At 43.5% G+C, this 115,343-nt stretch carries 101 protein-coding genes, 2 tRNA genes and 1 pseudogene (2 of these 104 running past the window's edge); 49 read left to right on the top strand and 55 right to left on the bottom strand.

All coding sequences use genetic code 11. The annotated features are described in order from the left end of the window. The 3 genes from FLAVO9R_RS15060 to FLAVO9R_RS15050 form a co-directional block, all read right to left on the bottom strand. Positions 1-11 carry the 5' end (the start) of a slipin family protein gene (locus FLAVO9R_RS15060; RefSeq protein ID WP_232370667.1) on the bottom strand. Its footprint begins 1,162 nt before the window's first position, so 11 of the gene's 1,173 nt are visible here — the first part of the coding sequence; the start codon lies at positions 9-11; its stop codon lies off the left edge, out of view. Between the two features lie 266 nt (positions 12-277). After that, positions 278-349 (bottom strand) — tRNA-OTHER (locus FLAVO9R_RS15055). Between the two features lies 1 nt (position 350). Beyond that, positions 351-422: transfer RNA gene (locus FLAVO9R_RS15050), tRNA-OTHER, on the bottom strand. Between the two features lie 255 nt (positions 423-677). On the opposite strand from FLAVO9R_RS15050, the gene rtcR reads away from it, so the two are divergent. The 7 genes from rtcR to FLAVO9R_RS15020 all read left to right on the top strand — a co-directional run bounded on the left by rtcR (position 678) and on the right by FLAVO9R_RS15020 (position 7,690). Further along, positions 678-2,276, top strand: a complete 1,599-nt coding sequence (gene rtcR / locus FLAVO9R_RS15045; RefSeq protein WP_269748501.1) for an RNA repair transcriptional activator RtcR — start codon at positions 678-680, stop codon at positions 2,274-2,276. Positions 2,277-3,004: 728 nt separating this feature from the next. Beyond that, on the top strand, positions 3,005-3,790 hold the full coding sequence (locus FLAVO9R_RS15040) for a hypothetical protein (RefSeq protein WP_159532608.1): 786 nt from the start codon (positions 3,005-3,007) through the stop codon (positions 3,788-3,790). A gap of 327 nt (positions 3,791-4,117) precedes the next feature. Then, positions 4,118-5,011, top strand: a complete 894-nt coding sequence (locus FLAVO9R_RS15035) for a c-type cytochrome (RefSeq protein ID WP_159532606.1) — start codon at positions 4,118-4,120, stop codon at positions 5,009-5,011. Beyond that, positions 5,008-6,540 carry a DUF7133 domain-containing protein gene (locus FLAVO9R_RS15030; RefSeq protein ID WP_159532604.1) on the top strand — a complete coding sequence of 511 codons (1,533 nt, stop codon included), beginning with the start codon at positions 5,008-5,010 and terminating at the stop codon, positions 6,538-6,540. Before FLAVO9R_RS15035 ends, FLAVO9R_RS15030 begins: the two co-directional genes overlap by 4 nt. Beyond that, on the top strand, positions 6,537-6,806 hold the full coding sequence (locus tag FLAVO9R_RS15025) for a hypothetical protein (RefSeq protein ID WP_159532602.1): 270 nt from the start codon (positions 6,537-6,539) through the stop codon (positions 6,804-6,806). The genes FLAVO9R_RS15030 and FLAVO9R_RS15025 overlap by 4 nt, the downstream gene beginning before the upstream one ends. A 7-nt stretch (positions 6,807-6,813) precedes the next feature. Further along, positions 6,814-6,945: a hypothetical protein gene (locus FLAVO9R_RS20540; RefSeq protein ID WP_269748494.1), complete on the top strand. Its 132-nt coding sequence runs from the start codon at positions 6,814-6,816 to the stop codon at positions 6,943-6,945. 4 nt (positions 6,946-6,949) lie between these two features. Further along, complete coding sequence (locus FLAVO9R_RS15020) at positions 6,950-7,690, top strand: 3-keto-disaccharide hydrolase (protein WP_159532600.1); 741 nt, start codon at positions 6,950-6,952, stop codon at positions 7,688-7,690. A gap of 109 nt (positions 7,691-7,799) precedes the next feature. On the opposite strand, the gene FLAVO9R_RS20535 is transcribed toward FLAVO9R_RS15020, so the two are convergent. From FLAVO9R_RS20535 to FLAVO9R_RS14980, 9 genes are all read right to left on the bottom strand, one after another. Then, positions 7,800-7,925 carry a hypothetical protein gene (locus tag FLAVO9R_RS20535; protein ID WP_258544398.1) on the bottom strand — a complete coding sequence of 42 codons (126 nt, stop codon included), beginning with the start codon at positions 7,923-7,925 and terminating at the stop codon, positions 7,800-7,802. Beyond that, positions 7,909-8,241 (bottom strand): Gfo/Idh/MocA family protein, encoded by a 333-nt coding sequence (locus FLAVO9R_RS15015; protein ID WP_159532598.1) that lies wholly within the window; start codon positions 8,239-8,241, stop codon positions 7,909-7,911. Before FLAVO9R_RS15015 ends, FLAVO9R_RS20535 begins: the two co-directional genes overlap by 17 nt. A gap of 301 nt (positions 8,242-8,542) precedes the next feature. After that, positions 8,543-10,285, bottom strand: a complete 1,743-nt coding sequence (locus FLAVO9R_RS15010; RefSeq protein WP_159532596.1) for a glycoside hydrolase family 43 protein — start codon at positions 10,283-10,285, stop codon at positions 8,543-8,545. 78 nt (positions 10,286-10,363) lie between these two features. Then, positions 10,364-11,566, bottom strand: coding sequence for a GDSL-type esterase/lipase family protein (locus FLAVO9R_RS15005; RefSeq protein ID WP_159532594.1), 1,203 nt, complete (start codon positions 11,564-11,566; stop codon positions 10,364-10,366). Then, positions 11,556-12,854, bottom strand: a complete 1,299-nt coding sequence (locus FLAVO9R_RS15000) for a putative glycoside hydrolase (protein ID WP_159532592.1) — start codon at positions 12,852-12,854, stop codon at positions 11,556-11,558. Before FLAVO9R_RS15000 ends, FLAVO9R_RS15005 begins: the two co-directional genes overlap by 11 nt. 159 nt (positions 12,855-13,013) lie before the next feature. Beyond that, positions 13,014-15,944, bottom strand: coding sequence for a glycoside hydrolase family 31 protein (locus tag FLAVO9R_RS14995; RefSeq protein ID WP_232370665.1), 2,931 nt, complete (start codon positions 15,942-15,944; stop codon positions 13,014-13,016). A 26-nt stretch (positions 15,945-15,970) separates the two neighbouring features. Then, the gene (locus tag FLAVO9R_RS14990; RefSeq protein ID WP_159532590.1) at positions 15,971-17,674 is read right to left on the bottom strand and encodes a DUF5597 domain-containing protein; all 1,704 of its coding nucleotides are present in this window, start codon (positions 17,672-17,674) and stop codon (positions 15,971-15,973) included. A gap of 99 nt (positions 17,675-17,773) precedes the next feature. Then, on the bottom strand, positions 17,774-20,674 hold the full coding sequence (locus FLAVO9R_RS14985; protein ID WP_159532588.1) for a TonB-dependent receptor: 2,901 nt from the start codon (positions 20,672-20,674) through the stop codon (positions 17,774-17,776). A 61-nt stretch (positions 20,675-20,735) separates the two neighbouring features. Next, positions 20,736-23,246 carry a glycoside hydrolase family 95 protein gene (locus FLAVO9R_RS14980; RefSeq protein ID WP_159532586.1) on the bottom strand — a complete coding sequence of 837 codons (2,511 nt, stop codon included), beginning with the start codon at positions 23,244-23,246 and terminating at the stop codon, positions 20,736-20,738. A gap of 273 nt (positions 23,247-23,519) precedes the next feature. Between FLAVO9R_RS14980 and FLAVO9R_RS14975 the strand changes: the two genes are divergently transcribed. Next, the gene (locus FLAVO9R_RS14975) at positions 23,520-24,785 is read left to right on the top strand and encodes a helix-turn-helix domain-containing protein (protein WP_159532584.1); all 1,266 of its coding nucleotides are present in this window, start codon (positions 23,520-23,522) and stop codon (positions 24,783-24,785) included. Positions 24,786-24,919: 134 nt separating this feature from the next. Here FLAVO9R_RS14975 and FLAVO9R_RS14970 read toward each other — a convergent pair whose 3' ends face one another. Continuing rightward, a complete protein-coding gene (locus tag FLAVO9R_RS14970; protein ID WP_232370664.1) occupies positions 24,920-25,156 on the bottom strand; it encodes a hypothetical protein in 237 nt (78 codons plus the stop codon). Positions 25,157-25,391: 235 nt separating this feature from the next. On the opposite strand from FLAVO9R_RS14970, the gene FLAVO9R_RS14965 reads away from it, so the two are divergent. Then, positions 25,392-26,729, top strand: a complete 1,338-nt coding sequence (locus FLAVO9R_RS14965; protein WP_159532582.1) for an MATE family efflux transporter — start codon at positions 25,392-25,394, stop codon at positions 26,727-26,729. A gap of 238 nt (positions 26,730-26,967) precedes the next feature. Here the strand turns inward: FLAVO9R_RS14965 and FLAVO9R_RS14960 are convergent, their stop codons facing one another. The 4 genes from FLAVO9R_RS14960 to FLAVO9R_RS14945 all read right to left on the bottom strand — a co-directional run bounded on the left by FLAVO9R_RS14960 (position 26,968) and on the right by FLAVO9R_RS14945 (position 29,217). Next, a complete protein-coding gene (locus FLAVO9R_RS14960) occupies positions 26,968-27,213 on the bottom strand; it encodes a DUF4235 domain-containing protein (RefSeq protein WP_159532580.1) in 246 nt (81 codons plus the stop codon). A gap of 118 nt (positions 27,214-27,331) precedes the next feature. Then, entirely contained in the window at positions 27,332-27,499 is a 168-nt protein-coding gene (locus FLAVO9R_RS14955; protein ID WP_159532578.1) for a DUF1328 domain-containing protein, read from the bottom strand. 400 nt (positions 27,500-27,899) lie between these two features. Further along, positions 27,900-28,043 carry a hypothetical protein gene (locus FLAVO9R_RS14950; RefSeq protein ID WP_232370663.1) on the bottom strand — a complete coding sequence of 48 codons (144 nt, stop codon included), beginning with the start codon at positions 28,041-28,043 and terminating at the stop codon, positions 27,900-27,902. Further along, the gene (locus FLAVO9R_RS14945) at positions 28,036-29,217 is read right to left on the bottom strand and encodes an MFS transporter (protein ID WP_159532576.1); all 1,182 of its coding nucleotides are present in this window, start codon (positions 29,215-29,217) and stop codon (positions 28,036-28,038) included. Before FLAVO9R_RS14945 ends, FLAVO9R_RS14950 begins: the two co-directional genes overlap by 8 nt. 276 nt (positions 29,218-29,493) lie before the next feature. On the opposite strand from FLAVO9R_RS14945, the gene FLAVO9R_RS14940 reads away from it, so the two are divergent. Together FLAVO9R_RS14940 and FLAVO9R_RS14935 are read left to right on the top strand one after the other, a co-directional pair. Further along, positions 29,494-30,375, top strand: a complete 882-nt coding sequence (locus tag FLAVO9R_RS14940) for an ABC transporter ATP-binding protein (protein WP_159532574.1) — start codon at positions 29,494-29,496, stop codon at positions 30,373-30,375. 12 nt (positions 30,376-30,387) lie between these two features. After that, the gene (locus FLAVO9R_RS14935) at positions 30,388-33,945 is read left to right on the top strand and encodes an ABC transporter permease/M1 family aminopeptidase (RefSeq protein WP_159532572.1); all 3,558 of its coding nucleotides are present in this window, start codon (positions 30,388-30,390) and stop codon (positions 33,943-33,945) included. Between the two features lie 409 nt (positions 33,946-34,354). On the opposite strand, the gene FLAVO9R_RS14925 is transcribed toward FLAVO9R_RS14935, so the two are convergent. Beyond that, positions 34,355-34,624, bottom strand: coding sequence for a hypothetical protein (locus tag FLAVO9R_RS14925; RefSeq protein ID WP_159532570.1), 270 nt, complete (start codon positions 34,622-34,624; stop codon positions 34,355-34,357). Positions 34,625-35,441: 817 nt separating this feature from the next. On the opposite strand from FLAVO9R_RS14925, the gene FLAVO9R_RS14920 reads away from it, so the two are divergent. Both FLAVO9R_RS14920 and FLAVO9R_RS14915 read left to right on the top strand, forming a co-directional pair. Then, positions 35,442-35,885, top strand: a complete 444-nt coding sequence (locus FLAVO9R_RS14920; RefSeq protein ID WP_159532568.1) for a DUF3010 family protein — start codon at positions 35,442-35,444, stop codon at positions 35,883-35,885. 113 nt (positions 35,886-35,998) lie between these two features. Then, the gene (locus tag FLAVO9R_RS14915) at positions 35,999-36,331 is read left to right on the top strand and encodes a hypothetical protein (protein ID WP_013783016.1); all 333 of its coding nucleotides are present in this window, start codon (positions 35,999-36,001) and stop codon (positions 36,329-36,331) included. Positions 36,332-36,433: 102 nt separating this feature from the next. Here FLAVO9R_RS14915 and FLAVO9R_RS14910 read toward each other — a convergent pair whose 3' ends face one another. After that, on the bottom strand, positions 36,434-37,678 hold the full coding sequence (locus FLAVO9R_RS14910; RefSeq protein WP_159532566.1) for a DEAD/DEAH box helicase: 1,245 nt from the start codon (positions 37,676-37,678) through the stop codon (positions 36,434-36,436). A gap of 332 nt (positions 37,679-38,010) precedes the next feature. Next, a complete protein-coding gene (locus tag FLAVO9R_RS14905) occupies positions 38,011-38,946 on the bottom strand; it encodes a hypothetical protein (protein WP_159532564.1) in 936 nt (311 codons plus the stop codon). A 230-nt stretch (positions 38,947-39,176) separates the two neighbouring features. Here FLAVO9R_RS14905 and FLAVO9R_RS14900 point away from each other — a divergent pair, with 230 nt between their 5' ends. The 4 genes from FLAVO9R_RS14900 to FLAVO9R_RS14885 all read left to right on the top strand — a co-directional run bounded on the left by FLAVO9R_RS14900 (position 39,177) and on the right by FLAVO9R_RS14885 (position 42,733). Continuing rightward, positions 39,177-39,485 carry a DUF1272 domain-containing protein gene (locus FLAVO9R_RS14900; protein WP_159532562.1) on the top strand — a complete coding sequence of 103 codons (309 nt, stop codon included), beginning with the start codon at positions 39,177-39,179 and terminating at the stop codon, positions 39,483-39,485. A gap of 30 nt (positions 39,486-39,515) precedes the next feature. Continuing rightward, positions 39,516-40,412, top strand: coding sequence for an EamA family transporter (locus FLAVO9R_RS14895; RefSeq protein ID WP_159532560.1), 897 nt, complete (start codon positions 39,516-39,518; stop codon positions 40,410-40,412). Then, on the top strand, positions 40,412-41,401 hold the full coding sequence (locus FLAVO9R_RS14890) for a GlxA family transcriptional regulator (RefSeq protein WP_159532558.1): 990 nt from the start codon (positions 40,412-40,414) through the stop codon (positions 41,399-41,401). The genes FLAVO9R_RS14895 and FLAVO9R_RS14890 overlap by 1 nt, the downstream gene beginning before the upstream one ends. Positions 41,402-41,560: 159 nt before the next feature. Continuing rightward, a complete protein-coding gene (locus FLAVO9R_RS14885; protein ID WP_159532556.1) occupies positions 41,561-42,733 on the top strand; it encodes a PQQ-dependent sugar dehydrogenase in 1,173 nt (390 codons plus the stop codon). Positions 42,734-42,811: 78 nt separating this feature from the next. On the opposite strand, the gene FLAVO9R_RS14880 is transcribed toward FLAVO9R_RS14885, so the two are convergent. Next, entirely contained in the window at positions 42,812-43,429 is a 618-nt protein-coding gene (locus FLAVO9R_RS14880) for an outer membrane beta-barrel protein (protein ID WP_159532554.1), read from the bottom strand. Positions 43,430-43,589: 160 nt separating this feature from the next. Further along, the gene (locus FLAVO9R_RS14875) at positions 43,590-44,447 is read right to left on the bottom strand and encodes a PA4780 family RIO1-like protein kinase (RefSeq protein WP_159532552.1); all 858 of its coding nucleotides are present in this window, start codon (positions 44,445-44,447) and stop codon (positions 43,590-43,592) included. 195 nt (positions 44,448-44,642) lie between these two features. On the opposite strand from FLAVO9R_RS14875, the gene nhaC reads away from it, so the two are divergent. The 3 genes from nhaC to FLAVO9R_RS14860 all read left to right on the top strand — a co-directional run bounded on the left by nhaC (position 44,643) and on the right by FLAVO9R_RS14860 (position 48,045). Next, positions 44,643-46,130, top strand: coding sequence for a Na+/H+ antiporter NhaC (nhaC, locus tag FLAVO9R_RS14870; protein WP_159532550.1), 1,488 nt, complete (start codon positions 44,643-44,645; stop codon positions 46,128-46,130). 178 nt (positions 46,131-46,308) lie between these two features. Next, on the top strand, positions 46,309-47,427 hold the full coding sequence (locus FLAVO9R_RS14865) for a zinc-binding dehydrogenase (protein WP_159532548.1): 1,119 nt from the start codon (positions 46,309-46,311) through the stop codon (positions 47,425-47,427). A gap of 87 nt (positions 47,428-47,514) precedes the next feature. Then, positions 47,515-48,045, top strand: a complete 531-nt coding sequence (locus tag FLAVO9R_RS14860) for a DUF1569 domain-containing protein (RefSeq protein ID WP_220099955.1) — start codon at positions 47,515-47,517, stop codon at positions 48,043-48,045. 65 nt (positions 48,046-48,110) lie between these two features. On the opposite strand, the gene FLAVO9R_RS14855 is transcribed toward FLAVO9R_RS14860, so the two are convergent. Further along, the gene (locus FLAVO9R_RS14855; RefSeq protein ID WP_159532546.1) at positions 48,111-48,785 is read right to left on the bottom strand and encodes a nitroreductase family protein; all 675 of its coding nucleotides are present in this window, start codon (positions 48,783-48,785) and stop codon (positions 48,111-48,113) included. 787 nt (positions 48,786-49,572) lie between these two features. On the opposite strand from FLAVO9R_RS14855, the gene FLAVO9R_RS14850 reads away from it, so the two are divergent. After that, the gene (locus tag FLAVO9R_RS14850) at positions 49,573-49,914 is read left to right on the top strand and encodes a PBPRA1643 family SWIM/SEC-C metal-binding motif protein (protein WP_159532544.1); all 342 of its coding nucleotides are present in this window, start codon (positions 49,573-49,575) and stop codon (positions 49,912-49,914) included. A 60-nt stretch (positions 49,915-49,974) separates the two neighbouring features. Here the strand turns inward: FLAVO9R_RS14850 and FLAVO9R_RS14845 are convergent, their stop codons facing one another. The 3 genes from FLAVO9R_RS14845 to FLAVO9R_RS14835 all read right to left on the bottom strand — a co-directional run bounded on the left by FLAVO9R_RS14845 (position 49,975) and on the right by FLAVO9R_RS14835 (position 53,141). Beyond that, a complete protein-coding gene (locus tag FLAVO9R_RS14845; protein ID WP_159532542.1) occupies positions 49,975-50,982 on the bottom strand; it encodes an alpha/beta fold hydrolase in 1,008 nt (335 codons plus the stop codon). Positions 50,983-51,066: 84 nt separating this feature from the next. Next, positions 51,067-51,465 carry a hypothetical protein gene (locus tag FLAVO9R_RS14840; RefSeq protein ID WP_159532540.1) on the bottom strand — a complete coding sequence of 133 codons (399 nt, stop codon included), beginning with the start codon at positions 51,463-51,465 and terminating at the stop codon, positions 51,067-51,069. Beyond that, positions 51,465-53,141: a S41 family peptidase gene (locus FLAVO9R_RS14835; protein ID WP_159532538.1), complete on the bottom strand. Its 1,677-nt coding sequence runs from the start codon at positions 53,139-53,141 to the stop codon at positions 51,465-51,467. Before FLAVO9R_RS14835 ends, FLAVO9R_RS14840 begins: the two co-directional genes overlap by 1 nt. Positions 53,142-53,395: 254 nt before the next feature. On the opposite strand from FLAVO9R_RS14835, the gene FLAVO9R_RS14830 reads away from it, so the two are divergent. Both FLAVO9R_RS14830 and FLAVO9R_RS14825 read left to right on the top strand, forming a co-directional pair. Then, on the top strand, positions 53,396-53,893 hold the full coding sequence (locus FLAVO9R_RS14830) for a M48 metallopeptidase family protein (RefSeq protein ID WP_159532537.1): 498 nt from the start codon (positions 53,396-53,398) through the stop codon (positions 53,891-53,893). A gap of 340 nt (positions 53,894-54,233) precedes the next feature. Continuing rightward, the gene (locus FLAVO9R_RS14825) at positions 54,234-54,647 is read left to right on the top strand and encodes a hypothetical protein (protein WP_159532535.1); all 414 of its coding nucleotides are present in this window, start codon (positions 54,234-54,236) and stop codon (positions 54,645-54,647) included. A gap of 142 nt (positions 54,648-54,789) precedes the next feature. On the opposite strand, the gene FLAVO9R_RS14820 is transcribed toward FLAVO9R_RS14825, so the two are convergent. Continuing rightward, complete coding sequence (locus FLAVO9R_RS14820; RefSeq protein ID WP_159532534.1) at positions 54,790-55,392, bottom strand: LysE family translocator; 603 nt, start codon at positions 55,390-55,392, stop codon at positions 54,790-54,792. A gap of 261 nt (positions 55,393-55,653) precedes the next feature. Here FLAVO9R_RS14820 and FLAVO9R_RS14815 point away from each other — a divergent pair, with 261 nt between their 5' ends. Further along, positions 55,654-57,081, top strand: a complete 1,428-nt coding sequence (locus FLAVO9R_RS14815) for an aminotransferase-like domain-containing protein (protein ID WP_159532532.1) — start codon at positions 55,654-55,656, stop codon at positions 57,079-57,081. A 63-nt stretch (positions 57,082-57,144) separates the two neighbouring features. Here FLAVO9R_RS14815 and FLAVO9R_RS14810 read toward each other — a convergent pair whose 3' ends face one another. The 6 genes from FLAVO9R_RS14810 to FLAVO9R_RS14785 form a co-directional block, all read right to left on the bottom strand. Beyond that, the gene (locus tag FLAVO9R_RS14810; RefSeq protein ID WP_159532530.1) at positions 57,145-57,540 is read right to left on the bottom strand and encodes a hypothetical protein; all 396 of its coding nucleotides are present in this window, start codon (positions 57,538-57,540) and stop codon (positions 57,145-57,147) included. A gap of 194 nt (positions 57,541-57,734) precedes the next feature. Beyond that, positions 57,735-58,274, bottom strand: a complete 540-nt coding sequence (locus FLAVO9R_RS14805) for a hypothetical protein (protein ID WP_159532528.1) — start codon at positions 58,272-58,274, stop codon at positions 57,735-57,737. 19 nt (positions 58,275-58,293) lie between these two features. Further along, a complete protein-coding gene (locus FLAVO9R_RS14800) occupies positions 58,294-58,929 on the bottom strand; it encodes a hypothetical protein (protein WP_232370662.1) in 636 nt (211 codons plus the stop codon). A gap of 19 nt (positions 58,930-58,948) precedes the next feature. Further along, on the bottom strand, positions 58,949-61,684 hold the full coding sequence (locus FLAVO9R_RS14795; protein WP_159532524.1) for an nSTAND1 domain-containing NTPase: 2,736 nt from the start codon (positions 61,682-61,684) through the stop codon (positions 58,949-58,951). A 192-nt stretch (positions 61,685-61,876) separates the two neighbouring features. Continuing rightward, positions 61,877-62,320 carry a ricin-type beta-trefoil lectin domain protein gene (locus tag FLAVO9R_RS14790; protein ID WP_159532522.1) on the bottom strand — a complete coding sequence of 148 codons (444 nt, stop codon included), beginning with the start codon at positions 62,318-62,320 and terminating at the stop codon, positions 61,877-61,879. Between the two features lie 49 nt (positions 62,321-62,369). Beyond that, positions 62,370-62,984: a hypothetical protein gene (locus tag FLAVO9R_RS14785; RefSeq protein WP_159532520.1), complete on the bottom strand. Its 615-nt coding sequence runs from the start codon at positions 62,982-62,984 to the stop codon at positions 62,370-62,372. Between the two features lie 386 nt (positions 62,985-63,370). Here FLAVO9R_RS14785 and FLAVO9R_RS14780 point away from each other — a divergent pair, with 386 nt between their 5' ends. Beyond that, a complete protein-coding gene (locus tag FLAVO9R_RS14780) occupies positions 63,371-63,679 on the top strand; it encodes a hypothetical protein (RefSeq protein WP_159532518.1) in 309 nt (102 codons plus the stop codon). 36 nt (positions 63,680-63,715) lie between these two features. On the opposite strand, the gene FLAVO9R_RS14775 is transcribed toward FLAVO9R_RS14780, so the two are convergent. The 3 genes from FLAVO9R_RS14775 to FLAVO9R_RS14765 all read right to left on the bottom strand — a co-directional run bounded on the left by FLAVO9R_RS14775 (position 63,716) and on the right by FLAVO9R_RS14765 (position 66,008). Further along, positions 63,716-64,507, bottom strand: a complete 792-nt coding sequence (locus FLAVO9R_RS14775; RefSeq protein WP_159532516.1) for a glycine betaine ABC transporter substrate-binding protein — start codon at positions 64,505-64,507, stop codon at positions 63,716-63,718. Next, entirely contained in the window at positions 64,504-64,806 is a 303-nt protein-coding gene (locus tag FLAVO9R_RS14770; protein WP_159532514.1) for a putative quinol monooxygenase, read from the bottom strand. The genes FLAVO9R_RS14775 and FLAVO9R_RS14770 overlap by 4 nt, the downstream gene beginning before the upstream one ends. Before the next feature lie 98 nt (positions 64,807-64,904). Beyond that, entirely contained in the window at positions 64,905-66,008 is a 1,104-nt protein-coding gene (locus FLAVO9R_RS14765; protein ID WP_159532512.1) for an L-dopachrome tautomerase-related protein, read from the bottom strand. A gap of 308 nt (positions 66,009-66,316) precedes the next feature. Between FLAVO9R_RS14765 and FLAVO9R_RS14760 the strand changes: the two genes are divergently transcribed. Together FLAVO9R_RS14760 and FLAVO9R_RS14755 are read left to right on the top strand one after the other, a co-directional pair. Continuing rightward, entirely contained in the window at positions 66,317-67,276 is a 960-nt protein-coding gene (locus tag FLAVO9R_RS14760) for a DnaJ C-terminal domain-containing protein (protein WP_159532511.1), read from the top strand. Next, positions 67,269-67,565, top strand: coding sequence for a chaperone modulator CbpM (locus FLAVO9R_RS14755; protein WP_159532509.1), 297 nt, complete (start codon positions 67,269-67,271; stop codon positions 67,563-67,565). Before FLAVO9R_RS14760 ends, FLAVO9R_RS14755 begins: the two co-directional genes overlap by 8 nt. Before the next feature lie 7 nt (positions 67,566-67,572). Here FLAVO9R_RS14755 and FLAVO9R_RS14750 read toward each other — a convergent pair whose 3' ends face one another. Next, positions 67,573-68,493, bottom strand: coding sequence for a LysR substrate-binding domain-containing protein (locus FLAVO9R_RS14750; RefSeq protein WP_159532507.1), 921 nt, complete (start codon positions 68,491-68,493; stop codon positions 67,573-67,575). Between the two features lie 134 nt (positions 68,494-68,627). Between FLAVO9R_RS14750 and FLAVO9R_RS14745 the strand changes: the two genes are divergently transcribed. Next, positions 68,628-68,861: a hypothetical protein gene (locus FLAVO9R_RS14745; RefSeq protein WP_159532505.1), complete on the top strand. Its 234-nt coding sequence runs from the start codon at positions 68,628-68,630 to the stop codon at positions 68,859-68,861. Positions 68,862-69,223: 362 nt separating this feature from the next. On the opposite strand, the gene FLAVO9R_RS14740 is transcribed toward FLAVO9R_RS14745, so the two are convergent. The 3 genes from FLAVO9R_RS14740 to FLAVO9R_RS14730 form a co-directional block, all read right to left on the bottom strand. Continuing rightward, on the bottom strand, positions 69,224-69,964 hold the full coding sequence (locus FLAVO9R_RS14740) for a glycosyltransferase family 25 protein (RefSeq protein WP_218395870.1): 741 nt from the start codon (positions 69,962-69,964) through the stop codon (positions 69,224-69,226). 81 nt (positions 69,965-70,045) lie between these two features. After that, positions 70,046-70,594: a YaeQ family protein gene (locus tag FLAVO9R_RS14735; RefSeq protein ID WP_159532501.1), complete on the bottom strand. Its 549-nt coding sequence runs from the start codon at positions 70,592-70,594 to the stop codon at positions 70,046-70,048. 239 nt (positions 70,595-70,833) lie between these two features. Next, positions 70,834-72,858, bottom strand: a complete 2,025-nt coding sequence (locus FLAVO9R_RS14730) for a RecQ family ATP-dependent DNA helicase (RefSeq protein ID WP_159532499.1) — start codon at positions 72,856-72,858, stop codon at positions 70,834-70,836. A gap of 386 nt (positions 72,859-73,244) precedes the next feature. On the opposite strand from FLAVO9R_RS14730, the gene FLAVO9R_RS14725 reads away from it, so the two are divergent. Next, complete coding sequence (locus FLAVO9R_RS14725) at positions 73,245-73,682, top strand: hypothetical protein (protein WP_159532497.1); 438 nt, start codon at positions 73,245-73,247, stop codon at positions 73,680-73,682. Between the two features lie 81 nt (positions 73,683-73,763). On the opposite strand, the gene FLAVO9R_RS14720 is transcribed toward FLAVO9R_RS14725, so the two are convergent. Both FLAVO9R_RS14720 and FLAVO9R_RS14715 read right to left on the bottom strand, forming a co-directional pair. Continuing rightward, complete coding sequence (locus tag FLAVO9R_RS14720; protein WP_159532495.1) at positions 73,764-74,720, bottom strand: YihY/virulence factor BrkB family protein; 957 nt, start codon at positions 74,718-74,720, stop codon at positions 73,764-73,766. A gap of 126 nt (positions 74,721-74,846) precedes the next feature. After that, positions 74,847-77,459: an excinuclease ABC subunit UvrA gene (locus FLAVO9R_RS14715; RefSeq protein ID WP_159532493.1), complete on the bottom strand. Its 2,613-nt coding sequence runs from the start codon at positions 77,457-77,459 to the stop codon at positions 74,847-74,849. 199 nt (positions 77,460-77,658) lie between these two features. On the opposite strand from FLAVO9R_RS14715, the gene FLAVO9R_RS14710 reads away from it, so the two are divergent. Together FLAVO9R_RS14710 and FLAVO9R_RS14705 are read left to right on the top strand one after the other, a co-directional pair. Next, on the top strand, positions 77,659-78,168 hold the full coding sequence (locus FLAVO9R_RS14710) for a MarR family transcriptional regulator (RefSeq protein WP_159532491.1): 510 nt from the start codon (positions 77,659-77,661) through the stop codon (positions 78,166-78,168). 80 nt (positions 78,169-78,248) lie between these two features. Continuing rightward, positions 78,249-78,737: pseudogene (locus tag FLAVO9R_RS14705) on the top strand (FUSC family protein); the annotation flags it as partial. Between the two features lie 50 nt (positions 78,738-78,787). On the opposite strand, the gene FLAVO9R_RS14700 reads toward FLAVO9R_RS14705, so the two are convergent. From FLAVO9R_RS14700 to FLAVO9R_RS14690, 3 genes are all read right to left on the bottom strand, one after another. Then, the gene (locus FLAVO9R_RS14700) at positions 78,788-78,988 is read right to left on the bottom strand and encodes a hypothetical protein (protein WP_159532489.1); all 201 of its coding nucleotides are present in this window, start codon (positions 78,986-78,988) and stop codon (positions 78,788-78,790) included. 34 nt (positions 78,989-79,022) lie between these two features. Beyond that, positions 79,023-79,166 carry a hypothetical protein gene (locus FLAVO9R_RS14695; RefSeq protein WP_159532487.1) on the bottom strand — a complete coding sequence of 48 codons (144 nt, stop codon included), beginning with the start codon at positions 79,164-79,166 and terminating at the stop codon, positions 79,023-79,025. A 312-nt stretch (positions 79,167-79,478) separates the two neighbouring features. Beyond that, positions 79,479-82,040: a TonB-dependent receptor plug domain-containing protein gene (locus tag FLAVO9R_RS14690; protein WP_159532485.1), complete on the bottom strand. Its 2,562-nt coding sequence runs from the start codon at positions 82,038-82,040 to the stop codon at positions 79,479-79,481. 510 nt (positions 82,041-82,550) lie between these two features. Between FLAVO9R_RS14690 and FLAVO9R_RS14685 the strand changes: the two genes are divergently transcribed. After that, positions 82,551-84,365, top strand: a complete 1,815-nt coding sequence (locus FLAVO9R_RS14685) for a DUF885 domain-containing protein (protein ID WP_159532483.1) — start codon at positions 82,551-82,553, stop codon at positions 84,363-84,365. Positions 84,366-84,544: 179 nt separating this feature from the next. Here FLAVO9R_RS14685 and FLAVO9R_RS14680 read toward each other — a convergent pair whose 3' ends face one another. Further along, positions 84,545-85,258 carry an alpha/beta fold hydrolase gene (locus FLAVO9R_RS14680; protein WP_159532481.1) on the bottom strand — a complete coding sequence of 238 codons (714 nt, stop codon included), beginning with the start codon at positions 85,256-85,258 and terminating at the stop codon, positions 84,545-84,547. Between the two features lie 423 nt (positions 85,259-85,681). Between FLAVO9R_RS14680 and FLAVO9R_RS14675 the strand changes: the two genes are divergently transcribed. The 3 genes from FLAVO9R_RS14675 (at position 85,682) to FLAVO9R_RS14665 (ending at position 88,044) form a co-directional block, all read left to right on the top strand. Continuing rightward, positions 85,682-86,416, top strand: a complete 735-nt coding sequence (locus FLAVO9R_RS14675) for a MauE/DoxX family redox-associated membrane protein (protein ID WP_159532479.1) — start codon at positions 85,682-85,684, stop codon at positions 86,414-86,416. Between the two features lie 309 nt (positions 86,417-86,725). Further along, entirely contained in the window at positions 86,726-87,277 is a 552-nt protein-coding gene (locus FLAVO9R_RS14670; protein WP_159532477.1) for a type 1 glutamine amidotransferase domain-containing protein, read from the top strand. 74 nt (positions 87,278-87,351) lie between these two features. Then, positions 87,352-88,044: an SDR family oxidoreductase gene (locus FLAVO9R_RS14665; RefSeq protein WP_159532475.1), complete on the top strand. Its 693-nt coding sequence runs from the start codon at positions 87,352-87,354 to the stop codon at positions 88,042-88,044. Positions 88,045-88,175: 131 nt separating this feature from the next. Here the strand turns inward: FLAVO9R_RS14665 and FLAVO9R_RS14660 are convergent, their stop codons facing one another. Further along, a complete protein-coding gene (locus tag FLAVO9R_RS14660) occupies positions 88,176-89,090 on the bottom strand; it encodes a LysR family transcriptional regulator (RefSeq protein ID WP_232370661.1) in 915 nt (304 codons plus the stop codon). A 107-nt stretch (positions 89,091-89,197) separates the two neighbouring features. Here FLAVO9R_RS14660 and FLAVO9R_RS14655 point away from each other — a divergent pair, with 107 nt between their 5' ends. Then, positions 89,198-89,473 (top strand): DUF1330 domain-containing protein, encoded by a 276-nt coding sequence (locus FLAVO9R_RS14655; protein ID WP_159532473.1) that lies wholly within the window; start codon positions 89,198-89,200, stop codon positions 89,471-89,473. A 96-nt stretch (positions 89,474-89,569) separates the two neighbouring features. Here the strand turns inward: FLAVO9R_RS14655 and FLAVO9R_RS14650 are convergent, their stop codons facing one another. After that, positions 89,570-90,430 (bottom strand): LysR family transcriptional regulator, encoded by an 861-nt coding sequence (locus tag FLAVO9R_RS14650; RefSeq protein ID WP_159532471.1) that lies wholly within the window; start codon positions 90,428-90,430, stop codon positions 89,570-89,572. Positions 90,431-90,517: 87 nt separating this feature from the next. Here FLAVO9R_RS14650 and FLAVO9R_RS14645 point away from each other — a divergent pair, with 87 nt between their 5' ends. From FLAVO9R_RS14645 to FLAVO9R_RS14625, 5 genes are all read left to right on the top strand, one after another. Further along, on the top strand, positions 90,518-90,733 hold the full coding sequence (locus FLAVO9R_RS14645; protein WP_159532469.1) for a DUF2798 domain-containing protein: 216 nt from the start codon (positions 90,518-90,520) through the stop codon (positions 90,731-90,733). Continuing rightward, a complete protein-coding gene (locus FLAVO9R_RS14640; protein WP_159532467.1) occupies positions 90,730-91,038 on the top strand; it encodes a putative quinol monooxygenase in 309 nt (102 codons plus the stop codon). Before FLAVO9R_RS14645 ends, FLAVO9R_RS14640 begins: the two co-directional genes overlap by 4 nt. A 770-nt stretch (positions 91,039-91,808) precedes the next feature. Further along, on the top strand, positions 91,809-92,702 hold the full coding sequence (locus FLAVO9R_RS14635) for an SDR family NAD(P)-dependent oxidoreductase (protein ID WP_159532465.1): 894 nt from the start codon (positions 91,809-91,811) through the stop codon (positions 92,700-92,702). A gap of 301 nt (positions 92,703-93,003) precedes the next feature. Beyond that, positions 93,004-96,261, top strand: coding sequence for a WD40/YVTN/BNR-like repeat-containing protein (locus FLAVO9R_RS14630; protein WP_159532463.1), 3,258 nt, complete (start codon positions 93,004-93,006; stop codon positions 96,259-96,261). A gap of 93 nt (positions 96,262-96,354) precedes the next feature. Further along, positions 96,355-98,514, top strand: a complete 2,160-nt coding sequence (locus FLAVO9R_RS14625) for a TonB-dependent receptor plug domain-containing protein (protein ID WP_159532461.1) — start codon at positions 96,355-96,357, stop codon at positions 98,512-98,514. Here FLAVO9R_RS14625 and FLAVO9R_RS14620 read toward each other — a convergent pair. Then, positions 98,497-99,030 (bottom strand): PepSY-associated TM helix domain-containing protein, encoded by a 534-nt coding sequence (locus FLAVO9R_RS14620; protein ID WP_159532459.1) that lies wholly within the window; start codon positions 99,028-99,030, stop codon positions 98,497-98,499. The two genes, FLAVO9R_RS14625 and FLAVO9R_RS14620, sit on opposite strands and share 18 nt — an antisense overlap. Before the next feature lie 169 nt (positions 99,031-99,199). Between FLAVO9R_RS14620 and FLAVO9R_RS14615 the strand changes: the two genes are divergently transcribed. Then, positions 99,200-100,438, top strand: a complete 1,239-nt coding sequence (locus FLAVO9R_RS14615) for an endonuclease/exonuclease/phosphatase family protein (protein WP_201299274.1) — start codon at positions 99,200-99,202, stop codon at positions 100,436-100,438. 253 nt (positions 100,439-100,691) lie between these two features. Then, positions 100,692-101,411, top strand: coding sequence for a diguanylate cyclase (locus FLAVO9R_RS14610; RefSeq protein WP_159532457.1), 720 nt, complete (start codon positions 100,692-100,694; stop codon positions 101,409-101,411). 153 nt (positions 101,412-101,564) lie between these two features. Here the strand turns inward: FLAVO9R_RS14610 and FLAVO9R_RS14605 are convergent, their stop codons facing one another. The 5 genes from FLAVO9R_RS14605 to FLAVO9R_RS14585 all read right to left on the bottom strand — a co-directional run bounded on the left by FLAVO9R_RS14605 (position 101,565) and on the right by FLAVO9R_RS14585 (position 106,333). After that, positions 101,565-103,301 carry a M1 family metallopeptidase gene (locus FLAVO9R_RS14605; RefSeq protein WP_159532455.1) on the bottom strand — a complete coding sequence of 579 codons (1,737 nt, stop codon included), beginning with the start codon at positions 103,299-103,301 and terminating at the stop codon, positions 101,565-101,567. 221 nt (positions 103,302-103,522) lie between these two features. After that, on the bottom strand, positions 103,523-103,789 hold the full coding sequence (locus FLAVO9R_RS14600) for a DksA/TraR family C4-type zinc finger protein (protein WP_159532453.1): 267 nt from the start codon (positions 103,787-103,789) through the stop codon (positions 103,523-103,525). 377 nt (positions 103,790-104,166) lie between these two features. Next, positions 104,167-105,390 (bottom strand): M56 family metallopeptidase, encoded by a 1,224-nt coding sequence (locus FLAVO9R_RS14595; RefSeq protein ID WP_159532451.1) that lies wholly within the window; start codon positions 105,388-105,390, stop codon positions 104,167-104,169. Further along, a complete protein-coding gene (locus FLAVO9R_RS14590) occupies positions 105,383-105,775 on the bottom strand; it encodes a BlaI/MecI/CopY family transcriptional regulator (protein ID WP_129739741.1) in 393 nt (130 codons plus the stop codon). The genes FLAVO9R_RS14595 and FLAVO9R_RS14590 overlap by 8 nt, the downstream gene beginning before the upstream one ends. A 216-nt stretch (positions 105,776-105,991) precedes the next feature. After that, the gene (locus tag FLAVO9R_RS14585) at positions 105,992-106,333 is read right to left on the bottom strand and encodes a winged helix-turn-helix transcriptional regulator (protein WP_013783094.1); all 342 of its coding nucleotides are present in this window, start codon (positions 106,331-106,333) and stop codon (positions 105,992-105,994) included. 107 nt (positions 106,334-106,440) lie between these two features. On the opposite strand from FLAVO9R_RS14585, the gene FLAVO9R_RS14580 reads away from it, so the two are divergent. Continuing rightward, positions 106,441-107,214 (top strand): SDR family NAD(P)-dependent oxidoreductase, encoded by a 774-nt coding sequence (locus FLAVO9R_RS14580; RefSeq protein WP_159532449.1) that lies wholly within the window; start codon positions 106,441-106,443, stop codon positions 107,212-107,214. Positions 107,215-107,290: 76 nt separating this feature from the next. Here the strand turns inward: FLAVO9R_RS14580 and FLAVO9R_RS14575 are convergent, their stop codons facing one another. After that, on the bottom strand, positions 107,291-107,755 hold the full coding sequence (locus FLAVO9R_RS14575) for a hypothetical protein (RefSeq protein ID WP_159532447.1): 465 nt from the start codon (positions 107,753-107,755) through the stop codon (positions 107,291-107,293). A 330-nt stretch (positions 107,756-108,085) separates the two neighbouring features. Here FLAVO9R_RS14575 and FLAVO9R_RS14570 point away from each other — a divergent pair, with 330 nt between their 5' ends. From FLAVO9R_RS14570 to gtfA, 5 genes are all read left to right on the top strand, one after another. After that, the gene (locus FLAVO9R_RS14570; RefSeq protein ID WP_159532445.1) at positions 108,086-109,417 is read left to right on the top strand and encodes an aminotransferase class V-fold PLP-dependent enzyme; all 1,332 of its coding nucleotides are present in this window, start codon (positions 108,086-108,088) and stop codon (positions 109,415-109,417) included. Positions 109,418-109,429: 12 nt separating this feature from the next. After that, positions 109,430-109,951 (top strand): RidA family protein, encoded by a 522-nt coding sequence (locus FLAVO9R_RS14565; protein WP_013783098.1) that lies wholly within the window; start codon positions 109,430-109,432, stop codon positions 109,949-109,951. A 750-nt stretch (positions 109,952-110,701) separates the two neighbouring features. Beyond that, positions 110,702-113,227 (top strand): TonB-dependent receptor, encoded by a 2,526-nt coding sequence (locus tag FLAVO9R_RS14560; RefSeq protein WP_159532443.1) that lies wholly within the window; start codon positions 110,702-110,704, stop codon positions 113,225-113,227. 138 nt (positions 113,228-113,365) lie between these two features. Next, positions 113,366-114,652, top strand: coding sequence for an MFS transporter (locus tag FLAVO9R_RS14555; protein WP_159532441.1), 1,287 nt, complete (start codon positions 113,366-113,368; stop codon positions 114,650-114,652). Positions 114,653-114,797: 145 nt separating this feature from the next. Continuing rightward, positions 114,798-115,343 carry the start of a sucrose phosphorylase gene (gtfA, locus tag FLAVO9R_RS14550; RefSeq protein WP_159532439.1) on the top strand. It continues 936 nt past the right edge of the window, so 546 of the gene's 1,482 nt are visible here — the first part of the coding sequence; its start codon is at positions 114,798-114,800; its stop codon lies beyond the right edge, outside the window.

The raw sequence follows: 115,343 nt of genomic DNA, 5'->3' as shown, positions 1-115,343 counted from the left end.
TTAAACATCATTAATTTCCTTTTATCATTTCATCCACTTTCGCAACGTCTTGTAGCTAAGTGGTGTTAGCAAGGGTTTATTGCTTCACTGACAAGGGCACCGGAGCGTTGAATAGCAGGGAGCATCCGGCTTGCTGCTTGTCGTTTCTCTTTAGCGCTCGTCAGTCATTGGCAAAAACGACTTACTAACGTGCTTTTTACAATGTGTTTTTAGGGTGGGACTTGAACCCACAACAATCGAAGTAAATGTTCGATGCTCTACCAATTTGAGCTACCTGTATTTAAGGAAGGATTCGAACCTTCGCCAACGGGTATTACGCCGTTGCTCTATCCGCTTGAGCTACTTAAATAATATTAAGATGGGAAACGAACCCATGACCGACGAATATCAATTCGCTGCTCTTCCAACTGAGCTACTTAATAGGTTGTTTGATTAGGCATACGCAGTCACAGAGTTCAGCGCACCAGTGTGACGTTTTAAATCACAACCGTTTAATCAGACACTTTTTGTATATCAATCAATGTGCCAACCTTGGTTTTTATTTTTTTATTTTCATAACTTATTGTTTATTATGGTTATGTTTGTATTTTTGTTAGTGTGGATGTATTTTCATAATTTGACTTAAAACAAAAATAATAATTTAATGGATATTTAATTATCTATATGGATATGATTTGGTGAAGTGTAGCGTGGTGGTAAGCCTGATTGGCACACAGTTGGATTATGTTGGAAAGCGAGTGGATCGCTGGGCCAAATGGCGGCCTAATGTCAGCCTATGTAGCCAGGATGATTTGATAGTTAGTCAACTGCACATGCTGCATGACAACCACAGTTCCCGATTAGCGAATAACGTTGCGGTTGATATTGGAAGTGTATCGCCGGAAACCAACGTGGTTTTGCACAATGTGAATTTTAACGATCCTTGGGATTTCGAAGAAGTTTATTCAAAGCTATATGATTGGTGTCATCAACAAGTCTTTGATACCGATCACAATGATTACCTTTTTCATATTACAACGGGTACGCACGTCGTTCAGATATGTAGTTTCTTGCTAACGGAAAGCGGCCATTTTCCGGGACGATTAATACAAACCTCACCGGATAGAAGCAACAAAAATAAAGCCATTGGTAAAACTCAGATCATTGATCTGGACTTGTCAAAGTATGACCAACTCGCCACACGTTTTGATCGGGAACATTTAGAAGGTAAAGAATTTCTTAAAGGCGGTATTCAAACTAAGAACACGGCTTTTAACCGTTTAATTACCCAAATTGAAAAGGTTGCTATTCGCTCTAGCGATCCCATGTTGCTGACTGGGCCCACCGGTGCGGGTAAGAGTCAACTGGCGACTCGTGTGTTCCAACTGAAGAAAAAAAGGGCCATGCTGAAAGGTGATTTTGTCTCGGTAAATTGCGCAACATTGAAAGGTGAAAATGCCATGGCGGCGTTGTTTGGCCATACCAAGGGGGCATTTACTGGGGCACAGAAAGAACGCAGTGGTTACCTGATGACGGCGAACAAAGGCATGTTATTCCTGGATGAGATAGGTGAGTTGGGATTAGAAGAGCAAGCCATGTTACTTCACGCCATCGAGAATAAAACCTTTCATCCGGTAGGAAGTGATCAAACCGTTAGCAGTGACTTTCAATTGATTGCAGGCACCAATAAAGACCTTAAATCAGAAGTCGAAAATGCTCGTTTTCGGGAAGATCTGCTGGCAAGGATAAATTTGTGGACTTATGAGCTTCCCGCGTTAAAAGACAGGCGAGAAGACATACCGGCTAACATTGATTATGAAGTGAGTCTGTATGAACAAAAAACAGGTCAGAGGATTCAGTTCAACAAAGAAGCGCGGGATACGTTTGAGCAATTCGCGACATCAGCAACTGCCATTTGGTCTGGAAACTTTCGGGATTTGAGCTCGGCAATTACGAGATTATGCACTCTGGCTGATTCTTCTCGGATTTCAGTTGATGATGTAAAGGATGAAATTGAACGGCTTAAGCAAGCTTGGCAATCATCCGAACACTCTACTTCAGTCTCAGTGTTACAAAAGTACTTTTCACAAACAGCAATTGAGCAGATGGATCATTTCGATGCGCATCAACTCAACTATGTGTTACAGGTTTGTAGTCAACACCGGAGTATGGCCTCAGCCGGAAGGGAGTTGTTTCATGTCAGTCGTACCAAAAAGGCGCAAACTAACGATTCAACAAGGCTACAAAAGTATCTTCATAAGTTTGGTCTGAATTGGTCACAGTTGATGGATCGATGAATTTTTTGCTTTAAACAATAATCTGATTATCAAAGAATTATAGTGGCACATTGAGTTAAGGTACTTTACAAGCTTTATGGGTTTGTATTTATGTAGTCATATGGGCTTGCAAGGAAAATCATGAATTAACTAAGTTATGGTACAGAACAAATTCAAGCGGGAAAATATTGCTCAGAATGTGGTCATAAGCTTATTGAGAGCCAGGGTAATTAAACAAAGGGAGCTGAGTCTGAGGGATCCCCACGAATTTAATTTCATGTACCTCCACCCCAGGCTTCGTCTACTAAGGAGCTGTACCACTCGAGTGCCGCTTTCCATTGTCGCATGCTAACCCGTATTCGACAGGCGATAGCCCTGAGCTAAGGTATTGAATCGATGTACTGAAAAAATGTGATGTCAACCATCAAATACTTACGAATCATTGAATAAGAACACTAAACAAGATAGTCATATTTTGTCGCCGGTTGCCTATAAATCTTTGGTGTATTCGCACCGTTCTATTCACAACTTTGATTGTATCAGGTAGATATTTAACTTTTTGATTATTAGCGGGTGCGATTCAAGCACGTACGATAAATAACAGCAAATCTGAAGCTGGGAGTCTTTTCAAAATCTTGCGCTTCAAGTTTTAATGTTAACAATATGTATGTGAAATGTTGGCTGAATTGTGATTGAGGGGTAGTCTAATTCTATATTTATAACGCGTACGATTTCTGGGCCCTCTATTTATGTTTCGCTGCATAACCCGTCTTCAATCTATAATATTACCTAGGATTCAGCGCAAAACAGCGGCTGTCGTCAGCACAGTACTTTGTGTCAACAGTGCATGGGTTGTTGCCAATACGCTAGATAATCAAGTTAGCCTTTACGGGGTTGAATCAACCAGTTCACTTTCTTCTGTATTTACTCACAATGGCAGCGTTAAAGCTGTATCTGCGTTTATTACGGAGGGATACCAGTACAACGGTGAACGAATAGCAATTAGTGCAGATGGTAACAATCAAGCTGATCATCACACTGAAGCACGCTGGCCGCGAGCTGACGAGGATGATTGGGCAGGTACAGCCGCAACACTAGCAATGCTTGCCAAAAAAGGGCTGCAAGATAAGTTGGTACATTATTCCTTCAACAACTTCATTGATGCACCACCGCATACCAGCGAAACAAACTACATGGCAGACTCTGTCACTGGTGCAATCAAGCGGTGGAACTTTCCTAAATCACCGTTCTTCGATGTGTCGAAAAATACAGATAGGGCAATTGAACATCTGGCACGTGAGATTGCAAAATCTAGTGAACACAACCCTCTGTATTTTATCCATATGGGCCCTTCAGAATTTCTTTATCAGGCCGTTGCACGGGTCATCGATAGAGAAAAGATTGCGTCACTTTCTCATGTATATGTTGTTTCTCATAGTGGGTACAACGACAACCATTTGAGAAGACAAGCGCATCATACAATGTCAGATGTGTTGCTGCTAAGTGGCAATCGTATCCATTACAAAAAATTATAGATCAGAACGCGTGTGACAAACCCGCAACGCTATGGTGCTCAAAATCATTTGAACCTTTTAAATGGCTTAAAACCCACGATGACCCTTCGTTGCGTTGGTTGTGGGAACGAATGCAGCACAATCCTAAGAAAAAGGCTGACTTGTCTGATGCTGGGATGGTGTTTTTTCTGCTTGAGGGAGATGAACACGGTAACCCCCCAAAATTCCGCCGGTTTCTGGGAAATTCGGTAATGCCAATATAGCGTTGGCAGGTAGCAGGCTTTCGACCGTATTCTGCAATGGGAACACAATGAAAACAAATGTGGATGTAAAAAAAGAGGATACAACTTGAGTTTTCTCATGATGGCCAGCAATAGTGTTTGCACTATCGGTTTTGTGCTGTTGCTAATGACTTTGTCTGTTGACCTTTACGCCAATGATATGGGCGTAAAGGCATTTAAAGAAAATTGTGGCGCCTGTCACGATCTAAAGCAAAATAGTACAGGTCCATCGTTAGTTTATATTGGCGAGCACTACCCACAGGCTAAACGGGAGGCATTTTTAGCCTGGGTGAAAAGTCCGGGTAAGAAAAACCCTGATATGATCCAAATGCCTGCGATTACCTATTTGGACAACGATACGCTTGCAGCTATTCACCTTTACATATTGGATGTGAGTAAGGACCAAAAACAAGAGGGGGAAAAACCTAAATTCGCACCTTACAAGCCGCCACAGCGACCTTATCCTCAGGTGTTGAGACACTATCTGCCTTTCACTAGCCCCGCATCAATCGCTATTGCTCTAAATTCTGAACTAACAGTGGTATGGGATACCACCATAGCAAAATTACGCTATGTGTACCCCACTGGCGCTAATTTTGACGGAGAAAAAAGACGAGAGGAAAATGCGAAAGCCATAATGTATTCAGAAGAAAGCGAGGTTTTATTTTCGTTTGTTGAAAATAAGGAGATTATGTTCAAAGGATACCAGTTGATTAAGGGGGAGCCAGAGTTTCATTATCAGGTCGGCAACGTTGAAGTAAAAGAACGTATTCATTTAGGGAGTAACGAAAGATCGTTCGTTCGTGAGTTTACAATAACAGGCGTAAAACAAGATGTAGTACTTACTCTTGACCATTCGTCTTTATCTTCAATACGCCTTAATGGAAAACCTCTAACCGACGATAACGTTCACTTGTCCACTGAGCAAGTGTCGAGCTTCAGCATTGAGGTGGAATTATGAATACCCTTTTATCCGCAGCGCTGCTGGTGGCGCTTCTTTCCCACCTTATGTTTTTTGCAATAGCAAAAGCAGATTGGCATGACTACTACGCCATTGATCGGGTTGATTACCCAATTGAAATTGACCCTCAAGTCGGTGGTTTAACGGCAATGAAAGACGGCCGACTAGCGCTTACTGTGATGCACGGAGACGTGGTTATTTACGATCCTGAGTCTGAAACATGGGACGTGTTTGCGTCGGGGCTGCATATGCCACTTGGTATTGTAGAGGAGAAGCCGGGACAATTTTTGGTTATTCAAAAGCCGGAGCTTACGCGGTTAATTGACACTGATAGTGATGGCAAGGCAGATCAGTATCAGACGGTATACGATGATTTTGGAATGACGGGAAACTACCACGAATTTGCGTTTGGTCCGGTGGTTGACACTGAAGGAAATATATTTGTTGCGCTTAATGTAGCATCTAATTTTAATGGCGTTTTTGAGTATATAAGGGGGGAATACAGTGATTTATGTCCTCCTAAAGGCAAGATGCAGCAGTGGCATGACTTTGAAAAATGGAAACAGGGGTATCGGAAGAACGTAACTCGCATGTTTTCTTGTGCGCCTTATCGAGGGTGGGTAATGAAGATAGCGCCTGACGGTGAGGTTACGCCTTTTGCCTCAGGGTTTCGGTCGCCAGCTGGAATGGGATTCGATGATAACGGGCGCCTATGGGTAACGGATAATCAAGGTGACTGGATAGGAACAAGCCCTTTGCATCATGTCAGCGAGGGAGATTTTGCGGGACATCCCGCTTCTTTGCATTGGAAAAAAGGTTGGCAAAAGCCCCATTCTGAAATAGAAGCGTCAGATTTATTACCGTTGCGCAAACCCGCAGCGGCATTGTTTCCACATGGAGAGCTGGCGAATTCACCAACGAAACCGGTTAAAACTATCGCTAAATCTCTTTTTGGTCTTCCAGAGGGAGAAATGCTCTTAGGTGATATGAATAAAAATCATCTCATTCGATATTTACCCGATGAAATTGATGGAACATTGCAAGGAACACTCATTCCTTTTGTAGGGGGCAACGCGCTTGGCATTGGAAATTACACGATGGACTTCTCTTCAGATGGCGCATTGTGGGTCGGCAAAGTACACATGAATTGGGCAGGTGGAGAGGGCTTGCTCAAAATCACTAAGAAAAAAGCGCCTTTTCTTATTGAAAGTGTAACGCTTCATAAAGACGGGTTTCAAATTACCGCTAATGAGCCCATCGAGGCTCTGCCAGATGCTGTTTCAATAACCCACCATACCTATCACTATCATGCCAAATACGGTTCAGAAAAGGTGGATGTAACTAATGTAGTTCCAGCCAAACTCACCTTAGATAAATCGAGAAAGCAGCTTTTTATTACCTTAGACAGCCTGGCCGAGAATAGTCTTTACACTATAGACCTAGGTGAAATGGTTAGCGTGAACGGTAAACCTTTAATGGGCACTGTTTTACGGTACAACCTGATCAAACGTGCAGGAGACTCACAATGAAGCGCAATATGTTTGGACAAAATAATGCGATACGTTGGTTAAATAGCGGGGGGCTAATCGTTCTTCTTCTAATTGCTAGCTTGAACGTTAACGCCCAAGGTGAAGCACAAACGCATCCATTTGTTAGTGGGGAAGATGACGCTAGCAAGCAGCTTTTAACACAGCGTTGGTCACTCATTGAAACACTTTCAGATGAATTTGAAGGGGATGAGTTAAGTCAAATATGGGATACCCGCAATATCATTTGTGCCCAGTATCCCATTTGAAAACCCCATGGCACTTATTTTGGCAATTGAAATTTATGACTTCAATTGGCCTAGCGATGCAAAAAAAGATGGCTTCATGGCATCCAAGAAAGATCGCTCAACGCGATATCAGTGGATAAGAACATGGAAAACGGAGTAGCCACATGAAAAGCATAGTGTTTAATAAATTCGGCTTGGTATCGCTGAGTCTTTTGTCCTCTATGGGATACGCATTAGAAGAGAAACCCAACCCAAAACTCACGGAAGTATGGGAGCCTGTTCCACCCAAAGTCACCTTCGATGGCATTCCCTCTGATGCCATTGCATTGTTGAACGACGATGAGAAAGGCGTAGATGAAAATTGGCAGCATGTAAATGGTGATACCGTGAAATGGTCTTTTGAGAGAGGCGAGTTGACCGTCTTACCCAAGTCTAGTTCGCTCCATACCAAAGCATCATTCTGTGATATGCAATTGCACTTGGAGTGGAAGGCTCCTAAGAACCCCTCCAGCCATATCGCTAACAGTGGCATCATTTTTCAAAAGCGTTATGAAGTTCAGATTTTAGAAACCTACGGCAATCCGTTTTATGTGAATGGTATTGCGGGCTCTGTCTATAAGCAGTCGCCACCATTCGTAGATGCGCTGATGCCAGCCGGTCAGTGGCAAGAGTACGATATTGTTTACAAAGCCCCTAGATTTACTGAAGAGGGGGAGTTAGCAACGCCTGCCCACATTACCGTCTTTATCAACGGTGTTGTTGTGCAACATAACTTTGAAGTGAAAGGTACAACACTTTACAGAGGTGAGCCTAGCTATCCGGTTGCCCACGGATGTGAACCTCTCGTTCTTCAAGACCATGGAGACCCTATAAGTTTCAGAAACATTTGGGTAAGGCATTTGTAGTTACTAAAAACGGTTAATAAGAATAATGGGTCAGAGTACTTTTTCTCATAAAGACTGACACTATAGAAAAGTACTCTGGCCCCCTAACTGCCCCTAACTAAGTGGCAGTTTAAACAAGTTCTTTTTCACCACCTTTTGCCGCTGAACGATAAATTGCGTTAAGCAAGGCAATAGAGCGGCGACCTTCGAAACCATCTACCAATGGTTTAGTGCCGTTTTCAAGCACCGCTTTCATAGTACTCTTGAGTTCGCCACCATTTAATATAGGCATCAGCCATGGCATTGTTGCCAAATCTACCTTGCGCTAACGCCTTTTTAAGTAGCTGCGACGATGCATTGAAACGCCGGGGGAAAATGCCCGCTAACATCACATTATTTTCTGCGCATACGGCTATCATCTCATCCACTCGTTCGGCGGTCACTTCAAGAGGCTTTTCGCAAATAATGTGTTTACCCGCTTTGGCTGCTGCGGATATGAGCTCTAAATGAAACCCTGATGGGGTGCATACGGTAATAACATCAATATTGGGGGAATTGAATAAAAGAAGCATAATCGTCAAAAGGTGTGCAGTTATGTTTCTGTGCGAAGGCGTTCGCTTTTTCAATTGAACGTTAATAAATCCCTGTTAGCTCTGCATTAGGTATAGCGTTAATGGCCTGAGCATGAAAATCCGCAATCATGCCAGCGCCGACAATGCCAAATCGATACATTCCTTGTTCCTTTTTTAAACAGTGTGAAAAAAGTATAGGGAAAGTTAGCGCGGTAGACTAGCTTTCCCTCTTTGCCGACGCTATTTTCCGACTTTCTGGATTAGCGGGAACATCTGTCACCATTCATGTATAGACCGCACGCTAGCGGTTGTTGTCTTGTGAGTACATTCCCACGATAGCGCCGGTAAAGCCACCAGCTTCAAAGCTGGATAGCACTGATGAGTTCACAGACATGATTAAGGGTTGAAAAGGTTGTTCTTCAATTCGATAGTAGAAATCCATATTCGCTTTATCTATATCTACTCTTAATTCAATTTGCTGTGCACGCTGCAACGTAATTCTCTGCTCTTTAATTGTTACCCCTTGAACAAGTTCTGGGGTATTGGCTTTTCGCCGCACCTGCAGTACTTTGTCGCCCTGTGAATTTTGGCTCAAACCAAAGGCAATATAGTTATCGTCATTTTGCATCGACATCATTCCAGCTTCCAGACCTGGCTGTAGTTCGGGAAACTGCAATTTTACCGAATACGTGGCCTTCATATGAGCCAGTCTGCGCCCAATAAAAGACGGTTGATTATTTTCACCTAGTCTATCTTTTCGAGCCGACATAAAAAGACGGCCATTTTCAATCTTCCACCATTGTGTTCGAGGGGTTCGGATAAATAGCCACTCGAGTGGCACTTGGTTAGATTCAAAATCATAAATTTGTGTGTAATTACCACGTTTGAATTCATTGTTTGATGGGATTTGAGGTAAAGCAGGGCGGTCAATTTGATAAGGAATGGGGGCGTGATCGGGTAATATTGTTGGCCAACCATCGTTCCAAGTCACTGGCAATAAGAAGGGTTCTCTTCCTGTGTGAAAGTGTCCAATGTCAGTTTTGTCTAGGTCATAAACGCGATTGGCTAAAAATACCACCCACCAGTCTCCATTTGGGTCGTCAAACAGATCGCCATGTCCAGCTGCCGTGATCGGGAATTCGCGGTCTTTGGGTAAACCAATTTGAGTAAGAACGGGATTCTCTTGATTCGCTTCATATGGACCCAAAATAGAATCGGCTCGGTAAAGCAAATAGCTATGAAAATACTCGGTTCCACCGCCCGATGCTGACAAATAATATTTGTTTTTCACTTTATAAATATGCGGCCCTTCCAAATACTCAGTGTGCCAAGGCGCAGAGTCGTCACCATTTACTAATTCAACATCTTTTGAAATAGGCTGAAAAGTGTTGGCGTCTACTTCCATTATTGCAATGGAGGTATGGGCTGGATACTTCTTATTGGCAGGATCTTTATGGTGGACAATATACACTTTGCCGTCGTCGTCAAAAAACAATGATGGGTCAATGCCTGCGAGTTCTGGCAACCAAATCGGATCAGACCAAGGGCCTGCGGGGTCGGTTGCGGTGATGATAAAGTTGCCGCCACATCCAACGCAGGTGGTAATGATATAAAACGTGCCCTGTCTATATTCAATCGCCGGGGCGTAAATACCGTTGTAGCCTATGTGTAAACCATCAAAATTGAGCTGTTCCGGCCGATTTATTGCGTTACCTAACTGTTGCCAATGCGCCAAATCTTTGCTGTGAAAAATAGGTAAACCAGGAAACAAGCTAAACGTAGAATTCACCATGTAGTAGTCATGACCTACTCGCACTATGCTAGGATCTGGGTAGAAGCCGTTCAGTATAGGATTTTGAATTTTTGTTTTAGCCAGCGGTTGATTAAAAATAGTATCTTTACCGTGATAGCTAAAGTCGTCGAATATGGCATTTGGTGAAGCCTTCGGCGTTTGGTTTTGAGAGGGGGCGGGCATATTACACGCCGATAAAAATACAGCGATGGCTAGTAGCGCAAAATGGTATTTATGGGTATTGCAGGTCATTATTCCCTCGCTCATATTCGGGATTAAATTTAAGATTTACGTTGCCTGATAACGTCTGACTGTATACCGGCAAGGCTATCACTGAGTTGAACCATCATCTGACCAAGCTGTTTTTTGACGGATAAAGGCGCTGAGTTTTTTCGCATTTTTTAGGTGTTGCTCTACTCTTGGATGCGCACCGTAGCCAGTATAATCAAATTCTATTTGGTCAATTTTTGCCCCTGCATCTTGCTGTTTTATTTGCTTTATAGCTTGGGTGACGTAGCCTGGCCATTGGTTGTCGCGTGTAATATCCATGCTGCCAAGGGCACATATAAAGTGAGCATCAGGGTGTTTACTGCGCAAGGTTTGAATAAATTCATAATAGGCCTGCGAGATTTCTGCAGGCGTGGCGTTCAGGCGTTTTTCGTTATCTATTAACCAACTGTCATTTTGTAGCAAATTCACCACAACGACGTGGGGCTGCCATTGACTAAAATCCCATTTTGAATCGTTATTGGATTCGGCACGCAGTTGGTCAAAATAGGCAGGCATGGTGAAATCAAACCAACTGACCAAAACACCAATGCCACTTTTAGCGATGGAGTGAAATTCTGCGTTCAGATCGCGAGCGGCAATGGCTGCATATGAGAGGTAGTGATTTTTCTCAGCAGGATTATTGTCTGGTGCATTGTGGGCGGCCTCATTACCCATCCCGACGGTGACTGAATCGCCATAAAAAGCAATACGCCGTTGAGGTAAAGGCGTTGGCGTCAGTAACTTGGCACGTGCCTGCAAAATTAACCCTCCAATATAGCTGCCGCCTTCTTCCCCTTCAGTACGCTTAAATAACGTGACTTCGGTTACTGGTTTTTCAATCATGTAGCTTAAATCGTATTCGTGGGTACCTTTTTGCGCGGCCAATACGTAGGGGTAAGCATCCTGATGATTGAAGATAACATTATAATAATTCAGTCCTTTATCGTCAGTAAGCCGAAGGACTAACTTGGCGCCAGTAAACTTGAAACTCACACTGCTGCCGGGCCACGAAAGGTAGGGGCGGTTGGTATCCGTAGTGTCGATCCGGCCTGAGTATAGTAGAGCAGGGTGGCTAGCCGGAATGAATTGAGTTAGCGCGTGTTGTGCCGGCTGGCTTAGTGTAGTGTCTGCAAGTGCTACTTTACTGAAAGCCGATTGACTCAACAGCACGAAGAAAATGGATGAAGCTACTAAACGCAACGTCTTTCTCAACCCCGTCTGCAGCCCTGTGATAAAAGCATCGTAAAAGTTATTAGCGTACATATTTGTCTACATATGGCGTTAGTTGTTGCGCCCAAATTTCGTAACCCTTAGCATTAGGGTGGAGTAAATCCGGCATGATGTCTTTGCTCAAAATCTTGTCTTTGGTTAAAAAACTAGCGTTAATATCGGCAAATAAAATGCCTTGATTTTTAGCCAGCTTTTTAAGCAATACGTTGGTTTTTTGATTGTTGATTCTTAGCTTGTCGTTGTCATCAGTGCCGCGAGGAAAAATAGCCAACAGCAATACCTTACTGGTTGGTATTTTTTGTGTGACTGTCTGAACGATCGCCTTTACACCATCATGAATAGACTCAGGCGAGTCCATACGGTGACCCGTATTATTGGTCCCTATCATAATTACCGTTAGCTTGGCGTTGAGGTTGTCGAGTAAGCCTTGTTCGGCCAACCACAACACATTTTCGGTGCGATTACCCCCAAAGCCTAGGTTGAGTGTACTGACGTCTGAAAAGTGTTTTTGCCAAACTGCTTGGCCGCTGTCTTGTTCCCAGCCATGGGTAATAGAGTCTCCCACTAGTAGTAATTTTTCATCACCAGATTGTGTTGTTTTTTTCTCTTCAACGCGGTTTGGCCACCATTCATCGGCCCAAAATGCACGTAGTGGTTGTGGGTGAGTGGTCAGCGTGTCTTGATTAGGGCAGTCAAAATTGGCGGTGCTTTCACGCGTTATGGTTATGTTGGAAAAAGAGAACTCGCCGGTGCCAGAGAATGTGATCGCAAAAGGTTTGGCTACGGCGCTGAAATCGGCCCTGCTAGATGAAAAACAAGACAGCGGAATAGCGATTTTTTGCCAGCCTTTACCTTCAAACTCCTTGGCATACGGCCACAGATCAATCACGTTATTGCAATTGTCACCACAATTTATGGAAGTTTGTAAATTGGCGCTCTTCATGTCAATACTATTGAAATCAAACGCTAATGTGCCTTTTTCTATGTACTGGGTTAGGTCAAGTGGGCGACCGTGCGACATGTAAACTTCGCCGTCCCACGCCTCTTCAAATTTAACCGTTAACGCGTCGTCTTTAAAAAGCTTGTCTGATGTTGTGATCGTAATGGTTTCGTCAGATAAGCGAGCGAAAGCGCCGTTCAGCAATTGGTTGTTGCCTTGGTTGTCTATAACTATGTGCCAAGGTTGCAAAGGACGCCCCTGATACAGCGCGATGTCTTTGTCGACAGGTTGGGCCGCATTGTCAACTTTTGTACTGCAGCCATGTAAGGCCAGTACCATGGATGCGGTCACTAATGAGAGTAATGCTATTTTAATCTTCATTGTTTGCTCCAATTTGTTTCCTTTTCGGATCGCTCGGATTGCCCCGGCGACATTCTACAGCGCTTTAAAGCGTTTGAATCACCTATAGGTAACACGGTCACCAGCCCCTGTTCGCCCAGATTTGGCGTTGGTGGGCAAGCAGGGGGGCAACACAGTCATCTACGGCGTTCTTGTGAGTGAGACAGTTTTACCTGAATAAGTGATTGTTGTCGCTGGCTTTGCGTCGAAGTTATCAGGCACAATCCCTTCTGAAATCCAACGAATGTGATAAGTACGGTTTTCTAACACACCTTCAAACGTGCCTCGCCTTTCACCAATAGTGAGGGTTTGCAGGCTTTCGTCGTAAGTCAGTGGAATATAGCTGTACTCACCGCTTTCATAGTCGTATGTTTTGCCGTCATCTTCGTAGATCTCGAACGAGCCGTCAGCGCCAGTGAATACATTGATGGTATAAGCGCCGGTTGGCTTGTCGTAAACGTACTGAATGTTTTCTCCGGTCGGGATTATAGCGCCGGCCTTTACATACAAGGGCATTTTGACGAGCGGTGCATCCGCTTTGATAGTTTGACCTCCGGTGTATTTCTCGCCGCTATAAAAATCATACCAGTCGGTGCCAGCAGGTAAATAAACGTCTCTAGTACGCGCTTCGTATTCGTATACAGGGTTGATGAGCAACGCTTTACCAAACATGTAAGCGTCGTTTAGGTTTATGGCAATTTTGTCTTCTGGGAAGTCCATGACTAATCCGCGCATCATCGTGCCATCTTTGTGGTATATGTCACCCGCAATAGAGTAGATGTAAGGCATTAAGCGATAACGTAGCTTGAGGTAATACACCATACTGGCATAGGCCTCAGAGTCTTCGTCGGCGATATTAAAGATTTCGCGATACGGATTTTGACCATGGGAGCGGAACAGTGGAACAAATGCACCAAATTGAAACCAGCGGGTTTGCATTTCTTGCCATTGTGCTTGGTATTCTTTAGCCATCTCTGAATAGTGTCCAACAAAACCATTCGGACCTGTCCTGTAGTGATCTTCTGGTGTAAAGCCACCAATGTCCATGGTCCAGTTAGGTACACCCGCTAAACTCACCCCGACACCTGCGGCAATTTGTTCTTTCAGGTTTGACCAGCGAGGTACTATGTCACCACTCCAAATTGCACTACCGGTGCGTTGAATTCCGGCAAAGCCGCTGCGCGTTAGGATAAAGCTGCGCTTGTGCCCGTCAGTTTTTCGTTCACCTTTGTATACCCCTTCGGCGTTGGGCAATGCATAAGAGTTAAAGAACTCAGCGCCGCTACCAACAGAGAGTTCGTTCATGTTCTCTTTGCGCTTCTGGTAAGATAAGTTTGAATGTATATCTGGCTCTGAAGCATCTAACCACCAAGCGTCAAATCCTTTAACGTTCAGTTTTTCATTGAGTTGACGCCAAAAAATTTGTTGCGATTCCACGGGATACGGATCGTAGAAACCATTTAAGTAACCGGGCGCTATCCAGTCTAGGTTTTTCTCTTTCAGGACATTGTTGGTCAACATGTAACCTTTGGCATCTAACTCTTTGTAATTATCGGTTGTTGGATAAAATTTTGGCCAGATGGAAATCATGATAGTGGCATTTAAATCATGCACTGTTTGTGTCATTTTGATTGGGTCTGGGAAGTACTGCGGATCAAAGTCATGGCTGCCCCAGGCATCGCTTGGCCAGTAAGACCAGTCGAGTACGATGTTATCGATTGGTAGTTGGCGCGCGCGGTATTCTTTTAATACGTTGAGTAATTCATCTTGCGTCTTATATCGTTCGCGGCTTTGCCAGAAGCCATAGGCCCATTTAGGCAGCATTACAGATTTGCCTGTTAGGGTGCGGTAACCGGAAATAAGCGCATCTTTGTTTTCACCAACAACGACGTAGTAGTCTTTGGCTTTGCCCGTTTCAGACGTGAAAGAAAGACTGAAACGGTCATCTTTGGGTTGCGGGTCGCTGTGCGCTAAGCGAAAGAAACCGTCTTGAGAGTCCCAATCGATGTTAATCGCCACCTTTTTGCCTTTCTCCAGCTCAATTTCAGTGTTGTGGTACCAAGGATTCCAGTTCATCCGCCAGCGGTTGAGCAACTCTTTACCGCCAATTGACAATGTAGCGTAACCACTGTTGTACATCCGGAATCGATGTAATCCAGTGGCTTTGGCTTCGATGCTACCGGTCCATACCACTCGTGGTTGCTTAACGTGACTAACTTCCTGTGGCATTGGTTTTTCACGTACCGAGTTGTTGCTAAGAAATTTATAGTCTGGATCAGATTCAACGCGGCTAAAAACTAACGTGTCACCGTCGTAGTAGTTTGCTGTTAAGCCACCTGGGTTGCCGTTGGCATCGTATAAAATTAACTCTTGGCCTAAACCTGTTGCTGGTTGTGGATCACCAAAATTGGTAATCGATGCGTTGTCCCATAACACGCCGTAATTACGCGTAGAAATAACGTACGGAATGGCGATTGATAAGTTATGAGTAAGCAGACGAACTGATTCGCCAGCGTAGTTAATTTGCCCATTTTGATGTTGACCCAAACCGAAGAATCCTTCGTCGCTTCCTCTGTTCCACTGCTGATTAATGGCGTAAGAGTCGAAATCTGGGGTGATGGTTTCTTGCGTCACTGTGCTAAATTCACCGCTATTTTCTTCGCTAAGTAAGATTTCCCCCGCTGCATTTTTTACGGTGACTGTGCCGTTTATTAGTGACACTTCCGCCGTCATTTCTCGTGTTCTAAGTTGTAGTAAGTTGTTTGAGCGCGCCGTGGTAAATTGACCAGCAGCAGGCATATTCACAATCAGGCTATCGGCCACAGCATTAAGCTTGCTATGAGGAATTGCGGTGACACGGATTATATTGTCGGCCATCACTTGCAAGCGAACCGCTTTGGCTTGGCCTTGTGTGGGGGTCACAATCACCCCGTGCTCTATATGCTGAACGGTACCTGCACTTTCGACTTGTGCTGATGAAGTTTGCGTTGCATCTTTTGAACATCCTGACAATACAGTGATAGACATTAAGCCTAATGCGACACTGTGAGCGAGTAGTTTTTTGTTCATCATAATTAATAGTCCAATTTGTGTTCTTTTTAGTGTTCGTAAGTTGCCATTTTGATTTTCAAAATGTGGTGCTCTGATGTGAAATTAAGGCCCCAATCGGTTTGGTCACCGTTCCAAACCCGTTCAAATACCCATGTACCCGCGTCATCAAAATAACCCTCCTCCACGCGGTCGATCATAAATGGTAAGCCATCGATTTCGTCAGAAGGGGTAAGCTCAACGCGGCAACGAACGCCTGTGACCAAATATTCGTTTTCAGAAAGTTTGGCGATTAGTGCACCACCTGATGATGGGTCATTGCCCTTTGGCGGCGAAATCCAAAACATCGGACGACCATAGGTTACGGTTGCTTTCCAACGACCTAGATCGAGTTCTTGTGTATATTGCTTTGATTTTTCTTGGGCTAGTGCTGCAGATACTTCGGCGTTCCAAACTGCTTGGTCTTCGGCTGTGTTGAGTGGCTCTGCAACTCCCCATGTTTCAGTACTAAAGCTGAGTTCTGCCCACGTAGAAGACCACGATTCCATGAGTGCGTAATTGTCGGCAAATGGTTTGATGGTGGCATCGCTCATGTCTTTAGCGCCCAATGGAAAGTTAACGTAGTCGGTATAGTCCATACCGAATGGCGCAAACCCAATGCCTTGCTGACCGAGTGTAGAAAAGAAGTAGCGAGCGTAGGGTTGGTCGTTACCAATTTCCGCAACAAACAAAGGGTTGTCTGGTCGCGAATACAGCGCTAAGACTGCGGCCACGGTTTTATAATCCCTAAAATAAATATCAGGCGAAATCATGTCGATGTTAGGTGCCGCTACTTTCCATAAATCGATAACGTTGTCGGTTGGGCCTCCCATGGAATATCCCTCTCCTGGGTTGAACGGATTTCGCAACGCCACGTTTACGTTCATGGGCAGGTTCTTGATTTTTTTGCCAGCGGCCGCAATTTCATCTACGTAGGTGCCGATATGCCAAGCATGGAAGAACTCGTCGGCATCTTTGCCAAATACTTGTAGCCACGTGCCTGAGGGTTTACCTAAGGCATCCGTTAATTGTTTAGGGACTGCTTGCTCAAACACTTTTTGCGCCATTGGCGAAAAGTCACGTTTAGCGCCATAGGTGCCGACTTCGTTTTGCACTTGAACCATAATGACTTGATGTGTTGGATCGTTATCGCGTAAGTAAGTCATTAGGGCTTTAAAGGCCGTTTTATCTGCATCAAGTGTGCTTCTTGCCAGAGGGGACAGAGAGTTAAGGATCTTTCCGTCTCTAGTGATCACTCTCGGATATGTTTTGTTGTCTAACTTAACCCAAGAAGGCGCGTATTTAGGTGAGTTGTTTTTCCATGTGGCAAACCACAGTAACACCACTCTTACATCACGTTCTTTGGCCTCGGCTATCAAAGTGTCTAGGTAGCTAAAGTCAAATTTACCTTGCTCCGGTTCAATCTGCTCCCAAGCAACGGGAATACCGAGTGTGTTAGCGTTCATTTTGTCAAACACGGGCCATACGTCATTTAGTGCACTTGGATAGTTGGCTGAATTATTGGTTTGAGCTCCCAACAATAAATAAGGTTTTCCATCGACCTGAAACTGGTGGCGCCCCTCTTTGCTAATGACTTGGGGCAGGGCTCTAGTGGAGTTGCTTGGCGAGTCGTTGGTTACAGGTAAGGTACTTTGACAGCCAATTAGAATGAGACATGTTAAGGTTGTTGCCAATACGGGTAACTTTAAATTCATAACTTTTTAGCTTTAATAAGGTTAAACGAATTAATCTCAGTCACTACAGCACTGGTTTTGCCAGTGCTGTAGGTTGATTTCATATTCAAGAGGTTGAATCTAGAGTTCAAAGTTACCGCGAATAGACAGCGCATAGCGGACGTCGTTTGCGTGGAACGTTGAGCGATAGTTACCCGATGCATTTTGCTTAGTTTCGATTTCAGTTACCGTGTTCAATATGTTGTTGGCTTCAAGTACAACCGACAGGCTGTCATTGATACGGTAAGATACTGAGCCGTCTAAATAGCCCGCTGGGGCGTTGTAAACGGGTAACGCGTATGTACCGCCATCAATTCGGTTACCGTTGTAACCATTAGGTCCTACTGAAACTAAGTACTCACTACGCCAGTTGTAAGCAAAGCGCACAGAGATATCACCGTACTCATAAATACCGATGAGGTTTAATGAGTTTTCTGACAACGCAGCAAAGGGCTGTGTGTCGTATGTTGAGCCGTCAGTATCAACCGGTGATGCACTCAATTGTGTATCTGTACTGCTATCGATATAGGTGTAGTTTGCTTGTAGACCTAGGCCATTAAATGGTGCGGGAAGGGAGTGGAAGAAGTGGTTAACCGAAAGCTCCAAACCTTTGATATCGGCTTCAGCGTCACTAATTGGCCATCTGGCATTATACGTATAACCGCCAAAATCAACCTGTGAATCCAGCGTAACCTGGTAACCGGAAATATCTTTGCTGAAAAGCGCGACGTAAGCTGAACTGTCTTCTGCGTAATACCACTCTAACGAAACGTCAAACTGGGTTGACTCCATAGGGTCTAAATAAGGGTTCGTCGAAGACTCTAAAGTTAGGTTGTAGTCTTCGGGGCCAATTGGCAGGCACGCTGTTGCATCACCACTGTTACATTCATCCTTCAGCGATGCATTCAGGTTTATTGAGGCTGCAAGCTTGTTAAAGTCTGGCCGAGCCATCGCTTTAGATGCTGCAAAACGAAGTAATAGCTCATCAGACAGCTCTACTTTTATGTTTAAACTTGGCAACCAGTTATCGTAGTTGTGTTCGGCTTCAAGCGGTTCCGCTCCAGTGCCTGAACCTCCGAATAAATCAACTTCAGGGTAAGTTAACGAGCCATGCGCGGTGTTGTCGGTTCTTACATAACGAATGCCAAAATTACCCGTAATTGGATAGGAAAAGTTATCCAATGAGAAGTTAGCCATTGTATAGGCTGAATAGGTTTTCTCTGATTGGTTATTTTGCCAAGCTTGGTCATTCAGGTTGCGCTGATTCCAGTATGCCCAACCGGCCCAATCGGCGTATTCAAACCTGCTTTGTAAATCGTTAAAGCTGTTAGGGTAGTCAAGTGCGAAGCTGCGCAGCGGCGCAAAAATATTGGAAGGTGATGTAACTTCGCCGCCAAAGAAATTTTCAAATTCATTTAGGCTCAACGCCGAAGAGTCGGGATAGATGTTCTCAGTACCGCCTGTAATTCCGCCTTGTAACCATGCAGGCGCCAACGGACTCCAGTTGTAACCTGTGTCGGCGTTATTTGAATTCGCTGAGCTGTAACGCACACCAAACTTAACACTTTCAATAACGTCATTTTCTAAGAAGTATTCAACATCTACATCCGCGGCGGTCATGTCAGCCGTTTTGTCATATTGGTTGTCCATGATAAAAGCCCAATAATAATTACTTGGGTCGGCCAAGTGGGCGCTATCTGACATGATGACCGGCAAGTCTCCGGTTAAGTCTACGTCTAGGTAAGGAATGGTAACTTCCAACGCAACTGTTGAATCGAGTCCTTCAGAGGTGGAGTCAACGCGTTGAAGTGACGCGTCAATAGCAAAGTGATCGCCAGCATATTCATAAGCCAATGCGAAATCTTTGGTTACTGCATTTTGTACCGCTGCACGAATATCAGAGCCCATTGGCATAAAGCCACCCTGCTGCGTGATGCGCCCTTTTCTGAAGGCATTATTGCTGTCGTACAGACTGTCTTCTGAGGCTAAAACACCACTTGGATCATTTTGCACGAATATGGCATCTTCGCTCCATGTCATGTCGTAGTCACTGCCGAAATAAGTGAAGGTAAACTGGTGATCTTGATTAGGCGCAAATTGTAACGCAACGTATGAACCGTTGCGTTCACGCTCGAAATACAACGAACGCCAGTCAGCGCCGCGTGGCAGATAAACGGTTTCGTCTTCATGACCGGCAATACCGGTTCTAGGGTGGAAATCTCTTACGTAGATGGAGTCGTTGCGAGTAGATAGTTCAGAGTGAGCAAAGTCTACGAGTAGACCAAACTTGGCTTCGTCGTTTAGTTCCCATGTATTAGAATAAAGAACAGAGTACGCGGGTTTCACCTCATCAATGATGTCACCGTAGTTGCCGGTTAAGCTAAAGGCGAATCGCTGACCACTCTCTTGGAAAGGTAATCGAGTAACGAGATCTATGGTACCACTGATCCCGCCCTCGATTTGGTCGGCAGATGGGCTTTTATATACGTTAACTGCTTTGAGCAGCTCCGGTGGTACGTCAGCAAAACTTAGCACACGGCCACCATCAGCACTGAACGTATTGCGCCCGTTTATTTCAGAACGCACTTGAGTTAAACCACGAACAATAACGCCATTACCTTCAACAGAGAAACGTTCGGGGTCGCCTAAACTCATGTATCTGTCCATACTGACACCTGCTACGCGTTGCAAGGTTTCAGTGACACTCCTGTCGGGTAATGCACCAATATCATCGGCGCTGATGCCATCCATAATTTTATCTGAACCCATTTTGACTTGTTGGGCTGAAATAACACTGGAACGAATGCCTTTTACATCGATTACTTCTATGTCTGGGTCTTCGACAGCGTCTTTTTCATCGTCTGCGGCGTAAGCTATGGTGGGCAGTAATAGGCCAAGTGCAGCTAACACACTAATTGTCGTTTTTGTCCTGGCATAACTTGCTAAGCTATAGGTTTTATTTTCTGGGTATATGTTTCTCATATATAAAATCCCTATCGATTTTTATTATCTACTAGGCTAATGGCTTTATCGTTGTTTATATTTAATTGCCACTGACAAGTAACTCGGTTACTTGGTCTGCAGCAGAACTAAATCTGATTTTGTTACTGGCTAAGCGCTCGTAGGGTACTGGTAGATTTAACCGCATTAGTGCAAACTCTCTGGCAAGCTCGCTATTTTGTATTTCTATTTTTCCCTTACGATTGGCACGAAACACCGCTTTGGTGAGCGCGTTTTGTTGCCATGTCATAGCGACTTCAATATTACCTCTGGCTTTAATACCGGTTACGCTGCCGTGTGGCCATGCGCTCGGCAACGCCGGTAGTAATTCGATAGTGCCTTTATGACTTTGTAACAGCATTTCGGTCATGCCTGAGGTTGCGCCGAAGTTGCCATCGATTTGAAAAGGCGGATGATTGCACCAAAGATTATTTAACGTACTGTGCATTAATTGTTCTGATAACAGTTTGTGGGCGCGGTCACCGTCGTATAAACGAGCCCAAAAGTTGATTTTCCACGCCTTGCTCCAGCCCGTGCCACCGTCTCCACGCGCATTCAATGTGGTGCTCGCCGCTTGAGCAAGTTTTGGCGTTTCGGTTGGCGAAATTTGACGTCCAGGATGCAAAGCAAATAAATGAGAGACGTGACGATGCTGACTGGTTTTATCATCCACATCTTGTTGCCATTCTTGTAATTGCCCCCAACGGCCAATTCGCAATCCTTGATCAAGTCGCGCAATGGCTTTCGCTAATCGTTGTTCAAAATTATGATCTTCCAACAACTGCGCGGCTTCTTTTGTGCTAGCGAACAATTCAGCGATGATTTGTTGTGACATTGCTGCGCCAACGGAAAAGTTGCCGTGTTCAGGTGAATAACTGGGAGTGGCAACTAACAAACCGGAGTTAGCGTCTTCAACCAAGTTGTCGAGCCAGAATTCACTGGCTGATTTCATGATTGGATATGCTCGCTGAGCCAAAAAGGTACTGTCTTGATTAAATTGATAGTGCGAGTAAAAGTGCAACGACATCCAAGCGGCCGCTTCTGGTTGCCAAAATGCAGTCGGCCAATCAATTAGGCCTATAGAACCCCATGGATTACTGTTAAGGAATACCACCCAACCAGAAGATTTAAATAATCGCTCAGCCGCTTGGCTGCCAGTCACCGACAGGTTTTCCACGAAATCAAACAAAGGGGGCAGGGTTTCTGGCAAGTTGGTCATGTTTGCCAGCCAGTAATTCATCTGCAAATTTATGTTCAAGTGGTAATCCGCGCTCCATGGTGCCTGGCTGTCTTTATTCCAAACGCCTTGCAGATTAGCGGGTAAGCTGCCCTTGCGCGAAGAGGCAATTAATAAATAGCGACCATACTGATAGTAGAGATGCTCTAACGCGCGATTTAGCGTGACGTTGTCAGACGGATACCCATTCAACAATTGATCAGTAGTAATAGCATCAAGAACGCTGCGGTGGTTTTGTTTTGAGCTAGCGGATTGGCTTTGCCCAATATCCAGACTGACACGATTAAAAAGTGTTTGGTAGTCGTGAAGATGGCGCTGTTTCAATTGGGGGTAAGGATATTTGTTGGCGGCTTTATATTGCTCATTGACTCGGCTAATTGCCGACTCGCCACGATAGTTTGGGTAGCTAAGCTGATAGTTTGTTGCCGCTGTGAGTTTTAAGGTCACGCTGTCGGCACCTTTTATATGTAATTGGCCATTAGAAATGTGCAGCGATCCTCGCTTTGTCTGTGCACTTAAAATTGCCGCATATTCAAGTTGGTTGTCGTTTAGCTTGCCGCTGACTTCAACGCTTCGAGGAAACGCTGTGCGTTGTGTGTAGCTGCGATTGTCGGGTACGTTAATTCGAGCAGAGACTGTAATTGCATTTAGGTCGGTTGATGAAAGGTGCACGACCAGGCTGTTATCGGGATAGCTTACAAAATACTCACGAGTAAAATTGATACTGTTCACTGAGTAAGAAACGCGGGCTGTGGCATTGGCTAAATCGAGACTTCTTTTATAGTTGGTGTAGCTGCCATGCGTTTTAGGAAAGCTGAGGATCAAATCGCCAAACGATTGAAAACTGCCATATCCTGTTTGCTTGTGTCCTAGTTGCTCAGACACCTCGCTTGGCGTTAAATTGAGCCGTTCTCTCAATTGTTGTTGTACTTTTTTGATGGTTACGGAGAAGTCGCTGGAATTCTCTGGAAATCCGTACTGGTAATCTTCAGAAGAATTCGGGCCACCTGTCCATAGTGTTTTTTCGTTAAATTGAATTTTGTCGAGCAAGGGCTGCCCTAATATCGCTGCGCCTACTTTTCCATTACCTAATGGCAGAGCGTCATTTTCCCAATGTTCACCGGGGGTATCGAAGTGCAACGTTAGATCTGCATGTGTATTTGCGTTTTTTGACGCAAATTTTTGGGGGACCGTACTTGCCGACGCTGTTGCTGATGCGCCCAAAAAGGTTAACCATGCACAGCATAAAACCTGAGCTAAAAACACAGTGGCGTGGGATTTGGTTTTGTTGTTAACGATAACCTTTATACTGTGCATTTCTTGATTGTTATTTATTTGTGAAAATTGTTATTCTGAGGATATTGTGAAGCCGCGAAAAATTTTAGTTCTATTGGCAAAAAAGCTGTTTCTGTGCGAATAGTTAAACTTTTTTATGCAAAAAGTATAAGATTTTTTAAAGTTGCATTAATGGTTTCACGCTGAATTTCGGGGAGCTTAATTTTAACAATGTCGTTGTCATTATTTGGTTCAAGCTGTATTACTTAAATTGGATGTTTATTAGTGTCTGGTTTTGAAAATGGTTAGATTAGGATGATTGTTTTTTTCAAAAAAGCGTTACTTGTTGTGATAAGCCTTTTAGTGCTAACGCTTATTTTAGGTTTTGCAGCATTCAATTCAGCTTTTTTGAATGAGCCTTTATTGTCTTCACAAAGTGAAAATGGCAAGTATAAATGGCGAGCCGTTCCGTATTCAGATTCTAAGGAAGGAGGCCTGTCTACGATTGAAATTGCTGATGACAATTACAGCCTTAATTTCCATTTAAACTTAGTGAGTGATGACCGAGAAGGCTACAGTCCGTTTGCTTTGGCGGAAATGGTATTTTTGAATCAAAAAGGGCACCCCAATACGGTTGACCTATCCAATTACGATTCTGTTAGCTTTGATGTTAAGTGTTCCCCTAACAATATTTTAACGTTTGCCTTATACACGGTAGATGAAAACATAACGACGATTGACGACCCGCGATCACAGCGAATATCCACGCGTTACTTTAACTGTAACGACACATGGGAAAAGCATGACATCGACTTGCACTTACTCGATACACCGGAATGGTGGTACAGACAATATAAGTCGGAGTTGAGTAAACAGGATTACAACATTCAAAAAGTCGCCAAACTCTCCTTAGGCAGTTCGATTCAGAGTCCATTGAGCGAGCGAGCCAACGTAAATGTAATGAACATGGAGTTACACGGGCGCGACTGGCGATGGGTATATATCTTTATTCTTATTGCAACGATGGCTTGGATTGGAACCTGTATATGGGTGCTTAAACTGCGTACTAAAGCGCTGTTAAAAGAAGTGATAGATAAAGTAAGAAAGGATCGCCCGTTAATCGCGTATCAGCAATTGTCAATTGAGCCGCAAAAGAATCGTGAAAAAAGCGCCTTGTTGAAACTGATGGCCACTGAATATGCCAATGCCGACCTTCAAGTAGATACTGTCGTTCAACGAACGGGTATTAATCGCAACAAAATAAATGAGATATTAAAAAAAGAATTGAGCCTGACGTTTAGCGCATATTTGAATAAGTTGCGCCTGAATGAAGCGGCGCGACTACTTGCTGATAACAAAGCAGTAAATGTGTCTGAAATTGCTTACACCGTAGGCTATAAAAACGTGCCTTATTTTAATAAGTTGTTTAAAAATGAGTACGGTTGCAGCCCCAAGGTATTCAAAGAGGCATGTGCCGATAAAAAAGAAGATACTGGCGAAACTGATACAGTTGAAGGCCATGCGATAACTCAAAAAACAGCGAAGACGCGCTTAATTAGAAAAAAACTCGCCTCAAATTAGCACAAGATGCGAAGCACGTTAGTGTTCTGATTTGAGCGATGGTTTACCTATAAAAAGAGTGGGGGAACTGCTTTCGCCGATCTATTTAAAGCCCTATCAATTCTTTTATAATCCGCTCAACTACATTTAACTATTTACTCGGTGGCAAAGCTTGCCAGTGACTCTATCCGTTCACCACGTTTGTTACCATCCATCACAAGGGTTTTAACCAGTCCGCCATCACTGTTATCAATGCCTTCAAAGCGGATGCTACTGCCGTTGTTGGCGAAGAAGTAGCCGTTGTCGGTATCTAACTCAAGATATAACTGAGACATAAAGCCTTTATCTGCGCCGCCATGGCCAAAGCCCAGAATTTCACCGTTTTCATTCATATTGAAAAAAAGCCTAAGCCAACATAAGGGCCTCATGGGTTGGCGTATTGTTGGTTAAAATTACCCCATCAATCAGTCTCCTATGTGAGTTAAACAATAAGGACGGCAGTGCCAAAGCGGCAGAACGCACTGCGACACTTCGAAAAGTAATTTTTTATTCTTGATAGAAAATTCTTCCTGTGGGCTTAAAAATCGGTATGTTGTTGCGGGTATTCGTTATAGCTGAGGAGCCGAAATGCAAGAAGCCACCAAATCTGAACCATCGTTGACGGAAGGCGCTATTGTCGGTCATATGGTGCGGCTTGCTATCCCGGCATCAACGGGCATGATCTTCAATACATTGTATAACCTGACTGATATTTGGTTTGCGGGCTATTTGTCCGATAACGCACTTGCCGGTTTATCCATTGCTTCCAGCGTTTTCTTCTTACTGCTATCTATTGGTATTGGCATTCAAACTGGGGCTTCTGCAATGATTGCGCCGGGGGCGGGCAGGGGAGAAACCCACGAAGTGAAAGGCTGGCTAGATAACGTTAGCGGCCTTGCCATCGCCTTTAGCGCGGTGTCGTGTGTTTTAGGTTATTTTGCTGCCCGCCCGCTAGTGGTTTTACTTGGCGCTGAACCTCATATCGAGCCCCTTGCGATGGAATATTTATGGGTAACGGTGACGGGTTCAGTAGGCTTCACCTTATCTTTCGGTGCGGCGGGCGCGTTAATGGCACTAGGCGATACCAAATCTAACCGAAATGCACTCATGATTGGTTTTTTTGCTAATTTTGGGCTGAACCCCTTCTTTACTTTCGTACTCGACTTAGGGGTAAGCGGTATAGCGCTAGCCACAGTGGTGATTAAGTTTGCCACCGCGTTTTACCTATTCCGCGTATTGATGAAGCGTTTAAACATATCGATAATGCCCACTTTTGATAAAGAGCGTTGGCAAAAGCTACTTAAACAAATTGTGCCCGCTAGCTTCAATATGCTCACCATTATTTTAGGTGGTTTTATTACTGTGGCACTAATCGGTCAATTTGGTAGTGAGCATGTGGCAGGGTATACCGTTGGGCTGCGTCTAGAGCAGGTGTTGTTACTTCCAGCGTTAGGGTTAAATAGCGCGGTAATGGCCATAGCGGGCCAGAATATGGGCGTAAATAACTACGACCGCGTGGCTGAAACGTATCGCAAGGGGTTATTAATCGGTTTCTTTATGGCGATAGTGTCTATTCCCGTTATGTATTTTCTATCGCCGCTGGCAATGAGCCTTTTTACTAACGACAGTGCCATTAAAAATACAGGAATAACGTATCTTAGAATTGATACATTAGCCTTTTATGCTTACGTGGTCTTGTTTCAAAGTGTGGCTATATTGCAGGCAATGCAAAAACCTATGTTTCCCATGTATTTAGGTATTGCGCGTCAACTCATTGTGCCCGCTTCAATAAATTATGTGCTGATTATAGTGTGGGGCTACCCCATGGTGTCTATGTTCTACACCATCGTTACTGTGGTTATTTTAAGCGCTATCATTGCATTCTTTTATACCAGAAGAGAGATAAACGGGTTTAAGTGCAGATAGCGCATGTAGCGTAAATAGTATTAAGAGTAGCTCAGCTGTACTAGCAACCAGAGGCGGGTTAATAAAATAGGCATTGGGATAAATAAGGTGATGTGGTGGTTACACGATGAATTGTCTTGTATTCAATCTTGAAGGTTTATTTAACAGTAATGTTATGGGGAACAGGCCGAAAATTTACCCAACGTTTCGATACCTCTTATAAGCGCTTACACTTTTAAGAGGTATCAATTTGGCAGTGTTATTTCGACTGGCGTTTGTCCAGTACATATTGAACGGCCATTCTGGCAACGCCTGCTCCAATACCTGACACTACAGCCCACGTTACGGCCTCTTTAAAATCTGTGTTTTCACTTCCTTTGTCTTTCGGGGAGGGGGCGTTAGTTACCTTTTCCCACGACTTTTGAAGCGTTTTTCTTGCTAGAATTCCCGCAGATGCAGCGGCAAGCCCGATACCTACGTTCGTAATGCGTTGTTTATTGCTCATAATGGTCTCCATTGATGAAGCGTAAATTAAAAAAAACAGCCATTCATCAAATGACTAATGGCTGTTTAATGCAGACTCTCGCAAAGTCTTAAAACCAATTTTTTAATTCGGCTTTCGTTTAACTTTTACCCCTGACCATATTCATAACAATTGAAATGATCAGTAGGATAACGAAAACACCGAATATAATTTTGGCGATACCCGCTGCAGAACCAGCAATTCCACCAAATCCTAAAACTGCCGCAACTAATGCAACTACTAAAAATATTAAAGCCCAACGTAACATAATGTATCCCTTCAGTTTGTGAGTTACGATTAAAGCTGCAAACCATAGGCCTACTTTGCCAAATTTTTTAGGTTGTTGGTTAAAATAGCGTCAGAATGCGGCTTGTAGCCTGATTGTAACGAAAGAAAGGTAACGCGTTTTTGCGCAGTAATAATCGCAACAACAAAATTTGCTAACTAACTTACGAATAAAATTGTAAATATTTCTCAAATAAAGGGGGCAACAGTCACCACTGCTTTTTGTTTGGCTTATTTAGAATAACGAAGCGCATCGTTGAGGTTTTCAAAAGCAAAAACTTGGGGGTATTTCTACCACTAAACGTTGCTCTGTTATTCGCTTTAATAAAGCTTCTCCGTCGTTCATAAGACGCTGCAAACTAGATACGGCTGTGATGTTGAGTTCAATCAGGTACGCCAAACGGCGTACCTTTTGTGGCATCAAAGTGTGCCCAGTCGTTATCTAGTGGAAGCTCTGCGCCTACTGAAAAGTCGTGCGCTGCTAGTTTATCAAACGTGTTGGTATTGATAATGGCACCCTTACGCATTTATCGTAGTTGAAGCGTCACGTTTATCTAAGTAACCGCTGTACTTTGTTACCACTAACGCAGACACAGAAATAGCAGCGCCTATCCATGCGGTATCAGACAGTTCCATGCCCTCTACAATGGCACCGCCAACAATTGAACCTACCGCAATACCAATGTTGAACGCTGCAATGTTTAGCCCTGAAGCAACATCTACCGCATTTGGTGTGAATTTTTCCGCCAACTGCACAACATAGACTTGAAGGCCAGGTACGTTTCCAAATGCAAACGCACCCCACACTAGAATAGTAATCACTGCAGCAATTTTGTGACCCATGGTGAAGGTTAGGGCGAATAAGATAATGGCCAAAGCGCTGAAGATAATAGTGAGCGCGCGAATAGGGCCTTTTTTATCAGCTAATTTGCCACCGTATATATTTCCAACAGCAACTGAGACACCGTAAACCAGCATGATCAAGCTAATCGCAGAAGGCGCGAATCCTGATTCTTGTTGCAAAATAGGCGCAAGGTAAGTGAACGCGGTAAAGGTACCGCCATACCCTAGAATGGTCATTAGGTATACCAAGACTAAACGGGGCTGAACCAATACTTTCATTTGCTCGCCTAACGACGCAGGTTTACTCTGTTTTAAGTTGTTTGGCACAAGTAACGCACTGCCAATAAGTGCAATAGTGCCTAGTGCAGATACCACTAAGAATGTGGCTCTCCATCCAAAGCTTTGTCCAATCCACGTGCCAAGCGGTACACCTGTTACCAAGGCAACGGTAAGGCCGGTAAACATAATAGCAATGGCACTGGCTTCTTTTTCTTTAGCAACCAAGCTGGTGGCGATAGTAGAGCCAATTGAAAAGAACACACCATGGGCAAGGCCAGTTAAGATACGCGCCACTATTAGGCTTTCGTAACTAGGTGCCTGCCAAGCAAGGATATTACCGGCAACAAACAAAGCCATAAGACTTAGCAGTACATGTTTTCTGTTCCATTTACCGGTTAATGCAGTTAATACAGGGGCGCCAACAGCCACGCCAACAGCGTAAAGGCTAACGAGTAATCCCGCGCTGGGTAGGGTTACGCCAAGATCCGACGCTATCGTGGGCACTAACCCCACAATCACAAATTCGGTAGTACCAATAGCAAACGCACTTAACGTTAACGCAAATAATGCAATAGGCATTGTTAATCCTCACAAAAGTGGCTCAAAAGAGCCGTTATTTAAGTGCACACAGTGTGACGATTAATTTGTTTGTGAAAAACAGCACTAATAACAAAACACTTTTGCGGTTCTTGAAAATATAAATAGTGGGGCAGAATACTTTTTGCCTGAAAAGTACTCTGCTCTCATTTTTATTGTATTGACCAAATTTCGCACTTTGTTACAAGTTTTCAATTAACATACAAGCCATTACGGCGTAGTCTGAAAGTTGAACAATATAAAACTAAAGGAATGTTCATGCTCAGTATTATCGGCCTTACCAAAACGTATCCAAATGGGGTTAAAGCCCTGAACGGTATAGACTTGTCAATTCCCAAAGGAATGTTTGGGTTACTAGGGCCGAATGGTGCTGGGAAATCATCATTAATGAGAACCATTGCCACGTTGCAAACACCTGACGCAGGCTCCATTCAGTTTGACGATATCGATGTTCTGGCCGATCCCAATGCGCTGCGCCAGCGTCTTGGGTATCTGCCACAGGATTTCGGCGTTTATCCGCGCATTAGTGCTGAAAAATTGCTAGACCATCTTGCGGTATTAAAAGGAATAAACAGTAAGTCAGACCGCAAAGAGGCGGTAGAAAGCCTATTAGTTCACACAAACTTATGGCAACACAGAGATAAAGCTGTGAGTGGTTATTCTGGTGGTATGCGTCAGCGCTTTGGTATTGCTCAGGCGTTACTTGGCGACCCCGACCTTATTATCGTTGATGAGCCTACGGCGGGACTTGATCCTGAAGAGCGTAACCGGTTCCATAATTTGCTGGTAAGCCTAGGTGAAGAGAAGGTCATCATATTATCTACTCACATTGTTGATGATGTGTCTGAACTTTGCCCGAAAATGGCGGTGTTGGGGCAGGGCCAAATCTTAATGGAAGGCAACCCAATAAGCCTGACACACGAACTGGCAGGGCGCATCTGGCGCAAACAGGTTAGCCAAGAAGAGTACCGCGAACTCGAACAGCACCTTAATATTATCTCGGCTCGTCTAATTGCCGGAAAGCATGTTATTCATGTTATGGCAGACACACCGCCAGAGGGCTTCGAACAGGCGCCGGCTAACCTAGAAGACGTATATTTCTCTACGCTGCATAACAGCCGCGCTGCGACTGCTGCGTAAGGGAGAATAACGATGTTTTTGAACAGCCTCACTTTTGAATGGCGATATTATCTTCGCCAACCCTCATTTTACGTCACCATGCTGGCGTTTTTCCTATTGCCCTTTATGGCTACAACCACCGACAATGTGCGTATTGGTGGCGGTGGTAACGTACTCTATAACGGCTCGTTTGCTATCACTCAAACCACGCTAATCATGAGTATTTTTGCGTTATTCCTGCTGGTTAACTTTGTTTCCGGTACGGCTACACGCAATCACTCCAGCAACATGGGCGAACTAGTCTATACGCGACCCATTACACCGCTGCCGTATCATTTAGGCCGTTTTTTTGGCGCCTATCTGGTCAGCCTTTGCGTATTTGCTATGGTCCCCATCGCTATTTTATTAGGCTCGTTGATGCCTTGGATAGATCAGGAACGGATAGGGCCCACGAACTTAAGCTTCTATTTGACCACCTTTTTCTACTTCTCAGTGCCCAGCATGCTTGCATTGGGAATGATATTTTACGCTATTGCCCAGCGCCTTCGCTCAATGATGGCGGCGTATCTGGTAGCCATGGGGATCTTTATTTTTTACCTTATAAGCGGAGTGGTAACGTCTGAGCCGGAATTCCGCACTATCGGTGCACTGTTAGACCCATTTGGCCTGCGCACCTATGGAGAGGTAACCCGTTATTGGACCGTATTTGATAAGAACACCGCCGTTGTGTCGTTAGAAGGTGTGTTGTTACAAAACCGTTTGATTTGGCTTGGCATAGGCGCGGTTATTTTGGCAACCGTCGGCAGCATTTATCAAATGCGCTGGCAGCAGAAAGCCCGTAAAGAGAAGCCCACAAAAGCATCAAAAATTCCACCACCACAAAGCCTGAACCTAACCATAAAATCGCAGCATGGCGAACAGCTTAGTAAGTTACTAACCCGTATCGGCTTCGAAATGCGCCAAGTAATGTTTAGCCCTGCGCTGCTTGTGCTAATGATATTCACGCTGTTCAACCTTACTGCGTTGTACTTCGTGCCTATTGGGGGCATTTACGGCACTTCAAATTGGCCGTTGACTTACAAGATGGTCGAATTCATTCGCGAAAGTTACGGGCTGATGATGCTTATCGTCATCACCTACTATAGTGGTGAAATTGTCTGGCGCGAGCGTGGATCGGGGATGGGCGATATTATCGATTCTACACCTGCGTTTAACCTTGTGTTCTGGGTATCTAAGCTGCTTGCGATGTGGGCAGTAACCGCTTTGCTGTTCGCAATTGGTATTGCTTTTGCGGTCATTTATCAGGCTACGCAGGGCTACTTTGATTTTGATTTCGGCACCTATCTAATTGGGATCTATTTTGTGTCCTGGGTACCGTGGGCGCTACTGGCCGTGTTGGCATTCTTTATTCAGGTGTTAAGCCCGAATAAATTTGTGGGTATGCTGCTGTTTGTGGCTTACTTCATTATTAGCTTAGTGTTTGCTGAGCTTGGGCTTGAGCATAATATGTGGAGCTTTAGTGACGCCCCACAAGTGCTGTACTCAGACTTAAACGGCTGGGGCTGGTTCTTAGGGCCATTTGCTTGGTATATGCTTTACTGGAGCGCGCTATCGCTGGCTCTTTTCACTGTAGGTTATGCCATGTGGCAGCGCGGGCCGGAAGTTTCACTAAAACACCGTTTCAAGCTACTGGGTTATCAGTTAGGTACTTCCGGAAAAACGGTGTTGGCGGCAAGCCTCATCGTATTCGTGCTTACAGGTGGCTACATTCATTATAATACCAAGGTAGTGAATACGTATCTTACACAAGATGAAGGTTTCGAGTTACAGGCTGAATACGAACGGCAATTCGCTCAGTACGAGGACGATTTTATTCCGGTGGTAACCCGTGTTAATGCGAATGTTGATATTTATCCCGAAGCCCGCCGTGTCGAAGTATCTGCAGACATTACAGTAAGCAATCCATTTAATGAGCCCATTTCGCGCACCCTAATTTCCGTGCCTCAATTCACTACTGAGTGGGGTATCGTTATTCCCGGCGCGCAAGTTAGCGAACGTTTCGACTCACTCTCTGCAGCATGGATGACGTTTGAAGAGCCTTTGATGCCAGGCGAAACCCGAACCGGAACCGTGTCAGTATTGCGTGAGCATAAGGGCTTTAAAGACGGTAACTTCGATCTTCAAGTGGCTGAAAATGGGACTTTCATCGACAATTACTCGCTGTTTCCTTCTTTCGGGTTCAATCCACAATACCTGATTGCAGATAGGCACGAGCGACGCAAGCGCGATCTGCCAGAACGCCCTCGTTCATATCAATTGGAAGATTCCTCACGCTACGCTGAAAGTGGCTTTGGTAAAGGCGTAACCTTTATCGACTTTGAAACTACCGTGTCTACTAGCAGCGATCAGATTGCTATCGCACCTGGTTACTTGCAAAAAGAGTGGCAGGAGAACGGGCGTCGCTATTTTCATTATAAAATGGATGCCCCTATCGTGAATTTCTTCTCATACCTCTCGGCACGCCATGACGTTAAAAAGGACGCTCACAACGGTGTAAATATCGAGGTGTATTATCACCCAGAACATAACTGGAACGTGGATGTGATGGTACAAAGTGTGAAGGATTCACTGGATTATTTCACCAACGCCTTTGGCCCTTATCAACACCGACAGATGCGCATTATAGAGTTTCCAGGTTATCGCTCGTTTGCACAGAGCTTTGCTAATACCGTGCCGTACTCGGAGGAAATTGGTTTTATCGCGGATTTGCGCGACCCGGAAGATATAGACTACGTGTACTATGTTACGGCACATGAAGTTGCACACCAGTGGTGGGGACATCAGGTAGGGGCGGCGAATGTGCAGGGGCAGTCTATTATTATTGAAAGTTTGTCTCAGTACAGTGCCATAATGGTGCTGCGTGAACGCTTTGGCGAAGACAAGATGCGCCGCTTCCTTAAATACGAACTCGACCGTTACTTACGCGATCGCGGCAGCGAGCTTATTGAGGAAATGCCGTTCATGCGTAGTGAGAATCAGCAGTATATTCACTACCGCAAAGGCTCGGTAGTCATGATGGCTATTCTCGACCGTTTAGGGGAGGAACGTGTTAATACCGCGCTTAAAAACTTCTTAGAGGAGTATAAGTTCAGTGATAACCCGTATCCGACTACGCTAGATCTTCAAGCTGCGCTAAACGCCCAGGCCACAGAAGAAGAGCAGCAGTTTATTGCCGATTTGTTTGAGCGCATCACGCTATATGACTTGAAAATGTTGTCAGCAGACGCAGAACAAACCAGCGACGGTAAGTTCGAAGTGACCATGACCGTTGCGGCTGCGAAATTTGAGGCTGATGGCGCGGGGCGTGAGACTGAAGGCGCAGTGAATGAGTACATCGATATCGCGTTGTTTAGCGGCGATCCCGAGGACGTGTCTGGCGACACCAAAGTGCTTTACAACCAGAAGCACAAGCTCGTTAGCGGAGAAAATACTTTTACCGTTACGGTGGAAGAAAAGCCTGCCTATGTGGGGGTAGACCCCTTCGTGAAAATGATCGACAGGGACAGCGGCGATAACGTAATTCAACTTTAAGTAATAGAAGTGGAATAAAAGGGGTCAGAGTACATTACTATAAAAGTACTCTGACCCCATTTTTTCATTAATCACAATTAATAACTTGCGTATAACCTTTACAAAACTCGTCCTCTAGCGCCACTTCTGAAAATCCATATTCATCATCCTGATACCGTCTTTCCACTGAGCCAGACCAATTGAACGTATTAGATTCGAGATAAACGAAGTAAGCACTGGCTTGTGTTTCTAAAATCTTTTTAGTTGAGTTGGGTGCTATACTTATCCAGCCTTCGATTTGCCAATCGTCCTCTACAAAAGTAAGAACAGATAAAGTTTCGTCGCATAAATTTTTCGCTTTTATCGTATTGAAAAGGTTATTTGCTGCCTTGATTAACTCACCGTTGTCGTATTTCCCATAAATTGTTTTTCAATGGGCTTCATCATATAGCTGCCACACGCCGTGCATCTCATTCGCCAAATACTTTCCTGCTTTTAAAATTCTGCCATTTTCATCGAGCTTTTGATATTTTCCTGACTTGTATTCATTTATATAGGTAGTTTCTTCGGCTAAGTTACCATTCGAATGGTATTCATAATCTCTCCACATACCCTTCTTGAAACTCCTAAGGCCGCTTTTTAAGCCGTTGTAGGTCTCTGTATGAGTTTCTTGTTGGCCATTGCTGTAAAACGTGTTCACCTCGCCTGGGCCAATTTCTTCTCCGTTCTTGACGGTGTATTTTTTAAAATTTCGTTGTTAGGCGTTAGATACAGAAATTCCCCTTCTTACTCACCATCAACAAAACTGCTTTTAACTGCGATATTACCGTTTGGATGATAGCTAATGAAGGTGCCTGATGTATTTTGACTGATAAATTGGTCGGCAAACAGCTCGGCGTTATACATGATGTAATAGTAGAAGTTTTCTTTCCTTATCAAACTCTATTGTAACTTCAGTCTTAATTTTACGGTTGCTGTAATATTCCTTGTAAGTCAATTGCGGCAACGTTGACGACCCTGAAATGCGTGTGTGCATATCGCCATTTTCATAATACTCATTAAATACGAAGTCACCCAGAAACTTTCCATTTTCAATGGTAAAGCTTCTCGACAATAAACCGGGGGCGACATAACCCACTACTGTGAAGTTCTCAAACCCCGGTTTTTCAGGAACGGTAACTAACCGAGTTTCTAGCTCACCGTTTTTAAATTATCTTCTGTAGTTGGCTATGATATCGCCATTTTTTTCTATATAAAATCCTTCGAACTGGAGTTGACCATTATCATGATATTCCCTTTCTACTTCTTGAGCGTAAGTAAAACAGTCTTAAAGACAGCTTAATAAACGTTCAAACCCATTTATGATTTTAAAATTGAGCGAGTAAGTGATTTGATAGGAAGCCATCTGCTGCCATTTTCATAGCAAAAATTATGATGTTGGCAAAGAAAGCTGAGTGTTGATAAATATCATTAGCAAAACACGCTATAATGGCTGATAAATGTAAATAGGAATGAATATGAAAGTCTGTGGTGTAGATTTAAAAGGTAACGAAGCGAATGTGTGTCTATTGTCGTTAATAGATGGTTTGTTTCATGTTCCCGACTGCCGTACACGCCGGTTAACGTTAGCCGATACCAGTGCTAAAGGGCTCAAAAGCTTTCAAAGTACTTTCGCTAAACTTGTTGCCGACTACAAAATTGATGCTGTGATAATTCGCCAGCGTCAAAGCAAAGGTAAATTTGCTGGAAGCGCTATTGGCTTCAAATTAGAAGCGGTTATTGAATTGATTGAAGGGTTAGATGTTGTTGTATTTAGCTCAACTGATATTAAAGAGTCTATACGCAGAAACCCAATTGCAGTGCCTTTTGCCGAAACGGGTTTGAAGCAGTTTCAAGAACCTGCCTTCACTACCGCTTATGCATGGTTAATGCATAACGAATACGCTTCGCAAGCAGAATAGAATAAAAGGAGCCGGGTACATTACTTTTTCAAAAATATTCGACTCCTTTATTTACACTGGCAATATGGTCTGAATTTGCTGATAATCAAATTTTTAAACTATTCAAAGATATAATGGAAACTCGACTCCCTCTGTACAAAAAATTGTTGGTGATGTGTCGTATTGAACCTGGCTGCCTTGGCCCGCAAGGAGCAGACTATGTCGAGGAATTTTGTGTTTTTGCAAAACAAAAACTGAAAGACAACCGCGGTCATTGTTTGCGTTGGGTTGTGAAACCCCGTTACGATAAATCACTTCCTGAGCTAGAATTTCAAATGAAAAACATTACTGTGTCGCGTGAGAATGCAGACAAGTATATGAATAGTTTTGATATCGATATTGATGTTTTCGAAGAAGAGTTGGAAGAGACCCTTGCCGATTTAGTTGATGTGTTTTTTGAGCGATGAAAGTGCTGAAATAATGGGGGCAGGGGACATTCCTTAACGTAGGTTATCTAAAGTGTACTATCTGTTTAACGTACTCTGACTCCATTATTTCCTTTTCCTGAACTAGCGGCGCTTTCTACGACCTTTTGAACGGCCTTTAACCTTTGGTTTATCGTCAGCTTCAAAATTTCCGTATAAGTCTTCTTCTACCTTAGCAGCAGGAGGCTTAGGTTTTGGCTTTGGCGTAAACCCAGTAATAAATGTCTTTTTAAATTGCCTGCCAAGAAGACGTTCGATTGATTTCAATTGTTTGGCTTCATCGTCGCTGAAAAGTGATATCGCTAAGCCCTTTGACGATGCTCTACCCGTGCGTCCTATTCTATGAATATAGTCTTCAGCTACATAGGGGAGGTCAATATTAATCACGCATGGCAATTGCTGAATATCAATGCCTCTAGCGGCTAGGTCTGTTCCAATAAGTACTTTAATAGTGCCGCTTCTAAAACCATTTAACGCCAATGTGCGTGCTTGTTGCGTTCTGTTTGCATGAATAGACTCGGCAACAATACCTTTCGCTTCGAGTTCATTCCTCAAGCCATCTGCGCCTCGTTTAGTGCGCGTAAATACCAATATTTGAGACCAGTCATTGTTTTCAATAAGGTGAATGAGAAGCTCGTTTTTTCGCTCTTTGTCTACCGGATGTAATACTTGCGTGATTTTCTCGATATGATCATTGGCCTTTGCTAACTCAATAGTCATAGGGTTGCTCAGCATCGTGTTTGCTAATGTTTTAATTTCTTTTGAAAATGTGGCGGAAAATAGCAGGGTTTGACGTTTTTCAGGCAGAAGCTTTTGTATGTGATGAATATGGTCAACAAACCCTAAATCCAACATGCGGTCAGCTTCATCTAACACCAATATTTCAAGAAGATCGAAGTTGATTGCACCTTGCTCGTATAAGTCTACCAAACGCCCTGGCGTTGCGATGAGAATATCAACACCTTGCGCTAACGCATATTTTTGAGGTTCAATCCGCACGCCACCAAACACGGCCGTTGAGCGGACTTTTAAATTCTGGCTATATTGTTCTACGTTTTGGGCAACCTGTGCGGCAAGCTCTCGAGTTGGAGCTATGATCAGGGCTCTTATACAATTGGGTTCTGGGCGTGGCATATCTGCCAATAGCTGCAAAATAGGCAGTGAAAAACTCGCTGTTTTCCCCGTTCCTGTTTGTGCTATCGCGATAAGATCTTGCTTACTCAATATTGCTGGAATAGCTTCCTGTTGAATTGGTGAAGGCGTGATATAGCCTTTTTCAGCAACGGTGTTTACAAGTTCGGTACATAAGCCTAAAGCGCAAAATGACATAGAGGGAAGCCCGCGAGGTATTAACATTGGCGCCATAATACTTGAATAATAGGGGCAGAGTACACAGTCTACGATAAAGCACACTGACCCAATTTATCAGGAAACAATCACCAGAAAAAACAGCAGGCGTTGATAGGTGGACAACGCCGATGATATTAGCAGTAAAGCCTTAGATAGGGGGGGAAACTACCTTTTCACGAAGCTAGAACCCTAACTTCAATGCTATCCTTTGCATCCACTATTAACAGTCATATTAAACTCCTTAGTTATTATATTATTTTAAACTATTTTGGTAATTGCAGCCAATAAAAATAATTATATAATTCATTGGGTTAGTTGAATTTTAAGTGTATTGAATCTAAATCAACCCTCAAATTTGAGAAACTGCCGATTTCCACCATTTCTTGATGTACCGTCTTCTGTTCCTGAGATACGGGCCCTACCTGAGTGTCGGTCCTCGTTTTATAATCTACTAACAAAGGACGACTTAACTGACTAGATACATAAACGTCATAAATATCTGTGAAAAATGAGGGGGTTATTTTGAAACTCTCTTTTTTATCAACCCATAAATCGTAGTTGATTATTATTTCAGCAACCTCTCCTGGGGCAAGTTCAATGTCGTACTTCCTCTTATAAGGCTCTGAGCCTTTCAATATTCGGCCAGTCTCTACAACGTTCGATTTACCATTTTTTCGGATTAACTCACACCGAGTTATTCTTCCCCAATTTTCGTGGTTAGGACTTTTTAATACGGTATCATCTGTGTAGACCTCTAAAATGCCAAACTCGTCTTTCAGTGGAGTAGAGTGATGCATGTTGAGTATCTCGAATTTAGAATAGATTGAAAGGTTCAAGAAACCACTGTCTTCTTCTAATACAGAGATTTCCTTTTTTGCGGAAATCAATTTGCAAGAATTCTCGTTAAACTTTTCCTTTAGAAACTCCATAAGAGAGCCATTGTGGGGAACATCTCTAAATAAAAAGTTAATTTTGTTTTCGATACATTCTTCTTTGGGCGAAATAGTAAATAGAAGTGAGACTATTGCACCAACAAAAAAGAAAAACCAAAAATCTTGCGCTGCTGAAGCATAAAATGAAATGGTATATGAGTCACTAACGGGAACTTCTTTTGCTACCCACGTTATATCTTGGAGGTAAATACCCTTATAAGCTCCAATAACCAATAGTCCAAACCCGTAGATAACCAGTACGATAAAAACTGATATAGCGCGATGCGTTACCAGCCAATCCCAAACAGCCCTCATAAGTTCCCTCTATAATTATTTTAAGATTTATGACCTACTTTAAATACTATATCTAAAATTAATTGTAATTATAAGTTCATTAAGAATGGTGAAACTCAGCGCCTCTTCTCCCTAAAAGTAGTTTAGCCCTACTTATGGCCTTTTTGACCCGCTAAGAATAAGTTTTTGCCCTATCATCCATGTGCAAACAGGCATAGTATCGTAATGAACAATCATCAGTGCATATCTCTATGTTAATACTTAAACCTAATTGCGAATGCTGTAATGCATCTTTACCTGCTAACTCAGCAAATGCCTATATTTGCACTTACGAATGTACGTTCTGTGAAGATTGTTTAAAAGGAATTTTGCAAGGAGTTTGCCCTAACTGCGGCGGTGACTTGCAACGAAGGCCTATACGCCCCGTAAAAGCGTATCGTCCGGGTTTGGGTTTGCAGCATCATAGTGCAAGTAACGAGAAGGTCGTCGGACAACTCAGTGAGCAAGAAATCACTACATTTGTAGACAAAATGAAACATATTCCGGCGCATCAACGCTAATCAATTAATATCAGCGAAAAAGGGTAGGGTATGTTAGGAAAGGATTTATTGATCGCTATATTTATTGTGGTGGTATGGGGCGTAAATTTTGTTGCTATTGCTTGGGGGTTAGAAGGTATGCCTCCTTTATTAATGGGAGGCTTGCGTTTTTTATTAGTCGCATCGGTGGGGGCGTTATTTTTCAAACGACCGAACACCCCGTTTATATGGTGGGTGGCCTATGCTGTGCCCATTAGTTTCCTGCAATTTGCATTTTTATTTTCAGCTATGGCCTATGGGATGCCCGCTGGGTTAGCGTCGCTTGCGCTGCAAGCACAGGCGATGTTTACCATGATTTTTGCTATGTTTTTTCTAAAAGAATCAATAAAAAATTATCAGGTGTGGGCCTTTTTTATTGCCGCGTTTGGCTTAACTTTTATCGCACTAAGTAAGGATGAACATAGCATCACAGCCCTTGGGTTCGGTTTAACCATGGCGGGTGCGGCAAGCTGGGCATTGGGTAATATTAGCGCAAGAAGCATTAGCAATCGGGGCTTTAATTCGAACGTAAATTTAGTGGTATGGAGTGCATGGGTACCGCCTATTCCATTTTTCATCGGCAGTTATTTTATTGAAGGGCCAGAGCTAATTATTACTAGTTTAAGTGGGTTTAGTTGGGTGTCGTTTGGTGCTTTACTGTATCTGGCGATTGGGGCCACCATTACGGGGTATGGGCTTTGGAGTTATCTATTAACCCGTTATCCGGCTGGCCAAATTGCCCCTTTGTCATTAGGCGTTCCTATTGTAGGGCTAAGCTCTGCTGCGCTCATGCTTGGTGAAAGTATTACGCCTATGCAGTGGTTGGGTATTATTTTGGTATTGTTTGGCCTGCTACTTAATACCTTTGGTGGGCGCTTTCGCCGTAAAGCAGCGGCGGTGAGTTTATAATGACCGATTCTGCTGCCACTTTTGAAACTAATGCTAATACAAAGGCCGACACCGAAATAATACCCATCTATATAGTATTGCTACCAGAGCTGTTGATGTTAGATGTGGTGGGGCCAGCAGAGGTTTTTGCTTATGCAAATCGCTACGGAAAAAACCATTTTAAACTGTATTTTGTTGGGCCGCAGACTTCGCTTAAAAACTCACTTGGTATGAAGTTGTCGGTAGACTCTCTGCCAACTACCGTTGAACCAAATGCTTGGCTATTAGTAACCGGCATGGTGGGTAATGAAATTAAGCTTGATACGCCTTCGCTTCATAAGGTGTGTGGGTGGTTAGCACAACATCAATTTGCCAAAGTGATCAGTGTTTGTGCGGGTGCGTTGGTGTTGGCGAAAGCCGGGTTGCTGAATAATAAAAAATGCACCACACACTTTATGCATTGCAATGAGTTATCTGCTTTACTCACCGCTAAACAAGTACTTGAAAATCGATTGTTTGTGCAAGATGGCAATGTGTATACGAGTGCTGGCGTATCAGCTGGAATTGATTTGGCGCTTCACTTGGTACAGCAGCACGTTGGCCCCCAAGTATCTGCAAAGATAGCCAGACAAATGGTTTTGTTTATTCGCAGAGGTATGCAAGATCCTAGTTTGTCACCGTATCTGGAGCACAGAAACCATTTACAGCAAAGAATTCATAGAATTCAAGATAAGATTCAGCAAGACCCCGCTAAAAATTGGAGTGTAGAAGAACTGGCTGATTTAGGGCATTGCAGTAAACGCCACTTTGCACGCCTATTTAAAGACAGCACCGGCATTACTAGTAAAGAGTATATTTACAAATTGCGATTGAGTTTAGCCCAGCAACTCTTGCAGCACTCGCCGTTACAGGTAGAAGAAATCGCCCAGCGGTGTGGGTTTGAAGACCCAAGGCAGTTTAGGCGTCTTTGGGCTAGATACCACAATAGCCCGCCATCATCCTATCGGTAGAGTGATGACGAGCTGTGAAAAAAGGTAAAATTAGCTGATGTTAGCGCAAGTGAGCCGTACCCAATAAACACGCGTAAACATCGTTATTAATCATCATTTGCGTGCCACATTTAGGTGTGACAAGTATTACGCGAACCTTTTACAAGGTTAACAACGACCATGCGAAAACCTAACACGCGACAAAAGCTGACTCTTCTTTTTACCATTCTAGCAACCTCCTTCGGTGCGTCGGCTCAGCCTGATTTTCCAACTCAGGTTGAGCTGAAAGGCAGTAAGGGCACGATGCTTGTCGGAAAAGCAATAACATCATTCGAAAACCCTTGGGCAATGGCATTTTTACCTGATGGACATAGTTTAGTAACAGAAAAGGCTGGCACACTATGGTTACTTGATAAAAACCAACAAAAACGCTTTGCAGTAACCGGCACTCCCAACGTTAAAGCGCGAGGGCAAGGTGGTTTAGGTGATGTAATTGTTCACCCTGATTTTAAAACGAATAGCACCATCTATATTTCCTACATAGAGCGCGATCCTAAAGACGATGCCTACAGTGGGGCTGTGATTGAGCGGGCAACGCTAAATATTTCTGATAGCGGCGCAAACTTGTCTGACAGAGAACTTATTTGGCATCAATCACCGAAAGTAACCGGAAACGGGCACTATTCACATCGTATGGCGTTTTCGCCGGACGGCTACTTGTTTATTACGTCAGGAGACAGGCAGAAATTTACGCCAGCGCAAAACATGGCGATGAACTTGGGAAAAATTTTGCGCTTAAATGCAGATGGAAGCGTGCCACAGGATAATCCATTTTATGGCAACGGTAGCGTGACAGAGCAAATATGGACGCTAGGGCACCGTAATCCATTGGGTATTGATTTCGACGAACAGGGGAATTTATGGTCCCATGAAATGGGCCCCCGTCATGGTGATGAGCTTAATATTATTGAAAAAGCGCGCAACTACGGCTACCCCGTTGTTTCGCAGGGCGACCATTATTCCGGTGTAAAAATACCGAATCACGAAGATTACCCGATTTATAAAGCTCCAGAAAATGCGTGGGTACCTGCTATAAGCCCAGCGGGTTTTATTATCTATAAGGGTGACATGTACAAAGACTGGAAAGGGAATGGCTTCATAGGCGGGTTGTCTTCAGAAGCGTTAGTGCGGGTTACTTTCAGTCGAGACGGTCAAAAGTGGAATGTGGAAGAGGCGGAACGTTACGAATGGGGTAAACGGGTTCGTGAGGTGGAACAAGATAACAAGGGCAACATATATGTACTTGAAGACAAAGAAGGCGGCCGTTTAATAAAACTTCAGCCCGATACCTAGCAAGTAAAACTAATTAGGGTAAATTGAAAGAGCACAAAAAAGCCCGGGTAAATCGGGCTTTGATTACCTACCAGTCCGTTAAAATGCGTAACGGGCATTCAGGCCTATAAAATCTACACCATCCCATGCTTCGTAGGTGGCACCTACCGCGATGTTGTCAGTAAAGTAATAGTATGCAGATACGCCCAAAGCCGTTTCTGACTCTTCGGCAATATCTAGGTAACCGATGTGAGCACCCAGCTCCAGTGCGTTTGTCACCATAGCGCGTACGCCGATAGTGGCACCAAAACCATTGTCATCTTCAGATTCCGAATTACCTTGAGCTGAAGCGCCCACCTCCAAGTTTTCATAGGTCACTTGGGCAAATACATCGGTGCTTTCTGTTACATTAAAGCGATACCCACCACCCAATGACAGTTGGGATAGCTCTACTTCAATGTCTAGGCCAAAAACATTTACATCTTCGCTCACATCACGATAGCGTCCAGTGAGGTAGAAACCTTCACCAAGCGTTTTAGAGAATGAGGCGTTGAAGCCTGACGGAGAAAAGTCATCGTCGTCGATTTCAGTTTGCACATAACCGAGTTCAGCAAGATCCCATTTCGGGCCTTTAGCAGTATGGTCATCAGCTAAAGCTGGCGAAGAAACCGCAATAAGTGCGACCAAAGATGCTGTTAATTTACTTCTTAATTCCATTTAAATGTCCTTATAAAATCACATTGCTTTGCGAATGCGGCGTAAATTTAGCACCTACTAAATTTTGCGTCTAGCATTTAATCCTATTTCAATTTCGTGCGGTTAAAATAAGCATTGAGCAACGGCGGGTAACGCGATAACTTTAAGTACTCTGCTCCCCTTAATTATCATCATCCGAAAAATTAATACGCGCTAACCGTTCTTGCTCTTCGTCTGCAGCTGCTTGTATTTCTTCAAGAATTGCGTCGACATCAGCATTTTCACTGTTATCTTCAAACTCACCCGTAAGGACAGAATTAGGCGTTAGGTTAGCCTCTTCAAACAGCGCCCACATTTCTTTTGCGTAGTTAGTATTCAATAGCTCAGGGGCAAACTCGCCGTAGTAACGGCGAATGTTATTAACGTCGCGAGCAAACATGGCTTCAGCACTGTTGTTGGCTGAGGCATTCACCGCTTGTGGCAAATCGATAATCACAGGGCCTTTGTCATCAACAAGAACGTTAAACTCAGACAAGTCGCCGTGAATAATGCCCGTGCAAAGCATTAGCATAATATTGTGCATCATGAGTTTATGCTGGGCTATTGCTTCTTCTTTGCTGAAGCTAACATGCCCTAATTGGGGGGCTACATCGCCGTGTTCATCCGACACCAACTCCATCAGCAGCACGCCGTCTATACAGCAGTATGTATCTGGTACACGCACGCCAGCTTCGTTTAAGCGAGATAGGGCGTCAACCTCTGCGGTTTGCCAAATCTCTTCTTCTATTTGGCGTCCGTAGCTAGAACGTTTGCCCATAGCACGTGCTTGTCGACCGCCTCGCACTTTTCGACCTTCTTGATATTGCGCCGCTTTTTTAAAGCTACGTTTAACCGCATCTTTATAAACCTTTGCGCAACGAACATGTTCACCACAGCGAACAACAAAAACATCGGCTTCTTTCCCGCTCATTAAGCGGCTTAGTACTTCATCAATTAAACCATCATCGACGAGGGGTTGTAGGCGTTTAGGTATCTTCACTCATTGCCTGCTAAATGGTGTTGGGTTTTAGTCATTGTTGATAAAGGTGCTCTGTGTTTATTTAATTTGCTTAACTAGTATACCAGTGTTGAAAATTAAGAGCAGTGAACTAGCGGCACTTTTTTCTAGCCGATCTGTTAAAGGCTAATAACCGTATGTGATTTAAGAATGGATTTCTAAATAACGGACATTGACATGAATGACAAGCAACCTGTCACACCCAGTTTGTTACTTGCTTTAACCCCTGTGGTGCTAACCCTTATTATCTTGGGTACCCAGATATTCTATTTTGGCGTATTCGAACCACACATTCCGCTAACTATCGGGCTAGCGCTAACCAGTTTGGTTGGCATGTATTTGGGACTCACTTGGGTAGATATCCGAGAAGGTATTTTTCACGTGGTTCATGTTGCTTTACCATCGGTGTCGGTCCTCATTACCGTTGGCATGATTATAGGTGTTTGGATAGCCAGCGGAACCGTTCCCACCATTATTTACTATGGGCTAAAAGCCCTATCTCCCGAAATCTTCTTGGCTGCTGGCATGATAATATGCGCAGTGGTTTCTGTTTCCTTAGGGACCAGTTGGGGAAGTGTCGGTACAGTTGGATTAGCATTAATGGGTATTGGCGAGGGCTTCGATATTCCTATGTACTGGACGGCCGGAGCGGTAGTATCTGGTGCTTTCTTTGGTGATAAAGTCTCGCCCTTATCTGACACTACAAATTTGGCCCCAGCGGTGACGGGAACCGATGTGTTTTCTCATATCAAAAATATGATGGCGACCACAATGCCGGCCATGTTAATAGCATTGGTAATTTACATAGCCGTTGGCTTTTTTGTTATCGACACGCAAAGCGTTTCATTTGAAAAAATTTCGGGTATTACTAACGCGCTACAAGATAACTTCTATATCTCTGCCTGGGCACTGCTACCTGCTGTCGTTGTAATGGCGCTGGCACTTAAGAAATGCCCGCCATTGCCCTCTCTATTCGCTGGTGTTGTAGTGGGTAGTGCAATGGCAATGATTACCCAAGGGCAGAACTTACAGTCGATATTTGATTTTGCCAATAACGGGTACTCGATTGAAACAGGTATTTCTGAGATTGATGGTTTATTAAACCGTGGTGGTATTCAGTCAATGATGTGGACTATTTCGCTTGTACTCATTGCACTAGGTTTTGGTGGCGCGCTTGAAACCACAGGGTGTTTGCGAAGTATTATTAATGCGATAAAGAGCAAAGCAACCACATTTGCAGGCACACAAACTGCCGCAGTTGGAACCGCATTTGCGACTAATTTAGTAGCTGGTGACCCCTACTTGTCAGTGGCGTTACCTGGGCGTATGTACTCACCGGTATACCGAGGAATGGGCTATTCCACCTTGAACCTTGCCAGGGGCATTGAAGAGGGGGGCACGTTGATGTCGCCACTTATTCCATGGAATGCGGGTGGAGCATTCGTGATCACTGCTCTGGGTTTAGGCGTATCTGGCGATAACCTTGAAAACCTACTGTACATTCCGCTGGCCTTTGCCTGTTGGACTGCGCCATTAATTGGTATTTTCTATGCGTATACAGGGTTGTATTCACCTAAAGCAAGCGATGAAGAGCGTGAACGTTGGAAGAGCTCCGGCGAGGCAATTGCTGAATTTAACGAAAATGGCTCTCCGAAGACGGATTAAATAAGAGCGCAAATAATGGGGGCAGAGTACTTTTCACGTAAAATGTACACTGCCCCCTTTTTTATTTTTTATAACTCATCTGCACCTATATATATTACCAATATAAATATTACTGATGTTAACGTCATGTTAGCTTAGCTCACACGTAGATCTTGATTAACATAGCGAGACAACCAAAATGAATAAATCCAAACAGCTTTTTACGCTTATCAAATCAGAAGGCGAACTAGAGGTATCTATCAAAGAGGTAGATGTGCCAGAGCCCAAGCCACACGAAGTGATTGTTAGTATGGAAGCTTCACCTATCAATCCTTCCGATATGTGGCCCATGTTCGGCCCAGCCAGCCTTGATAAAGCAACCTTTGATGCCAGCAAAAATGCCTTAGTTGCACCGGTACATCAACCATTGTTAATGCGTATTAAGTCGCGTCTTGATCAAACGTTACCTATTGGTAATGAGGGAGCGGGAACCGTTGTTGGAGCTGGTAGCAGCCCTGAAGCTCAAGCACTAATGGGTAAAACCGTTTCTATCCTTACTGGCGCAGCTTACACCGAATATGCATGTGTTCCAGCTCAAGCGTGTTTGCCGCATATGGAAAGCACAACGGCGCAGCAAGCGGCGTCTTCGTTTGTAAATCCGTTGACTGCACTGGGTATGGTAGAAACCATGCGTATGGAAGGCCATAAAGCCTTAGTACATACCGCAGCGGCATCTAACTTGGGCCAAATGCTAAACAAAATCTGCCTAGAAGAAGGTGTAGATTTGGTTAACATTGTACGTAGTCAGCAACAGGTAGAAATTCTTAAAGATTTGGGCGCTAAAATTGTGCTCGATTCTACTAGCGAAAACTTTAAAGCCCAGCTTTACCAAGCGATAGATAAAACAGGCGCAACTTTAGCCTTCGATGCCATTGGCGGCGGCGAGTTAGTAAGCGACATTCTTACCATGATGGAAGCGTCTGGCAGTAAAGATGCCAAAGGCTTCAACACCTATGGTTCTGACAGCAACAAGCAAGTGTATATATACGGCGGCCTAGATTTCTCTCCAACCATTTTGAACCGTGCTTATGGTATGACGTGGGGAATAGGTGGTTGGTTACTAATGCGCTTCCTTGGTAAATTAAATAAACAGCGCGTGGGTGAGCTTTACAAGAAGGTGGCCACTGAAATAAATACCACATTTGCGTCTTCTTACACCAAAGAATTAAGCCTTGAAGAAGCGCTTCAGCCAGAAAATGTAGCGCTATACAATGCGAAGAAGACTGGTGAAAAGTATCTGATTGTGCCAAATAAATAATGGAGCAGGGGGCATTCGTAAGTACGCGCACGCGTAGCAAGCCCCCATTTTTACCTAATATAGTGTTACCGCTTGTGGAATAAATTGATGAATCGTAGAAACTTTCTTTTGGGTATTATTGCTGGAGGTGCAGCTATAGGTGCAACCGGCATAGTATGGCTTGACGGTAAATCAAGTAGTAAAGCACTGAGTATCGATGCCTCAATTCAAACGTTAGATAAAGTAATCAAACAAGATGTATTGACGCTAGGTGATTGGGATCTTTATAAAATTCTTATTCATTGTGCGCAAAGTGTCGAATTCTCAATGTTGGGTTATCCTGAGCATAAATCCGACTTATTCAAAAATACTGTGGGCAAGATGGCCTTCTCTGTTTTTTCTGCAAGACAAGAAATGACGCACGGTTTAAGCGAAGCAATCCCTGGCGCTCCTTCAATTGAAGAACGCGGAGATATTAATTCTGCATACACTCGCTTTAGAGCGGCAATGGTTAAATTTCGCCACTACACAGGGCCATTGGCAGAGCACTTTGCTTATGGAAATCTAAACAAGCAGGAATATGAGAAAGCGCATGCCATGCACTTTTACAATCACCTCTTGGAAATAGAAACGACTTAAAACGCTCAGATTTATTACAAACTATAAGCCCTTTAATCCATAGCACTTAGAGCCGATTTATCTTATCAAAGAAAGCTGGCGATGCTTTCAAGTGACTTTTTCTGCTTTGCATGAGCTGGAATAGTGGCTTCAGCAGCGGGGTAGCCGGCAACAATCAGCATATAAGCCCGTTCATTTTCTGGACGGCTACACACTTGCGTTAAAAAGTTCATGGGCTTTGGTGTGTGAGTTAGCGTTGCCAAACCCGCATTGTGCAAGGCGGTAATCAGTATTCCCACAGCAATGCCTACCGACTCATGAACGTAGTAATTCTGGCGTTTGTCTCCGCTTTCTGTTTCGCCAGACTTCTGGCTAAAGACGGCAATAAGCCAAGGTGCTAATTCCAAGTACGGTTTACTTGAATCTGTGCCTAACGGTTTGAGGTCTTGAAGCCATTGCTTCCCAGCACGTCCTTCATAAAATCCACGCTCATGTGCTTCAGCTTGTTCCCTTACTTTTTGCTTTACCGTGGCGGAGTTAATTGCTGCAAAATGCCAAGGCTGGTGGTTGGCACCACTCGGCGCAGTGCCAGCCGTTAAAAGGCAGTTTTCGATAACCTTTTTGTCTACAGGCCTGTCGCTAAAATGGCGAATGCTGTGCCTGCGTTGCATCGTTTGCAAAAAGTCAGCGCTGCGCGACATCATTTCATTTTCTGGATATTCAACAAAGTCATCTAGCGGTGAGTGGTCGTGTGGTTGCATTATGTAGTCTCATTTCTAGAATTAATGGGGCAAAATATATTAACTGAGCACATTAACCGAATACTTGAGATGAGTACATTAGCCAGAGCCTTTTAAGCGAAGTTTTGCGTTTCACTCAATGGCACCGTGGTTTGATGGCCTGCCTTCCCATCGCCTTCCAGTCCGCTTGTACTTTTGGTTAAAATATCTAACATACACGCGCCTAAAGCTTGCATCATGGTACTTAGGTCACGGTTATTACTTCGTTGAATAAATTTAGCTATCACCACAACCCTGTACTTGCTAAAGCTAGTCGAAAAGACAGTAAGAAAAAGGGAGTGAGAGTATGTGCAGAAGGAATTTTATTTGGAAAAAGTACTCTGGCCCCGCTTTATTTTTGTTCTATAGGCTAGGTTAATCTCAAGTAGATTATGTGTGGGCTTTGCACTTGTAGTAGAATAGGCATAAGCAGATCATCACATTACTCTTTATTATTTACGGTGTGTTATTCAACCTGAATCTCGGATAAGTAACGCCTGTAAGTAAAGCTTCCCCCTGTTTTTATTGCTCCTCATGAGTTTAGAACGACTAGACAGCATTATAGACGCGTTAATGTAGGCAAAGATATTATGACTTTCCCTCGTTAAAATGGATTAGAAATAGATAGCTAATGGTTCTCAAATTGAAGTGTATGGTGAAAATCACTTCAGTTTGATATCTCTCATCCAAAACACAGGTTGGTTAGCGAGTTTTTGTGACGGTTTAATGATGATACCTACCTTCTACTTTTAAATATTTGGAACACCAAATGTCAGATAAATTTTTTTTTAAAGGTCGTAAAGACGCCCGTCAAACGACCCTAACATACGGTTATGAACGAAACGCTAGCCGTATTGCCGGTAGTAAAAAATATCCGCTTAAATTAGTAGTAACTAATGAAGCTCGAAAACATGAAGTAAAGGCATTAGTGGCAGAAGCTGGTTTGTATGCAGATATTACAGTTGATACCACGGAAGGCGCGGTCGAATCTATACAAGCGTTAACAGTAATACTAAATAAAAAAGGCACTGTAACAGTAGAAAAAGCCCCTGCACGTAACGACCCTTGTGTTTGCGGTAGTGGTAAAAAATATAAGAAGTGCTGTGGCTAACGCGAAGCTAAATAAGGTCAGAGTACATTATTGCTTTGTCTCAAAAGTACTCTGCCCTACCTAATTCTTTCCTTTCAATGCATTCAAAATTAGTTGCCCGCTTTCTTCAGGCGCATCGAGCCAAGGTAAGTGACCGGCATTTTTGATAATGTGAATAGAGGCGTTGTTCATTTTTGATACTAAATATTCAGCATTTTCAATAGTGTCCCAAACATCTTTATCACCAACAATAAAAGTCACGTTGTGGGATAGGCTAAACAATGTATTTTGGATCAGGAATTCCTCTTTAAATCCGCCAAATTCTATACAGTTTTCAAGCAGTGAATTGAATGTGCGAGCATTTCCGGGAATAAGCTGGGCATTAACATCATTTTGCCAATAGATATCAGATAATTGTTCCGGTTTATGCGCCAGCATCATGCCATGAAAGTCCTTACTTCCCTCAACTGTCGGTTTGCCAATTAGCTTTAATAGTATTTTATTGGCGCCCGGTAGGCCCATCAAAATAACTTGGGGCGGGATCGTTGTGGTGCCTCCTGCTGGGTGCCCAATCAACACAAGCTTTCTCACGCGTTCTGGGTAAATATCTGCAAAATTCACACTGAAAAGTCCACCCATCGAATGTCCTATCAAGTGGGCACTGTCTAAATTTAAAGCGTCCATAAAAGATCGAATGAACTCTGCACCATGTTTCGTCAGGTTCACACCATCATAGCTAAAGTTGTCGGTTAAGCCGCTTCCTGGGCGATCCAAAACAAACAAATGGTAAGACTTAGCCAGTTCTTCCATGATAGTAAACCACTGTGAAGCATAACCCCCCCCGCCATGGATCAGAATTAAAGGCTCGCCTTCACCCATTTCGTAATAATGAACACGTTTAACTGGCCCTTGTGTATTCACAAAATTCGATTGAGGGGATATGCCTGCTTCTTTAAATAAAACGCCGGTACTTTGTCTATAGGCGGCATTACTGGTTTCCGTAAATTCTTTATCCAACACTGCCGCCCACACAACAAGGATAAGTATGACCCCCAACAAAACCAAAAGAATCTTAATCCATAACTTCATGTTCGCTCCTAGCAATTTAGTTAAGCCATAGAAAGGGGCTACGTATTTTAAAGGTACTTATGTACTATGCCCTTCTTTCTTTTCTCACTTTGCTTCTGCCAAACAAGTCATCTCAGCGATTTTTTCAATATCACCAGTTTGGTCGTTACGCAATACACAGTCCTTTCCATCGGTCAGCAACGTAAACGTAAATGCGGGGTTATTGTGCCTTCCCTCAATAGGTAACCTTCTCTCGTCCAAGTGCGCTTTACGCTCAATACTAACTTGCGAAGATTCAGAAAATACATCGTCGGCAAGGGTAACTTTTACACCGCCAAACCAGTCGCTAATTTTAGTCTCTATTATCTGTTTCTGGGCAAAACTCAAGTCGTCAGTAAGCGCGTCAACTAAGTCATTTTCACTTGGCACTGCGGTTATTGCGCACCCACTTGCTAAAGCAAATGAAATGGCACCAGCACCTAAAACTAGCTTAAAAAGCGCCATTACTGGCGCTCCTCAATTACAGGTTCGTTAACCTTATTGTGCAAAATAAAGGTGTTTCTACGCGTATTCGGGTTATCGATAGATAGCAGGGCATTTCCGGTTTGGCTATTCGACGTGCTAGCAGCGCTTTCTTGATTGCCTAAAGCGTTAGCCTTAGTGAGCTCCTCTGTTGAAGCAACCACAGGGCAGCTGCCGGTAGCAGAATATTCCAAGGCTGCTGCCAACATTCCTTCTTCAGGATTACCTAACACTGCTGTAAAGTCGTCTTCTATATCACAGCCAGGTAGTTCGAAGTCGAAGCTAGGGGATGCTACCGGCATAAAACCGTCAGAGTAATCGCCGAAGCCTTTATTGTTCACGCCTTGGAACTGAATAGTGAAATAGGTTTCGCCGCAGTTATCAGTAGGATAGAAACCGTATGGTTTACCACAGGTGGTGGAGCCTATTTGTACCACCTCCACATCGACACCCCGCAATGCGTTCATTACCGCTTCACTGGCAGAGCACGTTGAACCCGTGGTTATCACGTAAACACGTGTAAGCGACAAACTAGGTAATAAAGTGTCCGTTAGCACGCCGGCGTTATAGTCAATTTCGCTGCTATAAAATGGGGTTGCCTGCACCGTGCCACCGGTTACCGGATTTGTTGTGCCGCTCTTATCGTTAAAGCGCGTGGTTTCGAAAATAGCGTTATTGGTTTGGCTAGGGCCTGCTACCATATAGGAAACCTGAGAAGCTAATGCTAGTAAACCACCACCGTTGTAACGCAGGTCTATTACCAGTTCGGTTACATTCTCATCTACGAATAAATCAAACGCATCGATAAGGCCATCTTGGGCTGTGCGAATAAAGGTATTGAACTGAAAGTAACCTGTTTTGCCAATTTCAGTATCTAGCACGCTAACGTTTTGCACTGGCGTTACGCTTACATCAGCGGAGGTTATATCTACTACCAGTGGGCTGCCGTCAATCAACTCAAATTCGAAGCTTGTGACCGTGCCAGGATTAGCTGGAAACAAGGCTGTGTTAATAGCGTCTACACCGCTTTGGGTATTGTCATTAACGAAGTCGATACCATTAACCGTAATCAATGAAGCGCCACGAGGTACATTGGCTAACGCTGCAGGTGAGTCAGGTTCGGTAAAACGAACCACAAGCTCTCGGGGCGAAGTGCTAGCAACAAACTCCCAATCAAATCCATAGCCTGAAGAGACACCGGTTTGGGTTAGCTCATTATATTCAGCGGTATCTTGAGAAAAGTGAAAGTTATCTTTTAGTGTGCCACTTGGCGTTAACTCTGTGGTTTTCAATTGGTCGAAATAGGCCAATACCGAGAAATTCTCGGGATCATTATCAGGTACTTCGTCGTACCAAAGATAGGTGTCGTTAGTCCATGAACGTAACCATAGCTTTTCTTCTAATGCCGAGCCTTGTGAATCAGGATAAGCACTGCCTGTGAAAGGATTTGAGCCGGTTCTTGGCGTTTCACACTTCGCGATGAAAGTAGATTGTGATTCAAAAACACCAGGCTCCCAAGAAGGGGCACTGCTTACCGGTGTCGTCGGGGTTACCGGTGTGGTGGTACTGCCACCTCCGCCACTGCCTCCACAACCACTTAGAATGGCAACAGTTACAGCTAGAGCAACACCAGTACATTTGCGCGCGTTTATCAGCATAGATTTTCCTTATCTAGTCGGCCAACAAAACCCAGGCCATTGAATTAATCAAATATTGCCATATCAAGATGCACCTGACTATATAGTAAGTTTAAATTAATGTGGGGATTCCATTGGCACTTGATAGGAAAGCGGCTAGAAAGTGGTAAAAATAAATAAGGGGAGATGGAGATAAAAACAGACTATCTTCTGAAAATTAATAACCCCCCGTTTTCCAATTCCTTTATAATTGTGTGTACTAAGGAGAAAGTGAAGTGAGTGAATACGCACGATATTTTAATGGCTACCCCCAGACTGTTGTTGAGCAAGCGCTACAACTAATAGCCGACAACAAGTTAAGCAATTACCTCGTTAAAAAGTACCCCATTGCGCATACTATAACGACCGATAAGTTACTTTATAATTATGCAACCGACCTTAAAAAGCGTTATGTAAAAAATGCGCCGCCTTTTGGACGGGCGGCATTTAAAAAGCAAGGTGATATGGTCACCAATGCGTTGGGTACACATACCTATCGAATGCAAGGCAAAACGCGTAAGCATGACTTAGCCATTAACAGCGACTTGCTGTACGCCCCCGAGCCTTTACTCAAAGCGCTAGTGGTACATGAACTCGCTCACTTTAAAGAAAAAGACCATAACAAAGGTTTCTATCAACTTTGCTGTTATATGGAGCCGCAATACCACCAGTTAGAATTAGATTTGCGATTGTTTTGCGTTGCTGTTGCTATGGGCGAAAATCCTTACCGATAAGTTCATCACGCCAGGGTGTTAATTTGGTTGAAGTATTTACCCCTCCTGTGCAGCCTTCATATCTTACTATCGCATTGCTCATTTATGCGCGTTACAGCACTTACGAAATGCGCAATTACTGTGAAGCTTTCCTTTCATATTCCCAAAACAAAAAATTTAGGCATAACATCTCATTCTGGGAATTAAAAGGTTTGCCAATATGCAAAGTGTTAAATTTATCTTATTGGTTTGTGCACTGATGTTCTCAAGCATTAGTGATGCGCACATAGCAATATTGCCACCTTTCAAATTCGCCATCTAGATGATGGCCGCTGGATATATGAAGTGATGACGCCACTGTATGGTATTGACTATTGACCAGTCGCTTATTGCCAGCAGTAACGTTAAGGCTAAGCTAAAGGCAATTCCGAAAGACAGCGCAGAGTATAAGCAACGATTAGTGGCACACATTAAACAAGCCTTTGATGTAAAGGCTTTTAGCCGAGGTGAAAAACCGCAAGAAGTGACCACAAGTCAATTGCGTTTGGGCCAAGGCAAAATAAAACTCGATGATCATTTGTCGGTGTTTATTTTTGAAATTCTAGACATGCCAGAAAATGTTATGCAGTTGAAGTTTCGTATTTGCAACATGGCTAACAACGACTCGCAGAACAATATTTTACGATTGATAGATGGTGCTAAGAATAAAAAGTACTTGTTGAACCATAAAAACAATTTTAGTGGGGTAGATAGAGGCTTCTTTTTCGCGCCTTAGTGCTTTTTAAAACGGGTTTAGCCGCAGCAAGTTATTCTTAGTTTACTTGCAAGCCAAAGCGGCTAAACCATTTTAAGCAGAGCGTTGGCGGGGGGAATACATCGTCTAGTCGATAACATACTCTCACGTCATTTCCCCTTTTTTAAATAATCAATAACAATGTAGCAGCTGTGGCTGCAGCCATGGTGAAGTTGAAGCGCTTTCTGCGCATGGGCGAGCTAAGCCAAATTTTTATTTTGGCGCCTACTGCAGCCCAAATAGAAATGCACGGGAATCCAATAAGCGCAAAGGCCATAACAATAGCAAGACCCGATTCTGCGTAGTGTTCACCGGGAACAGAAAATGTGCCTACACTAGCCAATGCCATCATCCACGCTTTAGGATTAATCAATTGAAACAGTGCGCCCTCCCACCACTTAAGTGGCCCTTGGCGGCTGGTTTTCTTGATTTCAATTTCATCGGTAGGTGCAGTAGCAATTTTAACGGCCAGCCACAGTAAATACGCAATGCCCAGTACTTTTAGTACGGTATACAAGGCGGGAAATAATGTGAAAAGTGCCCCTACGCCCAAAAGCGTGCTAATCATTAGCCCTGCCACCCCCACTACAATACCCAACATATGTGGAATCGACTTCTTGTAACCATACTGTGCCCCCGATGCCAATAGCATTAAGTTGTTGGGGCCGGGCGTTACTGTACTAATAAAAGCAAAAGTGGCGAGTGCAAAAAGTAACGAAATTTCCATGGTAGTCCCTTTCTCTAATCTTCTATTTAAACCAATAAGCGACAGTTGAGTTGCAAATCTATAGGCGTTACTTAATAACGCCACAGCATAGTACATTTTAATATGTGTATGTATTAGAGCCAAAAGTATTGAAAATATGCCATACAGATAGGCGGGAGAGAGGACTGTATGCTTAATTACTATTAGAACTGTATGGTAAGTTCTAGTGACAAGGTAAGGTATAGTTATCTGTATGGTTATTATCTGTATAGAGTAAAATAAATGACACTGTATGAGTCGCTTGCCTGTGAACTAAAAGCCCAAATAGATCGTGGGCTATTTGAACAAGGAGATAAGCTTCCCTCGGTAAGGCAACTATCTCAAGAATACCACGTTAGCATCGCTACGGTACAAGAAGCCTATCGGGTTTTAGAATCTCAAATGTACGTTGAAGCGAAGCCTAAATCGGGCTATTTCGTATCGTCAAATACGACATTAAATAATACACCTAAAATGACTAAGCCGCCGCAACGGCCAATGGATGTGTCTCAGTGGGAAGATGTACTCAACATGTTGTTGAATACGTTTAACAAAGACAGTGGTATTGAAACGCGATGCCAGTTCCAGCACGCCATGCCCAACATGACCGCTAAAACCCTTAAGCCACTGACAAAGCGCCTGTATGAATTAACGAAGAATAGGCCGCTTGATGGCATGGTGTACGGTGATGTGAAGGGTGATCAGAACCTTAGAAAGCAGCTTAGCCGGCTTACTGCTGCCTCGGGTTGTAGGTTGCAGTCGGATGAGTTTATCGTTACCTCAGGTTGCCAAGAAGCATTGTCTGTATGCCTTCGTGCGGTGGCCAATGCGGGTGATGTCATCGTGGTTGAATCACCGGGCTTTTACGGTGCCATGCAAGCAATAAAAGGCGCGAATTTAAAAGCACTAGAAATACCTACAGACTCTGAAACTGGCTTGAGTTTAGATGCATTAAAACTGGCGCTAGATCAATGGCCGGTAAAAGCCATTCTGGTAGCACCTACCGTCAATAATCCTCAGGGTTTTGTTATGCCCGATAACAAGAAAAAAGCGCTCTACGATATGGCCAGAGAATACGATGTCGCCATTATTGAAGATGATATTTACGGCGACATTGCTTATTCGTATCCGCGCCCAAGAACGGTTAAGTCGTTTGATGAGGATGGCCGGGTTTTATTGTGTTCTTCGTTTTCTAAGACCTTAGCGCCGGGTTTTAGAGTGGGGTGGATAGCCCCAGGAAGCTTTAGGAACCAAGTACTTCATGCAAAGTATGTTAGCAGTTCCATGTGCCCCACATTGCCTCAGCTCGCCATAGCAAGCTATATCGAACAAGGCGGTTACGACAAGCACATACGTGCAATGCGCCACTATTACTTAAGTGCAAGAGATGCTTTGCGCGCTGATATTAAGCGTTATTTTCCACAAGATACGTGCGTGAGCTACCCTCAAGGCGGGTACGTACTGTGGGTTGAATTAAATGCGAAATACGACGCGGTTAAACTGGCTGATAAAGCCAAAGAACAGGGGATTTATATCGCGCCAGGGCAGTTATTTTCAGCGACAGGAAAGTACCGAAACTGTTTGCGGTTCAACTTCATTGACGGTACGCAAGATGTTCGTACACACAGCATAAAGTTGCTTGGCGAATTGATTGAGTCATTAGCTGAGTGAGTGGAAATACACTGTGTGTTTGGTAACAAACGTACCAAACACACAATGCTGGGGTGCAGTAAGTTAGTCTTTACTATCACACTCGCTTACGTCACCACCCATTTTTTTCTTCATTTCAATGCACGCTTCACGCACTTTTTCAGCGCCAGCATCCATCATGTCAGCCCCTTTTTCTTTGCCGTCTTCGTACGCGTCAGAGGCCATATCTTTGCCATCTTCATAAGCATCAGAGGCCATGTCTTTGCCATCTTCATAGGCACTAGATGCAGAATCTTTAGTTTCATCCCAAGCATCAACTGTTTTTTCTTTCCCTTCTTCGTAGGCATCAGCTGTCGCGTCGCCAGCCTTCTCCATTTCCATCATGGCTTCTTTTTTTGCTTCTGCTGCTGATTCTTCGTTAGACTCAGAACAGCCTACAACAGTGAGTAATAATGCTAACGCAATTGCTTTGTTTTTCATGGTGAAACTCCTTTTGCCGAATTTAGTGCAAGTGTTAAGGTTAGTGAAAATGTTGCATTCATCTATTAGCGCTAAACTAGATTATGCTGCTAGCCTATTTATAACTAATATTTGATGGTTCCAGTCTAGCCTAAATATTCGTCAAAGTGTAAAGAGTATTTATGCCCCCACTTACTTTTGGACTAACTGATTCATTAAGAGGGTTGAATTTCAATTTGTGGGTCGCAGTTAATTTTATCTACAGTAAATTCCTTGGTTAATTGCGAACGGTAGGTGTGGTGTACCCAAACATCTAGCGCCAACTCACAGGTGTTTATGTTTACCCAGCCCTTAGTCGTTTTGTATTGCATTTTACCGGTTAACAGAAATGAAACTTTGTCATTTTGCCAGCTTTCCATTTCGAATCTCTGCCCCCGTCCTACATATTCTTCTTTATCACCCGCTCGGCGTGCATGGATCCAGGCAAATTTATAGCCCGCCGGTCCGTGCTTGTGAGCTGATGCAGTTTGATTCAGTAAGATAGTGATCCTCACGTCCCCATCGGCAAAATTGCTTTGGGGTATTGATAATATTCCGTTTGAAAAGCCTTTCCCCTCATACTTAAAAAAGTAGGCTTCACCTTCTGCAGTACCTTCGCCTTCTTTCAGCGTTTGCTCCAATAAATTGTCAGTAAATACTGATAAATTTAAGGTGTAGCTATAAGCTATTTTACGACATTGATCATCATGTTCCATCTGAAGCTCCTTTCAGGGTTTAAGTGTCGTCTTTAGCGCGATTAATTGCGTCTGTTAACTGGGGATGTAAGTACCCTTGCTTTTCCAGACTTAATAGCACATCTCTAGCCGCACTTCGCCTAGATGACACCAGTAAAAAATAGAATTCAGTTAGTGAAGCATTCATATCGTTCGACGGTTTCTCGGTGTTCGCTAACGTAAAATGCGTGAGGGCTAAGCTTTTACCTTCGCCTTTCCCAACCTCTTTTCGTATATCCTCACCGATGGTGCAGGGGTGGTTGCGGCATTTTAAATGTAACTCCCACAGTAGACGCGGGGTGGATTCACTATTGAACTCAAGGGATGGTTGGGCAATATATGTCATCACCTCTGAATTTTCGCGGTTTTCGAAACCCAATTTCACACTGTAAATTTTCTGTTTTATAGGCAGGTTTTTGGTTTTGTTAAAAGCAGCACGAGTAAGGTTAAGTAGTGCTGGAACAGGGGTTGTTTCTTTTGTGTCGAAGAGCAAATGATAATCCCAATAGAAGAACATTAATGTGGCAACTTTGGTCATCCAGGCTTCATTTTCGGGTTCTTGTATAGCCAGTTTCTGCGCCAGCATTACACCGTCGGTTATTGTTTTATCAGCACCTGATTTGTTGCCAACGGACATTTGAGCTTGTATTAGCAAATTAGCGGATGACAATGTTGTAGTCGTCAGGGTTTTCGAGCAGTAATTTAACCGCAAGGGTATAGGCTTCTTCTGCCAATTTTTCTGCTTCTTTGAATTCAAAAGTTTGAAAGGCCACTGCTACTAGTCCTAACAAAGAACCCCGCAGCGAGGCTTGTACTTCACTATGGTTAGGTTGCGAAATTAACATTTTGCGTTTTAAAGCGATGGAGTCACGAAAATTTTGGCTGGCGCTTTCGTACTGGGAAATACGAAGCGCTAAACTACCAATATTGTGTTGAGCCGAACTTACTTCCAGCATCCACTTGGGGTTTAGCTCATTAAGCACTAACAGTTCTTGTGAATAGTTAAGGTACTTTGCCCATTCTTCGATGGTAGTGGTATAGTCTTGTTTGAAGTAGGCGATGACGCCAATCCAATAGTGAATGTTCCCTTTTAAGAACAATACTTGCTCGCTAGTTTGCGTTGTACTTTGTGAATACGCGTTCGCTGATGCAATGCCATTCGGTGCTGTTTCTTGTATTTTTAGCTGCTCGGCGTCCTGCTTATTTAAAATATTTAACGCTTGAGATAACTGTTCACCGGCATGTTCAAACTCTCCTCGGTTAATGTTTATCTCGGCTAAAAGCTTCAACGAGTTTGCTTGCCTTAGCCCATCACCGGTTTCAATACCTGCATAATAATCTAATGTTTTCTGCCCAACACCTTCGAGCACGTCCAGTTTCCCTATGGGCTCTAGCTGGCTGCGTAAGTCGCCCAACATGTAATCTACTAAGCTTTCAGCTTTGTTTCGAAGTACCTGTGCTTGGTGGGTTTGTTCAACAGCGAGTTGAGTTTGATTATTGCTATAAATGGCCAAACCCGTTGTGGACACAGCCAATATCGCCAGGGCGGCAATGGCCGACGTTTTATAGCGCTGCGTTTTTTTATGCTGGCCTTCAGAAAGGTGAATGAATAATGTTTCCTGCGGTGTTAAGTGCAAGTGGGGTTGCTTTGCCATCCAGCGAGCGTCGTCTAACTTTCTACCTGAGGGCAGTAACATGTCTTGAGGTTTACCCGCATTTAACCAGCGGCTGCAATCGGTATTGAGCTCCGTTCTTTTTAGCAAAGCCGCACGGTTTTTTTGTGCCCAGTCGGTAATGCGATCCCAGTGTTTTAATAAGGCTTCATGGGCAACGCAAACACGCTTATTCCTCTTCGCATCAGGGGCTGATGTATTATAAGTAAGTTCATTTGCACCAAGGTCTGATTCGGTAACGAATAATCGTGCATCAACAAACTGCTGAATAAAGGCTAAATCGTTCTCGTCACTAAACTGCTCAATTGGTACTTTTCTAGCAATTAAGCCGGTTTGATTCACATCGTTAATGGTCACCAATTCGTGCATCACGCTTTTCCAACTTGCTTTAGCCGTTTCGCTCATACCTTGATAAGTGGTTTCGGCCTGTTGTGCTATTGCACCTTCTAAACCGCCAATGTTGGCAAAGGCAGAAAACAGCAGCGTGTTCTCTTTGTCGCGGCGCTGGTAGAGCAAGTCTAGAGTGAATTCCATTAAAGGCAGCGCATCGGGGTGACCAATCGCTGCTTCTAGCAAAACCTCATCGAGTTTTTCTCCAGTTTGTACGTTTTCTTCAAAGCTTAGGCCTGCAGAAAGCGCTGGCAGGCGTATCATACGGGCTATATCGGTGGCGTTAGGAGGTTGAAGGTCGTATTGCTGGCCTTCGTCTTTGAGCCGTGCGAATCCTTCTAATTCCATACTGTTGGCATAAAAGTCGTTTCGTAACGACACAATTAGAATAAGGCGTTGAGTTTTTACAAGCACGGTTAAAAAGCTTATTAAGCTAGCCGCGTCTTCTTTCGACAAGCTTGCGTCTTGCAACACTTGCTCAAACTGATCGATAACAATGAGGTTGTGGGGGCGCGCTACTGAGTGAGTTGAGGGCGCTCCATCATTCAATTCAGTTATGCTCTCACTTTCTTTAAGCAGGGCTTTTAGATGGGAAGGGTGCTGGCTTAGGTCACAGGCATGCGCGTCTAAATTCCAAGTATCAACCAGCATGCTCATATCATTAAGGGCACCTAATAGCTGCCTGAATATACTGCTAGCTTTGCCGCGGGTGGGGGTGATAACTGTGTAGTGCTGCACTTTTATACCCGCTAAACCTTCACTTCGGGTAATAAACGGAATAACCCCCGCACGTAACAGTGATGATTTTCCGCTGCCACTTTTTCCCATTAATAGTAAAAAGCTGAAGTTATCATCCATTGCCTGATTAAGATGGTGAACCACTTCTGCGATTGCTTTATTGCGTCCAAAGAATATCGCCGCGTGTTCGGGCTGAAAGGTTTGTAGCCCTCTATAGGGTGAGCCTTGGGTCCATCGGCTGAGCTTTTGAAGATTGCCCCATCGCTGACGCTCGTCTAATAGCACCACATTCGCAATAATGCGATAACCTCGGCGCTGAACGGTTTCTATGTATGAAGGTTGCCTTGAATTATCGCCAAGCTTCTTGCGCAACATGGCGATACATTTCTGGACTGGGGCATCGCCATAAAAAGTGCCCTGCCAAAATTCGATAAGCAATTGTTCGGTACTAATGACCTCGCCTGCATGGGCTGACAGATAGGCAAGCACGTCCATCATCTTAGGTTCAAGGTGAACAGATGTGTTATCACGAGACAGGGAATTTAACGATGTATTGACTTCCCAGTCACCAAGTTGAAAGGTTTCGCTCATGTCTACAGATATCCCATATCCAAGACAGACTGAACTCCAACCCCTTGATGTTTCATTTTTTCGGGTCATCAATTTGCCATGTATAAGTCTAATTCGAGCGGGTGAGTTTGCAAGACTATTCATCGATTCTAAGGTTTTAAGTAGGTGGAGCCCTGCCGCAAAAGCATTGCGGCAGGGGATAAGACGCCACAGTTAATCTAATTTGGCTACTTCGATACCGCTATTTGTGGGAACGTCTAGGTGATTCAGAATAACGAAGTCGTAGGCGGTGTAACCGCGTTTAATAGACGTATTACATCGAGCAAGCGTTAAGGTGCTTCTGCCTTGAGGCGAAGTAAGGCATTTTCCGCTACGTTGATTTTTAATCTTGCCTGAGCTTGTTATTGTCCAGGTATCGTAACCATCTACACGGCAGGTTTCATAAGTTAATACATTAGTACTCTTACGGTTATGGCCGTATGTCGACAAGCACTTCGTTTGGTCGCTGTTATAAATGACCATCTGGTGGGGCGTATCTAGGTTGTTATTCACGACACCAATTTTGTTCAATTCGTTAAAATTTGCCGCTTGCACAGTAGCGAATAAGAGCACTGCAGGTACTAGGCTAAAGGCTGCTTTTCTAATGACGTTTTTCATTATCGTTTCCTTTTCTATCAATTTTTCGATATTAGATTTAGGGCCTAGGTTAATTTTTTAAGGCCATTAAACTGCGAGCATCAGTGGCGGTCAGGGTGATGCCAAATAACTTAAATGAGGCAAGGCGTTCACGCTTGCCAACGAAATCCAATAAGGTTATTTCGTTACTGTGATTGGCCCACGCAATATGACTGAAATCATCGGCTGACATGGGCAAGGCATAGCTGTGCTTACGTAATGGGGAGTAAACGCGAGGGCGAGCTTCCGTTTGGTTGTGCGAAATAAATAGCAACCAATCTCCTGCGTTTGACCATTGGGGTGAGTATTTGCTTTCAGGTGCTGTGCTTGGCATCGACTCAATAAGCCGAAGCGTGGCAAGGTGTAAATCATATAGCCACAGGTGCTGGTTATGCGTAGTAAAAGTTAGGTAGCGATTGTCATTCGACCAACTAAACTCAGCGGCTTGATGAACTCGGGGCAGGTGAACTTCACGTTTCAAAGTGCTGTTTCCCTGCTCGATAACCAGGGTTTCTGGTTCACTCATGTAGGCAATATAGCCATTGCTTTTATTTGCTGCATAGTGATTGTCTGTTTGTGTAACTGCGCTTACCCAAGCAGGAAACACCAAGATCATTGCACAACAACCTAGCATTAACTGTTTCATGTTCATTCCTTTAAGTAGGGTGGAAATTACCAATCCATCGTGAAACGACAGCAATCTGCATCTATAGAGCGATTGGTGTTGGAGTGAGTATTGCCGGATCCTACGAAAAAGAACTTACGGAAACTTAACGGTTTAAAAATACTTCATGAAGTGAGACTTACGGGATGGATAAATATATTTAATTCAGTAGGTTAAGTTTTTTTGTGAGTTCGGGAGATATTGGGTGTAGCTCTTGTTTGCGCCACCAAAAGGCGTGTTAAAACTATTCTGTAGTGAGCTTTTTACTTTGAATTTTTTGTTGATTAGCTCTGCTTCCTTGGTATTTATCTAGGTTTTCGTTTAAGTTTAGCGTCTGCGAACGTTAGCCCCTAAGATGGACCCTATCGATGAAAAAACTTTCTAAAGTGCAAATTAAACAACAAGCACTTGTCCTTGATGTCGCGAATATGCTTGAAGAGCAAGGGCGCGCTGAAATTCCCGGCATGGTGCAGTGCTGGTTTGATATGAAATACGAGATGTTCCCAAGTTCTTTATTACTGCGCTTTCAGTTTGAAGATGAACAATCCTTAGCTGCCGCGGAACCGGTATTATTAAAATGGCGAAAGCGATTAAGCGCCGCCATGGTGAAAAAAGGGGTTATTCTAAAAGATATGCGAAGACACCTGGTATTTACTGTAGAAGGGCCTGATGATTAAATCAGGCCTTAAATTGCGCTTTAATGTCATTGCTGCTTAAGCGGGAATAATTTCATTTGAAACTAACCAAGCTTTGGTAACATCGTCTAACGGTTTGTTATTTCTAGATACGTGATAATCAAGCTCAGCAATAACATCATTGTTGAAACGCAAAGCATTTAGCTTGTTTAATTGCGCTTTGGTCAACAACTGCTTTTTATCATCACGAATTAAAAGCACGGCACGATCTACAACACCTAATAACCCTTTAGGGTCTTTAATTTCTCTGATCTTATGCTTAAAGTGCAAAAACTGAGGTTTCCAAAGCGGAACAACAAACCCATCTTCTTTTTCGACCTGCTTTTCGAACGCAGTAAAACAGTCTTCTTCAGTACCAGTATGGAATTTATAGCCCACGTTACTTAAACCATATTCTTCCATCATTTTAATTGAAAACCGGGTGATACCCGCACCAGGGTTTATTCCCTGAATATTAGCGTTCATTTTTTCAATGACAGACGGTTTTAATAAATCCGTAACTTCTGATACTGCAGATTCAGGAATGTAATCCGGTACTCCCCACAAGGCATAAGGTTCATAATGCAAACCGAGCTCTGTTAATGAAATTACTTTCTCAACATTTGCCTTGTATACGCCATGACTAGACGGTAACCAAGCAGACGCTAGTAAGTCAACGTCACCAGATTTGAGCTTTTCAAAGTTAGTTTCATGGGGAGAGTAGATTCTTTGTACATCAAATCCCATACTGTTAAGCACATTCGAAACAAGCGACGCCGCCACGTGGTGAAACGACAGGTTAGTTACACCTATCTTGACGATACTTTTCATAACGTACCTTGATTAACTTTCATCATTTCATCAACGGTAAATTGCTCAAATGCCCCTTTTGTTGCGGCAACAAACTCAGTTAAATGCTTACTTTCATTATGTGCTTGCCACAGTTCACGGGTTTCCCAGATTTCGTAAACCATAAAATGCGCTTGGTTTTCTATACCTTGATGAAGGTCATAGGTGATACAGCCTTCTTCGGGTAATGTCATTTCAACAAGTTTTTTCAACTCAGATTTTACAACATCAATGTTGTCTTTCTTTGCAGTGATATTGGCGACAATTGTTAATTCAGGCATGAAAGGTTCCTTAATAGTGCGGGCATTTGGCGAATAATTAAAAAAATAGAAAAATAAATCAGGCTTAAATGGGTGCATTGCACCCATTTAAAATAGTATTAAGGTTGGTAGCTAAAACGGTAAAGTGTGTAAGGTGGTTTAGCGTTACCTAAGCCTTGGCTGAATGCAGGATGTTGATGCAGTTGATCTTGGGTTACGTAAATATAACCATTACTTACCGCCAAGCTATCAGGCCATGAAAGACGTTTATCTTGAACCAGTATTTCGTAATGGCCCTTCGTGGTTAACCCCACCGCATTATGCTCTAGATCTGTGGCTAAAATTCCGCCACCTGGTGCATAAGCAATACCATCGCTTGGGTTTTTAGGACCATAAACTTCAATGCTTTGTGCCAGTTTTTTGTCTGAATTTTTTGTGTTACTAATGGCTGATGTTGGAATTCTGTAGACTTTTGTGCCAGTAAATGCACCAAAATATAACCAATCGTTTTTATCATCAATGGCAATTGGGTTTAAACCAAAGCGTAACGCGTTGGTTTCACCTTCTGTAGTTTTTGACGCTAATAAAGAAGCTTCAATAACTATATCTCTGTCTTCAGGCATTAATTGTGCTGCGTTTTCCAGTACACGCTTTGACTTGCCAGATTTCAAGTCGACAACAATAATTGCTGGCTTAGTAGCCCCTGCAAAGTTACCGAACGTCATATCGGCAATATAAATTTTGCCGTGTTTTTCATCAATAGAGAAATCTTGGATGAATGAGTTTGGTTGTAGCGATGATTTTGCCAACGTAATAGTTGTGTGAAGCTTATGGGTTACGCTGTCCCAAGCCACTATCTGTGCTGGCGATGTTTCGCTGCCCATATCAAGGATCCACACTACGCCTTCGCTATCGCTGTGAACACCAATAACAGATGTTAATCCCACTTCACCTACTTCTGGGCCATCCGCCCAATCAGGGGTAGGGAAGGGTTGTTTTGAACCATTCGCCATCACTTCAACCACCTTCACTTTAGGGTTGTCTAGTGGATGCATGCTGATAATAGTGCGGCCGCTTGGCGTAATAGTAATGCCACCACCACGATATTCAGTAAATTGAGTAACAGGCTCTAGTGGGCCCACTTCTACTGCATTTGCCAGCGCTCCTACAACACTTGATAAGCCAATAGCCGCAGTAATAAGAGATGCTTTAAATAGTTTCATTGTCTTTCCTGTAATGGAGTAATTAATTCAAAAAGGCCAAATAGCACCGTTGAAGACTGCTGTGTATTTGCACTGGTTTTGGTATTTGCTATGTCGATGAGTAAAGAATAGATGTTAATTGCTAAGTGAAAAACAGTGTTGTTTTTGAATAATTATCAAATTTAATTTGATAATGTTTTTGCGAAGGATACTGCTGAGCATTGAAACGTCTTTTTGCAGACCTGTTGATATTTGATCAATATCAAATGATGCTTTATCGGCATCCGCTATATTAAGTACTTTATAGTCACTACGCTGAGCATCATTGAATGGAATTTAAAGATTATTATCAGATCCTTGGTGTTAAAGAAGATGCTGATTTAAAGGAAATAAAAAAAGCCTATCGTAAGCTTGCCCTAAAGCTGCACCCAGATATGCAGCCTGACAGTAATTCTGACGAAGAATTTAAAGAATTAGTTGAAGCTTATGAGGTGCTTAAAGATCCGCAGCGCAGAGCTGAATATGACGAATTGAAAAAATATGGTGCTACTTCACACGATAATTTTCAACCGCCACCAGGCTGGCAGAGCAATAATGATTTCAATGGTGCTCACACTGGCGGGGACTTTTCAGACTTTTTTAATTCCGTATTTGGCGGTGGTTTTAATCAGGGGCCGCGTAGTCATCAAGCAGACGATTTTTCAGGGTTTAGCAATCACGGCCAAGATGCTGAGATTGAAGTGCCAGTATTCCTTGAAGATTTGTTTTCTGAAGCGCCAAAAACAATTCAGTTTTCCATGCCATCACTAGAAAATGGGCAGATTAAACACGTCAATAAAACCCTAAAAGTTAAGATACCAGTCGGCGTGGTTGACTCAGAGCGGATTAGGCTTAAAGGCCAGGGTGGCAAAGGGCAGGGGCAAGGTAGAGATGGCGATCTCTATTTACACATACGTTTAGTACCGCACCCATTGTTTGATGTTGAAGGGCATAACCTTGTTCTAACTGTACCTGTTTTACCGTGGGAAGCAGCACTGGGGTGCAAGGTTGAAGTGCCAACGTTGACCGGCAAAATTAGTTTAAATATCAAGCCAAATAGTCAAACAGGCCAAAAATTACGGGTTAAGGGTAAAGGGCTTAAAATGAAAACCGGCGTTGGCGATATGATTGCAGTTTTAAAAATCGTTATACCAAACACAACCAGTGATAAAGACAAAGCATTATGGCAACAACTAGCGGAATTAAAACACGACGACCCTCGCTCACAATGGAGTAAAGAAAATGGTTGATACGCTGCTAGTAATATCATTCGAAGAACTTTGCCAAGTAGAACGGTTAAACCAAGAAATGATAGTTGAAGTTATCGATTACGGGATAGCTGAACCTGTTTCAGGCGACGATAAGAACGACTGGATGTTCGATACCAGCAGTGTACGTTGGGTGAAAAAAGCCATAACGTTATATGATCAACTGGAGTTAGATTGGGTTGCGATAGCGATGATTGTTGAGTTACTGAAACAAAAAGAAAAGCTGACAGAGGAGAATGAATATCTTCATCGTCGGCTAACGCGGTTTTAACCTATTTTTACGTTTGTAGTACCTCGTGTTCCGCCATCTTTTTTGTAAGCCAATTGCAAAAATGCGCTATGCGCTTTTGTTTGGGGGAGTTCTTCAGATAAACAAAGTGAGATTTCCAGCGTATTGGGTGGGGAATATCAACGGGCACCACGAGTTGCCCCGATTTTAAGTACTGCCCAATCATAATATCCGACGCTAGCATCACGCCATGGCCTGCAAGCGCTGCGCTAAGCGCAAGATCGCTAGAAGACACTACTGTCTTTCTTAATTTTTTGTTGGAAATGTTTATTTTACTGTGTTCGAAGTATGCCTCCCAATTCGCTCTCTCTTCACCGGCAAGTGCTAGCAGGCGTGTACCCAAAAGATCTTTCACACTGTGCAGCTGCATTTGGGTTTGAAACTCGGGGGAACACGCCGGTACTACGCCATTTTCGCCAAACCTCTCTGTAATAAGGCTATCATCCTGCAACGCAGTGGTAGAGTTATAAAATCGTATCGCTATGTCGATATCACCATTATGTAAACTTTCAATGCGGTTAGATGCTTGAATATTGATATTAATGTTGGGGTATTCATTAAAGAATTCGAACAAGTTGGGCATAAGCCACAAAGCGCAAAAAGCTTGAGTGGAGGTAACGGTTAAACTGCCTTCCAAGGGCTCTTCATGTACTTGATTCAAACCATTAACGATTTCACTAAAGCCTTTCTCACAGGATGCAAAAAGCGTTCTGCCCGGCCCAGTTAATAGCATTTTTCGAGCTTGCCGCCGAAACAGGCTAACGCCTAAATTAGACTCTAACTGCCGCATTTGTTGGCTTACCGCAGCTTGTGAAATATACAACTCCTCTGCTGCTTTGCTGTAGCTTTGATGTCGTGCGGCTACTTCAAAACAAAGCAGGTTATTCAGCCATCGTAATCGTTTGTCCATTGATCATTGTTATATAAGTTCAGCTTATCTTTTAAGTTAGTTTTTATCGTTGGTGAAGTAAAGAGTTAATCGCGACACTTGCTTTACCGAATGAGGAAAAACCTACGAAATTATGTCGAAAAAGGAGTGGCGAAATGAACATGAAAACAAGCGAGGTAGGCGCATATTTGATTGCGTTAAAATATAAGATTTTTAACCTTATGAGTGATGCTGGCCGAGCTGGCGGCCCAGGTTCACTAACGGACGAAAAAGTGCTAACGGTTAACAAAGAAATAGCAGAAGAAAGCAGTAAAAGTAGTAATAAAAAAAGTATGTTGTCAGATATGGGAGATAAGCTGTGCTTATCAAAGTGGAGCGCGTTTAAGTGAGCCCATTTACGCGAATATAGGTAGGTATTCCTCTTTAATATTGGGCTTAGGTATTCCCGTTAGGCTGGTTATTGATGATTGACAGTACATGACAAGTTGGGGCTGCAATTATAATAAGCAAAGTCTTCTATACTTTAAGTCTACTAAACTTTTATAAAAAGCTGCCACGAGCCGTTTATTTAAAACATCTCATACCCAGAGCGCTTAACATTTCGGACTGACCAATAATCTTGCATCGTATCAAGTTGATTTAAATATACTTTCTATGGAAGATGAATGTTAAGAGTGAATACTGGTTATTAGCGACATTCAAAACTTCAAAGAGTAAGTAATAAAAGCGTCTATCGCCTTAATACTAATATTCATAATACTGTATTTTTAAAAAGGTGAGCCTGAAATTTTATTAGATTAAAAACTTTCACAACAGGGTTCCCACTTACACTATTTCTTCTACCAAATTGGTCAATGTCGCTATGTAGCTTTCTTGTTTTAAACGGGTAAGGCTTAATACCTAAAGCTTTTATTTTATCTACTGCTAACCATTGAAGTTCAACGTCCAAGGGCCTAGAAAAAGATTCTGTATATTTTAGCAACTTTTCAGCGCCACTGTAGGAAATGACTTGTGCAGAAGCGCCAATAGGTAATTTATTATATTTGACCACAGAAACACCTTCAGACATGAAGACGGTTGTCGCAGAACGTTTCTCATGTACTTCGTTAAGGTTTATGTAGTCCCAAGGCTCGTTGATTTTATCTATTACTTTATCTAGTTGTTGAAAGCTATGCTCAAACATCACATCGTCTTCTAGTACTACGGCGAACGCTAGCTTATGCTCGACAATAAAAGACCAGGCTTTTCTATGGCTAATAAAGCAGCCGATTTCCCCTAGGGTTAATTTTTTATAGTAATTTAGCTTGTTAGCACGCTTTGAATATCCTTGGTGCATAACGTTATCTGACGAGCCTTTAATTGCCGTTATGACTGAAAATTCAGCTGAATAGTGCTTTGCGCTCTGCGTAAACAAATTGAGTCGGTCGACGGATTCCGGCAAGTTAATTAGTAGAATTTTCACTTGGATATTGATAGAAGAATCATAATCCAATCATGTTATTAGGTATTTATTGCAGCATTATGTCAGCCAGATCAGCATCTAACGGCTATCCATTCTGTACCGTTAGAAAAATTACAAATGCTTTTCAATTTCCACTTCTATACATTCGCTATTGCCAGCGCTTTCGATAGTTAGCCAAATTTGGCCATCTTGCACCGTTACTTGCATTTGCATTGAACGGTCTACGGCGTTAGCTAGCGAGGTAGAAAGGCTTTCTGGCAAGGTGAAAACCGATAAGTTCTTTCTGGTGCGCAAGCTGTTTTGTTCTTTCTTCCACCAAGCATCGAAGCTGTTATCTGCGTAAGCATAAATCATCATCTGCTGGCTTTGATTGCAGCCTTTTTTAATGCGTTGTTCGGAAGGTTGGCCCAACTCAATCCACAGTTCTATTACGTCGCTGAAGTCCTTTTGCCAAATGTCTGGCACTTCGTCGTCAGATAACCCTTTTGTAAACTGCAGCTGTTCATGAGCATTTACAATAAAAGCCACGATACGAAGCATCATGCGTGCATCGTTTTCAGAAGGATGGCGAGCAATAGTTAAATTGTGCTCATTGTAGTAATTGCGATCCATATCGGTAATCGATATATCCGCTTTAAAAATGGTTGCTTTAAGAGCCATGGTAATCCTGAGTATTATGCTGAGCGCGTTATGTAAGGCCTAACGCTAGTATTATTTGTCTTTTTACTTATCTTTATTTAGCGCCCGCACTATTGCTATCTGGTGCTAGCACTTTTAGGTAGCGTGTTTATGCAAGTATACGAATTGGGCGACACGGTGTAACTGCGACACGGTGTAACTGAGATTATATGCCGCGCATATTTGCCGCGTAGAGTAACAGATATTAGGGGTAACAGGTATTAAGGCCTAGCGCCCTCATCTAAAATCTCGGTAACAACGGCTTTCACATCCGCATATCTGCAAAACTCGCAGCTGCCAAACCCTACAACTTGTCTTACTTTTAAACGGGTAAATAAAGGCATGGTCATGGCGGTTAAAAAACGGCAATAGATAGATTCAGTGATGGTTTCGTTAAACTTACCTTCAAGGTGACTGTTAAGGGCTGCCATGGCCTGGGTTACTTGTTCTTTATCTGGCAAGGGGATAGGCGTTGAATAGTCTAATTTGGCCACTTTACCATTGCACACACTGCAGTGGCCGCATTCTTGTGGAGCCTGTTGGTCATCAAAATAGGCCGACAAATTATAGTTTAAACAGGTATTAAGCTCGAAGAACCGTACCAAGGCGGCAATACGTTTTACTTCTTTACGTTCATTTTCAGCAAAGTAGTGGGCGAGGTTTTCGGCTAGGCTATTGGGTAGATCATCTGCTAACAGTGCTTGCTGATTAACCTCGTACACATCGGTAATTAACCGCGACGCTAGCTCGATATGATTGTGTTCGTGTAAATATTCTAACGCCGCTACTACTCTTGCGCGTTCAGCACCGTAGTGCTCAAAAATGCTGTCGAAATTCACTACACCCCATACTTTTTTCATATCGGTATGGGTGAAAACGGCGTTTAGAAAATCGCTTCGCTCTTTGCTAAATAAGTTGAGAATATCGGCTTTGTCGGTATTAAAACGGTATTTGAATTCGGCAAAATAGGCGTATAAAGGGCGAATAACCTTGGCGAGTTCTAGTTGTACTAACAAGGTTTTAAGCGGAAGCTGACGAATATTGCTTAAGGTAGATAAGCTGTTTATTTGTGTTTCCCACTGGTATACATCGATGCTTGAGTTAACGTATGAAGAGCTAGCGCTTTGCTCAGGTGCTTGACTGGCAATGTCCTTAATTACCCGTTCAATAGCGGATTTGTCTGGCGTATCGCCATAAACAAAGTTTTCAATTGTCACTAGGCCATCTAGGTTGGCCAGCACAGTGCAGTTAGCGTTTTGTCCGTCGCGGCCACCTCGACCAATTTCTTGGCTGTAGTTCTCGATAGACTTGGGTAAGTCGTAATGTACAACAAAACGAATATCAGATTTATCAATGCCCATGCCAAACGCAATAGTGGCCACTACCACTTGTAGCTTGTTTACCATGAAATCTTGTTGAATGTTTTGGCGAATATCGCTGTCTAGTCCGGCATGATAGGCGCTTGCTGCGACCCCATTTTGTTGTAAAAAGCGTGCGACTTGTTCGGCGGTTTGTTGCAACGTTACATATACAATACCAGCGCATACAATACCCGCGCCTTGTTGGCGTTGAAGTTCTTCCAGTAAGGCTTGGTTTTTATTCTTTTCTACAACTGGAAGTACATTTAAATTAAGGTTGGGCCGATAGAATCCTGTTTGAACAATATTTTCTGGCGCAATATCAAACCGACGCGCCATATCAAGCTTCACTTTTTTAGTGGCCGTCGCAGTCAGCAGTAACACCAAGGGAATGTTTAATTCTTGCTGATAGGCTGGTAGTTTCAAGTAATCAGGACGAAAGTTGTGCCCCCATTCAGAGATACAGTGGGCTTCATCAATCACTAACATTGAAACTTGAATCGACTCTATAAACTGCCTAAAACGTTCGTTCTTAAAACGCTCTACCGACACCATGAGTATTTTGCATTCACCAGAACGCACGTCGTTCATGACTTGCTTATTTTGTTCAGCGGTTAGTGTTGAATCGATGCTCGCGGCAGCAATGTCTTTACTATGTAAAAAGGCGATCTGATCTTTCATTAACGCCAACAACGGCGACACTACCAAGGTTAAATGTGGTAGTTGCGTTGCTACAAACTGATAGCACAGCGACTTACCTGAACCCGTGGGAAATATGGCAAGCGATGAGCGCTGATTAAGCAGACTATCTACAACCTCTTGCTGACCACTACGAAATGAAGAAAAACCAAATAGGTCTTGCAATGTTTGGGTATGGTTCGAAATCATTTGGCAACGCATTCCTTTAGGTGTTTTACGGCATGATACAGCAATTAAGAATATGTTAGTCGTTTTAAAGGCACAGCTATAGTTAAGTTCATTTGTGAAGATTAGTGCACCCCAGTCGTGAGATCATCAGACCGGTGGCACACTAATTCTTTGCAAAAATTTTTCTAGAAAAGATAAAGTTACTACTGGATTTACATAACATCGGCTCGTAATATTGTTTTATAGGATGTTATTCATCTGCACTGTTCTTTCGCTGTTAAATACGTCATGGAAACTCAGCGGAGCATTAGAATACTGGAGTTAAACGCATGGATTGCTTGAAGCTATTTTTTGTATTTTGGGTACTGAATACTTTTTCAATTAACCTATTTGCCAAAGAGAGCTGTATGGAAGAGAAAGCAGCAGCAGATCATTGGAACGGTCTTTTACGGGACAAAGTAACAGAGCTTAGACGCTCACATCATCGCGAAGCTAAGGCTCAGTTTCTAGCATGTTTAGGTAGCGAAAAAAACAGCAGCACTGCCAAGTCATCAACTCCCACACAGAATTATATTAGTAATCAAAGAAACCCCAAGAGGGAAGCTCAACCGAGTTTGCGTAATTACCCGACCACTCGAAATGTGTTGGTAAGTAGCTATCATAACTTTAAGGGGGCAAAAAAAGTGGCTTGGAATAACTTTTATAAAGAAACTCCTGAGTGTATAAATAATAGCGATGATATGGCTAAGTTTGTAAAGTGTGCATCCGAAAGGAAGGATTACCTACAGCGCTTTAACCTGCTGTGGGACGATGACAGCCGCTCACTCAAAATACCAATTAACTGACATAAGATAAAATGTTAGCTTTCGATAAGAATTAGCCGAGTTGTTTATATTTATTAGAAGTGCGTCGATAAGCCGGTTACATCAATTCTCTTTCAAATCTTCCGGCGTATTATCTGCCACCACGGCATTTCGTTCACCCATAGGCTTGTCTTCACCCACGGTACTGTCTGCGGTAGTTTGAAGCTCAATTGATGAGTTTACTTCCGCGCCAATAAGTATGATGTAGGCGCTTAAGTACAGCCACATGAGTAGAATGATAATACCGCCCACTGATCCATAGGTTTTGTTGTAGCTGGCGAATTCATTTAAATAAATAGAAAACCCGTAAGACGCGGCAATCCATAATAAGGTGGCGAATAACGACCCTGGTGTAACCCACCGCCATTGCGCTGAACGCCTATGAGGAGCGTAACGGTATAGTGCAGATAGCCCAATATTAAAGAGCAGCAGCAATACAGGCCAGGTTATCCATGACGCTTGCTTGAAGCTTATTAAGCCGCTAGAAAACCAACTTATCATTTCCGGAAGAACAGTAATGCAAACTAGCGCAACAATGACCGTGGCTATCACGCTAATGGTGCCGGTTATGCGGGCGATTAAGCCTTTAAAAAAGCCTCTGCCATTGTCTTCGATGTAGGTAATATTACACGCGGTAATAAGTGCATTTGCACCTTTACTGCTGCTCCACAGTGATAAAAAAAGCGTTAGGAAAAAGCCCCAACCCAGTGCTGAATTCGATTTTTGAGTGAGGTTTTTAAGCTGTTCTTCAATGATATAGCTGCTGTCGCTAGGTACTACGTTGACCAGTAAGGCCATATGATTGTGTAACTCTTCGGGTGACACTATTAAGCCATATAAGGAAATGGTTGCACCAAGAAGAGGGAATATAGCCAGTAAGCAGAAGAACGCAACGCCTGCGGCGATAAGGGGAATGTTATGGCTTTGGATGTTGGTAAATGTACGTTTAACAATACTCCACCAATTTTTTAGCGTTAACCCCAAAGCAGACTCTGCTTGAGTAGATTGCGTTGTGCTCATGTAATTCCGTTCACTTTACTCGTCTATAAGGTTTATACAGCGCAGAGAACAAGTAAGATTATAAAAAATACCTGCTAGCTCAATGGTACTTATATTTGCCGCACGCGTGTATCGTATCCAACAATGCTAGTTAGGCCTGATAAAGGGCGCTGTTTTACTTTCTGAACAATTACCAACATCTTCTGGAGTGCCTTTGGCCACTATGTTTCCCCCAGCATCACCAGCACCTGGGCCAATATCTATAATATAATCACTAGATGACGCAACTTGCATATTGTGCTCTACCATTACCACGCTGCTGCCTTCATCCACCAATGTATTTAGGTGTTTCATTAACAATGAAATATCTGCAGGGTGAAGCCCAGTTGTGGGCTCGTCTAGTACGTAAAGGGTGTGTTTTTTGTCGGCTCTTTTCAGCTCGGTAGCCAGTTTTATTCGTTGTGCTTCTCCCCCTGAAAGTTCGGTGGCGGGTTGGCCTAATCGTAAGTAGCCCAAGCCCACTTTCACAAGCGCATCGAGCGCACGAAAAACAGGGGCTTCATTAGCGAATATGTTGTGTGCCTCGGCCACACTTAGCGACAGTACATCGGCTATCGATAATGAATTCCAGGTAACGTCTAATGTGTCTTGGTTGTAGCGTTTTGTATCGCAAACCGGGCAGGGGGAGTACACCGATGGCATAAAGAGTAATTCTACCGATACGAAGCCTACTCCCTCGCAGTTGGCGCACCTTCCTTTGGTGGTATTAAACGAAAATCGACCTGCATCGTAGCGTCGTTTTTTCGCTAATGGTGTGGCGGCGAATAGTTTGCGCACATGGTCGAATAGCCCTGTGTAAGTCGCTAAATTTGAACGGGGCGTTCTGCCAATGGGGGATTGGTTTACTACGACTAATCGCTTTATTTGTTCTGCATCACTTACTTTGTTGTCTGCGCTGCCATCTTGAATGCCACCTTCACTACCATGATTATTATTGCCACTATCGATATAGCCGCTAGCAGGCTGCTCTTCGTTGCTTTCCAGCAAGGTGGCTTCGGTAATAACTGCTGCAGGGTTATTGCTAGCGGCGCTTTTGCCGGCAGAGTTATTAATAGCAGCGTTTTTGTCGGGCGTATTGCTAGTGCCAAGTGACGCTTTCACCAACTCCACCAGTGCATGGCTGACTAAGCTTGATTTACCCGAGCCTGATACGCCGGTTACTGTGGTAATAGTGCCAAGGGGAAACGCGCAGTCGATATTATCAAGGTTGTTTTTGCTAATGGCTTTTAATGATAGCCAGCCTTTCGGGGCACGGTTGTGATGCTTAAGGGCTAAAGCGTTATTGAAAAGATATTGCGAAGTTATTGAATTCGATGCTTTTTCCAATGCATCGACAGGTCCACTATATACCAACTCACCGCCGTTTAAGCCTGCATAGGGGCCGATATCAACAACCCAGTCAGCGTGTTTAATGACACGGGGATTATGCTCAACCAAAAATACGCTATTACCTGCTTCTACTAGCGCATCAAATGCGTCTAGCAATGCGGTTACATCGTTCGGGTGCAGGCCAGACGATGGCTCATCCATAATATATACCACGCCAAACAATTTTGATTTTATTTGGGTGGCTAGCCGTAACCGCTGTAATTCACCGGCTGAAATCGTCGTAGTGCTTCGCTCTAGTGACAGGTACCCCAATCCAAGAGCAATGATGGGTTTGATACGAGCCACGATGTCTTTAGCAATGTTATGAATAACCAGTGCCCGTTCGTTGTTTTGGGCTTTGGCTGTATCAAGTAGCGTATTCAAATGTTCTACCACGTCGCTCAACGAACGTTGAGAGAAGGCGGATATGTCTAGGCCGCAAAGCGTTACTGATAGTGAAGCCTGTTTAAGCTTTTTTCCATAGCATTGTGGGCACGTTGAAACGGCAAGATATTGCGCTACTTTTTGCTTTATCTTTTCTTTTTGAGAGGTTTTGAAGGTTTCAAGTACATAGCGTTTAGCGCCAATAAACTTACCGTTATAGCTGGCGGGTTCGCCTTCTTCCTTCGCGGCTTGGGTCTGAGCCAAGTTATAGTTTCTGTATACCGGTACTTGGGGTGTATCGTCGGTGAATAAAATCCAATCTCGCGTAGATTCGGGTAATTCCTGCCAAGGAATATCGACATCAATATCTAACGACAGTAGAACCCGCACTAAATTTTTACCTTGCCAAGCACCAGGCCAGGCAGCAATGGCTCCTTCACGAATGGTAAGGGTAGGGTCGGGCACCAGTTTGTCTTCGGTTACATCAAACACAGTGCCAATGCCATGGCACTTTTCGCAGGCACCCTCAACGGTATTTGGCGAGAATCCATCGGCATAAATGATTTTTTGATTTGTGGGGTAATCACCTGCACGGGAATACAGCATACGCAGGCTATTTGAAATGGTGGTGATACTACCTACCGATGAACGAATTGAAGGCGTTCCGCGGTTCTGATGCAGCCCAACCGCAGGTGGTAAGCCTTCAATACTATCTACATCGGGCGTTTCAATCTGATCAATCAACCTTCTTGCATAAGGAGAAACCGAATCTAAATAACGATGCTGCGCTTCTGCGTATAAGGTGCCAAAGGCGAGTGAGGACTTACCCGAGCCAGAAATGCCCGTAAAGGCCACAATCTTGTTTCGGGGAATATCAACATCCACGCCTTTTAAGTTGTGAACTCGCGCACCACGCACCTGCAGAAAATTATCGTTAGTTGTTGTCATGCTTCCCTTACCATCCTTAATGCTTTTCCAACCTTACAAAATAAGGCGAACCTAGAATGAGTAGACTGAAGGTATTTATAACGATCATTTTGGAGACCATAAAAAGTCACGTGCAGGAAACGTAAATGCGGCTTTTTATTTACTTAACGTGCTAAGTAATGTCGTTGTAGTTAGCATGCTAAGTAACTTTGAGGTGTGTATGTCTGCACTAAAGCCGTTTCACGAAACGCTAGATTTTACGCTTGTTGGAAAGATGGGCCGAGTACACCGGTTATGCAGAGAAGCTGTTACGTTAACTGTTGAGCCCTTGGGGTTAACGCAATCAAGATGGCTCGCGTTAATGCATATCAATTTAATTGGCGAAGGGGTTACCCAATTAGCGCTAGCGCAAAGTTTGGGCATAGAAATGCCGTCGTTAACTCGCACATTAAAGCAGCTTGAAGAGCTGTCGCTGATTAGCCGCCAAGTTGATAACAACGATAAGCGAAGCAAAAAACTATATTTCACTCAAGACGGTCGCGTTGTTTTGAATTCGCTAAATGAAAAAATTGCGGATGTTAAGCAGCAGTTTTATGCAGGGTTAACCCATGAGCAGCTAGACGCAATGGCGTGTGCGCTGTTGCAAATAGAACAAAATGCCTCGGACTGTATTTCTCTACAGGAAACACGCAGAGCAAGTAAATTAGAGGAGGGGACTAATGACACCTGATCAGAAATTTTCGCTTTACGTAAGATTTTCTTTAATTGGTTTCGTGCTGGTTTTTATTTACTACCTTATTGCCGATACCTTTGTGTGCAAGTGTAGCAACTTTATCGTTTGTGGTGTTTCAAGCGCTGGATTTACAAGACTCTATATCGGCACAAGCTTCATCGGTGCTTATTCTATTTTCGCTTTGCTGGAAAGCGGCAAGTCTCGCTGGGTGGCAACGGGCTATTGGTACACTCATTGGTTGTAATTTAGCACTGCTGGCGCAATTGTTTTTGTACAATCACAGTGATTTTTTACTTTTTCCGGTACTCGTATTGTGGATTTTAGCGTTCATTTTTAGCCGCTGTCATATTTTAGGTGGCGGGATGCCGGGCATTGGGTTTGGTGTGCTAACCACGTTTGGTATTTTGTTTGGAAACTCGCTAACACCCAACCAAGATTTAGTTTACAGCGCGCTTTACCGTTTTAGCTCTGTGGCCGTGGCAATTGCCCTTAGTTTGAGTGCCGTTTACGTTATGCATCACATTTTGAACCGCTTTAGTGTTACCCGTCACCATACATATGAATAGCAAAGTAGAATGACCAAGGGCTTGAGCCGAGTGTTTATCGAAAGCGGAAACTAACGGGTAAATAAGCCATACTTTTTTGCTACTTGGGTGCAAATGAACGTGGTCACAAAAACGACCACAATCACCAAGAGCGTTTTAGCATTCTCTAAAGGCCAGATCATTTCTACAATCTTTACGGTGGTTACGGTGATAACAACAATACATGCCATAAAAAGGATATAGCTTATAATCTGTTTAATATTCTTCAGCATATTGGCTCCTAATAAGGGGCCTTAGCCCCTAAAATTACTCATCAGTTGTGGATGTGGTGCGCTCGGACATCTTGTCGCCAACTTTACTACCTGCATATCCTAACCCACCAGAAATAGCACCTATAGCAGCACCAACCCAGCCACCACCACGGACACCGCCTAGAGCTCCTGCTCCCATCGATGCAGCCAATCCTGCTACGCTAAAATCGCCCCAGCAGTGCTCTGCTCATCCGCCTGATACAAGGTCTACCTCATTATTTGTAAGAACTTCCATTATTAATTCCTTCTAAAAGTGTTAACCCAAAAGTGGGAGCACTTACAATACTCATGCTTGTTAACAAAGGTAACTGATCTTGAGAATAGCTCTTGCCGTGTAGGGAGGTTAAATACGAATTTACCGCATATAATTTTGATGGGGAAAAGTAGAGCATAAAAATGCCGGATGTTTTCACATCCGGCATTTTTGTTTAGTTCTACCTTACAAGATTAATTAAAAGCTATAAGTTACTTTTCCGTAAACATAACGGCCTGTGAAACCATACGGTGAGAAACCTGAGTATGGGAAAATCATCGAGAAAGTCGTTACGTCATCAACTAAATCGCGAGTGGCTTCTGGGTAAACATCGAAGATGTTATTCGCACCAACCGATACCGCTAGGTTGTCAGTAAGGGCTACGCGAACATCTAAATCTGTGATCCACTCAGAAGGAATGATTTCGTTGCGTGCTTCAATAGAAGACGGATCTTCAACTTCGCCGTAACGTGTGGTGCGCAAAGTAGCGTTATAACGGTCATAAGACCAAGTTACACCAAGGTTCACTTTGCTATCTGGCGAGCTTGTTTCAAAGCGGCGTAATTCAACATCGTCAAACAGGTTACTTTGATCGAAGCCTGCATTTTGAAGTACATCTGGCGCATCTATAATGTCGGTGACTTCGTTATCGTTGAAGTTAATACCAGCATTGAAGTTAAACGCACCAAAGTCGGCAGTATTCAACGTGTAGGTAGAAACAATATCTACCCCTTCAGTACGTGAATCAATCGCGTTTAAGAAGAAGCGAGCTTGGTTAGCACCTGTGCCTTCAAGTAACGCTTCAATAGCATCGCCCGATAGGTTGTTAGACAGTACAATTCGGTCGTCAATATCAATGCGATAGAAGTCTACGGTTAGGTTGAAATTCGCTGTAGGCGAATAGGTGAAACCTGCGCTGTAGTTATCTGATTCTTCAGCATCAAGACCTGGGCTACCTAACGCTTGAGCTACGTCGCTTGAAGCTGCAAATGTACCGGTTTCAGTGGGTTCGCCGTCAACAAACACAGTAGCAATAGAGGTGAAATGCTGCTGTTGTAAGGAAGGCGCTCTAAAGCCTGTTGAAACCGAGGCACGAAGTGCAAAAGTGTCAGTAACAGTAACGCGATTAGAGAGCTTCCAGTTAAACGTGCTACCGAAATCTGAATAGTCTTCAAAACGACCTGCTACTGCCACATTCCAGTTTTCAAGCACATCGGCTTCTACATCCACATAAAAGCTGTAGTTGTGACGGGTATTTTCACCTGCTGACTCAGGTGTAAAGCCTGGGAATACTTGTGAACCGGCAGCGCCAAAAGGTCCATCAACAGGGTCGGTAACTACGCCGCCCGGGCCAAATGTACCCTGAATATAAGAGTTCTCTTCACCTGCGGTAATTTCATAGCTTTCGTGGCGATACTCTGCACCCATAGCGAAGTTCATTTCACTATAGAAGTAGCCAGTGTCCACAAGTCGCGATGCGTCAGCATTAATAATAGTGGTGTTGTATTCTAGCTCACCTGCGTTAAAACTCGTTTGGCTTGTTGGCCCAAGAGAAGTGTTTAAGCTATTTACTACGCTGTACTCTAGTGCATTGCCACCGTGGGTGAGTGACAAATCGTAGTTCCACACATCGCCGTAACCTTTAATACCGCCTAGTACCGACATATCTTGAATGTCAGTTTGAATAGAAGGTAAGAAACCGTCTGGGTAGATAGAAGTAATGTTACGGCTGTCTGATGCACGGCGATAAAAACCGCCGCCAATGGAATCACGTGAACTAAAGCCAGCCGTACCGTAAAATTCGATACTGTCGTTAATAGCTTTACCCGCGTTTACGAATAGCGCGTAATCTTCTACTTCGCCATTACCGTATACGTGATTGTAGCGGTTAACCGTGAATTCTCTTTCATCTAAATTACCATCGGCATCACGAGCGTAGTTTTCTCGAGTATCGAAGTCTGAACGGTTCGACTCACCACGGTCGCGGTATTCAGCTGAAACATTTATAAATCCGTCATCGCCCCACTCAAAGCCCATATTGCCACGAAGGGTAAGGGTTTGCCCGTCGGTAAGTTCACGATCTGAACCTGTATCAAATGCAAGGTTGCCGTCTGCATCGGCACTAACGCCTTCAAGGTTAGGCACACCGTCCATCGTAGTTACGTTTGCACCGTAAGTGACTGATACTTCACCGCCTTCGCTAGCGTCTTTCAATACAATATTGATAACACCAGCAATGGCGTCTGAACCGTATTGAGCCGCTGCACCATCGCGCAATACTTCAATGCGCTTAATCGCGTTAGCTGGTATAGCATTTAAATCCACAGCAGAAGAGCCGCGGCCCACAGAACCGTTTAGGTTAAGTAGTGCTGAAGTATGGCGGCGTTTGCCATTCACTAATACTAGTGTGTGATCTGGCGCTAAGCCACGAAGCTGAGCGGGGCGAACATGGTCTGTTCCATCGGTAACAGAAGGTTGCGGGAAGTTGAAGCTTGGCAACAACGAATTGAGGATCATGTTGGTTTCGGTTAAACCGGTGGCTTCAATGGAAGATGCATCGATAATATCGATAGGTACCGGAGAGTCATTAACAGTGCGGCCTACGCGGCGCGAACCAACAATTTGGATTTGCTCAACATCTTGCTCGTCGATGTTGGTTTGTTCTTGAGCCATTACCGACGTTGAAAACGGTATAGCCGCTATAGCACCTGCGATCAAGGAAAGCTTGAAAACAGAAGCGTTAAAATTTGCTTGTTGCATTGTGTGTTCCTGAATTTTTATAAGTGTATTTTTAAAGCGAATGAACGTTGCAGTAGCGCAGTGCTTTTGCATGCACGAGTTACACGTATTTTTGGTACGCATACTGCTGTTACTTCTTTTCTGTTGCGGGGTGCAGCTAAAAGCCGTGTTGTCTGATAAGACTTATAATTATTAGATGTGATAAACGAGTTTCGTTTATGGAGCTGAGTTAAGCACAAAATCAATTAGTCATACAATACTAAAGTTGTAAATTTTTAATAGTTTCGATGAGACGTGTATTTCAAGCGGCGGCATGTCGAATTTTCGCGATGAAGCATTTCATTTCAGAAAGCGAAAGAGGACGAAATCTTTCTATAAAGTTTTTTAACTTCTACGTATGGAAGAAATCTCTTAAATTGGCTTTGTCTTTCTTTTAATTGACTTTATTGCTTACCTGCATAATGTAGAACTCGCAAACGCAAATTTCAGCGTCTAAATTGTATAGAACAAATAACAATAACAGGGATACAGATGAAAACTTTCTTTAAATGGTTAGGCATAGGTCTGCTGGTCATTATAGTGGGTGCAGCAGCATGGGGAACACATGAATGGAATGCGGAAAAACCGTTCTCGTTTCGCGTGTTTTTAGACAGGACACTTATTCAACAGGCATTGAAGAGCCCCCAAACGTTAACCTCAATTGGCGTGTTGGATGGTATGGGCATAAAAGGCCACAATGCCCACCTCGATGATGCGAGTTTAGCGTCTTCACAAGCCACGTTTGATGAGCTTATGCAGGTTAAAAGTGTACTCATACAATATGAAGATTTGGATGAAGATCAGCAATTATCCAAAGACATCGCGATGTACTTACTCAACACCTTAAGCGGGTTCGAAAAGTACCAATATCATAGTTACCCCTTTAACCAAATGTCAGGGGCACAGAGCAACTTTCCTAGCTTTATGGATGGGCAGCACCCGATTACCGATGTAGAAAGCGTTGATTTCTACATTAGTCGTTTAAGTGAAAGTAAGCGCTATTTTACTCAAATGCTGGAAGGCATGAAGTTGCGCGAAGAGAAGAATATCCTCCCACCACGCTTTGTTATTCAGCGAGTTATTGACGAAATGCAGGGGTTTATCGATAGGCCAGTAAAAGCAAATATTCTGTATACCTCGGTGCAGCGCCGCATGGAAGCGTCTGATGCAATTGTTGAAGCTGACTATGATGGGCTTTTATATAACGTTGCTACAGAAATAGAAAATACGGTTTATCCTACTTACCAAATGCTTATTGATTACTTTGTTGGCCTTAAGGCAAAAGCGGGAACCGATGATGGCTTATGGCACTTAGAGGGGGGAGATGAAGCTTATAAACTGGCCCTGCGTTTCTTCACTACCACTGATTACTCTGCCGACTACATCCATAATGTGGGTTTATCAGAAGTTGACCGAATACAGGCTGAGATCTTAGCAATTTTAGCGCAAGAAGGGTTTGATGTTAGCCAAGGCTTTACCGCAGCAATAAATACGCTAGCAGAAGACGAGCGCTTTTATTATGAAGATACTGATAATGGTCGAGAGCAAATTCTAGTCGATTACCAAACTATCCTCGATGAAATTGAAGCAGGTTTGGGCGATGCATTTCTGGTAAGCCCAAAAGCGAGTATGGAAGTAAAACGTATTCCAGAGTTTAAGGAAAAAACAGCTCCAGGTGCGTATTATGAAGCGCCCGCGTTTGATGGGTCTCGTCCGGGCGTCTTCTTTGCGAATCTTTATGATATTAAAGCAACACCTACCTACAGCATGCGAACGCTGGCCTATCATGAAGGCATTCCGGGTCACCATTTTCAAATTGCCATTGCAATGGAACTGGAAGGTTTACCTATTTTTAGAACCGTAGCTCCCTTCGTGGCCTACATTGAAGGCTGGGCGCTATATTCAGAACGCTTAGCGTGGGAACTCGGCTTTCAAGACGATCCGTTTGATAATATCGGCCGCTTACAAGCCGAGCTTTTCCGGGCAGTAAGGCTAGTGGTAGATACCGGTATTCATGCGAAACGCTGGACGCGTGAAGAAGCCATAGACTACATGCTAACTAATACAGGCATGGCCGAGTCTGACGTCACCTCTGAAATTGAGCGTTATATCGTGCTGCCAGGGCAAGCAACGTCTTACAAAGTAGGTATGATGAAAATTTTGGAGCTTCGGGAAAAAGCGAAGTTAGCGTTAGGTGATAAATTCGTTCTAGGCGAATTCCACGATGCGGTTCTGAAAAACGGCGCCGTGCCATTAGATGTACTAGAGCAAATTATCGATAAGTATATTGCCGACACGCTTAATTAAAGTGTTGATAATACCAAACTAAGCAATTGGCAGAAGGCTTGCCCGACGATTCCTATTAACGATGGCTATTTAACCCGGCTAGGTAAAGCCAAAGTAGCTTAATAACCACGAGGCGTTACTGCTTAGCGTAACGCCTTTTTTTATAAGTAGATTTTAATAAGTGTCTAAGGGAAAACAGACTAGGTTAATCCGTTTACAAACTCCAGAATGTAACCGTTCACTGTATCGTGTTGTTCTGCAAACACCATATGGGTGCCATTTTCTATAATGTTTAGCTTTGCGTTAGGTAATTGGCCTAACAGGAACTCAGAATATTTCACCGGTGTCATAATATCTTTGTCACCCACAATAAGCTGTACTGGCAATGTAATGCTACCTATATCCTGCATAACGTCAAAGTTGTCACAAGCCGTAAAGTCTTTCAGCATCACAGTGGCGCCATTTTTAACGATTGCCGAATTCACCTCAGTTCTTAACGGCTCTTGCAGTTGTTGGTTTGAAGCCAATAGGTAATCGGGGAATGCTCCGCCTTCTTCTATAAGCGTTGCTAGTGACGTAAGCAGTTGTGGCATTACTTTTAATTTAGCGCCCGCACCTATTAGCACCATTGCTTTAAGTCTACTTGAATCAAAAGTCGTTGATTCGCTTGAAGCCGACAGAGCAGCCTGCATGGCTACGGCACTTCCTAAAGAATGACCCACCAACACCACGTCTGTTAAATCTTCTTGTTCCACGGTGTTAAGCACCCATTGAGCAATGGATTTTACATCAAGTAATGCTTCGCCATCAGGATGCCCAGGAAAGTTTAAAGCAATGCTGTTGTTGAAAAACGATACTTGGTGCGCCCACACGTTATTCGTGCAACCTGAGCCATGTAAAAATACGAATGTCATTTTAAATGCCTTTTCGAGAGTTCTATTCACTCTATAACGAAAGGAATGAATATTCTACGCTCTAGGCGATAAGGCCAGCAATTGATTGCGCGTCATTGCCTTACAGATTTCTCCGAGAGATACATCCGACAGATTACCCCCAGAGAGACATACTCGATAATTCCTACAATAACCTTGAGTACATTTCGGTATAGATATTGTAACGGTATCTATAACTGTACCTAGAACCGAAAGGTTTGAGCCGTTAATTGTGAGGAATTTACAGCTTCATGAACTATTCGCGTAAGGATTTCACATGACGGTTCTCTTCTCGCTATTTAATTTAGAGGCGGGTTTGAGTAAAGACGAGTTTGGAGCTGATTGCGACATTAACTACAACCTTTTCTGTTAGCTATTGGCGCGAGTGAGACAAAGGAGAGCATGATGAGTAAAACTGCAATTTTGTACAGAATGGTGACCGATGATCATATTTGTCCGTTTGGTTTGCGTTCCAAAGACTTGCTAGAGAGAGAAGGGTATGACATAGATGATCGCCCTCTCACTTCTAGGGAAGAAACCGACGCGTTGAAGGCAAAGCACAATGTTAAAACAACCCCACAGACGTTTATAAATGATGAGCGTATAGGAGGGTACGACGATCTTCGTACCTATTTTGGAAAAGGCGAAGCGGGCCAAACGGGTACCACCTATACCCCAGTAATAGCCATATTTTCGGTCGCTGCATTATTAGCGTTAGCATTTCAATATACGGTAGCAGGTGCGTACTTTTCCATTCGAACTCTCATGCTGTTTATCGCGTTTTCAATGACGTTACTGGCAGTACAAAAACTCAAAGACTTATTCAGCTTTACCAATTCATTTATTACCTACGACTTGCTAGCCATGAAGTGGCTACGATACGCCTATATTTACCCGTTCGTAGAGGCTTTTGCTGGTATTGGTATGGTGGCGCAACTGCCCGCATTAGCGGTGGCGCCGTTCTCCCTATTTATAGGTACGGTGGGTGCGGTTTCAGTGGTTAAAGCGGTATATCTCGATAAACGTGAGCTCAAGTGTGCCTGCGTAGGGGGCGACAGCAACGTGCCATTGGGCTTTGTTTCGCTAACTGAAAACCTGTTTATGATAGCCAGCGCTCTGTTGATGTTTTTCTATACGTAACTAGTTTCATCCTCATGTAAAACCTTCATAAATGCTGAAAAAATCGTACGCCAAAGGTTCCGGCTAAAGCGATAAAACTTTTTAATATAAATTAAAAATTAATATAAACAGTCGCTTAAGGTGTTTTGGGTGATGGTTTGGTTATTGCAGTCAAAAGTTACACATATAAGTTTGTTATTCGAATTGCCAGCTTAGAAGGTGTACCACTGATGAGTGTTTATCCGAGTAACCTTCGTTTTTCAGCTTTGCTTCATGCAAACAACTGAATGGGAAGCGGCAATAACGTTGAGTAGAAATAGGAGTTTTATAATGAGTAACCCGGAAAATTTGGAAGGCAAAAAAATCGCTATTTTAGCTACCGATGGTTTTGAGCAGAGCGAACTCGTGCAGCCAAAAGATATGCTTACCGAGCAAGGCGCTATAGTAGAGATACTTTCAATTGATGATCAAAGCAGTATCACTGCATGGAATGAAGGGAATTGGGGTAAACAAATATCGGTAGATGCTCAAGTTTCCTCGGTATCGCCAAGTGATTACGACGCGCTGGTACTGCCTGGCGGCCAAATTAACCCAGACATCTTACGTACTAATAGCGATGCGGTTTCATTTATTAAGCAAGCCCACGCAGAACCTCGCATTAAAGCCCTTGCTGCTATATGTCATGGGCCATGGTTACTGGTTGAATCTGAGCTAGCAAGAAACAGTACAGTTACTTCTTTTCCCAGTATTAAAACAGATTTAATTAATGCTGGTGCTACCTGGAAAAATGAGCTTGTGGTACAAGATGGCAAATTAGTTACTAGTCGGAACCCAGATGACATCCCTGCTTTTGTAGAGAAAATTAGTCAACTGATTGCTTAGGTTTGTAAAGTGAGAATAGAACCTCACAGGTGGAACTTTAGGCGAGAAAGTAATTAGATTTAACAGGAGTATGCATGTTTAGCCAGAAAACAGGTTCAAAGGTGATTGTTATTACCGGTGCGTCAAGCGGGATTGGCAAGGCAACAGCGCAAGCGCTAGTAGATGAAGGTAATAAAGTTGCCTTAATTGCCAGAAGTGCAGACAAGCTCAACGATTTGGTGGCAGAGCTTGGCGAGGCCAATGCCTTTGCGGTTACTGCCGATGTGAGCGATTTCAACGATTTAGAGAACGCGTTTAGCAAAGTAACTCAGCACTATGGCCACGTAGACGGCGTATTTGCGAATGCGGGTACGGGTGCAAAGAGTGCCGGTATTGAGAACGGCGACGTTGCAGAGTGGCAAAGTATGTTAGGCGCAAACGTGAACGGCTTGCTGTATACCGCAAAGCTTGGGCTACCTTTGCTGAAAAAGACTAAAGGCCACTTTATTCTAACAAGCTCGGTGGCAGGGCGTATTGCATTAAAAGGCTCGGCTTACGGGGCTAGTAAATGGTTTGCTTACGGTTTTGGCCAAAATTTAGCGGAAGAAATGAGGGAGTGGGGCGGTAGGTGTACCACAATTTGCCCTGGAATGGTTAACACCCCTTTCTTTGATGAGCCCAAGGAAGATAAACTTCAGCCCGAAGATATTGCAAAGTCGATTGCGTTTGCCCTTTCAGCTAGCGATTCGGCCTGCGTACGAGAAGTGTACGTTATGCCAACATCGTAGACGACTTAACAGGCTTAATTGCTTGTAATATCAAGGTATATATATGGCAGCGGATGTATGTACATCCGCTGCCATATACTTTAAAGGTTTAAAATATCCCCCTATTGGTCGCATATAATTTGGAGATAAGGTTAACCATTAACTTTAGTGAAATAGTGTTTAAAAAGTTGATAAAAACGCGTCACATGAAGCGGTTTTTCGCCTCTATACTGATGAAGGAAATAAAAATGCCACGCTTTTCCTCGAGCGCTTGGTATCACCCTTTTAATCTGCTCTTCGGCCAAAAGAGAGTGAACTAGAAACTCTGGTAGCAAAGCCACTCCCATATCATTTAGTACCATTTCTAAGGCCGTGTTGGGGGTATTGGTTCTTGCATAATGTTGCACGTCAATCAGCACTTCATTGGCATGGCTATTATCAAATAAATGTAACGTACCGTGTTGCCATTCAGTAGCGATAAATCTGTGTTCTGGCAATTTTTCTATGTTGTTTATACTGCCGTGCTGCTTTATGTATCGAGGCGAAGCACAAAATATTTCTGACACTTTACCAATTGACAGCGCACGATAATCACAATCTTTAATATTGCCGCCAAAGATGGCGGCATCCAACTTATTCTCTATCAAATCTTGCCATCTACCCGTAACTAATAATTGTGGAGTAAGTTTCGGGAATTCTATACATAGCTGTTTCAACGCAGGTACAACGATGTCTTTTTCGAAAAAAGGGGGAACCGATACTTTAAATAAGCCACTAGGTTGGCTTTTTGCATTGTCCAGTTCTGCAACGGTGAGATCTATCTGCTCACTAAGGAGCTCACTGCGCGCAAGTAGCGTCTCGCCGACGGCAGTCAGAATTACGCCGCGGGTGTTGCGTATGAGAAGTTGTTGCCCTATTTCACTTTCTAATTTTGTAATTTGTTGGCTAATCGCAGATTTGCTCAATCCTAGCTTTTTAGCCGCTAATGTAAACGATCGCTTGTGCGCAACTTCAACAAAAATAAGTAATAACGGGGCCAATTTTACGGTGTTCATAATATTAAACAAAGTGTTCAAATAGTGCTTATTGTTCAATATGTATTACGGGTTTATCTTGAGTCAACGAAAAGAGATGAATAGCAGTTTTTAAATAGTCAGTAATAAGGAACCAAAAGATGCAAAGTTTAGTTGTCGTTGACCTAACCCCAGTAAATAAAGCTGTCATAGCGGAATATAGCGCTTTAGCAGCCGAAACATTAAAGCCGTTTAACGGAGAGTTTATTGCCAAAGGTCATATAGAGGTATTACATGGTGAGGCTGGGCATCCGATGAAAGCTGTCATTGCGTTTCCTGACAATGAAAGCGCAAAGGCGTGGTACAACAGTGCGGCGTATCAAGCCATTGTCCCCCTTCGCGATTTAGGTATGCATAGCCAATTTCATTTGGTGTAGATAAGGTAGTGACTATTTTTAATAATGGGGACCCGAGCCTTGGCTGCCCTTTATTCTGCCTGCGTATATTAGCGTAGATGAGTAAGTTTTGTTCTATTAACCTATAGGCAAGGCGCCGCCGCACAACGATGGATTGGCACTACAGTAGCAATGAACATTTTCAATTAATTCACGCGCTTGAGCACTTGGGCTAGAGGAGTTGGGCCACAATGCATAGATAGGGCGAGTAAATAACTGCTCACTATGAAACTGCAACTCAGGCGTTTTATCATCTATGAGTGTCTGAATTTCAGTACTTGGTAACAGTGCAGCCCCATTTCCCGACGCCACAAACTGTTTCGCTAGCGTAATATCACCCACGTAATGCGTATAGTCATACGCGCTGGCTAAAACATTAAATTGCTCAGCGTTGGGAATTTGTTTGATGGTGTAGGGTACAAAAAGGTGAGAGGTATTCAGTTTCTTATTTCTTCCAACAACGTGAACAGTAACGCTGCCCATTTTTCTTTGAATTAATGAAGAATCTTGCTGATCGCCCACACGAAACGCGATATCAAATTGCTTTTGACTGGTTAATACGTTGCGGTTGTCGGGCTCGATACGCAGTTGTAATGTTGGGTGAGTAAATTGAAATTCACTGAGTGGTGTAAATAGCGGGCCGGCTACCAAGTTTTGTGGGCATAACACGCTAAGCATATTTAGCTGTGTGCTGTCGTAAGCTTGCACCTTTTGTTTTACGCGTAAAATAACATCGGCAACATCATCGTATACCATTTTACCGAATGCAGTTAGCACTACGCCTCTGGCCGAACGTGAGAGTAAAGGGGTACCAAGTCGTACTTCAAGTTTTGCGATACGTTTTGATAACGCTGAGGGCGATATACGTAAATCTTCCGCCGTTTTGGCAAAACTGCCTCGTTGGATCACTTCGATAAAAAGCGTTAAGTCGTCTAGCACATCAATTCCTGCAATCTAAGGTTTCCATTTCGCTTATTCTCACCGAGCGACATAGGTATACACTAACATCGCTCAAAGGAGGAATGGATGGAAAGAATTATCTTTACTGCGCTGTTTTCATGTTGTCTGTCAGGACTGATGTCCGGTTGGGTGACCTTTATTAATTTAGGGGTCATAGATACGTTTCTGTCAGATTGGTCAATGGCATTCATCAAGGCTTATTCCATGGCCTTTTTGGCTGCATACGGCCTTGCTAAGCCAATTAAATTATTAACCCAAAAAATCATAGGATCAAATTCATGACAAAAGTCGACAGACCGGTGCATATTGTTGCCATTATTCAACCACAGTCACGCTATTATGAAAAGGGAGTAGAGGCGCTTCAGCGCCTTCTACTCCCCACTAGAGGAGAGCCAGGATGTATTCGCTTTGATATTTTTGAAGATAGAGAAAATGGCCAATACATTTTAGTTGAGCACTTTAAAAGCCAGGCCGACTTAGACTTTCATTACGCGCAAGAATATACCAAGTCGGTATTTGCACTGTATGAAACCATTTTGGCAACAGCACCTGAAATTCGCTACCTTTTGCCCATTGAGGCAAGCTAGCACCTAAATCGCTACATAAATAAATTTAACTCAAAAAGGCTCAACAACAATGTATTGTGTAGCGCACTAACAAACTCGCTTGAGTCGGCCTTGTGCCGCTGTCTATCAATGCTACGTTAAGCAGCAAGGCTGCGTTTGCAATCCACAAAATTACCCCTACACTCGGGGTGCAACGTTGAAGCTACTGCACAAATGCTTTAAAAGCAGACTGCAAAAAACATCAATTGAAGGGGGCTGGCCATACTTAAGTAAAAATCCTCGATAATTACGCGGGGTAATTAAATGAACGTGCGCAACATTGGCAATGCTTACGCCGCTTTTACCGATAAGTCTTCTAAGTGTTCGCTTATTGACAGGGTTTTATGCTTGTCTCGCAGTTAAAAATTAAGTAGAAATAAACAACCGCTAAGTCAGCCGATTTTTGCGATGAGTAGAGAAGCGCATGTTTGGCTTACAGACTAAATTTTTTTGAATATCAGTCATATTTCATAGCGAAGTGATATTTTGGAATAATAAAAATGCGTTATTTTTACTCGTTTCAATAGAAAGCGTTAGTTGGTTCTACCCGCATTATTGATTTCATGAAGTATCTGAAATTAGCCAAATAAAGTATCTACCCTTACGCCATCAGATTAGTCTACTTGCTGAACAACTCACTATTTATGCTTTGCTTCTCGATTGGCCTTATCTGCATTCGGTCATAGTGATGGCGGCAAACGGCAGTTGCAGTAATTAAACGTGCTTCGGCAATAAAGTCAACAGGAGAGCAGATGTCTCAGTCTAATGAATTTTCAGGTAAAACCGCGGTCATTTCGGGCGCAGCGGGTGGAATTGGCTTAGCCCTAAGTGAGGCATTAGCAGCGCAGGGAATGAATATTGTTATGGGCGATATCGACGCTGCAGCCCTTGCACAATCTAGCGAAGGTTTGCGTGCTAAGGGTTACAAGTTAATAACCTGCTCACTTGATGTAACTGATTATGCCCAGTGGGAAGACGTTGTTGCAAAAGCTAAAGACGCGTTTGGCAAAATTCATATGGTCATCAATAACGCAGGTGTGGGTGGTTCTCCTGGAAAAATAGAAGACTCAGAAGCTGAAACTTGGCGCTGGGTAATGGACGTGAATGTAATGGGCGTGTTGTATGGAGCCCAAGCTTGCGTTCCTGCCATAAAAGAACATGGTGAAGGGGGCTGGGTGCTAAACGTGGCATCGATGGCGGGCATGATGGGTATGCCATACGCGGGCGCATACTGTGCCTCTAAGGCCGCAGTAGTCTCAATGACTGAAAGCTGGATGCCAGAGCTAGAGCCCTTCAATATTCATACGTCAGTATTATGCCCTGCATTCGTAAAAACTCGTATTCATGAGTCTTATCGTAATAGACAAGAAAAATACGCGGTAGCCACTGAAAAACGTATTGATAAAGAAAAACTAAAAGCAGGGGCTAAAGCTGCCACCATAGCGGTGGAGTCGGGAATTCCTGTATCAATGTTAGCTGAACGTGTGTTGGAAGCATTGCGTTCAAAACAAATGTACATTTACACGCATCCAAACTATCGCAAGGTAACCCGCGGCCGCGCAAAAGCGATTGATAACGGGTTTGTCGATGCTGAAAACAGCCCTGTGGTAGGCCATTTAATTGACGATGACATCGTCACTTTTTAATTAGACGCATTTGCTTATTGAGAGCTGTGCTTTTTATAAACGCCTTACTTTTTAACTATCATTTTAGCGGTAAAAAAAGCGTAGCGATTACCGCTGAAAGCGAACATGCCCACCATGATTTAGGAGGGGGAGTATAAAAACCTCCCCTAGACAGCGCTTGCCTAATGACGACGATTTTTTAACCTCTATATTAGGTAGTTGGTCGTGTGTTTATTGAAACTTTATAGGTTTATTAGTAACTCTATATAGTGTTAATACCTATAATTCTAAATTCAAAATAAACACTCTGTGGATAATAATAATGAAAAAGCTTCTTAAAGCTGCAGTAGCTGTATCTCTTGCACTCTCATGCTCGACTGTTTTTGCAGAAAAACCTAACGACGACAAACCTATTTTTAGCAGTTCTACTTTCGAAGCAATGGAGCTCAGAAATATTGGGCCTGCTTATATGTCTGGCCGAATAGCCGATATTGCTATCGATCAAAATAATCCTTCAACGTGGTATACCGCAGTAGGTTCCGGTGGCGTATGGAAAACTACGAATGCGGGTAATACGTGGGCCCCCATTTTCGATAAACAAGCAGTATATTCTATTGGCGATGTGACCATTGCGCCAAGTAATTCGAACATCATCTGGGTGGGCACAGGTGAGAACAACGGTGGGCGTCATATTAGCTTCGGTGACGGCGTTTACAAGTCTGTAGATGGCGGTCAAACATGGAATAACGTAGGGCTGGAGAAGTCTGAACATATCTCCGATATTATTATTCACCCTACCAACCCTGATATCGTGTGGGTTTCTGCCCAAGGGCCGTTATGGTCTGGCGGCGGTGAACGCGGCCTTTATAAAACCACTGACGGCGGCGACACGTGGAAGCAAGTACTTACGCCTGCCGATAAATGGACTGGTGTAACCTCGTTACTTATCGATCCACGTAACCCTGATAAACTTTACGCAGCTACATGGGCTCGCCAGCGTTCAATTGCGGTATATGTAGGGACTAACGAAGGGGCGGGCATTCATACGTCTGACGATGGCGGTGAAACCTGGACTGAACTTAAAACCGGTTTGCCAGAAGGCAACATGGGTAAAATAGGCATGGCGATATCGCCTATGAACCCAGATGTGCTTTATGCCACTATCGAGACTGACAACCGCAAAGGCGGTTTCTATCGTTCGGCAGATCAAGGTGCAAGTTGGACTAAGGTATCGGATGAAGTAGGTGCAGGTACGGGCCCTCACTATTACCAAGAAATTTTTGCTGACCAACACCAATTCGACCGTGTTTATATTGCCAGTAACTACAGTAAAGTGTCTGATGATGGCGGTAAAACCTGGACGCCAATTAACACGAAACGTAAGCACGTAGACGATCATGCCATGGCATTTCACCCTACCGATCCTGATTTTGTTTTGATGGGATCAGACGGTGGTATTTACATGTCTCATGACAGAATGGCGAACTGGCGTTTTATGGCTAACTTGCCGTTAACGCAGTTCTATAAAGTGGCGCCGGATGATTCAAAACCTTTCTACATGATTTATGCGGGTGCACAAGATAATTCTACCCAAGGCGGTCCTTCACGTACCAATCGAAAAGAAGGCATTAAGAATAAAGATTGGTTCTTAACTCTAGGCGGGGATGGCCATCAGCCGGCGGTTGAACCGGGTAACCCAGATATTATGTATTCACAGTGGCAACAGGGTAACCTTACCCGCGTAGACATGACCACCAAAGAAGGTGTTTACGTTAAGCCGCAGCCATTACCGGGCGATCCAGCTGAGCGCTACAACTGGGATGCACCTATTAATGTGTCTAGCCATGACCCTGCTCGTATTTACTTTGCATCACAGCGAGTATGGCGTTCAGACAATCGCGGCGATAGCTGGACGGCCGTGTCTGGCGACCTAACCCAAGACCGAAACCGTATGCATATGCCTATGATGGGCAGAACGTGGTCGGTAGAAGCGGGCTGGGATTTGTACGCCATGACAGAATTCCACACTATTGCTAACTTCTCTGAAAGTCCAGTGGATGAAAACATTCTGTGGGCGGGTACCGACGATGGCATTATTCAAGTCACTACCAACGGCGGTGAGTCGTGGAAGAAAATCGAATTAGACGATATTAAAGGCATACCCGCTACCGCTTATGTGAACGATATTCGGGCTGATTTGTACGATCCCAATACCGTATATGTTGCTCTAGATAACCATAAATATGGCGACTACAAACCCTATTTGATCAAGTCGACGAACCTAGGCAAAAAGTGGACATCACTTGCCGATGACCTACCTGCAAAACACCTTGTTTGGCGTATTGTGCAAGACCATGTGAACAAAGATTTGATGTTCATTGGTACCGAGTTTGGCGTTTTCTTTACGGTTAACGGCGGTATAAAATGGGTTGAACTTGATGGCGGTATGCCAACCATTTCTACTCGCGATGTAAAAATCCAGCGCAGAGAAAACGACTTGGTAGCCGGTACATTTGGCCGTGGTATTTATATCTTAGATGATTACGCACCACTTCGCGCATTAACTGAAAAATCGATGGAACAAGATGCACTTTTGTTTGCGCCTAGTCGCCCGGTGAAATGGTTTCAGTTAGACACTAGGCACACTGACTCAGACGGCGACGACCGCTTCGCGGCTGAGAACCCAGCACATGGTGCTACGTTAACCTACTTCTTAAAAGACAGTTTGTTAACCGCGAAGGGTAAGCGTCAAGAAGCTGAGAAAAAGCTACTTGAAGATGAAAAATATCCTAAGTACCCAAGTTGGGAAGCAATAGAGGCTGAAATTCAAGAACCTGAACCTGCGGTTTATATCGAAATTCGTGACAATGCAGGCGACGTAATAAATCGCGTAGCGGGCAGCACGAAGAAAGGACTTCACCGCATTACGTGGGATATGAAGTATTCAAATACCACACCACTTACCAAAAAAGATAGTAAAAATAATGGTTTAATGGCATTGCCAGGCACTTATAGCGCTACACTGTTTAAGCGTGAAGGGGCAACTGTTACTCAGCTAGCTGAGCCTGTTGAGTTCACGTTAAAATCTATCTATGAGGGTGCACTTAAAGGGGCATCTGCTGAGGAAATTGCAGCTTATGGTAATGCGGTTGATAAAGCGCAAAAACGTGCGATGTCTTCAACTACTGTGCTAGGCCAAGTGAAAGAAACGATGGCATTACTTCGTGTTGCTATTGACCGTACGCCTAGCGATGTTAGCCAACTTGAAGCGCAATTTGCGAGCATTCAGAGTGAAATAAACGATATTAATAAAGCGTTTAGTGGCTTAGAGTCGCGCAATCGTAAAGGGATTAAGCCGGCTAATATTATGAGCCGCTTACGTTACGCAAGGTCTGCATTAGGTTCATCTTATGGGCCAACTCAACAGCATAAAGACCAACTTGGTTACGCTGAAGATGAATTAAATCACGTGATTGCGCGCATTAAAACGTTGCATGAAACCACGCTGCCTGCGCTACAGCAAGCGGTGGTGAATGAAGGTGGTCCTTGGACTGCAGGCATTCCGGTTATTGCAAACTAACGAGCGTTAGTGCAAACAGATGCGGCAGCGTTACGCTGCCGCGTTTTTTATTTTCACCCTTCTTTTTTAGCTTTACTACCGTAGCAAGACCCAATGAAAAGCCTGTCGTATTCTTTCTGTTTTTTATCTTTTGCTAAGTTTTCGCGTTTTGGATTAGCCCCTTTTAGACTATTGTTAACCGTTTCTTTTTTAGCCGTCCCCGTTTTTTATGCCAGTGCTACTGATGCTCAAGGGGCTGACGAACCTAGCTTCAATGGTGTTAGCGCCAAGGAAGTCGAGCGTTACACTGTTACCGCAGAGCGCGCCTATTACAATCAAACCTTAAACAGCATTTTCCCCCAATATACTTATGATAAATCGAATCTTGTGGGTAGCCCCCACATTAATGACATTTTGCTCCAATCGCCTTCAGTTAACTTAAATGGGCAAGGTGGGCAAATTCAAAATATCAATATTAGGGGCTTTTCTCGCTGGCGAATTCAATCGCTTATTGATGGTGTACCTATTGAGAGTGATCGCCGAGCAGGCGCGAGTGTGGGGTTTGTTCCTCCTTCATTTATTCAAGGCGTGGCCGTTATGCCAGGTGCTGCGTCTACCTATTTAGGGTCGGGCGCTATTGGTGGTGCTGTAGATTTGTTACTTCCATATAACACAGCACCAAACCTTCAAATAGGGTGGAGCAGCAACCAACAGACACAAGATTATAGTTATGCCGATTACACAGGGAATATCGATTGGAACCTGTCGTATCGTAACGGAAATAACGGCTCAGATGCACAAGGTAATACCTTGTTCGATAAGTTTGAACAAACGGCATTGTTTATTAGGCATCGACCTGAAAGTGGTGTGCTGAAAGAAGCCTGGACGTTGTATTCAGACAACCGTGATATTGGTAAATCCAGCAGCGACTTTCCAGAAGATAGAGTAACTACCTACCCAGAAAATACGCACTGGCTAGGTAAAATGACGTTTGTATTCTCTGATATATTTAGCAGCCACAAAACTAGTAACGACACCGCTAGCAATAACAGATCTAGTGACGACATATCTAACAATGACATAGTGAGCAACCTTTGGTGGCACCAATCCACATTGGACACCCACATTGTAAGACCCGAGGATCGGATAAACGAAAGTGAAAGCGAGGCGTTAGACTTCGGGTTTGATGTGGGCAGTAATACACGCATTAATAACTGGCAAGTGAATTGGCAAGTTCAGTTGATGGGGCGGGAGGGGGTAACTATTGATGAAAAAGAGCTCACCATGGTTTCCTCTGCTACTCAATCTCTTGTAGACGAGCCTGTTATAGAGCAGCCCTCAGGCCTAACCAGCTCATTCTTCATTTCTGAATTGGCTTACGAGCTTCGTACTTTGGATGCCAGTGAAACCACCGTAGCAGGTATTGCTGATGCATCTCGAACCTTTGGTGCTACGACGCTAGCGTTTGGAGGTAGGTTAGATTGGCAGCAACAGTCTAACAACGTTGACGATGTTGAAAATACTAACATCAGCGGTTTTATTGGCGCTAGCCATATACTTTCGCCGCAATGGACGGCAAGTGTTTACTTATCTAGCGCCTTTAGGAATCCGTCATTAACTGAACGCTATTTCTCCGGTGAAACCCCTCGGGGTACCGTATTAGGTGATGCCGATTTAGATACAGAGCAGGCCACAAATATACAGGCTTCGTTATCGTATAACAGCGACGGTTTAGCGGGCTCAGTTGAAGTGTTTCGGCAGAAAATCAACCACTACATTGAGCGTACTACGGTATCTGAAGATGTTCAGGTTTATAGTAATTTAGACAGTGCGACGATTCGCGGCATAAGCTATCAGCTAGATTGGCAGCAGCCACAAGGTGCAAATAGACCGCAAAATAACACACCAGATCAAGGGTATTGGTTCGCGCAGTTTAATTGCGCCTGGATTGAGGGCGAAGATAATGTAGGTAGCGCTATTGATGATATTCCGCCAAATAGTCAGCGACTAACACTAGGATACGAAGTGAGTGAAATTCGCCTATTTTCAACAGTTGTTTATCGTGCCAGCAAGCGGGATATTGGAGATGGTGAAAAAAAACTCGATAATGTAACGACATTCGATATTGGCGCGGCATGGCAATTCAACCAACGTACTTCGCTGCAAGCAAGTTGGCGTAACCTTACTAATCAGCAATATTATGTGAGCGCCGACGATAAAGCCGCATTTGCGCAAGGTGAAAGTGTACAGCTAGCGTTAACCTTTTTGCTGTGAACGATAGTAACGTTTTCGATATTTACTCTTTAACGTAGTAAATAACATCACTAAGCCCGTCAGCCATAAAATGAATAGCAAAATGGCGGCGGGCAAAAACAGCCATAACTTTGCGCCTTCAAAAAACCAGCTGCCATCGTGAATAGCTTCAATGGTATCGGTACGCCGATAAGCAACCTGCAGCACTTCGCCATTGGTTGCGTTCAGCTGCACTTCCCACTGATTCTTTCCGCGTACTTTTATAATGCCTTTGTCGGGCCTAACGTCTAAACGGTCGATATCATCCCAGCTATTCAGTTTCGCTTCTGGTACGTCTTGAACCACTTCAATAATAGTATCAAAGCTTATAGTTGGGGCATTGCTAAGGGCTTTTTGAGTGGGCGGTTGTAGCCAGTCGAACTCTTTTTTTACCTGCAACAAAAGACCACTGCCAATCACAACAACAACAGGAATAAAAATGGCCAAAGAGAGCCACAAGTGAAAATTGCGGCTTGTTTTACGCAGGTTAATCGACATGCACTTACTACCTAAAAATGGACACTCATTATACTGCATCTAATTTAGCGAGTAAAAAATGTCAGCCCACACTAAGATTTCAAGCGACGAATAAATGGGTTAAAAGCGCTTGGTAATAGCCGTAATATTGGTAATCTTAAAGGAAGCAGAAAATCAACTGAGTAAATCCATGAAACACAGGCTTCTTGTATCACTATTTACCTTGCTGTCGTTTGCCTTGCTGCCAGCTGCCCTAAACGCCGAAGCACTTGAATCCCCTGAAGCGCTTGAAATACATAAAGGGCTTAAAACACTAAAAGTAGCCACGTTTAATGTGAGCATGGAATCGACTAACTACAAAGCGCTCGGGTTAGCACCTAGTGCTGAGGTTTTACAACAGGTGCTATCTAATGGTGAGAATCAGCAAGTTAAAAATATTGCTGAAATTATTCAACGTGTTAACCCAGACATTCTGTTACTCAATGAGTTTGATTATATCGCCGACCAGTCAGTAGGCATTGATAACTTTATAAAGCATTACTTGAATGTATCTCAGGCGGGTCAAAAAGCGGTGGATTATGGCTATGTTTATACAAATACCGTAAACACCGGCGAGCCCACTAATTTTGATTTAGACAATAATAGCAAAAAAGAACAATACGGCGGTGATGCCTATGGATACGGCTTATACCCAGGCCAATATGGCATGGTGGTATTGTCTAAGTACCCTATTGAACAGGCGAATACACGTACTTTTCGAACCTTTAAATGGCAAGATATGCCTGATGCGCGACAGCCAATTTCACCCGCTACCGCACCAAATGAAGAGGATAAACCTTGGTATTCAGAAGAGGAGTGGAAAGCTTTTCGCCTAAGTTCAAAATCTCATTGGGATATTCCGGTGAACGTGAACGGAGAAATAGTGCACGTATTGGCCATGCACCCCACACCGCCAAATTTCGATGGTGAGGAAGACAGAAACGGTACCCGCAATCACGATGAAATTCGCCTAATGGTAGATTACTTAACACCTGAACGTGGTGGCTATATATATGACGATGCTGGCGAGCAGGTTAGCTTAAAAGAGAACGACCGGTTCGTATTAGTCGGCGATTTTAATGCTGCTGACCTTGGTGATAAGCACAGACCAGATGTGATTGAGCAGCTGACGGAAAGCCCTTTAGTGAACAATAGCCTTATTCCAATAAGTGCTGGCGGCGCAGAAGCATCTAGTGAAGCCTTCAGTAGCCGTTTCACTGCATATTGGGGGGCAAGAGCCGATTATGTGCTGCCTTCACAGTATGGCTTTGACGTAAAAGACGCTGGCGTATTTTGGCCTACCAAAGAGAGTGACTTGTATAGGTTAGTTAAAGACAGACAAGCAAGTTCTGATCACAGAATGGTTTGGGTATCGTTAACTATAAAATAGCTCGTTTTTTGTTTTGTGCCGTTTAACGCTGCTTAAAGTGCTTAAGAAAACCGTCTAACGAACACGTTAATTGATGAAGTGGTGCGGCACACCTATCAGACGGCTGGATAAACTGTTTCGCCTCCAGCCGCCAAACGTTAAAAAAATTTAATGAACTGCTAATCTGTTCTGCTCTGTTGCCCGTTTATAACCTCATACGCCTTCGCTTACGTCGCTTGTTGTAGTCCGTGTTTATGAGGAGAAGCTTCTTTCTATGAACGATCCTACGTTAATTATCCTAATGTATTTTATCATTCCCATCTGGTTTCTGGCGGGCATCGTCGACTGGTACTGCCATAAGCGTAGTCATATTTCCGGTACTAGCGGCGCGAAAGAATCACTTATCCATTTGCTTATGTTCGCCGAAGTAGGCATTCCCCTTTTCATGGTGCTGATATTCGAAGTAAACAGCCTAATTATCGCCATCAGTATCCTGCTCTTTTTTGTGCATGAAGCAACGGCAATGTGGGATGTGTCTTATGCTGTGACTAAGCGCCGTGTAGGGCCCATTGAACAGCATGTTCATAGCTTTTTAGAAATGATCCCGTTGCTTGCCTTGGTTTTGGTGGTGGGCCGACATTGGCCGCATTTTACTGCACTGTTTGGTATCGGCGATATCTCCGCCGATTTCTCGCTACAATTTAAAGAAGACCCTTTACCCACATGGTATTTAGTTACCGTGCTATTGATAGCACTAGCCTTAGAGTTTGTACCCTATTTGGAGGAATTAATGCGTGGTTTGAAAGATAAAAATCAAATCAAGAGGGGCGAGACCACTGGCACTCGCATCAGAAACGTCACCCCCCTTTCAGATGGGGAAGCCGAAGCTGCTAGCCCCTATGCTACGTCAGTGGCTGGGGAAGAAGATCCCGGTGTGGCATTAGAAGAACTGGTAGAGAGTAGCAATGTGGTTACCCCTATTTCCAAGAAGTGATAAAAAACGGTAACTGGGTATCCATAGATTAGTTTTACCAACGAAAGTAAGGGCCCCTTAATCTGCATGCTATCCATTGTTTCATACCTGTAGTGGCATAACATGAAGTAGCGCATATTTGAGGGGGCCCGGTTTAAGCACCGTGTCTTAAACTTATTCCTCGGTCTGCTTGTTCTTCATTTCAGCTTGCGCTTCCTGCCACGCTTTATAATCCTCGAACCGCTGTTCGTAGCGAAGCACCTTACTATTAGGATCGGCAACCACCACATCGTATTCGGTTACCATTAAACTGGTTTGGTTTTGCATATCAAGCGTAGTTACTTCACCGTTTACGCTAACCTCTAGGGGCATAGGGAAGGGTAAGTCACCTTCTGTTTTCCACGTAAAGGTGACTTCATTTTCTGTATGGGCCACATCTAATATAGGTAAGGCCGCGCTAAATATATACACGTCAAAAAACCAATCTAAATTATGCTCGCTGTTTTTATTGACGATATCGATAAAGTCTTGAGTATTGGCGAAAATAGGTTCGAAATTGCCTGGTTGTGGGTCGACACGGCCATACACAAGTTCGGTTACCGAGCGGAAAAAATCTTTATCGCCCATTAGCCCTCTAAGTGTATGAATAACCCATGAACCTTTGGCATAAATATCACCCGCAGGGCCTTTTTCGTACACATCTTCTTCAGACATCAATTCGTTGCTAACGATAGGGTGAGCATTAGCCAACCCTTTTCGCTGCGCATTAAGCTTCACAAAATAGGCTTCATTGCCGTGTAGGTATTGGGCATATAACGGCTGCATGTAGGTGCCAAACCCTTCGTGTAACCACATATGGTCCCAGTTGTCGTTGGTCAGCTGATTACCAAACCATTCATGGGCAAATTCGTGCTGCATTAACCAATCGTATCCAGCATCATCTTTTCTATAATCATTGCCATAGGCGTTTATGGTTTGATGTTCCATACCCAGGTGAGGCGTTTGTACTATGCCTACTTTCTCGTCAGCAAACGGATAAGGGCCAATCATACGCTCGAAAAAGGTAATCATTTCAGGTAGCTCGGCAAACAAAGCTTTAGCTTTGTCTTCGTTTTCTGGCAGGTGATAGTAGGTTAACGGGTAGGTGTTACCGTATATGCTGGTAAAACTTTTGTTAAGCGTTTCATAAGGCGCAATGTTCAAGGCAATGCCGTAAGTATTGTGTGTCGACTTGGTTTGCCAATGAAAGGTGTGGTCGCTACCTTTTTCTTCAATAGCAACCAATACGCCATTACTGGCGGCCACAAGGGGCTTAGGTACGGTAATGAAAAGCTCGGTGTTAGCGGGTTCACCATAAGGTTGGTCAATGCACGGCCAGAAAAGGTCGCACCCTTCACCTTGCACTGCGGTTGCCAACCATGGATGACCATCCGGTGTTTCTTCCCACATCACACCGCCATCCCAAGGGGCTCTAATCGGCGTTCGTGGATGACCAGAATAGACAACGCGTAACGTTGCAGGAAAAGCCACTTTGCTATTTGGCGAAACAATAAGCTCGCCTTCAAGGTTACTATATTGCTGTGCAGGTAGCTCGGTAGCATTCAGCCAAACGCTTTCAATAGTAAAACGAGTGTCTAAATCCACAGAGATTTCTTGTTGTGGTGAAGGAGCCTGCAGCGTAAGTGTGGTATCGCCAAACAATATCTCTTTGTCAAAATCGAAAGAAAAGGCAAGCTTCGCATGACTAATGGTTAGATGCTTTTGCCTTTCAGAAATCTCTCCGCCTGATTTCAAAGAGTAGGGGGTTGATAGCTCAGCAGTGGGCACCTGATTAACTGAAGAAGCGGGTTGAGTTGCACATCCAGCAATAAATGATGAGGCACACGCTAGGGCAAGCGTTTTTAATTTCATGTGTTTTCCGTTTTTATTATTGTGACTTCGTTATTCCGTTCTTACTGTTATAGGAACGGGAGCAAGATAAATCAATAACTTATCTTTCGCAAAAGTCCTAATACTATGCAACGTGTAAACGGTTAATACGAGGGTAAGTAGGATGAAAAGCAATAACTGACCGTGTGGTTAATCTAATTTCTGATAAAGGCGGCTTTGTATAAGGCGACTATTTTCATAGCCTATCTTAGCTGGCTATCTTTACTGCCCCTACGGTTGAACAACGACTCTACTTTGCTTGTTTTTTCCATTTCGGCTTGGCAGTTAATACATAATTGCACACCGGGCACTGCGATGCGTCTGCGTTCAGGAATACGAGCATCGCACTCTTCGCAAAATACAGCACTCTCGCCTTGATACATGTTGTTTTTAGCACGCGCCACGGCATCTTCAACGCTTGCGTCTATTTGATCTTGTACTGCCCCATCTTTTGCCCAGCCACTGGCCATGTTTGCTCCTAAGCGTATCTTGTTAATTTTGCTACTAACCGGTATCAAAATTAATCAGCATCGATATTAATCACTAGCGTTAACCATAGAATGAAGCAAAGACAGTGCCGAGCCCTTCCTTAATATTTTTTGAGAATAATTACAGCAGGTTAGGGTAAGCGAAAAAGATAAAGCAATATAGGGAATGATGAAGTGTTCGTAGTCTTTACTGATGGCAGTGAAATATTTGCTTCGTACTATGTTGGAATGGTCTAAGACAGAGCGGTCTAACACAACATAGCCTAAGAAGGAATAGCTTGAGAGAGTAGCCTTATTTGAAGAAAACACTAAAAGGAGCAAGAGCTCCTTTTAGTATTCTTACTGTTTTGGGCTTAAGCTTACTTATCAGTGCCCGCCGTTAATGGCTGGTCAAGTTTATAGTCGAGCTGCACTAACAAACCTGTTTGCCTACGCGCAACACCACCTTTTACAGCCGGTTTGTATTTCCATTGCTTAAGCGCGGCTTTTGCACTTTCATCAAATACGCCTTCGGGAGTGGCATTGACCACAGTGATATTGTCGGTGGTACCGGTTTTAGAAATATCGAATTGCAATACGACAAAGCCTTCAATATTGCTTTTTTCGGCCGACTTGGGGTAAGCGGGCGATACAAATTCTACCGGGGCTGCTTCATCAACTTTCGACTGCTTGTGTTCAGTATTTTGAAGTGGCACATTGGCTAACGCCATGTTGGCCGTTACTAAGGCAAAAATAGCAGCTGTGCCAGCGGCAAGTAATTTATTACCTTTATGCGGGGTCTTAATCGCGTTTAATCTTTTAATCATTGTATTTTTCTCTCCAAAGGTTGGGTACAGGTTTACTGCTTGTGAATTATGCTCGGCACAACATACAAGTGCTTTTGCATAAATGAGTTTCTCGGTTGGTGATTTGTTGGCGAGCACTGCGTTATCGCATGCTAATTCTTGACTGCTTCGAAACGATTTCAATGCAATCCAGAGCACGGGGTTAAACCAAAAAAGCACCGCAAACGCTAACGCAATGGCATTCCATAGGTTATCTTTGTGTTGGTTATGGACACTTTCATGTTCAAGTATTAATGCTTGTTGAGTGCGTGAAAAAGCAGTTTCAAAGTAACTTGGCAGTAGTACGGCTGGTTTCAAAAAGCCAAATAGCATAGGTGTTGAGGCTTTATTAGAATAATAAGCGCGAAGGCAAGGTGATGTATTTGAGGTTACCGGAACCGTTGCGCTAGGCGCTCGCACAAGGTGCTTTTTATCAATAGATCGTAATATATTTATATGGTTTACCACTATGTAAGCCGCTACTGCGCTAGCACCCGTTGCCCATAACCAAAACAACACATTAAACTGCTCACCGGATACACTAGGGTTAATACCCACTAAATAGCGGCTGATGCTATTAGTGGGAATAGAAACCAAATCAATTGGTAGGTTGTTCATCACAAGTGCAGCCGGAAGTAATAACCATGCTTTGTAAACAAACGTAGTGCCTAGTTGGGCAGTGAGGAATCGCTCACAAAGAACCAATAGCGCCAGAACAACGGTTAACATAGTTTGCTGAGAAATCATCCACTCAATCATTGTCTTTCTCCCATTGTTTGATCACCGCTTTAAGCTCATCGATATCTTCTTTAGATAACTCGTTTTGGTTGGCAAAGCCTGCAATCATTGGCGCAACTTTACCTTTGAAGAGTCGGCTTAAAAAGCTACTGGTTTCTTCCTGAACATATTCTTCGCGGGCAATTAAGGGGTAGTAAAGGTATTGGCGCTGCTGCTTGTGAAAACTGATAGCCCCCTTTTTTACTAAGCGTCCAAGCAAGGTTTTCACCGTTTTTTCATGCCACGGTTTATGTTGATTAAGGCGCTCAATGACCTCGTTAGACGAAATCGGATTGCTGTCCCAAATCACGTCTAATACTTCAAACTCGGTATTGCTAATATCTGGCTGCGCTTTAGGTGTGTTCATAATTATTTCGCTTTAACCAATGTGGTAGTGGCTTTTCTATAAATGGATTACATATGTAGTCTCAACTTAAGATTACATGTGTAATTCTAAAGCGCAAGTTTTTATCGCGTTTTTTTTAATCAGTGCTGGAGGGAAGGAGGCTGGCCTGTCACGGGAGTGGCCTATCAGTGGAGCAGGAAAGTGTGAGTGGTTAGGGCGAGACGGGATAACTAGTAACTACTCATGCCCATCTATTTCATTTTGTAGGGTGTCTAGCTCATCCAGTACTCTCATAAACTTTCTGCCAAACTCAGTGACCTCGTACTCAACTCGGGGCGGAACTTCATTGTAAGAAACGCGGGCTAAAATATTAAACTCGATATTTTTGCGTAAACATTGGTTGAGTACTTTTGTGGTAAGGCCATCTACGCACCGCACCATTTCGCCGGGGCGATTAATACCATTATTCAGAAGTTGGTAAATGGTAAGCGACCATTTACAGCCATAAATAGTTTCTACCATCTGAGCAGCTTTGCTTGGTGCTAATTTTTTTGAAAAATTCTTCTCTAATGTTTTCATTAAGATGTACCAAAAAGTACCTACCTTACCGATAAGTACTTACTTTTTAAGCCTATTAATTACCGTTAAATTCGCCACACAGTTTAACATAACCAAGGTAATTAATTATGCATACTTCAAACATAGCACTAATAGTAGGTGGCTCTAGTGGAATGGGATTAGCCACCGCCAAGCAACTTATTGCTAAAGGTATTAGTGTTGTTATTTTAGGTAATAAAGGTAGCAAATTAGCTACTGCTAAATCTGATTTAGAAGCGATATCGAAAGATGGCGCTACGGTAGAAACTATTCAAGCTAATTTATATCTTAAGCAAGACATAGACAAAGTTATTCATAGTATAAACACTGAAAATCGACATGTTCAGCACCTAGTGAACGCTGCTGGCTACTTTAACCCTAAGCCATTTTTATCTCACGAAGGCAGTGATTACGATACTTATGCAAGCTTAAATCGCGCTACTTTTTTTATTAGTCAGGCAGTGGCGAATAATATGATTAAGCATGGCGGCGGTGCTATTGTGCATATTGGTTCTATGTGGGCGAAACAGGCAATAAAAGCAACACCGTCTTCTGCCTATTCAATGGCAAAAGCAGGCTTGCATGCATTAACGCAACATATGGCTATGGAACTAGCAGAGCATAATATACGGGTAAATGCAGTATCGCCTGCGGTAGTTAAAACGCCTATTTATGAGTCGTTTATTGACCCATCTGAACTTGATGATGCGCTAGCCGGCTTCAACGGTTTTCATCCAATAGGTCGCATTGGAACACCTGATGATATCGCTAATAGTATTGTCTTCCTGTTACAAGAACAAACGAGTTGGGTAACCGGTGCGATTTGGGATGTTGATGGCGGTGTTATCGCTGGGCGAAATTAAGCGGATTATTTCATTGCAAATTGGTAGCTGGCAAGGTCGCTTGTTCGAAGGCGTTTAATTGGCTGTTTTACTGTCATTAAACGCCGCGAATTTTATTGAAAATACTAGCGGACAATAACGATAAAAGCCCTGTAACTATACCCGCAAGCAAGCCAACCCAAATAGCGTGCAGGGGAATAAAAAGAAGTGCCAATGCTGCTGTCGATGATAGGCGCTCACCATTATAGGAAGGGTAATTTAAGCCCCAATATCCCCAAAAATGGAAAAGTGCTATTGCTATTAGTGCTCCCCAAAATGCCATTTTTTCATGAGCAGAATAATAGTCACCAAGGAATGCAGCTAGGCTAGTAAGCAGCAAGTAAGGAATAAGCCGAAAGGGAGCCGATTCAAAGTAAGCAAAAGGAGAGGAATATCGAAAGATGTGCTCGAAGCTGGCTTCGAAACCATAACCGCCAATGGTAATGGCGAGTAACCAATCTACTGTTATCTCATTGATTACAATAAAGCAGAAAATCAATACACCCCAAAACCATTTGTTCATCTCTCGCTCCTTTTTGATTCAGTGCAATCATTGCTTGGTATCTGAAACCTTAATTAACTTCCCGCCAAAGCGCCTCATGCTTTACGTTTTTTTGCTAGAAATTTACACACAATCACAAACAGCAGTTCTGAGTATCGAAGTTATTTTGCCCCATCAAGTAAGGTAATTAGAGGTGCGGTATGCACAAGGCGTAGCCAACAGAAATACACACCATTAAATCATGTGGTTTAACAATTGCTTCAATTGGCTGCGATAGACTCTTTATGATTCAAATTTAGTGAAATACGATGTTTTTCTTTTCAATGTAGGCTTAGTAGTGAGCGTGATTTCATGAGTGTAGTGCCGGAGTATTTAAACCGTAGGCGGGCGTTAAAAACCCTAATTGGTGGGGTGTTAGGAACCTTTGCGGCGTCAAAATTGGTTCATGCTAATAGTAAAATTGCATCATCGACCACCGCTAAGTTACCCCCAAGACCTAATAATATATCGCCCGAGTTGCTGGCAAAAGATGAATCATTTTGGGCACAAGTTGCACTGAATTATGACAAAGCGCAGGGGATAGTTAATTTAGAACATGGTTACTGGGGAAAGATGTCTAAGCAGGTGCAGGAAGTATTTGTTGATAAAACCAAAGTGGTGAATACACAACTTTCCGTTTATGCACGTAAGCATTTCTCTGAAGACCTAAAGCTAAGCGCTGGAAAAATCGCACAAGCGCTAGGTGCTAATCATGATGAAGTCGTTATCACTCGTAACGCGACGGAATCGATTCATAACTTAATGCGTCAGTACAACGACTTTAATGCTAACGACGCCGTATTATTTGCCGACATCGATTATCCTAGCTTTAAAGACACCATGCGGTGGTTGGCTAAAACGCAGAGCGTCGAACCTGTGGAAGTCACGTTGCCCGCGCAAACCAATCAAGCAGAGATCCTCAAGGTATACACGAAAGCCTTTGATGAAAACCCTAATTTGAAGCTAATGCTGCTTACTCATGTGAGTAATCAGCACGGCCTCATATTGCCTGTTGCTGATATCGCTAAAGCCGCAAAAGCCCGTGGTATAGATGTTATTTGTGATTGTGCCCAATCGTGGGGGTTGCTCGACTTTAACATTACCGACTTAAATGTGGACTGGGCAGGCTTCAACTTGCACAAATGGATAGGCAGCCCAGTGGGGGTGGGAGCGCTTTATATGAAGAAGGGCACGTTAGGCAAAATATCTCCATACCCCGGTGAGACCGACCCTACCAATACGTTGGCCCACAAGCGGGTTCATACTGCCACATCAAATTTTGCGTCTGTTTTAACGATTCCTGCCGCTATCGACTTTCATCAGTCTATTGGGGCTGCCAATAAAGAAGCGAGGTTGCGTTACTTGCGCAATTTGTGGGTAGAAGAAGCAAGAAAACTGCCTAATATTGAAGTGTTGGGCGGCGAAGATGACGCATCAAGCACAGGAATGGGAGCATTTAGAATGAGAGAGAAAGTGTCGTTAAACGACGCAAAGGTGCTGCAGAAAAGACTGGAAAATGAATTCAACGTATTTACGGTAGTAAGAGTAGGGCTAGCCAGTGGTTGTTGTATACGAGTTACACCGCAGATATTCATTTCAGCTGAAGAAATAAATCACTTAATTCTCGCTTTAAAAAGCCTGTAGAAAGGAAAAATGATGAAAAAATTTATAGTATCGACAGCAGCTTTATTAATATTAATGCCTTTAGTTGCAAGCGCGAATTCGCCAGAGGAAAACCTCAAAGCGGCGGGGTTTACTTTGCCAGCGCCAGTGAAGCCGATAGCCAATTACGTAACATGGCGACGTGCGGGAAACATATTGTACTTATCGGGTCACGGGGCCTGTGAAGGCAAGAGTGTACTTGGCAAATTGGGGCAAGACGTATCGGTAGAGCAGGGTTACGATGCTGCTCAATTGGTGGGGCTATGCGCGTTGGCAACGATTAAAGAAGCCACTGGAGATTTGAGCACGGTAAAACAAGTGCTACAGATAACGGGGATGGTAAATGCCACTGATGATTTCACTGGGCATTCACTCGTGATAAATGGCTTTTCCGATATTTTTGTCACTGCGTTTGGTGATGATGGTAAAGCAGCAAGAGCCGCCGTTGGCATGAGTAGCTTGCCGGGCAATATGGCGGTTGAAGTGAGCGCAGTTCTTGAATTGAATGGGAGTTAAACGAGGAGCTTGAGGGAGAGCTCTACAGTGGCTAAATCTGCGTTAGCATTGACGTCAAACGCTTAGCATAAGTAACAGTATTCAAAAATAACTGTTCGCAGCCTCGCGCATGCATACATCATACATACTACACCGCTTCTATTTTAAACAGTCAATACATGGCCGGCGTGACCGGCTTCATGTTTCTCGAACCTTCAACGATATAGCCAATTAACGCCCAGCTTTTTTGTGTGAGGGACTTCGTGTGTAACAAAGCCTGTGCAAAATATTAAGATACTTTGGCAAGGCTGACCTCGTGGCCTCAATTCGCATTTTTGTACGAAAGGTCTATTTTTGAAATAAGATAATAGTGAAGACTTGCGGTTAGTTTTGATGAAATATATGGCGAACTTGATGCCTAAGAGTCAGAATTATCTGAGTTTTTACTATGTTTATACATTGTTAATTAAACCTTGGTCTAAAACGATTAAGTTAATGGTGGGTAAAAACTAAAAATAAATTGAACTTTTTTATATTATTGAGTTTTTGCCTAAGATTATGATTTTTATGTGTTTGTAATTTTAGTTTGCTGATAAGGTGAGATGGGTTCGGTTATTTTTTTAAACAAATATTTTACATAATGCAATTCTTCTAGTAATCTTTTACTTAATCGATTAAGTCGGTGTTTGTTAATTTATGGTTTTAGTTCTCTTTCGCTTGTTTCTATAAAGCTGAGCGTAAGAGAGTTTCGCTTAGCTTTGGAGAATACCCATGCACACTACATTTAAAAAAAGCGCATTGGGCATTGCAGTGTTAATAGGCCTAAATGGCGCTGCTTTAGCTCAAGACTCTTTATCTCAAGATAATTCATCTCAAGAGAAGAAAGCAAAAGAAACGTATGAACAGATCGTGGTAACAGCCAGCCCTGCTGGTGTTTCCGCACAAGAGGCAAGTGTCTCTGTTAGTTCGTTTGATGAAGAAGACGTCATGAAACTAGCACCTCGCTCAACGGCTGAGGTGTTCCGTGCGCTGCCAGGCATTCGCGCCGAATCATCAGGCGGTGGCGGCAACGCAAACATCACTATTCGTGGTATCCCTTTGGCTACGGGCGGCTCTAAATTCATGCAAATCCATGAAGATGGCCTTCCCGTTTTAGAGTACGGCGATATTAACTTTGGTAACGCAGATAACTTCTTGCGCTACGATTGGTCTGTAGAACGGGTGGAATCGGTACGTGGTGGTTCAGCATCTACATTTGCCAGTAACTCACCGGGTGGGGTCATCAACATGATCAGCGCAACGGGAGAACAAGGTGGTGGTGCAATCGGCACATCTTTTGGTCTTGATTACGAAGAGTTTCGTTTAGATTTCGCTTACGGCGGTGAAATAAACGACGATCTATATTTTCATATTGGTGGTTTTGCACGCGGTGGCGAAGGTGTTCGTGACACCGGCTATAACGGCGATCAAGGTGGCCAAGTAAAAATCAACTTCACTCAGTTACTAGATAACGGTCATTTACGCTTTTACTTCAAGCATTTAGACGACAGGGTGACTACCTATTTACCAGCTCCGGTATTGGTAAAAGGTAACGGCAGCTATGGCGCAGTAGATAACTTCGATGCAAGCAGCCAAACACTGCATTCTGCTTACACTACCAATGTTTCGACTTTCGATTCTTTCGGTAACCCAGTTAATCGTGATCTAACGGACGGTATTGAATCTGAGGTGACCTCATTCGGTTTTGAAGCTGATTTAGAAGTGGCAGAAGATCTTTACCTACTTAACAAATTCAGAACGTCTGATGTAGGCGGTGGATTCGTATCTCCATTCACCGATACTTTCGGTGCTTATGGACCGCAGTCTGCTAGCAGCATGGCTACCGCTATTTGTGCATCAGCCTTAGACGGCGACGGTAATGCTTTTAACTGTGATTCAACCAGCGTAACGCTTGCGAATGGTCCAAATGCCGGTGAAGAGTACAACGGCTTAGCTTTCCTTAATTTATTGTTCGATACGACTTACAATGATTTAGGTAATATGATCAACGATTTAAGCCTTCGTAAAGAGTACGATAATGGCGTAACACTTACCGCAGGTTATTACTACTCTAAGCAAGATATCGCTATTAGCTGGAACAGCTGGAATACGTTTATTCAAACGGTTGATGGTACTAACTCTCAGTATCTTCATATTGAAGATGCCGACGGTACTGCACTTGTTGACCAAGGGCTTTGGGCTCCAAGCTTCCTTTCATGGGAATGGGATTTAAATTACACCACTACAGCACCATACATCAACGTAGGCTTCGAAGTGGGTGATAACTGGTTGTTTGACGTGAGTGCACGTCGTGACACAGTGCAAGCAAACGGTGAGCTTATCAACTCTTGTTGTGGCGGTAACACTGATGTAGACATCAATGGTGACGGCATTATCTCAGGCAATACCGAAGATGCATCTGCATCAAATGGCTTCGGCTTCGGGGGTGGTGTAATTCGTTTGAACCGTGCTAACGCAACAAGCCAAATAGTTGATTATGAAGCAAGTAATACATCATTCTCATTAGGTGGTTCATACCTGTACAGCGACTCTGTGACTTTCTTTGGTCGCTATAGTGAAGGTGGCCGAGCGCTAGCTGATAGACTACTTCAAATTGCTGGTACCCTTAATGCGGATGGCAGCTTAACGAGTACGACGAGTGGTTTCGACGAAACAGAGCAGTTAGAGTTTGGTGTCAAGTACGGTACGCGAGACTTCAAATTTAACGCGACATTGTTCAATACGGTAACCCAAGATACTCAAGCTGAAGTGACAAGCGGTTTAACCTTTATTCGTGAATACGAAGCAACAGGTCTAGAACTTGAAAGTAAGTACGATTTCGGTAACGGTTTCACAATGTCAGGAAACGCAACGTGGACAGATGCAGAAATTAGTGAAGACAAGTTCAACCCTGCATTAGTAGGTAAGACACCTCGTCGTCAAGCTGATTTCATCTACACGGTTATTCCACAGTACGATTTTGAAAACTTTAGCATCGGTGCGTCTTTACAAGGTTCAACTGAGTACTATGTGCAAGACTCAAACGAGCTTAAGCAAGATGCTTATGTGGTGGCTAACTTATTTGCAACTTGGTATGTATCTGACCAGTTCTCAGTATCGTTGAATGTAAACAACGCCACTGATGAATTTGTTATCACTGAGTCTGAAGAGAGTGCTGCATCAGCTGGCGATATCATTCGAGCTCGCCCGATTAGCGGAAGAACGTCTTCAATTCAATTGAAGTACGCCTTCTATTAATCGCAGTTCGCCGCGGCGCTGCTTTTTGCAGCCGCCGCTGGCGCTGTTTACCGTATTTAGCCGCAGGCGCTAGTTAAGATATTTAGGCGCAGGTGCAGTAATGCGTTTATCTTTCTTAAGTATCAAAGGTAAATCTCCATGTCTACTAACCAAACGAGCGAGCATAACTACGGGTTAATTCGCTGGTTAACCTATTTGATGTTTATGATGTTTGCGATGACATCCGACTCGGTAGGCGAAATCATTAAAGAAGTAAAAATTGAGTTTGCAGTGACCAATACTCAAGCGAGTTTAATGCACTCTTTGTTCATGATTGGTATCGCTTTTTCTGGACTGTTTCTTGGCTTCTTAGCAGATAAATTTGGTCGTAAAAATACGCTAATATTGGGCTTAGCCTTATTCGCGATTTCTTGCTATCTGTTTATGGTAGGCAGTACCTTTGCTTTTATTCTAAGTTTGGTAACCCTATCAGGCCTGGCAGTTGGGGTGTTTAAAACCGCTGCACTTGCCTTAATTGGCGATATTTCACGCTCAACTAAAGAACATACTGGCACCATGAACGGTGCTGAAGCTTTCTTTGGCGTTGGTGCAATCATTGGTCCAATTTTAGTGGCCTGGCTGATTACTCAAGGCGTTCACTGGACTTGGTTGTACGTCATAGCCGGTGGTTTATGTACCATACTAATTTGCATGGCACTGATGGTTGAATACCCACAAAGCAAGGCATTAAAAGAGAAGCCTACTAGCCTTGTCGATAGTCTAAAACTGCTTAAAGATCCTTACGCACTAGGCTTCTCTATTGGTGCGTTTCTTTATGTTGCGGCCGAGAGCGCAATATATGTGTGGATGCCAAGCTACTTAATTTGTGACGCTAACTCGGCATCAGATATTTACAGCTGCTACGCCAATGATTCTACTCAAACACTCGCCATCTACGCCGTTTCTGTATTCTTTGCTTTGCGTGCAGTAGGTCGGTTTGTCGGAATTTGGATGATGCAGCATTTCGAGTGGACCAAAGTGCTACTGTTATTTAGTTTCATGATAATGGTGTGTTTTGTGGTTGGTTTAATGACTGGCCCAACATTAGCCGTTTTCCTTTTCCCATTAAGCGGCATATTTATGTCGGTCATTTATCCTACTTTCAATTCTAAAGGCATTAGCTGCTTCGAGAAGCGACAGCACGGTTCAGTGGCGGGCGTTATCTTATTCTTTACCGCTGCGGGCGCTGCGGCTGGGCCTTTTATCATGGGCGTGGTGAGCGATGCCTATGGTGGCGATGCCAAGTACGGGTTTGTAGTAGCCACAGGCTTTTCTATCTTGTTGTTCCTAGGGTTACTTTACAACGCTATTGCTCAGCCAACGCGAGCGCGTCTGGCCATGATTGAGAAACGAGAATATGGCGTTGACTCAACTACACCTGGCTAAAGCAAAGACGATTAGTTAGGGCAATATTACGTTTCACTATATACATTAAATCAATGCAGTGCTTCTTGTTGCCATAGAAGCTATGCAAGTCTTCGGTGCAATTTTGCTTTTCAATGCGCAGCACCCCGTTATTTGGAGAATTTTCATGCCTTTACGCAATGGTGTTCAACTCATTACCTATGCAGACCGTTTGGGTCAAGGAAATATGTCTGGCCTCAATACGCTTTTAAGCACCACGTTAAAAGGGCTGTTTACAGGCGTTCATATTTTACCTTTCTATTACCCATTCGATGGTGAAGATGCAGGTTTTGATCCTATCGATCATACTACCGTTGATTCGCGTTTGGGTAGTTGGGCCGATGTGAAGCAGATTGGTGAGTCGATGAATATTATGGCAGACCTAATAGTGAATCATATGTCTGCGCAAAGTGTGCCTTTTTTAGATGTGATTAAACAGGGGCGAGAGTCTCAGTACTGGCCGCTATTTTTAACAAAAAAATCGGTATTTAGCGAAGATGATGCGGCTAATATTACCAATATTGGAAAGGTCTTTAGGCCTCGCCCTACGCCATTTTTCTCTGAGTATGAGTTAGATAACAAAGAGGTGGTGCCTTTTTGGACCACGTTTACCGCTAATCAAATTGATATTGATGTTGAGTCTGACTTGGGTAAAGCATACCTAGAATCAATC

The organism is Alteromonas sp. 38 (assembly GCF_902506055.1).
Taxonomy (GTDB): domain Bacteria; phylum Pseudomonadota; class Gammaproteobacteria; order Enterobacterales; family Alteromonadaceae; genus Alteromonas; species Alteromonas lipotrueae.
Note: the sequence above shows the minus strand (reverse complement) of the source record. Positions and strands in the feature narration are given on the sequence as shown.

Coding starts and splice junctions, on each gene's coding strand:
- FLAVO9R_RS14785 (WP_159532520.1), bottom strand. CDS start 62,984: ATGAAACAGTTAATGCTAGGTTGTTGTGCAATGATCTTGGTGTTTCCT.
- FLAVO9R_RS14755 (WP_159532509.1), top strand. CDS start 67,269: ATGGTTGATACGCTGCTAGTAATATCATTCGAAGAACTTTGCCAAGTA.
- FLAVO9R_RS14805 (WP_159532528.1), bottom strand. CDS start 58,274: ATGGAACATGATGATCAATGTCGTAAAATAGCTTATAGCTACACCTTA.
- FLAVO9R_RS14675 (WP_159532479.1), top strand. CDS start 85,682: ATGAGTAAAACTGCAATTTTGTACAGAATGGTGACCGATGATCATATT.
- FLAVO9R_RS14750 (WP_159532507.1), bottom strand. CDS start 68,493: ATGGACAAACGATTACGATGGCTGAATAACCTGCTTTGTTTTGAAGTA.
- FLAVO9R_RS14810 (WP_159532530.1), bottom strand. CDS start 57,540: ATGAAAAACAAAGCAATTGCGTTAGCATTATTACTCACTGTTGTAGGC.
- FLAVO9R_RS14795 (WP_159532524.1), bottom strand. CDS start 61,684: ATGAGCGAAACCTTTCAACTTGGTGACTGGGAAGTCAATACATCGTTA.
- FLAVO9R_RS14905 (WP_159532564.1), bottom strand. CDS start 38,946: ATGAGGGCTGTTTGGGATTGGCTGGTAACGCATCGCGCTATATCAGTT.
- FLAVO9R_RS14715 (WP_159532493.1), bottom strand. CDS start 77,459: ATGACAACAACTAACGATAATTTTCTGCAGGTGCGTGGTGCGCGAGTT.
- FLAVO9R_RS15040 (WP_159532608.1), top strand. CDS start 3,005: ATGTTTCGCTGCATAACCCGTCTTCAATCTATAATATTACCTAGGATT.
- FLAVO9R_RS14935 (WP_159532572.1), top strand. CDS start 30,388: ATGTTTTTGAACAGCCTCACTTTTGAATGGCGATATTATCTTCGCCAA.
- FLAVO9R_RS14885 (WP_159532556.1), top strand. CDS start 41,561: ATGCGAAAACCTAACACGCGACAAAAGCTGACTCTTCTTTTTACCATT.
- FLAVO9R_RS14625 (WP_159532461.1), top strand. CDS start 96,355: ATGAAAAGCCTGTCGTATTCTTTCTGTTTTTTATCTTTTGCTAAGTTT.
- FLAVO9R_RS14610 (WP_159532457.1), top strand. CDS start 100,692: ATGAACGATCCTACGTTAATTATCCTAATGTATTTTATCATTCCCATC.
- FLAVO9R_RS14620 (WP_159532459.1), bottom strand. CDS start 99,030: ATGTCGATTAACCTGCGTAAAACAAGCCGCAATTTTCACTTGTGGCTC.
- FLAVO9R_RS14815 (WP_159532532.1), top strand. CDS start 55,654: ATGACACTGTATGAGTCGCTTGCCTGTGAACTAAAAGCCCAAATAGAT.
- FLAVO9R_RS15015 (WP_159532598.1), bottom strand. CDS start 8,241: ATGCTTCTTTTATTCAATTCCCCCAATATTGATGTTATTACCGTATGC.
- FLAVO9R_RS14860 (WP_220099955.1), top strand. CDS start 47,515: ATGAATCGTAGAAACTTTCTTTTGGGTATTATTGCTGGAGGTGCAGCT.
- FLAVO9R_RS15030 (WP_159532604.1), top strand. CDS start 5,008: ATGAATACCCTTTTATCCGCAGCGCTGCTGGTGGCGCTTCTTTCCCAC.
- FLAVO9R_RS14725 (WP_159532497.1), top strand. CDS start 73,245: ATGGAAGAGAAAGCAGCAGCAGATCATTGGAACGGTCTTTTACGGGAC.
- FLAVO9R_RS14970 (WP_232370664.1), bottom strand. CDS start 25,156: ATGAATGAAAACGGTGAAATTCTGGGCTTTGGCCATGGCGGCGCAGAT.
- FLAVO9R_RS14595 (WP_159532451.1), bottom strand. CDS start 105,390: ATGATTGAGTGGATGATTTCTCAGCAAACTATGTTAACCGTTGTTCTG.
- FLAVO9R_RS14800 (WP_232370662.1), bottom strand. CDS start 58,929: ATGTCCGTTGGCAACAAATCAGGTGCTGATAAAACAATAACCGACGGT.
- FLAVO9R_RS14720 (WP_159532495.1), bottom strand. CDS start 74,720: ATGAGCACAACGCAATCTACTCAAGCAGAGTCTGCTTTGGGGTTAACG.
- FLAVO9R_RS15010 (WP_159532596.1), bottom strand. CDS start 10,285: ATGACCTGCAATACCCATAAATACCATTTTGCGCTACTAGCCATCGCT.
- FLAVO9R_RS14760 (WP_159532511.1), top strand. CDS start 66,317: ATGGAATTTAAAGATTATTATCAGATCCTTGGTGTTAAAGAAGATGCT.
- FLAVO9R_RS14895 (WP_159532560.1), top strand. CDS start 39,516: ATGTTAGGAAAGGATTTATTGATCGCTATATTTATTGTGGTGGTATGG.
- FLAVO9R_RS14980 (WP_159532586.1), bottom strand. CDS start 23,246: ATGCACAGTATAAAGGTTATCGTTAACAACAAAACCAAATCCCACGCC.
- FLAVO9R_RS14835 (WP_159532538.1), bottom strand. CDS start 53,141: ATGCTGATAAACGCGCGCAAATGTACTGGTGTTGCTCTAGCTGTAACT.
- FLAVO9R_RS14775 (WP_159532516.1), bottom strand. CDS start 64,507: ATGAAAAGTATCGTCAAGATAGGTGTAACTAACCTGTCGTTTCACCAC.
- FLAVO9R_RS14745 (WP_159532505.1), top strand. CDS start 68,628: ATGAACATGAAAACAAGCGAGGTAGGCGCATATTTGATTGCGTTAAAA.
- FLAVO9R_RS14680 (WP_159532481.1), bottom strand. CDS start 85,258: ATGACATTCGTATTTTTACATGGCTCAGGTTGCACGAATAACGTGTGG.
- FLAVO9R_RS14855 (WP_159532546.1), bottom strand. CDS start 48,785: ATGCAACCACACGACCACTCACCGCTAGATGACTTTGTTGAATATCCA.
- FLAVO9R_RS14890 (WP_159532558.1), top strand. CDS start 40,412: ATGACCGATTCTGCTGCCACTTTTGAAACTAATGCTAATACAAAGGCC.
- FLAVO9R_RS14635 (WP_159532465.1), top strand. CDS start 91,809: ATGTCTCAGTCTAATGAATTTTCAGGTAAAACCGCGGTCATTTCGGGC.
- FLAVO9R_RS14950 (WP_232370663.1), bottom strand. CDS start 28,043: ATGCGTAAGGGTGCCATTATCAATACCAACACGTTTGATAAACTAGCA.
- nhaC (WP_159532550.1), top strand. CDS start 44,643: ATGAATGACAAGCAACCTGTCACACCCAGTTTGTTACTTGCTTTAACC.
- FLAVO9R_RS14945 (WP_159532576.1), bottom strand. CDS start 29,217: ATGCCTATTGCATTATTTGCGTTAACGTTAAGTGCGTTTGCTATTGGT.
- FLAVO9R_RS14990 (WP_159532590.1), bottom strand. CDS start 17,674: ATGAATTTAAAGTTACCCGTATTGGCAACAACCTTAACATGTCTCATT.
- FLAVO9R_RS14600 (WP_159532453.1), bottom strand. CDS start 103,789: ATGGCCAGTGGCTGGGCAAAAGATGGGGCAGTACAAGATCAAATAGAC.
- FLAVO9R_RS14700 (WP_159532489.1), bottom strand. CDS start 78,988: ATGCTGAAGAATATTAAACAGATTATAAGCTATATCCTTTTTATGGCA.
- FLAVO9R_RS14900 (WP_159532562.1), top strand. CDS start 39,177: ATGTTAATACTTAAACCTAATTGCGAATGCTGTAATGCATCTTTACCT.
- FLAVO9R_RS14780 (WP_159532518.1), top strand. CDS start 63,371: ATGAAAAAACTTTCTAAAGTGCAAATTAAACAACAAGCACTTGTCCTT.
- FLAVO9R_RS14920 (WP_159532568.1), top strand. CDS start 35,442: ATGAAAGTCTGTGGTGTAGATTTAAAAGGTAACGAAGCGAATGTGTGT.
- FLAVO9R_RS14965 (WP_159532582.1), top strand. CDS start 25,392: ATGCAAGAAGCCACCAAATCTGAACCATCGTTGACGGAAGGCGCTATT.
- FLAVO9R_RS20540 (WP_269748494.1), top strand. CDS start 6,814: ATGGCACTTATTTTGGCAATTGAAATTTATGACTTCAATTGGCCTAGC.
- FLAVO9R_RS14580 (WP_159532449.1), top strand. CDS start 106,441: ATGCATACTTCAAACATAGCACTAATAGTAGGTGGCTCTAGTGGAATG.
- FLAVO9R_RS15025 (WP_159532602.1), top strand. CDS start 6,537: ATGAAGCGCAATATGTTTGGACAAAATAATGCGATACGTTGGTTAAAT.
- FLAVO9R_RS14630 (WP_159532463.1), top strand. CDS start 93,004: ATGAAAAAGCTTCTTAAAGCTGCAGTAGCTGTATCTCTTGCACTCTCA.
- FLAVO9R_RS14560 (WP_159532443.1), top strand. CDS start 110,702: ATGCACACTACATTTAAAAAAAGCGCATTGGGCATTGCAGTGTTAATA.
- FLAVO9R_RS14570 (WP_159532445.1), top strand. CDS start 108,086: ATGAGTGTAGTGCCGGAGTATTTAAACCGTAGGCGGGCGTTAAAAACC.
- FLAVO9R_RS14565 (WP_013783098.1), top strand. CDS start 109,430: ATGAAAAAATTTATAGTATCGACAGCAGCTTTATTAATATTAATGCCT.
- FLAVO9R_RS14845 (WP_159532542.1), bottom strand. CDS start 50,982: ATGAAGTTATGGATTAAGATTCTTTTGGTTTTGTTGGGGGTCATACTT.
- FLAVO9R_RS14995 (WP_232370665.1), bottom strand. CDS start 15,944: ATGATGAACAAAAAACTACTCGCTCACAGTGTCGCATTAGGCTTAATG.
- FLAVO9R_RS14735 (WP_159532501.1), bottom strand. CDS start 70,594: ATGGCTCTTAAAGCAACCATTTTTAAAGCGGATATATCGATTACCGAT.
- FLAVO9R_RS14880 (WP_159532554.1), bottom strand. CDS start 43,429: ATGGAATTAAGAAGTAAATTAACAGCATCTTTGGTCGCACTTATTGCG.
- FLAVO9R_RS14685 (WP_159532483.1), top strand. CDS start 82,551: ATGAAAACTTTCTTTAAATGGTTAGGCATAGGTCTGCTGGTCATTATA.
- FLAVO9R_RS14790 (WP_159532522.1), bottom strand. CDS start 62,320: ATGAAAAACGTCATTAGAAAAGCAGCCTTTAGCCTAGTACCTGCAGTG.
- FLAVO9R_RS14915 (WP_013783016.1), top strand. CDS start 35,999: ATGGAAACTCGACTCCCTCTGTACAAAAAATTGTTGGTGATGTGTCGT.
- FLAVO9R_RS14975 (WP_159532584.1), top strand. CDS start 23,520: ATGATTGTTTTTTTCAAAAAAGCGTTACTTGTTGTGATAAGCCTTTTA.
- FLAVO9R_RS14695 (WP_159532487.1), bottom strand. CDS start 79,166: ATGGGAGCAGGAGCTCTAGGCGGTGTCCGTGGTGGTGGCTGGGTTGGT.
- FLAVO9R_RS14575 (WP_159532447.1), bottom strand. CDS start 107,755: ATGAACAAATGGTTTTGGGGTGTATTGATTTTCTGCTTTATTGTAATC.
- FLAVO9R_RS14960 (WP_159532580.1), bottom strand. CDS start 27,213: ATGAGCAATAAACAACGCATTACGAACGTAGGTATCGGGCTTGCCGCT.
- FLAVO9R_RS20535 (WP_258544398.1), bottom strand. CDS start 7,925: ATGAAAGCGGTGCTTGAAAACGGCACTAAACCATTGGTAGATGGTTTC.
- FLAVO9R_RS14910 (WP_159532566.1), bottom strand. CDS start 37,678: ATGTCATTTTGCGCTTTAGGCTTATGTACCGAACTTGTAAACACCGTT.
- FLAVO9R_RS14615 (WP_201299274.1), top strand. CDS start 99,200: ATGAAACACAGGCTTCTTGTATCACTATTTACCTTGCTGTCGTTTGCC.
- FLAVO9R_RS14865 (WP_159532548.1), top strand. CDS start 46,309: ATGAATAAATCCAAACAGCTTTTTACGCTTATCAAATCAGAAGGCGAA.
- FLAVO9R_RS14645 (WP_159532469.1), top strand. CDS start 90,518: ATGGAAAGAATTATCTTTACTGCGCTGTTTTCATGTTGTCTGTCAGGA.
- FLAVO9R_RS14655 (WP_159532473.1), top strand. CDS start 89,198: ATGCAAAGTTTAGTTGTCGTTGACCTAACCCCAGTAAATAAAGCTGTC.
- FLAVO9R_RS14730 (WP_159532499.1), bottom strand. CDS start 72,858: ATGATTTCGAACCATACCCAAACATTGCAAGACCTATTTGGTTTTTCT.
- FLAVO9R_RS14590 (WP_129739741.1), bottom strand. CDS start 105,775: ATGAACACACCTAAAGCGCAGCCAGATATTAGCAATACCGAGTTTGAA.
- FLAVO9R_RS14985 (WP_159532588.1), bottom strand. CDS start 20,674: ATGAGAAACATATACCCAGAAAATAAAACCTATAGCTTAGCAAGTTAT.
- FLAVO9R_RS15005 (WP_159532594.1), bottom strand. CDS start 11,566: ATGTACGCTAATAACTTTTACGATGCTTTTATCACAGGGCTGCAGACG.
- FLAVO9R_RS14820 (WP_159532534.1), bottom strand. CDS start 55,392: ATGGAAATTTCGTTACTTTTTGCACTCGCCACTTTTGCTTTTATTAGT.
- FLAVO9R_RS14840 (WP_159532540.1), bottom strand. CDS start 51,465: ATGGCGCTTTTTAAGCTAGTTTTAGGTGCTGGTGCCATTTCATTTGCT.
- FLAVO9R_RS14605 (WP_159532455.1), bottom strand. CDS start 103,301: ATGAAATTAAAAACGCTTGCCCTAGCGTGTGCCTCATCATTTATTGCT.
- FLAVO9R_RS14555 (WP_159532441.1), top strand. CDS start 113,366: ATGTCTACTAACCAAACGAGCGAGCATAACTACGGGTTAATTCGCTGG.
- FLAVO9R_RS14850 (WP_159532544.1), top strand. CDS start 49,573: ATGTCAGATAAATTTTTTTTTAAAGGTCGTAAAGACGCCCGTCAAACG.
- FLAVO9R_RS15000 (WP_159532592.1), bottom strand. CDS start 12,854: ATGAAGATTAAAATAGCATTACTCTCATTAGTGACCGCATCCATGGTA.
- FLAVO9R_RS14765 (WP_159532512.1), bottom strand. CDS start 66,008: ATGAAACTATTTAAAGCATCTCTTATTACTGCGGCTATTGGCTTATCA.
- FLAVO9R_RS14940 (WP_159532574.1), top strand. CDS start 29,494: ATGCTCAGTATTATCGGCCTTACCAAAACGTATCCAAATGGGGTTAAA.
- FLAVO9R_RS15020 (WP_159532600.1), top strand. CDS start 6,950: ATGAAAAGCATAGTGTTTAATAAATTCGGCTTGGTATCGCTGAGTCTT.
- FLAVO9R_RS14665 (WP_159532475.1), top strand. CDS start 87,352: ATGTTTAGCCAGAAAACAGGTTCAAAGGTGATTGTTATTACCGGTGCG.
- FLAVO9R_RS14640 (WP_159532467.1), top strand. CDS start 90,730: ATGACAAAAGTCGACAGACCGGTGCATATTGTTGCCATTATTCAACCA.
- FLAVO9R_RS14710 (WP_159532491.1), top strand. CDS start 77,659: ATGTCTGCACTAAAGCCGTTTCACGAAACGCTAGATTTTACGCTTGTT.
- FLAVO9R_RS14825 (WP_159532535.1), top strand. CDS start 54,234: ATGGTATTGACTATTGACCAGTCGCTTATTGCCAGCAGTAACGTTAAG.
- FLAVO9R_RS14670 (WP_159532477.1), top strand. CDS start 86,726: ATGAGTAACCCGGAAAATTTGGAAGGCAAAAAAATCGCTATTTTAGCT.
- FLAVO9R_RS14955 (WP_159532578.1), bottom strand. CDS start 27,499: ATGTTACGTTGGGCTTTAATATTTTTAGTAGTTGCATTAGTTGCGGCA.
- FLAVO9R_RS14690 (WP_159532485.1), bottom strand. CDS start 82,040: ATGCAACAAGCAAATTTTAACGCTTCTGTTTTCAAGCTTTCCTTGATC.
- FLAVO9R_RS14770 (WP_159532514.1), bottom strand. CDS start 64,806: ATGCCTGAATTAACAATTGTCGCCAATATCACTGCAAAGAAAGACAAC.
- FLAVO9R_RS14585 (WP_013783094.1), bottom strand. CDS start 106,333: ATGAAAACATTAGAGAAGAATTTTTCAAAAAAATTAGCACCAAGCAAA.